This window comes from Bradyrhizobium sp. ORS 111, from assembly GCF_045571485.1.
Lineage (GTDB): Bacteria > Pseudomonadota > Alphaproteobacteria > Rhizobiales > Xanthobacteraceae > Bradyrhizobium.
In genome coordinates, this window is sequence record NZ_CP120701.1 from 6,268,222 (window position 1) to 6,383,564 (window position 115,343).

Genomic DNA, 115,343 nt, shown 5'->3' on the forward strand with positions numbered 1-115,343 from the left:
TAGTGGGTTAAGCTCCGCTAGGCGGGGTCCGGAGGCACCTGGCAACAGAAGCCTCCACTTCATTTTCGGCCGCGTGCATCCGCGCGCATTGCCAACCGCCCTGCTGATTTCCGGCTCCCGGCGGGGTAGCATGGCCCAAAAGGGCGAGTCGGACGGCTCCGCTCCCCTGAACCGGCCGTTTTCGAAAGCAACAGGATTACCATGGCGACCGATCACATCCGATATGACGTGCTGGCGCGGGACGCGCTGCGCGGGGTGCTGCGCCAGGTCCTGGCCGACGCCGCCGAACATGGCCTGCCCGGTGAGCATCATTTCTACATCACCTTCCTGTCGACCGCCGCCGGGGTGAAGCTGTCGCCGCGGCTGCTCGCGCAATATCCGGAGGAGATGACGATCATCCTGCAGCACCAGTTCTGGGACCTGGTGGTGACCGAGGATCGGTTCGAGGTCGGGCTGTCGTTCGGCGGAATCCCGGAGCGGCTGACCGTTCCGTTCGCCGCCGTGACGCGCTTCCTCGATCCGTCCGCGCCGTTCGACCTGCAGTTCGACGCCTCGGATGCTGTGGCCGAGGCCGCTCCATCGCAAGTGCCGGCCGCTCCGCCAGTGAGCCCCGTTCCGGCGCCACCTGCCCGCGCTGCGGCCGAAGCCAAGACGGCCGAGACCGAGGAAGAGCCAGCGAAGCCCAGCGAAGGCGCCGAGGTGGTGCGGCTCGACCGCTTCCGCAAGAAATAATCCAGACACAGACCGATCTTCGACCTTGTAGGATGCCTGCGAAGACCGGGATGACGGATCGTCATCGCGGATTATCTTCCGCATGAGCATGACCTCGCGCCGCTGCTTCGCGAAAGCCGGCGCCGATGGCCGCCTCATGCGCTGACGACGCAATGGAAAGCATCAATGGCCCGATCCACCAGACCATCCAAGGCAACCACCCGCAGCGAGACCGACAGCTTCGGCCCGATCGACGTCCCCGCCGACCGCTACTGGGGCGCGCAGACCGAACGCTCGCGGCAGAATTTTCGGATCGGCCACGACCGGATGCCGATCGCGATCATCCGTGCGCTCGGCATCGTCAAGCTCGCAGCCGCGATGACCAATCGCGAGCTCGGCCTGCTCGACGCGCGCCGCGCCGGCGCCATCATCCGCGCGGCCAAGGAAGTGGTCGAAGGCAAGCTCGACGATCATTTTCCGCTGGTGGTCTGGCAGACCGGCTCGGGCACGCAGACCAACATGAACCTCAACGAGGTGATCGCCAATCGCGCCAATCAGATGCTCGGCGGCGAGCTCGGTGCCAAGAAGCCGGTCCACCCGAACGATCACGTCAACATGAGCCAGTCGTCGAACGATTCATTCCCGACCGCGATGCACATCGCGGCTGCGACGCGGATCATTGCCGACCTGATCCCCGCTTTGACCGAACTGCATCGCGAGCTGCGCAAGAAGGAGAAGGCATTCGCCAAAATCGTCAAGATCGGACGCACGCATACCCAGGACGCGACGCCGCTGACGCTCGGCCAGGAGTTCTCCGGCTATGCCGCGCAGGTCGAAAGCGGCATCGCGCGGCTGCGCGTGGCGGTGAAGGATCTGTTTCCGCTGGCGCAGGGCGGCACTGCGGTCGGCACCGGACTGAACTCGAAGCCGAAATTCGCCAGAACCTTTGCCAGGCACGTCGCTGAGATCACCGGACTGCCGTTCACCAGTGCCGCGAACAAGTTCGAGGCGCTCGCCTCGAACGACGCCTATGTGCTGGTGCACGGCGCGATCAATTCGGTGGCGACCGGCCTGTTCAAGATCGCCAACGACATCCGCTTCCTCGGTTCGGGCCCGCGCTCGGGTCTCGGCGAACTGATCCTTCCCGAGAATGAGCCGGGCTCGTCGATCATGCCGGGCAAGGTGAACCCGACCCAGTGCGAGGCGGTGACCATGGTCTGCTGCCAGGTGTTCGGCAATCAGACCGCGATCACGATCGCCGGCAGCCAGGGCCACTTCGAGCTGAACGTGTACAAGCCCGTTTTGGCATACTGTATGATAAATTCCATTCAACTGCTGTCCGACGTCATCAGCTCGTTCACCGAGCATTGCGTTGTCGGCATACGCGCAGACGAAAAGCGCATCAGCGAGTTGATGCAGCGATCGCTGATGCTGGTGACGGCGCTCGCGCCGAAGATCGGCTACGACAACGCGGCCAAGGTCGCGAAGGCGGCGCATGCGCGCGGAACGACGTTGAAGGAAGAAGCCTTGCGGCTTGGCTTTGTATCTGCAGATGAATTTGATCGCCTCGTGCAGCCGGACAAAATGACACATCCGGGATAGGTGAGCGTCGACAAGCCCGCAAAATTGCGGTGGGCGCGGGTGATATAATTATGAAACATAACGCCTAAAGACTAAGGCAGGTGATCTATCAGCTCTGCGTTGACGCATGGTACAGCAATCAGACGTCAAGTTTTCGCAGAGCGAAACCGATTCTTTGGTGCTATCACGAAGCATCAAAACGGGGATTCTGGATGGATATCGAGCCAGGCGCACACCGCGACCACTCTTGCTTTCGTCACGATGCATCACCAATTCGGATGAAGGGACGATGAGGACGAGCATGGGCGACGTGGTCAACTTGAAACGATTCAGAAAGCGCAACGAGCGCGAACAAGCAGCGAAGCAGGCCGACGCCAACCGTGCGCTATTTGGTCGCACCAAGGCCGAACGCGCACGTGACGAGTTTCTCGCCGAGCGCAGTGCCCGCGTGCTCGATCAGCATCACATCGACGGCGGAGAAGCATCATGAAGTCTCCGGTCGTCAAACGCTCGATCGTCGTTGCCGGACACAAAACCAGCGTCAGCCTCGAAGAGGCGTTCTGGAACGGCATGAAGGAAATTTCCGGCCTTCGAAACATGACGCTGTCGGAACTGGTCGGCGAGATCGACAGCAATCGCCAGCAGGGCAATCTTTCCTCGGCGATCCGGCTCTTCGTGCTGGATTATTTCCGCTCGCGCGCCACGCCGGCGGTGCCGGCCGACGTCAGGCCGCAACAGGTCGATACGCGCCAGCAAGCTTGATGCTTGCTCCGGTCTCCACGGTTGGATCGCTGCCATGCTATGCAGCAGGCGATCCTGTCGCGGCGCGGACACCAGCATGAAGGTCAAACGCATCGTCGCCAACATCGCCACCGCCGACGTGACGGCGGCGGCGCGCTTCTACCGGGATATCCTCGGGCTCGAATCGCTGATGGATTTCGGTTGGATTGCGACCTACGGCTCATCCGAAACGATGCGGGTTCAAATCAGTATCGCATCCGAAGGCGGCTCCGGCACGCCGGTGCCCGATCTCTCGATCGAAGTCGACGATCTCGACGAGGCGCTCCGTCGCGTGACGACGGCCAGCATCCCGATCGAATACGGACCCGCGGACGAGCCATGGGGCGTGCGGCGGTTCTTCGTCCGCGATCCCTTCGGCCGGCTGGTCAATATCCTCCAGCATCATTAGGCCACGGCGTTCTCGCGCCAAGCGCGGAGACCGGTTCGCGTCATGAAACGCGTACTGAGACGCCGTAAAGCGTGACGAGATAAGGTTGAGCTGGAGCGGCAACGGAGGTTCACCTCTCCCTCGGGAGAGGTCGGCGCGTAGCGCCGGGTGAGGGGCAACGGTCTCTCGTTAGAGCCGCGGCCCCTCACCCGATTTGCTTCCGCAAATCGACCTCTCCCCGTCGGGGAGAGGTGAACCGACTCCGCGGCCGAGCCGATTCGATCCTGACTCATCACGCTTTAGTTCTGCATTGCTGGCCGCTGCGGCGGATTGGCAACCTGTGGCGTCAGCGACAATGGCGGCCGCAGCTTTGGCTTGACCGTGCCGGGCGGCGGCTTGATCTCGATCGGCGGCGGCAGCGGCGCGACCTGCGGCTGGCCTGCGGTCGGCGCCGACGGCGCAACGGCAGGTGCCGTCGCGACCGGAGGAATCGCCGGCGGATGCGGCGGCGCACCGATCTTCGGCTTCGGGACCACCGCGCGGCGCGGATCGCGACCGGGCAGCGGCACATCCGCGGGCGACGATGCCGCCGGATTGGCATTCGGTGCCGCGGGTTGCGGAATCGCCGCGGGCACGGGGTCCGGTGGTGGCGGTTCGCCGCGCTCGATTGCGTCAAGCCGCCGTGTCTCGCGATCGATCGCGCGCACCGCAAGCCAGGACGACAGCGCCGCAATGTCGATGCTGCGCGTCAGTCCGTCGGGCGTGCCGACCGCAAACAACTGGATTTCCGGACGGCTGCTGGCCGTGCCGATTTGCGTCGGCGCCAGCGCGGCGCGGATGTCGGCCTGGTCGGCCGGAATGTCGTAGCCGCCCGATACGGTGGCATTGGCGCCGTTGGCCGCGAGCGTCGTGGCGCCGACGCGGATGCGGCCGTCGCGGATGTTGAACGGAATTTGCGCCGACGCGATCGACAGCGCTCCGCCCGCGAGCACCGGCTCGACGATCTGCTTCAGCCGCGCATCATCGGTCGCCTGCCCGCTGTCGCTGGCGCGGATCGCGACATCGAACGCCCGCGGATCGAGGCCTGGGAGGTTCATCCCCTCCAGCGTCACCGCGCCGCTGCCGGAGAGCGCACCCGTGAGCGCCGAGGTGCTGCGGCCCTGCGTCAGCAGTGTCATCTGCATCGAGACACGGCCCTTCGGCATCGCAAGACTGCGATAGCGCAGCGCCGAGCCGTCGATGCCGGAAAGTCGAACGTTCGCGTTCAGCGCCAGTCCGTTGACGCCCTGCCGCGCATCGATGCTGGCGGTTGCTTCGCCGCCGCCGATCTTGCCCGTGATGCCATCGAAGGTCAGCGACTGTCCATCGGCCCTGAGCGTGCCGCTGACCGGCTGCAGCACGGCGCCGCCGGGCAGCAGGCCGCGCAACGCTTCGAACGTCACCTTGCCGCGCCAGCCCTTGGTCAATCCTGCGCCAAGTGGCGCCGTCGCGTCATGGCCCGCAGCGCCGATCACGGTCGCAAAGATCGGCGCCAGCGTCATTTGATCAAGACCGAGCTCGCCTTCGACGCTCTTCTCGTCGGCGAGCGTCAACGCGAGATGGCCGCGCAGCCGCGAGCCCGCAACGATGCTGTCAAGGTCGTCGAAGGTCAGCTTGGCGCCGGCAAGTGTCACCCGCGACGATAGCCGAATATCTCCGGCTTGATCCGATGATTTCAGATCGAGCAGCGGACTGATGTCGGCGCTGCGGACGCGAAGATTGACGCTCGATTTGGCATTCGTCGCCCATGGCTCCGCAGTCCCTTCAGCATCCGCATCGAGCCCCGCGCCCCAGAGCCTGGCCTTCAGGCGCAACGGCGCGCGCCACGCGCCGCTCACTGTGCCCTCGAACTGCGCAGGCCCAGCGCCGGCCACAATCGCATGGTCAAGTCCAAGCAGCGCCAACAGCGCGCTCCCTTCGCCTGCCGAGAATTTGGCCTCGGCGGCAATGTCGCTGCGGCCGAGCGCGTCGAGATCGAGCTTTTGGATCGCAGCGAGCGGCGGCGTTGCCGACATCACCGTGCGTCCCTTGACCTGCGGCGCGTCGAGATCGAGTGTCGCCTGCGCGGTGGCCTTGTCGGCAGCCTGCCCCTTGCCGAGGTCGAGCGCAAGCTTCGCATGGACCGGACCCGCGTCCGCCCGGAGCACGCCGAGCCGCGCCGCGAGCGATGGTGCGAACGGCTGAACCATCGCGGTGATCCGGCCGAGCGACGCAGCCGTTGCGTCGATCGCCAGCTTACCGGTCGAGTTGACCCGGTCGAAGTTGCCGCTGCTATCAAGCGTGACGTTGTCCGCCTGCCCGATCTTCAGCCGCTCGAGCACGACCTCCTTGGGGCTGTAGGCGACCTTTGCCAGCAGCGGCCGGAATTCCTGGCCCGCGGAGATCGCGCGCCCGACGTCGAGCGACAATCGGGCCTCGTCGGGCCATTCGGCCTGTGGCCCGAGCAGCGAACGGACGAAAGCCGCGGCCGCATCGACATCGAGCCGCTCGGCCTTCAACTGCGCCTCGACCTTCGCGCCGCGCGCCGCGTCACGATGCGAAAACGCGACGCGGCCTTCGACGGTACTCCCCTCGATCTCCGCCCTCATGGCATCGATCGCAAAGCCTGCCGGTGACACCGAGACGTCGCCGCGCAGCCGCAATGGTTTCTGGCTGCGATAGGCGATGTCGCCGTGCCCCTGCAGCCAGACCATCAGCGCATCGGGATCGGACGATTCGATATCGAGCGCGGTCTTGAATCCGCTCGGCGTGCCGCTTTGCGCGCTGCCGCCGCTCATCGAGACTTGCGTGGACCCCGGCGCGCGAAACTCCAGCCGGCGCACCATCCACGACTTGGCGTCCGACTGCAGCTCCGCCGAAACGTCCTGCAGGGGACGGCCACCGAGCATGATCTGCTCCGACGCCAGCTCGATCTGGGCTGGAATCGGGCTCTGCGGAAGGCCCGAGACGACCGCGCGCAACGTCGGCAACACACGCGGCGGTTCGGCGTTGCTGTTGTCACCGCCATCCCTGGCGACGAACTTGTCGGCATCGAGTTGCCGCGCCGAGAGCGAGGCACGCAGCAGCGGCTCGGCGCCTAAACGGATATCGCCGCTGCCTGCAAGCTTCAGCGCACGGTCCTCGGCGCCGTAGCTCACCTCGACCTGGTCGAAGCGTGCGGCGGAATGGTCGGCCTTCACCTTGCCCGCGATCCGCCACGGCGGCTCATCGCTCCTGCCCCGCTGGCTCGGTGCGCTCGCAAGCGCCACCGTGCCCTCGAACCGCGGCGCGCGCGCCTCGAAGGTGAGGGCGCCGTCGAGATCGGCCGACAGCGGCCGCTGGCCGGGATCGATGCTGACATGCAGGCGAATGCCATTGCCGTCAGGCAACTGCCCCGACGACACCCGGAATGGATAGCGGTTTCCGCCGGACATGAAGTTGCCGTCGCCACGGATCGCGCCGGCAAGCGAGCGGACATCGCCGCTGAACGCCACATCGCTCAGCTCGAGCGTGCTGCGGCTCGCCGCGTCATGCAGGGCAATGCGCCCGGTGAGGTTGAGACGATCGATCGTGAGCGACGCCAGATTGAAGGTCCCGCTCGAGACCGGCCATTCGATTCGCCCCTTCGGATCGAGTCCGACGTCGAGCGACACGCCGTTGATGGTGAGGTCGGTTGCGCGCCATTCGCCGCGCATCAGGGAGCTCAGGCTGAACTCGACGTCGAGCTTGCCGGCGCGGACCTTGCCGAGATCATTGGCGCCGCCGACGGTGACATTGTTCAGCCGCAGCGAAGGGGCCGGCAGCAGACGCGCGTCAAGGCCGCCGGCAACACGAACCGGCGCGCCGATGATCTTCGTCGCCTCCTCCTCGAACTGCGGCCTGAACTGGTTCCAATCGACGAAATATGGACCGACCAGCGCGGCCACCAGTGCAAGGATGAATGCGATTGCCAGGCCGAGCAGCGTCGTCTGCACGGTGTCTCCCTTTGAGCTGGCTCCGCTTGCGGCCCACCGATGCCGAACCTGAGCCGGAGCAGCCCAATATATAGAGACAAGTATGGCGAAGTCACAGCGCCTTTGCTGCTGCGACGTCAGGCACGAGGCGAATTTCCGCTCAACGGCGCGGGCGGCACCTGCGATTGCCGCGGATCGCGGCCCGCCGCGAAAAGCGAGAGATCACCAGCTCGCAGGCAACCGCTTCAGCCCGCGGAGCACGAAGGTCGGCCGCCATTCCGGATTCTCCGCGTCATCGAGCCGCAGCTCGGGAATCCGGCGCAGCAGGGTCGAGATCGCGATCTCGGCCTCGATCCGCGCCAGTTGGGCGCCGAGGCAGAAATGGATGCCGCCGCCAAACGACAGCGGCTTGACGTTCGGCCGCCGGATGTCGAGCCGTTCCGGATGGTCGGGATAAACGGCCGGATCATGATTGGCCGAGCCGAGCAGGCAGAGCACGCTCTCGCCCTTTGGGATGCGCTTGCCGCCGAGATCCTCGATATCCTCGAGCGCAACCCGGCCGGTCAACTGCACCGAGGAATCGTAGCGCAGGAACTCCTCGATCGCGTTGGTGATCAGGGCTGGATTGCTCTTGAGCAGCGCGAGCTGATCCGGATTGCGATACAAGGCCAGCAGCCCATTGCCGATCAGGTTCACCGTGGTCTCATGGCCGGCACCGAACAGCAGGATGATGTTGGCGGTGAGCTCCTCGTTGGTGAGCTTATGTCCATCCTCCTCGGCCTGCACCAATTGCGTGATGAGGTCGTCGCCGGGTTGCTTGCGGCGCAGCTCGAACAGTTGGTGGAAATACATCGCCGCCATCACGTTGCCGGCGTTGCCCTGCTTGATCTCCTCCGGCGACAAGGGCACCGGATCGAGCAGGCGGCCGCCATCGCGCGAGCCCTTGTAAAAGGCCTCGCGCTGCTCTTCGGGGATTCCGAGCATGTCGCAGATAATCGTCACCGGCAGGCGGAAGGCGAAGTCCTCGATCAGATCCATCTTCCCCTGCGGAATGATGCGGTCGAGCGTCTCGTCGACGACTTGCTGGATGCGCGGGCGCATGTCCTCGACCCGGCGCGCGGTGAAGGCCTTGACGACCAAGCCGCGCAGGCGGGTGTGATCCGGCGGATCCAGCTGCAGCATCCAGTGGCTCATGCTGCGGAAGACCGGTTCCTTCATGATGTCAGGACCGTAGCGGCGGATGGTGCGATCGACAAAATCCTTGCCGAAGCGCTTGTCGCGCAGCACGAGGCTCACCTCGGCGTGACGGCTGGCGACGAAGGCGCCGTGCGCGTTGACGTGCATCGGGTCCATGGTCCGCAGCCGCTCGTAGTGCGGATAGGGATTGCGAATGAATTCGGGCGCCAGTGGATTGAAGAGCGGTTCGCTGCGCGCGGACTGAACATGCTCGTTCATGGTGACCTCGTTCGCTTGTCGCGCCGGTGTCGGCACCCTGGCGCGCCTTGGTGTCATCCTCGGGGCCGGACCATCGCGGCCGACTGCTTGTTTTCAATGCAACTCGATACACTCTTGTATCGAGTTGCATTCTGCCCTAACCTGCGCCGATGTCAAGGGTTCGAACCAGGCCGACGCGCGGCAACACCTGCGAGAAGCTGTTCGAGGCGGCGGCGCAAGTGTTCGAGGAACAAGGAATTGGCGGCGCCAGCATCGAGGCGATTGCGGCCGCGGCCGGTTTCACCCGCGGTGCGTTCTATTCGAACTTCAAGAGCAAGGACGAACTGATTATCGCGATGCTCGAGGATCATGTCGAGCAGTCGATCCGGCGCAATCTCGACCTGCTCACCCGGCACAGAACTCTTCCGGACTACCTCGAAGCGCTCAGGACGATGGATCGCAGCCGGCAGGATCCGCTCGGCCGCTCGCCTCTGTTGCATATGGAGATGATCCTGTTCGTGGCGCGCGCGGAGAAGCGCCGGCCCGAGCTTGCCAAACGCCTGCGCGCGCGGCGCAAGCTGATCGCCGATATCGTTGTCACCACGCTGAGGAACTCCGGCAGGAACGGCGTGCACAATCCGGAATGGACCGCTGCGATCGTGCTGGCGCTGGAAGACGGGTTCCGCCTGCACCGCCTGATCGACCCGGACACCACGCCAGCCGACAGCTTCCTGCGCGCGATCACCGATCTGCAGCGCGCGATCGGCATCTCGCCGGCCTGATTCCGCTCAAGCCTCGCTTGCGATCCTGTGCATCTGTCCGGCGACGGCGCGCACCTTGCCGGGCGCCGCTTGCCAGATCGCGATCGCCGACAGCAGGCTCATGACGATCCCGAGCGTGAAGCCGGCGGTGTAACTACCCGAGAGATCGTAGAGCTGCCCGGTCGCCCAGGGTCCCGCGGCGCCGCCGGCCAGCGCGGCCAGCATGATGGTGCCGAAGATGCTGCCGTAGTGCTTGCCCTGGAAGATCTCCAGCACCACCGGCCCCATCACGGAGGTGAGGCCGTAGCCGAGCGCCCCTTGCGTGAACACCATGAGATAGATCAGCGGCATTGCCGGCCAGTATCGCAGCGCCACCAGCGCGGCAAAGCAGATCACGAAGCCGAAGCAGGAGATCGCCCATACCCATTCGCGGCCGATGCGATCCGACAAATGCCCGAGCCAGATCTGGCCGGGAATACCGAGCAGGCTGACGATGCCGAGCGCCCAGACCCCGACGTTCGAGCTGAAGCCGATGTCGAGCAGAAATTTGGTCTGATGCACCTGCACCGCGTACCAGATGTACAGGCCGCAGAAATAGCCGACCGCGATCCACCAGAACCGCGCGGTGCGCAACGCGCGAGGCAACGTCCAATCGGTGCCGGCCCAGACGGGATCGACGATGTTCGAGACCGGCTTGGCCGACGTCGCCGTCGGCGCGGCATCGCCGTCCGGCTGCAGCCCGATGTCCTCGGGCCGCTTGTGCAGCAACAGGTTGATCGGCGCGAGCACGACCAGCACCAGGATTCCCATCGCCGTGCAGGCGGTGCGCCAGCCGGTCTGCTCGATCATGTGCTGCACCCATGGCAGCAGCGTCACCGAGCCGATGCCGACGCCGGCGAAGGCGAGCCCGATCGCCAGCCCGCGGCGGCGGATGAACCAGTTCGGTACGAACAGCGACTGACCGGAATAGCCGAGGCAGACGCTGCCGGCCCCGACCAGGACACCGATCGTGAGATAAAGATGCCAGGGCTGCGTCGTCAGCGGCGCCAGCAACAACCCTGCGCCCATCAAGGCGACCCCGAGCTCCATGACCGCGCGTGGCCCGCGACGGTCCATCATCCGCCCGATCAGCGGGCTTGCAATGCCCGACGCCACGAAGCCGAACGAGAACGCCCCGGCAGTGATACCGCGCTCCCAACCGAACTCGCTGATGATCGGAGGATAGAACAGCGAGAACGCGGTGCGCGCATTGACGCCGATCGCCATGGTGACGAACGTCACCGCGACGATGATCCAGCCGTAGAAGAAGGGAAGTCGCATCGTGTTACCCGCGCCAGTCGCAAAGGCCTATTTGAGCTGCAGTCATAGGCACCTTGCTGCGTGCATCATAGCCGCGGACCGGCGAACCCGTCCCCAAGCACGGAGCGCCACCGGGTGCGACAGACAGACAGCACACCCGAGGCGATCATGCCTTCCTTTGTGCCCGTGATGGAGATATTGTTTCTCCATTGCGAATTGTTCTTCGTACAGCCTTTTACGGTAGTATCAATAAATTTTGTAGAAGTATCAATAAAATGACCCCATCGGTGCCGGAAGTTCGACGACGTCTTGCGGCAATCCTTGCAGCAGACGTGGTTGGCTATACACGTTTGATGGAGGCGCATGAGGAGAACACCCACGCGCGGCTCATGAAGCTGCGTGCGGAAATCCTTGACCCTGGTGTTACCCGGCAGAACGGCAGAATCGTCAAGAACACCGGTGATGGCTTCCTCGCGACGTTCGATCGACGTGTGCAAGGTCGGACGCCGGCTCGGGGTTCGCTACGTCCACTGCGGATGCGTGCAGAGGACGATGACGGCGGGATCGCGAAGGTCGCTTATGAGTGATGACAAGGCGGACAAGAGCGATGGACGACCCGTCCGGAACGAGCAATCCGATCTTCGGGCCGCAGGCGGCGGACTCGTGCGACAAGAAGCCGTCGTGCTGCTCGTCGATCTCGTGGAGTCGGTGCGGCTCATGCGCCAACATGAGACCGATAGCATACGCCGCTGGACCGACTTCGTTCAGATCGTAACCACCCGAATTCTACCTCGCTATCACGGCGTCATGGTGAAAAGCCTTGGCGACGGATTGATGGCTCGCTTCGAGGCTGTGCACGATGCTGTGGCTGCGGCAGCGGAAATGCATCGCACGCTCGCGGCGCAAAATGCAGGTATCCCCGAGGATCGTCAGTTTCACCTGCGTGCAGGGATCAATTCCGCCATCGCTTGGAGCGATGGTATCGATATCTACGGGACGGGCGTGAACCTGGCAGCCCGACTGGCGACGCTCGCCGGTCCGGGTGAAACGATTGCCAGCGCGGCCGCGCACGAGCGATTAGCTGCCGCGTTAGCAAGCCTTGCAAATCCAGGCGAAACCATCGGCAGCGCGGCGGCGCGCGACGAGCTTACGCACGGGGTGGATGCGCTGTGCGAAGATTTGGGCGAATGCATTCTCAAGCACTTTGACAAGCCGGTGCGCGCGTATCGCGTTGGTCCAGCAAGTCCGCATCCTAGCCTCACCGCTCGGCGCGATTATGGGACGCCCATGGAACCGACGATCGCCATTATTCCCTTCAATGCGCGCAACGACGCGCCTGCACATTTCGACGTCGGCAATCTTATTGCCGACAGCGTGATCTGGCGATTGTCAAAGTCTCCGAATTTGAAAGTCATCTCACGCCTATCGACCAACGTATTTCGCGGTCGGATGAGCGACGTCGCCGAAGTTTCAGCCCATCTCGGCGCGACCTATATTCTAAGCGGGGGCTATGTCGTGGACGCGGGCCGGATTTTGGTGACATCGGAGCTTTCCGCCGCGCGCACCAACCAGGTCGTCTGGACCGATCGAATGAAAGGAGACATTGCGGACTTGCTGCAGCCAGAAAGCGAACTGGCCCAGCGCATCGCAAGCGCGGTATATCTATCGGTCTTTGAGGCCGAAGTCGAGCACGTTCTGACCCAGCCGTTGCCGACGCTGGAAAGCTATTCGCTGCTACTTGGCAGCATCCGGCTGATGCATCGCTCCAGCAAGGAAGAATTTCTTCAGACCCGCAAGATCCTCGACGAACTGATTGATCGGCACAGCCGGATTGCGGCGCCGCGCGCCTGGCTCGCCAACTGGTACATCCTGCGTGTGACGCGCGGATGGTCGGAGGACCGCAAGCGCGAGGCGGCTGAAGCCCTGAACGCCAGCCACGCTGCACTGGACCGCGACCCCTCGGACGCCCTTGCTCTGGCGACCGAGGGGTTCGTTCACTGCCATCTGCTGAACGATCTGGATACCGCCCGCAAGCGATGCGATCAGGCCGTCGATGCGAACCCGAGCCATGCGCTTGGCTGGTTGTATCGCGGCACGGTGAACGCTTTCAATGGTGAGGGCGAAGCTGCCGTCGCGGCAACGCGACGAGCATTGGAACTCTCGCCGCTTGATCCACAGCGCTACTACTTCGAGTCGCTCGGTGCCACGGCTGAACTTTCCGCACATCACCATGAGGAAGCCGAGCGGCTTGCGCGTTCATCCTTGATACACAACCGCATGCACCCCTCTACCTGGCGTGTGCTCACGATCGCGCTCGTCTCGCAAGGGCGGATAGACGAGGCGCGCGCCGCGTTGGCCAGCATGCGCAAGCTTGAGCCGGCATTGACCGTCGAAAGATACATCGCGCGCATCCCGAATGCGCAACTCGAGACAGGCAGGCGGTGGGCCCGCTGCCTGGAAATGGCAGGTTTACCAACGACGAGCTGATTTCATCCAGACAGACTTTATCCATAGGGAGGCGGTAATGGCACAGTTAGGCGGTGCGGGAGGTGCAGGCGGCGCAGGTGGTGCAGGTGGTGCTGGCGGAGCCGGTGGGGCCGGCGGCGCTGGCGGGGCTGGTGGCGCTGGAGGAGCCGGCGGAGCTGGCGGATCGTTCCTTGGAACGATGGCTGACGCCTACGCCAATTCAATCATGGTCGATGCGCTGATCTTGGGACGCGAAGGTACGATCGTCCCCGAGCACCATTGCTACGCGCCGCCGCTGCCGGGGATCGATGACAGACAGCAATTGGAGCGCTGGGAGCCGTGGGTTCGCGCTTACATCGCGATCGGCGAGATGATGCAAGGGATCACGCTTCGCAAAGCGCCGGCCGGTCACGCTTTCCAGGTCCTGTCGTCCGCATCCCTGATCGCAGAGGTCGGGCGTCCAAAGCGGACGACCTTCGAGAAGCAGATCCCGCTGGTGCTGAGCTGGGCCGAACTACGCTCCGAGCGCGCCACTGAGATCATGGCGCAGATCGACGCGCAATACGCGTTCTGGTCGTCGATCGTCTACCTGCACCCCGACCGCACCCGGCGCACCTTCGAACTCATCAACCTCGTGCTGCAATTTTGTGTCTACGTAGAAATGCGGTTCAAGCATGCGATGGGCTGTTTTCGCCCGGTCGAATACAATGCCGAAGTGCAACCGATGATCACGACCCCCGGTCACGGCAGCTTCCCGATGGGGCATGCAACGCAGGCTTACGCGGTGGTCCAGGTCCTGAAATCGTTGCTGGGGCTCAATCCGGCGAAACCACGGCACAAGATGGTGATCGACCAGCTCGAGCGCCAGGCGGCACGCATCGCGACCAACCGCGTGATCGCCGGGGTCCACTTTCCTGTCGACAGCATGGCAGGACGCATGCTGGGTATTGCGCTTGGTGAATACTTCGTTGGGCGTTGCAAGTCAGGCCACAAATTCCGGCGCCGCAAATTCCTCGCCGCCGGAATCGACAACGCGCCGCACACCGATTTCAATCCGTTCAGCATGAGCCAAAGCATCCACGGCAGCGCATTCTATGCTGAAGCCGCCGGCGCGAATATCGTGAAGTCCAACTTGATGGAGCATCTCTGGGACGCCGCGCAATACGAGTGGATGGGCAGATTCCCATAGGCGAGACGGTGTCCTGCAACCCGAAGCGGAGGATGCTCCATGCCCAAGTACGACCTGCCGAAATGCTTTGGCCCGTATCTCCGGTACGCGATCTCGACCCATTTCAGGAATTTCGAGTTCTTCGACGAGAGGAAACGACATAGGCTGTTTTTCCTCGCGGAATTCAAGCAGGCCGATCTGACAACTGCGTTTCAACGAAAGATGACGAAGGCTCGATTCCATGTCGAGTTCGGCCCGTCGGTCGCCAGCACGCGATATGTCACGCTGCGCACCGAAACGGCGGCGGTGCTCGACCCGGTCGCGCTTTCGATCTGGAACGAATACGTCTCCCGGGTGGAGCTCTCGCTGCCGGTGAAGCCTTCGACGCCGGTGTTCAGGAAGCGACAGATGATCGGTCGCACCGGGCAAGGCAAGCGATCACCACGTGCCGTCCTTGTCGGCATACTTGACGATGGTTGCCCGTTCGCTGCCGCGCAGTTCCTCGAGCATACGGCACAAGCCGGCATGACCACGCGGGTGCGTGCCATCTGGGACCAGAATCAGGGCCGGCAACCGGTGCCCGTCAGGGATAGCGCCGGCAACCAATGCCTGTTCGGGCAGTCACTGCAGGACTTCAACTACGGCCTCGAATTCCAGCGCGCGTCCGACGCGCCCGGCGTGCCTCAGCGACAAATCGGTCTCGACGAATGGATCGAACTGCACCTAGCTCCGGCAGGCAGCATCGACGAGGACCGCTGCTATGCGGATGCAGGCTTCACCAGCCTAACGGGCCGATTGTCCCACGGCGCACATGTGATGGACGTGCTTGCGGGTCGTGTTCCGACCTCGTCACGGATCGGTCCCGCAAGCGACCGCCGCGATCCGCCGAGTTGGCTCGCCGACACGGATCCTGCATCGAGCGCCGACCTGGTGTTCGTGCAATTCCCCGAAGTCTGCATCCAGGATGCGACCGGTGTTTGGCTCAAGGCCTATGTCCTTGACGGCATCCAGTACATCCTCTCGCATGCCGAGCCGAACAAGACCGAGCGCGTCATCGTCAATCTCAGCTACGGTCCGACCACCGGACCGCACGACGGCACGTCGGAATTGGAGGCGGCATTGACCGCGCTGGTGACCGAATTCAATGGCACCAACGGAAAGCCGCAACTCGACATCGTGTTGGCGGCGGGCAATGCTTACCTGAGCGAGGGCCACGTCGGCTTTGTGCGCGACAACGCGCAACGTGATCATATTGAATGGTCCTGGCGTCTTCCGCCCGACAATTCCGTGCTGTGCTTTTCGGAACTATGGATGAAGACCGCCGACGCAGGCGGTGTCGACGTGACCCTTACCTCGCCAAGCGGTGTCGTCTACGCGCCGACGGCCCCGCTCCCGCCCTCGTCCCCCGTTCCGCCCGCAGGCATCGACATCCCGCTCGTCTGGGGCGACGATACGATGTGGCGGCTGCAGGTCGAACCTACCGTCGTCGCGCCGAACATCGTTGCCGCCGAACATGGCGACTGGACCATCAAGGTCTCCGGCATCCCTGCTTCTGCCGAGCTTCACGCCTATGTGGCGCGCAGCGACCCCAACATGGGCGTGGTGTCCGGCGCCAAGCTTTCCTATTTCGTAGACCCAACCTGGGAACGAACCCGATCGGCGGAGGCCGGCTGCATCCGCCGCGAGGGAGAGTTCGACAAGAGCGGGTCACTGGTCCGTCGGGACGGCACCCTCAACGGGATCGCGACCGCCGAGGATACGAACGTACACGTAGCCGGCGGCTACATTCTGTCCAACGGGCGCAAGTCGCCCTATTCGTCTGCCGGTCCCGCGCGAGGCGGGCCGCGCCCGCTTCGCCGCGGCCCGGATTTCGTGCTACCCGGCGACGACTCCTACCCACTCTCTGGCGTGCGCGCCGGAGTCAACCGGAGCGGCTCGGTATTCAGGCTCACAGGAACCAGCGCCGCGGCGCCTCAACTCGCGCGTGAGGTCACCGACGCGATCCCGCCGCATCCAACCAGAGTCCCCAATAGTCCAACGGAAATTGCGAAACGGGGTGGAGGCAACCTGGACGCTCCATAGCGTGCATCGGCGGCCATTCTCACGTCTACCCCAGCGCATGGCTTTCGTGGCCGAAATAGGCGCGCTCGAGCCGGTGCGCCAGGTCGCTTTCGCTGGTTGGGGCCTCCAGCGCGATCGCGCCCTGCACCAGGGCGTAGACCCGATCGGCCGCCGCCAGCGCCTTTTCCAGCAGCTGCTCGACCAACAGCACCGACGTGCCCTGTTCGCGCAGGCGAGCGATGACGTTGAGCACGCGATCGACCAGCACCGGTGACAGGCCGGCAGAGGGCTCGTCCAGCATCAACAGCCGGGGACGCCGGACCAGGCCCTGCGCCACCGTCAGCATCTGCTGCTGGCCGCCCGACAGCGCGCCGCCGCGCTCGTGGCGCTTCTCGGCGATCTCCGGGAAGAACGACAGCGCCTCCTCGACTCGCACGGCGCGTTCGGCGCGCGGCAGGTCGTAGCCGGCGAGCAGCAGATTGTCGGTGACGGAAATCTGCGTGAACACGCGATGTCCCTCGATCACATGCACGAGCCCGGCGCGCGCAGCCTCGCGCGGCGTGGCGTTGGTGATGTCGCGTCCGTCGAACCGGACCTGCCCGGCGCTGACCGGCAACAGTCCCGACATCGCGCGTAGCAATGTGGTCTTGCCAGCGCCGTTGGGGCCGAGCAGCGCGACCACCTCGCCGGCCGCGATCGTCAGATCGATGCCGTGCAGCACACGGATCTTGCCGTAGCCGGACTCCAATGCCCTCACCGTGAGCAAGGGTTCAGCCGCCGAGATAGGCACTGACAACCTCCTTGTGGGTGCGGATCTCCGCCGGCGTTCCCGCGGCCAGCGTGCGGCCGAGATTGAGCACGGTGACCTGCTGACAGATGTCGAAGATCAGGTCGGCGTGATGCTCGACCAGCAGGACGCCGGTGCCGCGCCCGCAAACCGCCTTGATCAGCGTCGCCAGCCGCGCGATCTCGTCGTTGGACAGGCCCGCCGCCGGCTCGTCGAGCAGCAGGAAATCCGGATCGAGCATCAGCGCCCGCGCGATCTCGATGAAGCGCAGCTCGCTGTGCTGCAGGCGGTCGGCTCTGATATCGGCGAGCGCCTCGAGGCCGACGACGCCAAGCAGCGCCCGCGCCTTCGCCGCGAGCAGTCGTTCGTCCGCGCCGTTGCGCGGCAAGGCGAGCATCGCCTCGAGGAAGCTCGCCCTACCCTCGATCGAACCGCCGATCATGACGTTTTGCAGCACCGAGGCCTCGCCGATCACGCGCGGCGTCTGGAAGGTGCGCGCGATGCCGCACGCCGCGCGCAGCACCGGCCGGCCTGCCGGCAGCACGTCGTCGCCGAGCGTCATGGTGCCGGCCTTGGCGGCGTAATAGCCCGAGATCACGTTGAGCGTCGTGGTCTTGCCGCTGCCGTTCGGGCCGATCAGGCCATGGATCTGCCCCGGCGCGACGTCGAGATCGAGGCCGTCGATCGCCTTCACATTGCCGAAGCTCAGCGCGATGCCGCGCAGCTTCAGCGTCTTGCCGCCGGCGCGCCGGCGCACGATGTCCGCAAGCGCCGCCGGGCGCGGCACGATGGCGCGATTGCTGGCGAGCGGGCGGCGGTTCTTGAAATCGAGCAGCGCCGCAATGCCGCCCGGCATCACCAGCACGATCACGAGCAGCAGCACCGCATAGAGGAACGTCGACCACGACGCCAGTGGCGCGGCGATCTCCGGCAGCACGGTCAGGATGATGGTGCCGAGCAGCGGCCCCAGGATCGAGCCGCGGCCGCCGATCAGGATGGCGATGAAGAACAGCACCGAGAGATCGAAGGTGAAGGCATCCGGCGTGATGTAGGTCTGCAAGGTCGCGAACAGCCCGCCCGCGATTGCGGCGAGCGCGCCGGCGAACAGGAAGATCGCGATCAGCATCCTCGGCTTGGATATGCCGGTAGCCTCGGCGGCGACCTCGGCGTCGCGCACCGCGATCAGGGCGCGGCCGAACCGGCTGCGCGCGATGTTGGCGCTCATCCAGGTGGCGACCGCCGCAAACGCGATGCACAGGCCGTAGAAGCCCCACGGCGTGTTGAACGGCGCCGGGAATTCCGGGCCGGCGATGCCGATGCCGCCGCCGGTGACGCTCTGCCACGCCAGCGCGATCTGGGTCACGATGGTCGCAAAGCCGAGCGTCGACATGGCGAAGTAGAAGGTGCGCAGGCGCAACGCCGGCAGGCCGACGATGACGCCGAAGGCCGCCCCGATCAGGCCAGCAATCGGCAGCGCCGCGAATGCCGGAAGCGCCGGCATCACATTGCCCGCGGCCAGCACGCTGGTGGCGTAGGCGCCGAGCGTCAACAGCGCGACGTAACCGATCGCGAGATGGCCGGCGAAGCCGACGACCAGGTTGAGGCCTGAGACCAGCACCCAGTAGATCGCCATGCGGGTGCCGATCAGCGCCCAATAGTCGTTGCTGACGAACGGCAGCAGCGCAGCCAGCACCAGGATGCCGAGGAACGGCGCGATGTGCGGCAACGCGGCGCGCCATGTGCCGCCTTCGGTTCGAAGCGGAGATGCGGTGACTGCGGTCATCACACTCTCCGCGCGGTCGAAGCGCCGAACAGGCCCTGCGGTGCGGCGAGCAGCACGACGATGAACAGCGTGAACACCGCGACCGATGAGAAGATGCCGCCGACCAGGAAGTTCGCGGCCTGCTGGAACAGTCCGAGCGCCAGCCCGCCGATGATCGCTCCGCGATTGTTGCCGAGCCCGCCGAGCGCCACCGGCACGAAGCCGTAGAAATTCAACAACGCACCGTTGGCAAAGAACGCGAGCAGCAACTGCCCGCCGGAGTAGCCCGCGATGCCGCCGACCACGCCAGCCAGCGCATAGCTTGCGACGCGCAGATTGCGCTCCGGCAGGCCGAGCGCGCGCGCCGCGAAATTATCTTCGGCAATGGCAAGGAAAGCGCGGCCGACCAGCGTGCGGCAGTAGAGATATTCGAGACCGATGATGGTGATGGCGCAGGCCACGACCGGCAGCCAGAACTTCTCGTCGAGGATGCCCTCACCCACGCCGACGATGTGCGGAAACGGCTGCGGCTCGGTGCCCCATTTGATCGCCGCGACCTGCTGGATCATCAGCGCAACCGCCAAGGTCGAGAGCACGTAGAGATGCTGGTCGAGGCTTTTCAGCACCGGCCGCACTGCGACGAACTCGGTGACGATGCCGATGACCGCGCAGCAGGCAAGCGTCAGCAGGAAGCCGATGGCGACCGGCAGGCCGAGCTTCAGCGTGAACATCGAGCCGAACACGCCGCCCAGCATCGCGAGCTGGCCGGCGGTGAAGCTCATCACCCGCGAGGTCGAAAACATCGTGTTGTAGGTGACGCCGACCAGCGCGTAGATCGCGCCGGCCGCGAGACCGGATGCAAGGATCGAGGCGAGCATCGGCAGCGTCCTCGCCCGCGCTTCAAGTGTACCCTGGCGCCAGCGCGAAAGTGCCGTTCTTCGCGGTTGAGGCCTCCGACATCACGATCTCGTCGGTCTTATAGCCGTTGTGCTCGGTCGGCGAGAAATGGTAGTTGCCGAAATAGCCCGGATAGTCCGACAGCGTGTTCCAGTATTTGACAATGCCGGCGCCGTCGGTCGAGCCGCTCGCCTCGACCGCCTTGGCGATCAGTTCGATGCAGTCGATGCCGCCGGCAACCCACCACAACAGCGTATCGTTCAGCGCGACGTTGGCCTTGGCGAGGCGTGCCACCAGGTCCTCGCTCTTCGGCGGCAGCTTGCCGGCGCTGTCATAGCTGCAGCTCTTGTAGCCGACGGCATAGACCTTCTTCCAGTTCTCCGGCTTGGCGACGAGACCGGCGAGCTCGCCCGACGCCATCGAGGGATGCCCGACGAAGGGAACGTCCCAATTCATGGTGGCGCGGGTGTTGAACATCCGCGCTTCCATGCCGGTCGAGACGCTCCACACCACGATCGCCTCGGCTCCGGCGTTCTTGGCCCGCAGCATGTCGGGTGTCATGTCGGGCTGCGTCGAATCGACATTGGCCTGGTAGACCACCTCGGCGCCGTCCTTCTTGAAGGCTGCGACCGAGGCGCCCACGGCGGTGACGCCATAACCCGTGGTGTCGCCGATCACGGCGACCCTCTTCACCTTGAGGATCTTCAGGCAATAGTTGCGCACGGCGTCGTCCCACTGGCTGTTCGAGGGCGCGATGCGGAACGCGTTGGGGAACTTGACCGGATCGATCAGGCTCTCGACGACGCAAGGATGCAGGTCCGGCATCTTGGCGCGCGCCATGATCGGCGTGGTCGCCAGCGCCTCGCCCGAATTCAGCGGTCCCCAGATCGCGTGGACCTTGGCCGCGCTGATCAACTCCTGCGTGGCATTCACCGCCTTGGTCGGATCGCCCTGGGTGTCGCGCATCACGAGCTCGATCTTGCGGCCCTTCACCCCGCCGGCGCCGTTGATGGCGTCGACGGCGAAATTGACGCCACGATTGAAGCCGACGGTCGGCGCCGAGCTCGGGCCGGTGATCGCCGCGAGGCAGCCGATCTTGATCGGTTCCGACTGTGCAATGGCTGGAGCTGGGAAGGAGAACGATGCGGCGCCCAATGCGCCGGCGCTGCCCAACAAGACGTCACGGCGTGAAACGGCCATGTGATGCACTCCCTCTTTGCGGCGTCCGTCGTTTGGGTGCGGAACGTCCGTTCATTCGTTGTCCGCAAGCTCCAGGGCTGCGGTTTGGTGAAACCAAGTTGAGCCGGATGCGAAGCGCTTGTCCAGCCCCAGGGAACGCGGGGGGAGTTGTCCAACGCGCATGCAAAAAGGCCCGGCTCGTCGCCAGACTGATTTGCTTGGCTGATTGAGTGTCGCCGCGATGCGATTGCAAGGGTGGCGCGTAGAAGCCATACCCACGGCTTGTGCTGTGAACGGGGCTCGTCGGTCTAGCGCCGCGCAACAATGAACATTTGGGGTAATGGGTCCCGGCCTTCGCCGGGACGAAGATGAGGATAGTTCTCGCTCGATGCCTCACGCCGTCATTGCGAGGGAGCGCAAGAGACGAAGGAATCCATGCTTCCGCGTATGCCGCGCGATGGATTGCTTCGAGTAACTCAGTGATTGGCGCGTGAGGGACGCACCGGCGGACAGGTTCCCTCCCCCTCATGCCCGCCGAAGCCTTGGCGAAGGCGGATGCGAGGAAGGGAGCCTGAATAGCGTGCTCACCTCACGCGAGTGCCGGGAGCGATCCGCGCCGCGGTGCAAGCTCCGCACACGGGTCTGTGACCATAGTTGAAGAGGCATGCGACGAAACTTCTGGATTGTTGGCCGCGTACACGCCAAGACAGGACAACCGCCCTCGAAGGTTCATTGATGCACGACGTCTCGATTCCGGCAGCCCTGATCGCTGGCCTTGTCAGCTTCCTGTCGCCCTGCGTGCTGCCGCTGGTGCCACCGTATCTGATCTATCTGACCGGCGCGACCATCGAGCAGGTCAACGAGAGCGGCGACACGGCGACCTCCAAGCGCGCGGTGATGATGGCGGCACTGATGTTCGTGCTCGGCTTCTCCACCGTGTTCGTCGCGCTCGGCGCCAGCGCCTCCTTCGTCGGCAGCCTGATACGCGCCTGGTCGGCGGAGCTGTCGATCCTGGCCGGCATCGTGATCATCATCATGGGTCTGCACTTTCTCGGCGTGACCCGGATCGCCCTCTTGATGCGCGAAGGACGGCTGACCGCGCCCAAGCCGGTCGGGCTGTGGGGCGCCTATGTCATGGGCCTGGCCTTCGCGTTCGGCTGGACGCCGTGCATCGGGCCGATCCTGGCGGCGATCCTCTCGATCGCGGCCTCCACCGCCACCGTAACCAAGGGCGCCGCGCTGCTCGCGGTCTATTCCGCCGGTCTCGGCATCCCCTTCCTGCTCGCGGCCTTCATGGTGGAGCAGTTCTCGTCACTGTTCGCGCGGATGAAGGGCCATCTCGACACCGTCGAGCGCGTGATGGGGGTCCTGATGGTGGTCACCGGCATCGGCTTCCTGACCGGCGCCGTCTCCAGCGTCAGCGTCTGGCTGCTCGAGACTTTCCCGGCGCTGCAAAATATCGGCTAGGCCACCCAGCTCCTCGTGTGAGCAGCGAACGCGGCTCGGGGCACGCACAACTCCGCTGGCTTTTCGCCACGCGATGTGGACTATCTCCTCGAGCGCAGCACAGCCGGGGAGAGCGCGGACCGATGGGACGGGATCGTCAGACACCATCCAACTGGCCGATATTCCGTTCACTCGCCGCGTTCCGGCCAGCCGACCTGCCGGGTGACCTGATCGCCGGCCTGACGCTGGCCGCGATCGCGATTCCCGAGCAGATGGCGACCTCGCGGCTTGGCGGCTTCTCACCGCAAATCGGCTTCTTCGCCTTCATCGCAGGCTCGCTCGGCTTTGCGATGTTCGGCGCCAACCGCTTCTTGTCCTGCGGCGCCGATTCCACCATCACGCCGATCTTCGCCGGCGGTCTGGCCCTGATGGCAACTGCAGGCTCGCCCGACTATCAGGCCTTCGCGATGGCCCTGGCGCTGCTGGTCGGCGTGCTCATGATCGCCGGCAGCGTCTTCAAGCTCGGCTGGATCGCCAACCTGCTGTCGACGCCGGTGACGGTCGGCTTCCTCGCCGGCATCTCCGTCCACATCCTGGTCTCGCAACTGCCCGGCGTGCTCGGCCTGCACACACCAGGCGGACCGACGCTCTACAAGCTCGGCGTTCTCGCCGACGAACTCGGCCAGACCAATCCGTACACGCTGGTGATCGGCCTTGGCGTGCTGGCGCTGGTCGCGGTCTGCGAGTCGATCAGCGCGCGCATTCCGGGCGCGCTGATCGGCCTCGTCGCGGCCACCGTCGCCGTGATCGCCGGCCATCTCGAAAGCAAGGGTGTCAACGTGGTCGGCACCGTGCCCGGAAAACTGCCGACGCCGTCATTTCCCGACGTGGCTCCGGAGCGCTGGGTGAAATTGCTGTCGCTGGCGCTGCTGATCGCTGTCGTCGTGATGGTGCAGACGGCGGCGACGACCCGCTCCTTCCTCTCCGACCCGGACAAGCCGGCCGATGTCGACCGCGACTTCCTCGGCGCCGGCGTCGGCAGCCTGTTGTCCGGGCTGTTCGGCGCCTTCCCGGTCAATGCCAGCCCGCCGCGCACCGGCATCGTGTCGGAGACCGGCGGCCGCACCCAGCTCGCCGGGCTGCTCGCCGCGGCGATCGTGCTGGCGCTGCTGGCGTTCGGCGCGACGCTGCTGCAGCACGTGCCGGATGCCGCACTCGGCGGAGTGCTGCTGTTCGTCGCGCTGCGCATCATCCGCGTCAAGCAGATCGTCACCATCTTCCGGCAGTCGTTCTACGAATTCCTGCTGGTGGTGGCGACGTCAGCCGCGATCATCGTGCTGCCGATCGAGCAAGGCGTCGCCGTCGGCATCGCGCTGTCGCTGCTGCACGGCATCTGGACCACGACGCGTGGCCGGCTGGTCGAGTTCGTTCATGTGCCCGGCACCACGATCTGGTGGCCGGCGGACCGCCAGGTCGGCAGCGAACGCCGGCCCGGAATTATCGTCCTCGGCCAGCAGGCGCCGCTGTCGTTCCTCAACGCCGCGAACTTCCATAGCGACGTGATCAAGATGATCGGAGCCTCGACCCCGAAGCCGCGGCTGCTGGTGATCGAGGCCAGCGGCATCGTCGAGATCGACTTCACCGCCGCGCAGGCGTTGCACGATTTATTCCGCGAATGCCACGACGACGGCGTGACGGTGGCGATCGCGCGGCTCGAATCGACCCGCGCCCAGGACGCGTTCGAGCGCTTCAACCTCTACAACGTCCTGCCGAGGGACCACGTCTTCCACAGCGTCGACGAGGCCCTGCGCACGCTCGGCGGGCAGAGCTGAGCGCGATGAGGTCAGGGTGAACCGGCAGCCACACAGAGTCTGCACTCCCTCTCCCGCTTGCGGCGAGGGTTGGGGTGGGGGTGCCTCCGCTCGAGACTCTTTGTGAGAAGAGAGCCCCACCCGGATCGCATCTATCGATGCGATCCGACCTCCCCCCGCAGGCGGGAGAGGTGCAGCAGTCGAACTGATAGATCTGAGCTGACGTCATCCGGACCATTGTCGGCGCAGGCCCTGTGGCCGGATGGAACCGAAAGTCTTAGGCGGCAGGAACGATCTTTCCGGGGTTGAAGATGTTCTGCGGATCGAGTGCGCGCTTCAGCGCGCGCATCGCGTCGAGCGCTTCGGGGCCGAGCTCGGCCTTGAGGTATTTCTGCTTGCCCTGCCCGATGCCGTGCTCGCCGGTGCAGGTGCCGCCCATCGATTGGGCGCGCTCGACCAGGCGATGCATGAACTCCTCGCCGCGAGCCATCTCGTCCTTGTCGTTGACGTCGCAGATCAGCGAGCAGTGGAAATTGCCGTCGCCGACATGACCGACGATCGGCGACAACAGGTTGAGCCGCTTCAGATCGTCCTCGGTCTCGGTGACGCAGTCGGCGAGCCGCGAGATCGGCACGCAGACGTCGGTTGCGACCACGCCGATGCCATCGCCGGTTCGCAGCGCCTTCACCGACCAATAGGCGTCGTGCCGGGCCTGCCACAGTCGGGTGCGGTCCTCGGGCTTGGTGGTCCAGGAGAAGTCGCCGCCGCCGCATTCGGCGGCGATGTCGCGGAAATTCTTCGACTGCTCGGCGACCTCGACCTCGCTGCCGTGGAATTCCAACAGCAGCAGCGGCGTCTCGGGCAAAGACAGCTTCGAGTAGCTGTTGCAGGCCTTCACCTGCTCGGCGTTGAGCAGCTCGATCCGCGCCACCGGGATGCCGGTCTGGATCGCGAGGATGGTCGCCTGGCAGGCGCCGCGCACCGTCTCGAACGAGCAGGCGGCTGCCGCAATGGTCTCGGGAATGCCGCGCAGGCGGATGGTGAGCTCGGAGATGATGCCAAGCGTGCCTTCCGCACCGACGAACAGATGAGTCAGGTCGTAGCCGGCCGACGACTTCTTCGCCCGCGTGCCAGTGGTGATGATCTCGCCGTCTCCGCGCACCACCTTCAGCGCCAGCACGTTCTCGCGCATCGTGCCGTAGCGCACCGCGTTGGTGCCCGAGGCGCGGGTCGAGGTCATGCCGCCGAGCGAGGCGTCGGCGCCGGGATCGATCGGGAAGAACAGGCCCTGGTCGCGCAGATGCTCGTTCAGCGCCTTCCGCGTGACACCAGGCTGGATCACACAATCGAGGTCCTCGGCATGGACCTCCAGCACCTTGTTCATGTCGCGCAGATCGATGCAGATGCCGCCGGCCGGCGCGTTGACCTGGCCTTCGAGCGAGGTTCCGGTGCCGAACGCGATCACCGGCACGCGGTGCTGCGCGCAGATCCGCACCACATCCTGGATGTCGGAAGTTTCCTGCGCCATCACCACACCATCCGGCGGCTGGGTCGGCAGCCATGTGGTGGTATGCGCGTGCTGCTCGCGCACCGCCTGCGACGTCACGAGCCGGTTGCCGAACCGCGCCGCCAGCGCGTCGATCGCGCTCTTGAGAGCCTGTGGCTCGGGTCGCATCACATTGCTCGAAATCGTTGTCGCCACGTCAAAATTCCTCCCGGCTTTGGCCGACCGTGGCAAAGCTTGTATAAGGGGTCAAGAGAGCATGATCCGAAATAATTGACCGCCGATCGCGCCGAAACCATGCTCGCAAAACGATGCTCGAATGGGTCGAACAGACGAGGATGGATAATGACTTCAGTGACTGCCGCCAAGGGGATCTTGAAGGGGGCCTCGCTCCCGCCCGCCCCGTTCCTGTCCTCGGTGATGCAGATCGAGCCGCAATGGATCGATTACAACGGCCATCTCAACATGGCCTATTACAATGTGATGTTCGACCGCGCGATCGACGAAATGTGGCTGCAGATCGGGATCGGCCCGGCCTACATGAAGGAGCGGCACTGCTCGACCTTCACCGCCGAATGCCATGTGCGTTATTTGCGGGAAGTCCATCTCGGCGATCCCGTGCAGGTTTCGGTCTACCTGCTCGGCGCCGACGAGAAGCGGCTGCACACGTTCGAGGAGCTGCGCCACGCCAGCGAAGGCTGGACCTCCGCGACCTCGGAGAACCTCACGCTGCACATCGACATGCAGGCGCGCAAGGTGGCGCCGTTTCCGCCCGATATCCGCGCCCGCGCGCAAGCGATCGTGGACAGCTATGCGGGCGTGCCGCGTCCCGAGGGCATCGGCCGCAACGTGGCGATGCCATCGCAGAAGTAAGGTCGCGCTGCGCTAAACCCTCGTTCGGCCGCGCACCAAGCCGACCACAGCCGAGATCAGGAACAGGATGACGGCGATGAAGAAGATCGTCTTGGCGATCTCGACGGACGCGCCGGCGATTCCGCCAAAGCCCAGAACGCCCGCGATCAGCGCGATGACCAGGAAGGTGACGACCCAGCTCAGCATGATCAAAACCTCTGCTTTGTTTCGCTTGGCCGCGCGGGCTCGCGCCGGCGCATGACCTGGAGAAACAATCCGGCGGCAAAAGGCTGGTTCCTGCTGTCGAAACCGCGAAATTTTCGCCGATTTCTGGAACCAAACGGACGAAAAACCGTCAGCAGAGCCGTTCCGGCGCGGCCTGATAAAACCTGTCAAAACGGCCGATGAAGCCCTATATCGGCTTTAATCCCTGCTAAGAAGGCTCCCTTTCACCGTCCCGCGGTGCCATCGTGGGCCGAGACGATTCGCGTATGACCGAGCCGAGCAAACAGCCCCATCACGGCGTTCCCGAGCACCAGCCCGCGGCTGGCGGCATCGCCGCGCGTGCGCGGGCGGCTGCGGGCGGTCCGCAATATCTTTCCGGCCTCAATCCGGAGCAGCGCGAGGCGGTCGAGACGCTCGACGGCCCGGTGCTGGTGCTCGCCGGCGCGGGCACCGGCAAGACGCGGGTGCTGACCACGCGCATCGCGCATATCCTGAGCCAGGGCCGCGCGCGGCCCTACGAGATCCTGTCGGTGACCTTCACCAACAAGGCGGCGCGCGAGATGAAGGTGCGGCTCGGCCAGATGCTGGGCCAGGCGGTCGAAGGCATGCCGTGGCTCGGCACCTTCCATTCGATCGGCGGCCGCATCCTGCGCACCCATGCCGAGCTGGTGCAGCTCAAATCCAACTTCACGGTGCTCGACGTCGACGATCAGGTGCGGCTGTTGAAGCAGCTCTTGCAGGCCGAGAACATCGACGACAAGCGCTGGCCGGCGCGGATGCTGGCCGGCCTGATCGATAGCTGGAAGAATCGCGGGCTCGCGCCGTCCCAAGTGCCGGCGGGCGAAGCCGCCTCGTTCGGCAACGGCAAGGGCGGCAAGATCTACGCCACCTATCAGGAGCGGCTGAAGATCCTCAACGCCGCCGATTTCGGCGACCTGCTGCTGGAGAACATCCGGCTGTTCCGCGAGAATCCGGACGTGCTGCGGCAGTACCAGAATCGCTTCAAGTTTATCCTGGTCGACGAATATCAGGACACCAACGTCGCACAGTATCTGTGGCTGCGGTTGCTGTCGCAGGCGCCGACGCGACCGGGACGACCTCTGTCGGATGTCATTCCGGGGCGCCTCGATTCTCCCGTCATTCCGGGGCATGCCGAAGGCATGAACCCGGAATCTCGAGGTGAGGAGGACTCATCTCCAGATTCCGGGTCTGCGCTTTCAGCGCATCCCGGAATGACGGAGAATGCGCCCGCGCTGAAAAACATCTGCTGCGTCGGCGACGACGATCAGTCGATCTATGGCTGGCGCGGCGCCGAGGTCGACAACATCCTGCGCTTCGAGCACGATTTCCCCGGCGCCAAGGTGATCCGGCTGGAGCGCAACTACCGCTCCACCGGCCACATCCTCGCCGCGGCCTCGCATCTGATCGCGCACAATGAAGGCCGGCTCGGCAAGACGCTGCGCACCGAGGATGTCGACGGCGAGAAGGTCACCGTCACCGGCTCCTGGGATTCGGAAGAGGAAGCGCGCGCGATCGGCGAGGAGATCGAGGAGCTGCAGCGCACAGGCGAGAACCTCAACGACGTCGCCATCCTGGTGCGCGCCTCGTTCCAGATGCGCGAATTCGAAGACCGCTTCGTCACGCTCGGCCTGCCCTATCGCGTGATCGGTGGTCCCCGATTCTACGAGCGCGCCGAGATCCGCGACGCGCTGGCCTATTTGCGCACCATCAATTCGCCGGCCGACGATCTCGCTTTCGAGCGCATCGTCAACGTGCCGAAGCGCGGGCTCGGCGACGCCACCGTGCAGATGCTGCACGACCACGCTCGCAAGCGCCGCATTCCGCTGTTCGAGGCGGCGCGCGCCGTGGTCGAGACCGACGAATTGAAGCCGAAGGCGCGCGGATCCTTGCGCGATCTCGTCGCGCAATTCGACCGCTGGCGCGCCCAGTCCGAGGTGACCGCGCATACCGAGCTCGCCGAGATCGTGCTCGACGAGAGCGGCTATACCGAGATGTGGCAGAAGGACCGCTCGGCGGACGCCGCCGGCCGGCTGGAGAACCTGAAGGAGCTGGTCCGCTCGATGGAGGAGTTCGAGAACCTGCAAGGCTTTCTCGAGCACATCTCGCTGGTGATGGACCGCGACGGCGATGCCGGCGATGAGGCGGTGTCGCTGATGACGCTGCATTCCGCCAAGGGCCTCGAATTCGACAACGTGTTCCTGCCGGGCTGGGAGGAAGGCCTGTTCCCGAGCCAGCGCACACTCGACGAACAAGGCCGCGCCGGGCTCGAGGAAGAGCGCCGCCTCGCCCATGTCGGACTGACCCGCGCCCGCCGCCGCGCCAAGATCTATTTCGCCACCAACCGCCGCATCCACGGCACCTGGTCGACCACGATCCCCTCGCGCTTCCTCGACGAGTTGCCGGCGCACAATGTCGAGATCACCGAATCCAAGGGCGGCTCCGGCTGGGGCGGCACCGGCGGCTATGGCGCCTCGCGCTTCGACAATCTCGAATCATTCGGCTCGAGCTACACCACCCCGGGCTGGCAGCGCGCCCAGGCGAATCGCAACCGCGGCGGCGGCGGCGGATTCGAGGAGCGGCAGTCGGCATTCTCAGGCTCGCACAGCAATGCCTCGTCCGGCGGCTTCGGCCGCAACAAGCGTGGCCCGATGGTGATCGAAGGCGAGCTGGTGGCGAAATCGACCGGCACGGTGTCGGAATTCTCGCTGGACGACCGTGTGTTTCACCAGAAATTCGGCTACGGCCACGTGGTGAAGATCGACGGCAACAAGCTGACCATCGCCTTCGAGAAGGCCGGCGAGAAGAAGGTGGTCGACAGCTTTGTCGAGCGGGTGTGACCCGACGGCCTCCTTTCTTTCGTAGCTCTTGACCATCGCTGAATTCACGGGTTGAGATGGCCCCATGGTCCGGGCAGGGTTTTTCTTTTGTGTCATCGCGCTTACTGCGCCGTCGCTGGCGGTGGCGGAGACGCTGAGCTTTGGCGATGCGGCGGCGCAGCTCGCCAAGGCCTGCGGCACTGACATCACCGCCAATTGCCGCGGCGTCAACCTCGATTCCAACCGGCTCAAGGAATGCCTGTCGCGTAATCGGGACGCGATCTCGGCCGATTGCAAGGCAACCTATTTCTCGACCTTCGACGCCATCCAGAAGCGGATCGCTGCGCGCATCACCGTCGCCGGCGCCTGTCGGCACGAGATCGTCAAGGTGTGCGGCGGCTCGACCAAGGAGACCAGCAAGTCCGTGCCCTGCCTCGTCGCGGCGAAGAATCTTACCCGGAATTGCGCGCAAGCCATCAACGACGCGGGGTATCAGTGATGCGCACGTTGATGCGAGGCCTGCGCGACATCGCGATGCTCGGTGGGCTGGTGCTGCTAACGATGCCGTCCGCGCCTGCGGCGGCGCAAACGGCAGCGGCCACACGCGACGACATCGTCGCCAAGCTCGACCATGTCGATCACGCCGCCGATATCGACGTGCCCGCGCTGCGCCAGCAGGTGCTGGAGCGGTCGCGCTCGCGCTCGAAGAACGAGCCGCCGCCGCAAAAGCGGCCGCCGATCGCGCCCGAGCTGACCGGCCTGCCGGCGTTCAACGCCGACATCCAGTTCGACGTCGATACGCCGATCGTGCTGCCGGGGTCGTACCAGACCGTCGGGCGCATCGCCGACGCACTGGTGCACGCCTCGTTGCAGCCCTACAATTTTCTGATCGTCGGCCACATCGAATCGACCGGCCGGCGCGAGAGCAACGCGATCCTCAGCCAGCGCCGGGCCGACGCGATCCGCGACATCCTCGTCAACACCTTCAAGATCTCGGCCAAGCGCCTGCAATCGGTCGGGCTCGGCGAGGAGCAACTGCTCGACCCCGCGCATCCGAACGCGCCGGTCAACAATCAGATCCAGATCGTGACCCTCTCCAAGGTCGCCGAGCAAGCCGAGCCGCCGCCCGCGCATCCGGCGCCGGTTGCGGCCGCCAAGAAGCCGGCGAAGAAGCGGTAAAGCGCCTGTGCCGTGCACGCCGTCTGTGCCACGACTTATTTGCGTCCCGCAAACAACGTTTCAATCAGCGGGCATTCCGGCAGCGCGCCATCGGCACACCGTGCCACCACGTCCTTAAGCACCCGCTCCATGCGCTTGAGATCGGCGATCTTCGCCCGCACGTCATCGAGATGTGCGGCGGCGACCGCACGCGCCTCGGCGCAGGGCTGTTCGCGCTCGTCAACGAGGCGCAGCAGTTCACGAACTTCATCCAGCGAAAAACCGAGCTCGCGCGCCCGCAGCACGAAGCGAAGGCGGCGCTCGTGCCCCGTATCATAGCTTCGGTAGCCGCTCGCCGTGCGCGGCGGCTCTGGCAGCAGGCCGACTTTCTCGTAATAGCGCACGGTCTCCAGATTGCAGCCTATCCGCTCCGCGAGCTCGGCCCGTTGCAAGCCCCTCACCACGGCGTGATCACGCATCCGACAAACCCTTCTTGACCCTGTAGTCGCTACAGACCGCATGTATGGGCGCGAAGGATTTCGGCAAGTCAGGCGGCTTGGAGATGGTCGGATCGCGATCCGGAACGATGAATGTCGCAACGTTCCGGAGAACGCGCACGCAATATCCGATGGTCGAGCGAGGTTAACATCATGAACGATTGCTGCACATCCTCCGCATCCAGGTTTCCGATCCGGCAGAGCTTTGTCGTGCGTCCCGGCGTCACGTTTCCGGATTGGTCGGTGGTCGCCTCGTCGGCGGTCCGAGACGCACTCGTAGCAATGGTCGGATCCGACCATGTGTTCGATCGTTGGAGCGGCTATGACCCTGTCACGGACCGCGTACGTGTCGCGCTGCTCCAGCTCTATGCCGAGAACGGCCGCGCGCCGACCCCGACCGCGCTTGCAGAACGCGCCGGCTTGAGCGCGCCAGCCATCCGCCCTCTGCTGCAAGAGCTCTGTCGCCGCGACCTCCTTGTCCTCGACGGCGGGCGGATCACGGGGGCCTATCCATTCACCGACCACGACACGGGCCATCGGGTCATGCTCGGTCGAACCCAAGTTAACGCGATGTGCACGGTGGACGCGCTCGGCATCGGCGCCATGACCCGCCGCGACACCGCAATAACATCGCGCTGCCACCATTGCGGCGCGCCGATCCGTATCGTCACAGGGAATCGAGGGACCGCGCTGGCCAATGTGGAGCCGGCGACCGCCGTCATGTGGCAAAGCGTCCGCTACGAGGGCGCATGCGCTGCGAACTCACTGTGCGCAACGACCGCCTTCTTCTGCTCGGACGATCATCTTTCCGCTTGGCGCGATCGGCGCCCGGACGAGCCGGGCTTTCGATTGTCAGCCCAGGAAGGCCTTGAGGCCGGTCGGGCATTGTTCGGACCAAGCCTGGCTGGCCTGGATGCGGCGGACCATTCGGGCAACACGGAGATCGAGGGCGGCGGGCCAATGCCGCTGGACGCGGCACCCGATCCATCGGCCAATTCTCGTGTCCGTGCAAGCGGCCGCAATGGCAGCGCTTACGATCTCGTCGTGATCGGCGCAGGCTCCGCCGGCTTTTCGGCCGCGATCACGGCCGCCGATCAAGGCGCCCGGGTCGCGCTGATCGGCAGCGGGACCATCGGCGGCACTTGCGTCAATATCGGGTGCGTGCCGTCGAAGACCCTGATCCGTGCGGCGGAGAAACTCCACAATGTACGCGCGGCGGCGCGTTTCGCCGGCATCTCGGCCGAGACTGAATTGACTGACTGGCGCGCGACCGTGCGCCAGAAGGACGACCTCGTGTCCCAAATGCGCCTGGCCAAGTACATCAACATTCTCCCGGCCCATAACGGCATCACGTACCGTGAAGGATCAGCCCATCTCGCGGAGGCTGGCGTCGAGTTGGTGGACGGCGCGGCTATTCGCGTCGACAAGACCATCATCGCGACTGGTGCGCGGCCGGCGGTGCCTGCCATTCCCGGGATCGAGGCAATTCCGTATCTGACCAGCACCACCGCGCTCGACCTTGCCGAGCTGCCGCGATCGTTGCTTGTGATCGGTGGCGGTTACGTCGGGGCGGAGCTGGCACAGATGTTCGCCCGCGCCGGCGTCAAGGTGACACTGGTGTGCCGGTCTCGTCTGCTCCCCGAGGCCGAGCCGGAGATCGGCGCGGCCCTGACAGGGTATTTTGCAGACGAAGGGATCGCCGTCGTTTCGGGGATATCCTACCGCGCAATCCGCAGGACGGAGAATGGTGTCGCGCTCGCGATCGTGCGCGACGGCGAGACCACGACAATCGACGCGGCCCAGGTGCTGATTGCCACCGGACGCACACCCAACATCGAAGGCCTTGGGCTCGCCGAACAGGGTATCCTCCTTTCGCCCACAGGCGGCATTGCGGTGGACGATCGAATGCGGACCACAAAGGCCGGCGTCTATGCGGCCGGCGACGTCACCGGCCGCGATCAGTTCGTTTACATGGCCGCCTATGGCGCCAAGCTCGCGGCGCGCAATGCCCTCAACGGCGACAGCTTGCGCTATGACAACAGTGCGATGCCGGCCGTCGTATTCACCGATCCCCAGGTGGCGAGCGTCGGGCTGACCGAAGCCGCGGCGCGCGCGGCCGGACATGCGGTTCGCGCCGCGGCGATCAGCCTCGACCAGGTGCCCCGCGCGCTGGCTGCGCGTGACGCTCGCGGCCTCATCAAGCTCGTCGCTGATGGCGGGAGCGGCCGGCTGCTCGGCGCGCACATCCTCGCACCGGAGGGTGCCGACAGCATTCAGACCGCAGCGCTTGCAATCCGGCAGGGCCTCACCGTCGATGACCTCGCGGAGACGATTTTTCCGTATCTCACCACCGTCGAGGGCCTGAAGCTCGCGGCGCTCTCCTTTGGCAAGGACGTCGCCAAGTTGTCCTGCTGCGCCAGCTAGCCTGGCAGGGCATCACCGCCGGGGGCTACGCCGCAGAATAAATTTTCTGCCCGATCGGGTGATTGCAGAACGGATTGGGCGTTCCTATCTGCCGATAACCCTCACCCCCGCCCCGTTCCCCGGGCGCCGCTTTGCGCGCCCCTCCCTCATGCCATCGCCTGTCCATGCCGCCGATCATCTCCGTCTCCAACCTTTCGAAAACCTACGGCTCCGGCTTCAAGGCGCTGAGCAACATCAATCTCGACATCGCCAAGGGCGAGATCTTCGCGCTGCTCGGGCCGAACGGCGCCGGCAAGACCACGCTGATCAGCATCATCTGCGGCATCGCCAATCCGAGCCAGGGCAAGATTTCGGTCGGCGGCCACGACATCATCAGCGACTATCGCGCGGCACGGTCGATGATCGGGCTGGTTCCGCAGGAGCTGCACACCGACGCCTTCGAATCGGTCTGGGCCACCGTCAGCTTCAGCCGCGGCCTGTTCGGCAAGCCGAAGAACCCCGCCCATATCGAGAAGGTGCTGAAGGACCTGTCGCTGTGGGACAAGAAGGACAGCAAGATCGTCACGCTGTCCGGCGGCATGAAGCGCCGCGTGATGATCGCCAAGGCACTGTCACACGAGCCGCAGGTCCTGTTCCTGGACGAGCCGACCGCCGGTGTCGACGTCGAATTGCGCAAGGGGATGTGGGAGGTGGTGCGCGCGCTGCAGGCCTCCGGCGTCACCATCATCCTGACCACGCACTACATCGAGGAAGCCGAGGAGATGGCCGATCGCATCGGCGTCATCAACAGGGGCGAGATCATCCTGATCGAGAACAAGACGACACTGATGGAGAAGCTCGGCAAGAAGCATCTCACGCTGCAACTACAGAGCAAGCTCGATACGATCCCGCCAAATCTCGCCGCCTACAACCTCGAACTGTCCGGCGACGGGCGCGCGGTGACCTACGACTACGACACCAAGGCCGATCGCAGCGGCATCACCAGCCTGCTCAACGATCTCCGCAATGCCGGAATCCGAATCTCGGACCTCGACACCAAACAATCTTCTCTCGAAGATATCTTCGTCAGCCTCGTGAGGGCGCCATGAACTACCGCGCCATCCGGGCCATCTATCTGTTCGAAATGGCGCGCACCTGGCGCACGCTGCTGCAAAGCATCGTCTCGCCCGTGGTGTCGACCTCGCTCTATTTCGTGGTGTTCGGCGCCGCGATCGGCTCGCGCATCACCCAGGTCGAGGGCGTGAGCTACGGCACCTTCATCGTGCCGGGGCTCGTCATGCTGTCGGTCTTGACGCAGAGCATCTCGAATGCCTCGTTCGGCATCTACTTTCCGAAATTCGTCGGCACGATCTATGAGATCCTGTCGGCGCCGATCTCCTACTTCGAGATCGTGATCGGCTATGTCGGTGCCGCCGCCACCAAATCGATTATCCTCGGCCTGATCATCCTGGCCACCGCCGGCCTGTTCGTCCCGCTGCACATCGCTCATCCGGTCTGGATGCTGACTTTCCTGGTGCTGACGGCCGTCACCTTCAGCCTGTTCGGCTTCATCATCGGCATCTGGGCCGACGGCTTCGAGAAGCTGCAGATGATCCCGATGCTGGTCGTGACGCCACTGACCTTCCTCGGCGGCAGCTTCTATTCGGTGAACATGCTGCCGGCGGGTTGGCGCACCGTCACGCTGTTCAATCCCGTGGTCTACCTGATCTCGGGCTTCCGCTGGAGCTTCTCCGAGATCGCCGATGTCAGCGTGCCGCTAAGCCTCGGCATGACCGTAGGCTTTCTGGTCGCCTGCATGGCCATCGTGGCGTGGATCTTCAAGACCGGCTACCGACTCAAGACTTGACGTCGTTCACAAAGTTCACGTAGCCCGGATGGAGCGAAGCGCAATCCGGGAGCTTCGTGAGTTGAGTGGCGAGCGGCCCCGGATTTCGCTTGCGCTCCATCCGGACTGCGCTCCTCATGACGCCGCGGAAAGACGACGACTGCGTCAATAGCAATAGAAATGGCCGTGGCGGTAATAGCCGCGGCAGCGATGGCCGCGCCGCCAGCCGCGGTCGGGAATGCCGAACACGCCCTTGACCGCACCCACAGCGCCGCCGACGCCGGCGCCGACGGCTCCGCCGACCACGCCGCCCACCGGTCCGGCCACCCGATTACCTTCATAGGCGCCCTGCTGGGCTCCGCGAACGATGCCCTGGGCATGGCCGGCATGGGGGATTGCCAGCGACAGGGCGAGGGCTGCGGCCGCGAACAGGAGCCGCGCGAATGGGCCGGCTGGGACGGCGGCCGCGCTCTTAACCTTGCTGTTGTTCATCTCGATTCCTTAAAACACGACGCGAATGCGCCGCTTGGCGGGATTGTGAAATGCGCTTGCGGCCAAATGGTTGCGCATTGACGGCCAATTGGGGTCGATGTCGCGGCTTGCTCGCGAAAAAGTCAGGACGTCGTGACTGACAAACCCGCCATCGGCCTTGCTTGCGCCGCGCCCCCGATTAACGATGGCTCGCGGTCCACTGGAACCAAAAGCGGATTCCGTGCATATTGGTTGCCGGGGACGGACAGCCACGGCGCTGCGATCAGGCCTGGAGGCCAAAGGTAAGATGCGTTCCTTCCTCGTTGCATTCACCACAGTGATGCTTTTCACCGCCGGCGCCGCGCAGGCCAAGGTCGATATCACCATCGACAAGGACAATCAGCAGATGACCGTCGCGGTCGACGGCGTCACGCGCTATCACTGGCCGGTCTCCACCGGGATCCCCTCCCGCGAAACGCCGAACGGCACCTTCCGCGCCTTCCGCATGGAGGAGGATCACTTTTCCAAGGAATTCGACGACGCGCCGATGCCGCACTCGATCTTCTTCACCAAGATCGGGCATGCGATCCACGGCACTGACTCGGTCAGTCGCCTTGGCACGCCGGCGTCGCACGGCTGCGTGCGGCTGTCGCGCACCAACGCTTCCACGCTCTACGCGCTGGTCGAGAAGGAAGGCGTGCTCAACACCACCGTGACCTTGACCGGCTCGGCCCAGGTCGCACTGGCGCGCAACCCGCGTGGGCGTAACGGCACCGCGGTCGCCCGCCGCGCACCGCAGGACCAGGACTATGATCAGCAATATGGTGCCGCGGGCGAGCCGGTCGTGCTGACACCGCAGCCGCGCGAATATCCGGCGGCGCGCGCCGACGACGGCTATATCTATCCTGCCGACGGCAGTTCGACCGACCGCCGCTATCCGGCGCCGCCGTCAAACCGCCGCGTTTACAACGCGCAGGGCTACGGCCAGTACTACGGCAACCAAGGCTACGCGCCGGCACCGCAAGGTTACTACCAGCCGCGGCCATCCTATCAGCAGCAGCGCGGGTTCTTCACCTATCAGGACTGATGTGAGCGAGTGCGCGTTCGTCTGAACGCGCACCGCTGCGTTCCCCAAGTTTGCGGTCAGTGACCAAACTGCTTTTCCATTGAGCGTCTGCCGATTATGACCACCGCTCGTGCATCCCGGATTTCACCTGCTTGTGATCTGCGCAGGACGTTGCCCCGTGTCCGCGCGGTGGCCTGTCGTATGATCGTCATCTCGCTGTAAAGGTTGACCTTGATATTCCGCGGCCACAGCGCCCGCTCGGCTCCCGGCTGCAGTTCGCACGAAGTGCCCGATCATGCCCGAACCAGCGCGCGTCAGGTTCCGCAATGTCAGGGGCTGAAATGAAACGGGGCATCGTTGTCTTTTGCCTGTGCGTCGTGGTGATCGTCGCTTATTGCACGACGGACGCGTGGGCGATCCGCCACACGATGGTGACGTTCCACGACATTCTGCGCGATGACCGCACCGTCACGGTCGAGATCGCAGTCCGTCGCGACCGCGCGATGCAGTCCCTGGCCGAAATGATCGATCTGCCGGTCGCGATCCTGAGCCACGGCAACACCGTCAAGAACACCGAATACTCGTTCCTCACGAACGTTTTCGCCGCCCGCGGCTACCTCGTGGTCAGTGTCCAGCATGACCTCGATACCGACGCTCCGATGGTGACCAAGGTCGGCGAGGAATATGTCGGCCGCCGCATGCAATATAATCGCGGCATCTCCAACATCATGTATGCGATCGACGAGATCAGGAAGCTCTACCCGCACGCGGACTACCGCCACCTGACGCTGATCGGCCACTCCAATGGCGGCGACATCTCGATGTTCTTCGCCAAGCAACATCCCGACATGGTCCGGAAAGTGGTCACGCTGGACAATCTGCGCGTGCCCTTTGTCACCAATGGCAAGATCAAGATCCTGTCGTTCCGCTCGAAGGATCCGCACTTCAAGTCGGACCCGGGCGTCGTTCCTGACGACGCGACGTGCAAGAGACTCGGGATCAAGGTGGTCAGAACCGAGTTCCAGCACAACGACCTCAGCGATCGAGGCCCCGACAGCGTCAAATCCTCGATCCAGGCGTCGGTGGAGCAATTCCTCGACGAGGACGACGGCGCGCCGACAATGCCGCTGCTCGCCGCGTCGACGCCCGCCTCGGCGAACGCAACGCCGACGGAGAGGAAATAGCTGTCGAGGTGGCAGTGAAGCCGTCGCGCTCCACGTCCGGCGGCGCCTAGGCGTGCGCGCTGCGATAAGCTACGGCGACGAGCCAGATTGCGGAAAGCAGGAAGTAGAACGCGCCGAAGCCTGCATAGGGAGCAATGTCCAGAATGGTTGGCGCAACGGTGCCAATGGATCGGCTGACCATATAGCCGCCGGCGAGGGCCGACTGCGCACCGCTCAGGATCATCGCCCATTGCGCGCCATAGTGACGCCAACGCCTGACGCCGGTGGATAATTGCAGCACACCCGACAGGATCGCCCAAACTCCGAATACGGCCAGGACGGCATATGTGCTGTGGCTGATCACCGCGATCACGGCGAGCGCCGTCACCGTGCTGACCACGACATTCAATGCCTGCGATGGGTTGGCTTTCAGACCGCCGTTGACCCCGGCGTCAGCCAGATTGGCAATGGCGTCCCATGCCGGGTAGACCACGAGCAGAAGCCCGACAAGGCCGGATTGCTGGCTGAACAGAACGGCAGCGGCAACCCAGGCGATCGAGAAGATGGCGCGCGCAAGATAGTAGGATCGTAGCCAGGCCGATTGGGACGAAGATTGACTTTGCATTGGGGTGCTCCTTGCCCTTTGTCTACCTATCAGTAGGTAGGCAAGCTGTTCCGAGTCAACCGATTGTTCGGTCACGACTTCGTTTGAACCGGGAGCGCTGCAATGGCTTGACAACTTACCTACTGGAAGGTAGGCGCCGACATGAGCTCGATGACTTCCACCTCAGAAAAAATTCTCGATGTTGCCCAGTCTCTGATCGTCGCGGGAGGCTACAACGCGTTCAGCTATGCCGACATTTCGGATGCGATCGGCATCAGGAAGGCGAGCATCCACCATCACTTTCCGACCAAGGCCAAGCTGGTCTCGGCGCTGGTGGATCGCTACAGGCAGCAGGCCGAGCTGGGCCTGAAGTCTCTCCAGGAGCAGCTCTCAAGCCCCGCCGATCAACTGCAGTCCTACATCAACTTCTGGCAGACGTGCATTCGCGATTCCTCGCTGCCGTTCTGCGTCTGCGCGATGCTTGCCGGCGAGATGCCGATGCTGCCGGAAGAAGTCTCATCACGCGTCCGGGCCCATTTCCATGGTCTTGCCAGATGGCTTACCGCAGTGCTGCGGGCTGGCGCAGAGCAGCACCTGTTCCAGTTGGACAAGCGGCCGGAAGACGAAGCTCAAATGCTGATGGCATCGGTTCACGGAGCAATGCTCTCTGCGCGGGCCTTCAACGATCCCGGCCTGTTCGCTGCAGTCGTGAATTCCCAGATAGCCAAGCTGCTAGTAGCGGGTCGCTCGAGCAAGAAGTTAGGTTGAAGTAGCGACCGCGAATAAGCTGCGCCCCTCTCTTCCGCTTGCAGGCAGGGGGAAGCGAATCTGCGATCTGACAGATCAACCACAATCATCGTGCTTTGGAGAAGTCGGATGGAAGTCGTTGACAGATGATCGGTCAGGGCCGGAGCCGTGATCTGGCACATCTGTCGGTTTGCAGGTTTAGCGACGAGACCGATCGACCCGACTGCTCGCCATCGCACAGGCGATGATACGTGGCTCGACAGTAATTGGGGTTGGCCGGTCTCACCGGACACAGTTCGATCATCGCAAGCCTCGAGTCGGCGCGGAATTCACTGCGGGTCCTTTCGTGACGCCAACTCTTCGGCGCGCGAGCGTTTTGGCGAAACAAAGGCAAGCCGAACAGGCCTTGCAATCAAGGCGCGTACAATCTTCCCGGGGGCGCTTGACTTTGTTCTCTATTTGTTCTAGTATCAAGCTTTGCTCTTGTTTGGCTGGTAATACCGATGTTCGGTTCGTTTCCTCATGCGCTACGCGTTGCATATCTCGTCGCTTGCGTAACATTGCTTGTGCCGCCGGCTTCAACCGATACAGCGAATGCACAAGAGAGCCGTCAGTCGCCGCCCCCCCGCGCTCGTTCCGACATTTGAATCGCTGCCTCACACCGCACTGGCGAAGGCGCGCTTCGATGGCTGGTGCGGCCAGAATGACCGATATCTTCTCGACGAGAACGGACAGTTGAATGCCTATGAGGCCGGTACCAAGGTCGCAGCGGTGGCCGTTTCGCCCGGTAACAGGTGGCAGTGTCGCAGCGACGGCCGGCAGTTGATCAACATCATCGGACCGCATGTGTTCATGGTTGATATTGCAAGCGGCGACAGTCAGTGGATTGCGTCGACGGATGGCGCGATAGCGTTCTCGCCGGATTTTGAGAGCGTCGCGAGCTCCGGTCCGCTGGAAATAAAGCCGCAGGCGCCTCAGCTCAGGGTCATTCCGGTCAGAGACAAGCGGACAGGAGACAAGACGGAACGGCCTGAGTGGATCAAATGGAGCGAGAATGGCTCGAAGATCGCCGTCGTCTATCCGACGTCCGTCGAAATCCTGGACCGCAACGGCGTGAATATCGCCTCGATGGCGAAATCAGGCATTGGATGGGTCAAGAACGGATGGTTCGAAGAGGATCAACGAGCGCTGACACTTTTTATTGAAACAGAGCAACCTCCAGGATCCATTCTCAAATGTAGCGTCGCCGGAAAAAGGTGCCTCGCCCGCCCGCGAATTGAGTCCATCTCGATCGGTGGGCGAGGAACTGTGGCCACCGTGATCCCCTTGGGCAAGCCTCCGGTGCGGGAAGACGACTCGATCCTCATTTCGGCGAAATACGCAGCCGAGATCAGAAAAGCTAATTCCAGCCTTCTCGTACGTCAGGTGTTTTCGACCACAACCGGCCGTTGGTCATTTCGAATCGCGGTGTCCCCTTCCGGAAAGTGGTCGATCCTGACGTGGGACGACGAAAATCAACCAGGATGCGTATCCGGCGAGGGCAGCGCCAGCGTTTACAAATGCACGCAGGGAATCCTCGTGGATTTGACCAAGGTGAGTAAATGACTGATCGCTTCACACTTTTTAGGATCGTGCTCTAACGCCACTATTGCGAAACGGCAACGACGTTCGGCGTGCAAACTGTGTGCGCCATTGGTCTTTCGCCCTACTGCTCGCCGTCGCGCAGGCGGCGGTAGACCGCGCCCAGCACGTTCGAATAGTCGTCGGTCCAGATCCGCTGGTTTTCGTTGGCAGGGGTCGCGGTCCAGACGCTTGACGTGGCGAGCCTGCCGACATCGGCCTCATCGCGCGCCGAGACCACCACCGAGGTCGCGAAGATATACTCGTTGTCGCGCCCCGAATCCTCGCTGTAGACCCAACTCGTCATGTCGTTGGCGTCGGCGATGCCAACCACGACGCTGGCCAGCTCGAGATGCCGGTTGGAGACATGCATCACCACCGCGCCGTGCGGCGCGAGCTTCGCCTTGTAGATCGCCATCGCCTGCTTGGTCGCAAGGTGGATCGGGATCGCATCCGACGAATAGGCGTCGACGATGATGAGATCGTAGAGTCCGTCGGGCTCCCTCGCGAAGGTCAGCCGCGCATCGCCGATCGCCGGCTTCAGGTCCGGCTCACAGCTCTGGATATAGGTGAAATATTTGGGGTCGCGGGCGGTGTCGACCATGCTCTGGTCGATCTCGAAGAACTTCCAGTCTTCCCCGGGGGCCGATGCACAGGTCAGCGTGCCTGAGCCCAACCCGATCACCGCCACCTTCAGCGGCGCAACTTTGCGCTCGCGCATCGCCGTGATCGCCTGCCCGATCCCGCCATCCCTGTGATAGTAGCTGATCGGCTCCGGCCGCCCGGTGACCGGCGTACCGTTGTCGTTCTTGAATTTCTGGGCGCCGTGGATCGTCGTGCCATGCATCAGCACGTGATACTGCCCGTTCGGCGTCACCACGATCTTGTGCACGCCGAAGAAGCTGCGCACCGTATCGACGCGCCCGTCGTCGGACGGATAGGCGCGCAACAGCACCAGCGCGACCGCGACGGTGGCAAAGACCTTCCATCGGTCGGCATTCAGCGCAAAGACCAGCAGCGCGGAAAACACGCCGAGCCCGCCGATCATCCAGACCCGGCGGCTGTCGAGCCAATTGAACACCTCGCCGGACCAGTAGGACGGCGCAATCAGCGCGACTGCAATGACCGCGAGGAACGGCCAGTACCAGGCGCTCCAGCGCGGCAGCCGCTCGGCGCCGGAGGGTCGGCACAGCGCCGCCAGTGCCAGCAGGATCGGATATTCGGCGACCCATGAGAAGGTGAACGGCGCGATCAACCCCGCAAACAGGCCGCCGACCATGCCGCCGAACGACAGCGCCACGTAGAAGCCGGTGAGATATTTCGCCGCGGGACGCGTGCGCGCGAGCTCGCCGTGGCAGGCCATCGCAATGATGAAGAAGCAGAGCTGATGGCCGCCGAGCGTCAGCAGCAGATTCTGCTCGCCACCGAATGCCAGCAGGACGACCACGCCGGCGATTGCCAGTGGCTGGGCCAGCAGCATCCATTTGTGCGGTAGCAACGGGCGCGACTGAAACACCAGCACCCAGGTCAGAAGATATAGCGACAGCGGCAGCACCCAGAGCAAGGGCGCGGCGGCGACGTCGGTCGAGATATGCGCTGTCACCGCGATCAGAAGGCCCGACGGCACCGCGGCGAGGAAGATCCAGCGCGCGCGCAGCAGCCAGGACGGCGCCGGTGCCGCAGCATCGTCAACCTGCATGTTGCGTATCGCGGCAGTTGCCGGCGCGAACAGCAGCAGCGCGCCGCAGCCCGCGATCAAGACGATGAGGAGGCCGTAGCCGCCCGTCCAGATCAGGTTCTGGGCCCGCAAGGTGAACATCGGCTCCAGCAGCACGGGATACGACAGCAGCGCCAGGAAGCTGCCGATGTTCGAGGATGCGTAAAGGAAATACGGGTCGGGACCGTTGGGATGGCCGGTGCGTACGAACCAGGCTTGCAATAGCGGATTGTTGGCGGCGAGCGCAAAGAATGGCAGGCCGATCGAGACCGCGAACAGGCCGAGCAGCCAGAACGCATAGCCGGAGTTCGGTGGCTCTCCCCAGCCGCTGCGGATCGCAAGCGGCAGCGTCAGCAGCGCGATCACCAGCAGCGCCAGATGCACCACGACCGGAACCGCGCGGTTGCTGAGCTTCATCAGGAGATGCGCATAGGCATAGCCGCCGAGCAGCAGCGACTGGAAGAACACCATCGCCACCGACCACACCGCTGGCGAGCCGCCGAGCCGCGGCAGCACCATCTTGGTGAACAGCGGCTGCACCGAGAACAGCAGCAAGGCGCTGACGAAGATCGCGGCGGTATAGACAACCAGCACCAGCCGGTTTCGCGAGGCTGACGGCTCAGACGTCATGAAAGCTCCGGCATGAACCCGGCAGGCGCCGGAGGCGAACGGTCCGGCGAGGTCGCGCCGGGCAGGTTGACCTGAGCATATGGCAGCATCACGGGCAAGAAACGCCGATAACGCGGACTTGACGAAGCGTCGCAACGGCGCGACAGCACGCCTTCGGCTTGTGCCTGATCACTCCTTCTTGAAGCGGACATGAACGAAACGGACGTCGTCATCATCGGTGCGGGGCACAACGGCCTCACCTGCGCAGCCTATCTCGCGATGGCAGGCTTGCGGGTCAAGGTCGTCGAGCGCCGCAAGGTGGTCGGCGGTGCCGCAGTCACCGAGGAGTTCGCACCGGGCTTTCGCAATTCGGTCGCCTCCTACACGGTGAGCCTGCTCAATCCGAAAATCATTGCTGACCTGAAACTGGCGGATCACGGCTTGAAGATCGTCGAGCGCCGCGCACAGAATTTCCTGCCCGCACCCGACGGCAGCTATCTGCTGACCGGCGAAGGCCGCACCAGGGAATCGGTTGCAAGATTGAGCCAGCGTGACGCCGTCGAGATCGACGCGTTCTCGCGGGAACTCGAGGCGATCGCCGACGTGTTGCGCCACTTCGTGCTGCGCGCACCGCCGAACGTCGTCGCGGGATTTGGTGTCGGCGCGATGCGCGAGGCCTTCAATGCGCTTCGTTCCGCCAACGACCTGCGGCGGCTGTCGCTCGAGCAGCAGCGCAACCTGCTCGACCTGTTCACGCGCTCGGCCGGCGAGATGCTCGACGAACGTTTCGAGAGCGACCTGGTCAAGGCGCTGTTCGGCTTCGACGCCATCGTCGGCAACTATGCGAGCCCCTACGCGGCGGGCTCGGCCTATGTGATGCTGCATCATGCGTTCGGTGAAGTGAACGGCAAGAAGGGCGTCTGGGGTCACGCGATCGGCGGCATGGGGGCGATCACGCAAGCGATGGCGCGTGCGGCGCGCGGCCACGGCGCCGAGATCGAGACCGACGCCGGCGTGCGCGAGGTGATCGTCGAGAAGGACCGCGCCTGCGGCGTCGTTCTCGACAATGGCGCAACCATCCGCGCCAAATATGTCGCCTCGAACGTCAATCCGAAGCTGCTCTATACTCGCCTTGTGCCGGCAAGCGCGCTGACGCCTGAGTTCACTGCGCGCATCTCGCGATGGCGGAACGGCTCCGGCACATTCAGAATGAACGTCGCGCTCGATGCCCTGCCCTCGTTCACGGCGCTGCCCGGCTCCGGCGATCACCTGACCGCGGGCATCATCATCGCCCCCAGCCTCGGCTACATGGATCGCGCCTGGCGCGATGCCTGCGACTTCGGCTGGAGCCGCGCGCCCGTGGTCGAGCTCTTGATCCCCTCGACCCTCGACGACACGCTGAGCCCGCCCGGCCGGCATGTCGCGAGCCTGTTCTGCCAGCACGTCGCGCCGCAATTGCCCGAGGGCAAATCCTGGGACGACCATCGCGAAGAGGTCGCCGACCTCATGATCGCAACGGTCGACCACTACGCTCCCGGCTTCGCGGGCAGCGTAGTGGGGCGTCAGATCCTGTCGCCGCTCGACCTGGAGCGGCAGTTCGGCCTGCTCGGCGGCGACATCTTCCACGGCGCATTGACGCTGAACCAGTTGTTCTCGGCGCGGCCGATGCTCGGCCATGCCGACTACCGCGGGCCGCTCAGGGGCCTCTACCATTGCGGCTCGGGCGCCCATCCCGGCGGCGGTGTCACCGGCGCGCCCGGGCACAATGCGGCGCGGGCCATCCTGGCGGACCATCGGAGGTTGTTTTCGTGAACGCGATAGCGCTCTCGGCTACACCGCCCAGATGTGGAGACAGCGGTGGATAACCAGTGGAGAACCGGTGGATCAACCCTGTACGGCGTCGGGCGTCCTGCCGGGAGAGCTAACCAACATGGCTGTGGACAGGCTGTTGAGCGCCGGGCCGGAAAGCGCGGCGTAACCTCCCGTATACCTTGTTGATAAATTTGAGCCCGGTGTGTGGACATCGCGTGGACGTTTGGACTTCGGATCCCCCGCTGCCCTCGGTCCGGGTCGCAAAAAAAGCACCGGGCGACGGCGTCACCCGGTGCGCTGAGAACGCCGTCGCGTCGTCAATTACTTCAAGGATGTACTGATCGAGCTGAAGGTCCCGCTCAGCGCCGTGCCGACGCCGTTCACCGCGGTAATGATGGCGATCGCGATGCCGGCTGCGATCAGGCCGTATTCGATGGCCGTGGCGCCGGATTCATTCTGCAAGAACTTAACGATAATTGCGTTCATGGTAGCCCTGCCCTTTGGTCTATCCGGAACAAGGGACTTGTTCCTGCCTCCGTCCTACTACGGTAAAATCTAAAGTTGATTGAACGCGGTACGCGTAGAATCTCGCGGCAATCGAATCAAAGTTGAAATCTCAGCACGAACCGCGCTACCGGCATTCGATGACCCCCTCCACGCACCGCGCCAGTGTCACCCTCCCCGACGAAGCGACCGCAAAGCGCGTCGTGGACACGCTCTCCGAGGTATTCTTCGAGGATCAGGCTGCTTTCGCGGCATTCGAGCGGCCTGACGGCCGCTGGGATGTCACGGTCCACTTCGCCGACCCGCCCGACGATGCGCTGTTGCGCGAGCTGGTCGGGCACGCCGTGCGACGGGATGTCGCGGAGGCCATGACGTTCGACACCGTGGAGGCAAAAGACTGGGTGAGGGCGAGCCTTGAGGATCTCGTCCCGGTCCCGGCCGGCCGCTTCGTCGTCCACGGCCAGCACGACCGGACAAGGGTACCGCCAAACAAGCTCGGCATCGAGATCGAGGCCGCGCTTGCCTTCGGCACCGGTCACCACGGCACCACGCGCGGCTGCCTGCTGCTGCTCGACCATGTGCTGAAAGCCCATCAGCCGCGCCGCGTGCTCGATCTCGGCACCGGAACCGGCGTGCTGGCGATCGCCACCGCCAAGGCGTTGCACGGCCGGGTACTGGCGAGCGATATCGATGCGCCATCGGTGCGGGTGGCCGAGGAGAACGCCCGGCTCAACGGAGCGGGACACCTGGTGGACGTAATCCAGGCCACCGGCTTCGCGGCACCGCGGTTCGCCGAGGACGGGCCGTTCGACCTCGTGCTCGCCAACATCCTCGCCAATCCGTTGCGGCAATTGGCCGGGCCGATGGCGCGGCACCTCGCCTCGTCTGCGCAGGTCATTCTCTCCGGCCTGTTGACCCATCAGGCGCCGGCCGTCATCGTCGCTTACCGCGCACGCGGGCTGGTGCCGCTGCGACATCTCAAGATCGAGGGCTGGAGCAGCCTGCTGCTGCGCGCCGTGCAGTGACCATGTCCGGCAGACAGTGCGGCGACTGCACGCTCTGCTGCAAGGTGATGGCGATCGAGGAACTGGCCAAGGCCGCCAACGCGTGGTGCGCGCATTGCAAGCCAGGGCATGGATGTCTGATCTACCCGAACCGGCCGGCGGAGTGCCGATCTTTCGCCTGCGTCTGGCTGGTCAACGATCTCCTGGATGACCACTGGAAGCCGAGCCGATCCAAGCTCGTCCTGACGACATCGGACGACGGCCTCGAAGTCCGCTGTGATCCCGGCTTCCCGAATGCTTGGCGCAAGGAGCCGTACCATAGCGAGCTACGGGAATGGGCCACCTCCGGCGAAGCGCTCGACATGACCGTGGTCGTGATCGTCGGTCAGCGGATGACGCTGGTGACACCGGAGCACGAGTTCGATCTCGGCATGGTCGGCCCGGATGAACGGATCGTGCGGGAACTCGAAGGCAACAAGGTCGTCAACGCAACGATAGCGAAGGCGTCCGACCTCGAACGGTAGCTGGTGATTATTCGGAGGGCTCGCGATCGCGGCGAGCAGTCGTCACCGTCAGGTCGTGCCGCGGCGTGCGCCTGATGCGTGCCTCGACGAGGCGGTCCAGCATCTGGACGATGACACCACGTTGCCCACGTTGCTTCTGCTCGACGGGTGCAACAGGGCCATTGTGAACCGGTGGTGTAATCTTCTCAAACGTGAACGCAGGCATGGTGCATCTCCTCGCCGTCGAGTTGAGACACTCCTGGACACTCCCGGAATTTTTTGACGAACGACTTGCCCGGGAAACCGTTCCGTCTTTTCTAATGGCTATGCCACGATTCAAGCATAAGTTATGCCAAATTGTGGACATGCTGGGCCGCATTGGGGAGCGGCCCAGCCGAACTTAGAGCATGACCGGCCAAGGTGGAAAGCATTTTTCCCGACGGACCATGCTCCATCCAAAGAGAGTGCGAAGGCGATGTTCGAAGCTCATTTTCAGACGTTCGAAGAACCCGAAGGCGGCGTGGCGCTAACCGCCCGGCTGAGCGCGTTTCGCGAGGAACTGGCGCGGCGCAAGCTGACCGGCTTTGTGATTCCCCGCGCCGACCAGCAGCAGAATGAATATGTCGCCCCATCCGAGGAGCGGCTGGCCTGGTTGACGGGCTTCACCGGATCGGCCGGGCTCGCGATCGTGCTGGCCAAGCAGACCGCCTTGTTCGTCGATGGCCGCTACACCCTGCAGGCCGGCAAACAGGTCGATCGCAAGGCCTGGGACGTCGAACCATTGGTCGATCCGCCTCCGGAGCACTGGGTCACGCGGCATCTTTCCGCTGGCGATCGCCTCGGATTCGATCCATGGCTGCACACATCGGCGGCAGCCGAGCGGCTGGCCGCCGCCTGCGCCAAGGCCGGCGCGGAACTCGTTGCGGTCGATAGCAACCCTGTCGATTCGATCTGGCACGAGCGGCCGGCGCCACCGCTCGGTCCTGTCAGCATCCACGGCCCGCAATTCTCGGGCGAGATCGAGGCCGAGAAGCTGAAGCGCATCCGGCTCGAGATCACCAAGCTCGGCGTCGATGCGTTGGTGCTCTCCGACAGCCATGCGGTGGCCTGGACCTTCAACATCCGCGGTGCCGACGTCTCGCATACGCCGCTGCCGCTGTCCTACGCGCTGGTACCGAAGGAAGGCCGGCCGCTGGTGTTCATCGATCACCGCAAGCTGTCCAACGCGACGCGCGACCATCTCGAGCAATCCGCCAGCGTCGAGGATCCGGCCGCGCTGACGCCGAAGCTCACCGAGCTCGCCAAGCGCGGCGCCTCGATCGCGCTCGACAGCGCGACCGCGGCGGACGCCTTGAGCCGCTTGATCGCAAGCGCCGGCGGCAAGCCCGTACGCGGCAGCGATCCGGTCAGCATGCTGAAGGCGGTCAAGAACATGACCGAGATCGAGGGCACCCGTACCGCGCATGAGCGCGACGCGGTGGCGCTGACGCGCTTCCTCGCCTGGATCGATCGCGAGGCTCCCTCGGGCGGGCTCACCGAGATCGATGCCGTCGAGGCGCTCGAGACGTTCCGCCGCCAGACCGCGGCGTTGAAGGATGTCTCTTTCCCGACCATCGCCGGCACCGGACCGAACGGCGCCATCGTGCACTACCGCGTCACGCGCAAGAGCAACCGCCGGATCGAGCCGGGCGACTTGCTGCTGATCGATTCCGGCGCGCAATATGAGGACGGCACCACCGACGTCACCCGCACCATCGCGATCGGTCAGCCGACCGATGAGATGCGCGACCGTTTCACCCGCGTGCTGCGGGGCCATATCGCGATCGTCCGCGCGATCTTCCCCGACGGCACCACCGGTGCGCAGCTCGACACGCTGGCACGGCAATATCTGTGGCAGGCCGGCGTCGATTTCGAGCACGGCACCGGCCACGGCGTCGGCAGTTATCTCAGCGTGCACGAAGGGCCGGCGCGGATCTCCAAGCTCGGCACCACGCCGCTGAAGCGCGGCATGATCCTGTCCAACGAGCCCGGCTACTACAAGACCGATGCCTACGGCATCCGGATCGAGAACCTCGAGCTCGTGGTCGGCACCGACATCAAGGGCGCGGAGAAGCCGGTCAACGCATTCGAGACCCTGACGCTGGCGCCGATCGACCGCCGCCTGATCGAGGTCAGCATGCTGAGCGAAGGCGAACTGGCGTGGCTGAACGACTACCACGCCCGCGTCAATCGCGTGGTGCGCCCGCATCTCGACGACAACGCCACGAAACTGTGGCTGGGTGAGGCGACGGCAGCGCTGAAGTAAACAGCGCGAGCATCTCTCCCCACACTCAGTGTCATCCCCGCGAAAGCGGGGGATCCCGTACGCCGCGGCCGATCGGACTAAAACTGACGTCTCTGGAATACTGGGTCCCCGCTTTCGCGGAGGACGACACCGTGCAGAGTTGCGCGACGCGAAACATCATCGTCGCGCCTCCCGGAATCGGCATGGGCGTATGCCGAAACACACGTATTCCGCGCGCACGAGAACGCTACAGTCGATTCACAATGCTGGATCGGACCTGAATGCACGGCGTGATGGGCAAGCCGCCCGGCGCGGCCACGGACAACAACATCGCGACATCGAAGGTTATGCTGCTGATGCTCGTCGTCATGACGGGCGTGGCGCCGATCTCGCTCTACATGCTGGTTCCGGCGCTGCCGGTGCTGGCGACCACCTTTGGCCGCGACATCTCCGTCGCGCAGATGACGGTGTCGCTCTACATGGTCGGCATCGCCCTCTCGCAGCTCATCATGGGACCGCTGTCCGACAAGTTCGGCCGGCGGCCGGTGCTGCTCGCCGGCCTCGGCCTGATGGTGGCGGCAGGCATCGGCTCGGTGTACGCGGAAAGCCTGCCGCAGCTCATCGCCGCGCGCTTCTTGCAGGCGCTCGGCGGCGCCAGCGGCATGGTGATCAGCCGCGCCATCATCCGCGATCTCTATCCACGCGAACGCGTCGGCGCAATGATCAGCCTCGTGGTCGCCGCGCTGATGATCGCGCAGATGGTGAGCCCGCTGACCGGCGGCCTGCTGGAGACCGCGTTCGGCTGGCGCGCGATCCTCTATCTGATCACGGCGGCATCGCTCGCGATCACGATCTTCATTGCGCTGGCCTTGCCCGAGACCCGGCGCGATCGCGCCGAGAGCTCCAGCTTCCGCGGCGATCTCGGCAAGCTGATGCGCAGCCGCGCCTTCGTCGGCTACATGCTGTGCCAGGTGCTGGCCTCGCAGATCATCTTCGCCTTCGCGGGCGGCGGGCCCTACATCGTGGTGATGCAGATGGGGCGCACCAGCGCCGAGTATGGCGCGTGGTTTGCGACAACAGGCTTTGCCTATCTGGTCGGCAACCTCCTGTGCGTGCGCTTTGCGCCGCGACATTCGCTGGAGAGGCTGATCTGGTTCGGCCTCGCGTTGCAGGTCGGCGGCAGCCTCTTGAACCTGGTCTGGAGCTTCACCGGAGTGAACCAGGCCCCGCTCTGGCTGTTCGGCACCCAGATGATCGTGATGGTCGCCAACGCCTTCGTGATGGCCAATTCCGCCGCCGGCGCGATCAGCATCCGCCCCGAAGCCGCCGGCACCGCCTCGGGCGCGATGGGCTTCCTGCAACAGGGAATCGGCTCCCTGATCTCGCAATTCGGCGCCTATCTCGGTGGCCACACTACGACCACGCTGCCGCTGACAGCGGCGATCTCAGCGATCTCGCTTGCCTGCGCGTGCACGATGATCTTCGTCGTGCCGCGGCGGAATGTGGTGGTCAGCGAACGGCTGATCGAGCAGGCGGAAGAGGAAGAAAGCGGGATGATGTGAGTCGCTTGCTCGCGCCACGCCCTCACCTCGTCATCCCCCGCGCAGGCGGGGATCCAGTACGCCGCGGCTTTTCCGTATCTCGCTGACGTCCCTGGGATACTCGGCCACCCGCCTTCGCGGGTGACGACAATAGGGCATGCGGCGCCGGCCGCCCATCACTCCCCGATCAGCTTCAGCCACTCGTCTTCGGTCAGCACCTTGACGCCGTGCTTCTGCGCTTCCGCTAGCTTCGAGCCGGCACCGGGGCCAGCGACGAGATAGTCTGTTTTCTTCGACACCGAGCCGGCCGCCTTGGCGCCCAACCGCTCGGCTGTCGCCTTGGCCTCGTCGCGCGTCATCTTCTCGAGCGAGCCGGTGAACACCACCGTCTTGCCGGCGATCGCCGAGTTGCCCTTTGGCCTCTCGGCATCGACGATCTCATCCAATTCACCGGTCAGCCGCTCGACGATGCCGCGATTATGGCTCTCGCCGAAATAGTCGGCGATGCTCTTGATCACGGTGTCGCCGATCTGGTCGAGCGCATCCATGTCGGCAATCGCCTCCTCGTCGTCCTTGGCGATCTTGAGGCAGGCCTCATGGAAGGCGTCCCACGAGCCGTAGCCGCGGGCCAGCGCCAGCGCGGTGGTCTCGCCGACATGGCGCATGCCGAGCGCGTAGATGAAGCGCTCGAGCGAGATCCTGCGGCGGTTATCGATCGCGGCGAACAAATTGCGCACCGACGTTTCGCCGTAGCCCTCGATCTGCTCCAGCTTCAGCCTGGCATTGCGCTTGGGCAGCGTGAAGATGTCGGCGGGCTCCTTTACCCAGCCAGCGTCGAAGAAATACTGGAGCTGCTTCTCGCCGAGGCCGTCGATGTCGAAGGCGCGGCGGGACACGAACAGCTTGAGATGCTCGATCTTCTGATACGGACAGGCGAACTCGCCCGTGCAGCGGGCGCGGGAGCCCTCCTCGCCGGCCGCGGTCTCCTCGCGCACCACGTCAGTGTGCAGCGGGCACGGGCACTTCTTCGGGAAGTGGAATTCCCTGGCATTCTTCGGCCGCTTGTCGAGCACGACGTCGACGACCTGCGGGATCACGTCGCCGGCGCGCTGGACCACGACGGTGTCGCCGATCCTGATGTCGCGGCCCTCGCGCAATACCTCGCCCTTGTTGCCGATGCCCTTGATGTAGTCCTCGTTGTGCAGCGTGACGTTCTGCACGATCACGCCGCCGACGCCGACCGGCTCGAGCTTGCCGACCGGCGTGAACGAGCCGGTGCGGCCGACCTGGATTTCGATGTCGCGCAGCACCGTCATGGCGCGCTCGGCCGGGAATTTGTGCGCGATCGCCCAGCGCGGCGTGCGCGAGATGAAGCCGAGCCGCTCCTGCCAATCGATGCGATCGACCTTATAGACGACACCGTCGATATCGTAGTCGAGCTCGGCGCGCTGCTCCTCGATCGTACGATGGAACGCGATCAGTTGCTCGACCGAGTGGCACAGCTTAGTCAGCGGGTTGGTCTTGAAGCCGCAGCGCTCGAACCAGTGGATCATGCCGGTCTGCGTGGTCTCGGGCATCGCGCTCATCTGGCCCCAGGCATAGGCGAAGAAACCGAGCGGGCGCGAGGCGGTGATGCCAGGATCCTTTTGCCGCAGCGAGCCGGCCGCCGAATTGCGCGGGTTGGCGAAGATGGTGTCGCCGGCAGCCTTCTGCCGCTCGTTGAGCGCCAGGAACGCATGCTTGGTCATGTAGACTTCGCCGCGCACCTCGCAGATGTCGGGCACATTGCGGCCCTTGAGCTTCTGCGGCACGTCCTCGAGGGTGCGGATATTGGCGGTGACGTCCTCGCCTTCCGCACCGTTGCCGCGCGTCGCGGCGGTCACGAGCTCGCCGCCCTCGTAACGCAGCGACATCGAGAGCCCGTCGATCTTCGGCTCAGCCGAGAAATCGATCTTGTCGTCCGGCAGCTTCAGGAACCGCGCGATGCGTCCGACGAAGTCGAGCACATCCTGCTCGCCAAAGGCGTTGTCGAGCGACAGCATCGGCAATGAATGGCGGACTTTCTTGAAACGCCCGGATGGCGCCGCGCCGACCTTCTGTGACGGCGACTCCGCGGTGACGAATTCGGGAAAGCGCTTTTCGATCGCGTTGTAGCGCTGCCGCAGCGCGTCGTACTCGGCATCGGTGATGCTCGGCGCATCCTCCTGGTAGTAGCGCTTGTCGTGGCCCTCGAGTTCGAGCGCGAGGCGCGTCAGCTCGACCTTGGCCTGGGCCTTGGTGAGCTTGTCGATGTCGGGAAGTGTTTTCTCTTTTGCTGCTTTGGCCATGCAACGGTCGCGCTATCGTTTTCTGCCACACCGGGGCGGTCCGTCAGGACGACGCCGGAATGACAGTGTGACATTAACTCGCCGCCCTGAGCAGCCGTTCCGCAGCCGCCCTCGCCTCGGCCGTGATCTCGGCGCCGGCCAGCATACGCGCGATCTCCTCGCGGCGATGGTCGGCGGCGAGCGCGTTGACGCGGGTGGCGACGCGCTTGCCCTTGTCGAGCGCATCCTTGGAGATCAGGAGATGCTGGCTGGCGCGGGCCGCGACTTGCGGCGCGTGGGTCACCGCCATCACCTGCACCTTGCCGGCGAGACGCGACAGCCGCGAGCCGATCGCATCCGCCACCGCGCCGCCCACACCGGTATCGATTTCGTCGAACACCAGTGTCGGCGCCGAACCGCGGTCGGCGAGCACGACCTTGAGCGCGAGCAGGAAGCGCGACAGCTCGCCGCCGGAGGCGACCTTCATCATCGGGCCCGGCTTGGTGCCCGGATTGGTCTGGACCCAGAACTCGACGCGGTCGATGCCCTGCGGGCCCGGCGCCGCGGCGTTGGTCTCGACCTGCGTCATGAATTTCGCGCGCTCCAGCTTGAGCGGCGCGAGCTCAGCATTGACGGCCTTGTTGAGCTTCTCGGCTGCCTTGGTGCGCGAGGCCGACAGTTTTGCTGCAGCCGCAGCGTAGCGCTTGTCGGCCTCGCCGGCGGCCGCCTCCAGCTTCTTGAGCTGGTCTGCGCCGGCATCGATCAGCGCAACATCGTTGGCGTATTGGGTGGCCAGCGCGGCCAGCAGATCGACCGGCGTCGAGTATTTGCGCGACGCCGCGCGCAGCGCAAACAACCGCTCCTCGATGCGCTCGAGCTCAGCCGGGTCGAAATCCGTTGCGGCCAGCGCCGCGCTCAGATGCTGGTCGGCCTCTTCCAATGCGTTGATCGCAACGTCGATCGCCTTCACCGCGGGCTCGATCAGGTCGGGCGCATTGGCGGCGCGACGCTCCAGCCGCCGGACCGCGGCCGACAGGGCCGGCACCGGCGAATGCGAGCCGCCGATCGCCTCCTGCGCCTCACGCAAATCGGTCGCGATCTTCTCGCCCTGCATCATGGTGGTGCGGCGGTTGGCGAGCTCGGTCTCCTCGCCCTCCTTCGGCGCCAACGTCTTCAGCTCCTGTGAAGCATGACGCAGATAGTCGGCCTCGCGCGCAGCGCGCTCCATGCCGGCGCGATGATCCTCAAGCGCTGCAGTGGCGGTGCGCCGGGCATCCCACAGCGCTTCCAGCGCGGTGACCTCCTTCTCGAGCCCGGCGAAGGCGTCGAGCAACTGCCGATGGGTCGAGGCGTCGACCAGAGCGCGCTCGTCGTGCTGGCCATGGATCTCGACCAGGACAGCACCGACCGCCTTCAGGGTCTGCACGCTGATCGCTTGGTCATTGATGAAGGCGCGGGTGCGGCCGTCAGCGAGCTGCACACGCCGCAGGATCATCTCTCCGGTGTCGTCGAGGCCGTTCTCGGCCAGGATCCTGGCCGCCGGATGCCCCTTCGGGACATCAAACATGGCGGTGACCTGCCCCTGCTCCGCGCCGTGACGGACGAGCGTGGCATCACCGCGGCCGCCAAGCGCCAGCGCAAACGCATCGAGCAGGATGGATTTACCCGCGCCGGTTTCGCCGGTCAGCACCGCGAGGCCACGGGAGAATTCGATATCGAGCCGTTCGATCAGGACGATGTCACGGATCGACAGACGCGCCAGCATGCGAGGACAATTCCTAGCCGAGACCTATCTTCTTGAAGGTCCGGCTGATCCAGGACCCCTGATTCTCGCTCGGCTCGAGACCGCCGGACTTTACTAGATTGTACGCGTCCTTGTACCAGCGGCTGTCCGGAAAATTGTGGCCGAGCACGGCGGCGGCGGTCTGCGCCTCGCCGGCGATGCCGATCGCCATGTAGGCCTCGGTGAGCCGGTAGAGCGCCTCTTCGACATGGCGGGTGGTCTGGTACTGCGTCACCACCGTCTTGAAGCGGTTGATCGCCGCGGTGAAGTCGCGCTTCTCCATGTAGTAGCGGCCGACCGCCATTTCCTTGCCGGCGAGCTGGTCGCGCGCAGCCTGAAGCTTGGTCTTCGCCGAGGTCGCGTATTCCGAGGTCGGGTACTTGCGCACCACCTCTTCGAGCGCCGCGATCGCCTTCTCGGTGCGGCCCTGATCGCGGGAGATGTCCGGAATCTGATCATAATGCGACGCTGCGATCAGGTACTGGGCGTAGGCCGCGTCCGGGCTGCCGGGATGCAGCGTGACATAGCGGGTCGCAGACCCGATACAGCTATCGTAGTCGCCGGCCTGGTAGTAGGAGTAGGCCGACATCAAGAGCGACTTGCGCGCCCACTCCGAGTAGGGATGCTGCCGGTCGACTTCCTCGAACTTCTTCGAGGCGGCCTTCAGATCCTTCTTCTCGTTCATCATGTACAAGCCCTCGTTGTAGAGCTTGTCCGCGGGCTCATCGACGAACGTGTCGTCCTTGGCCATGAACTTGTCCCACAGCGCGCCGGTGCCGCAGCCGCTGAGCGGCAATGACAGCACGACCAGGCCCGCCGCGAAACGCAGCGCGCGGGCGGCCCGCTTCAGGCCGGAGACGTCAGAGGAGTTGGGTTCGAGCCTCATACGCATTGCCGACATGAAATATAAAACCTGACGCCTTTGATTGCGGTTAACGGCGAAGCCAACTTGATCCATGGACCGCGATCATGGACGCAATACACACCCCGTACCATTGGCGCCGTGTCGTGCTGCCGCTGGCGTGTTTAGCCAAAAACTGGCCCTCGACCAACCGAATACGCAGCCATTCCGCCCGGATTAAGGCGACCGAGCCCGCCTACGACCCGCTGTGGAGACTACGGAAATTGCGGATGAACGATGCCGGCCGCGGCAATCAGGACACGTCCGGACCGTAGGCCGGGGCGATCAAGCTGCCCACCGTGCCTGCACCGGCCTCGACGTGGCTGCGGGAGGGCCGCCGGGCAGTCTCCGCCTCGACCACCCGCCAGGCGCTGCGGTCGGCGAGAAGCGCCTTGAGCACCGCGTGGTTGAGCTTGTGGCCGCCACGCTTCGAACGATAGATGCCGAGCAGCGGCAAGCCGGCCAGCGCGAGATCGCCGATCACGTCCAGCACCTTGTGACGGACGCACTCGTCACCGTAACGCAGTCCCTCGGGGTTGAGCAGACGCGTTTCGTCGAACACCACCGTATTCTCGAAGGACGCGCCGAGCGCGAAACCTGCGCTCCAGAGCCGGGCCGTGTCGCCGACGCAGCCGAAGGTGCGGGCGCGCGAGATGTCGCGGCGGAAGCTTTCCGGAGAGAGATCGAACGAGAAGCTCTGGTGGCCGATCACCGGGTTGGTGAAATCGATCTCGACCTCGGCCCGGAACCCGCCAGCGAACGGACGCAACTCGCCAACTGATTCGCCGATCTTGACCTGCACCGGCTTCAAAACCTGGATGAAGCGGCGGACGGCGGGCTGTGTGACGACGCCGGCCTGCTCGATCGCCGCAACGAAAGCCGCAGCACTGCCATCCATGATCGGTACTTCGGGACCGTCGACCTCTACGGTGGCGTTGTCGACGCCCATGCCGCGCAGCGCGGCAAGCACATGTTCGGCGGTGGAAACCAGCGGCCCTTCGCGGTCGCCCAGCACCGTCGCAAACTCGGTCGCGATCACGGCGTCGGCGTCGGCCTGAATTTCGCGGTCGGAACCTTCAAGTCCGGTGCGGATGAAAATGAAACCCGCATCAACCGGCGCAGGCCCCAAAGTGAGATTGACAGGTTGTCCGGAATGAACGCCGACGCCAGTCACGGTGGCTTGCGACCGAAGCGTCGTTTGGCGGCTGAATTTCATTCGATAATGCCCACTACCCGACTTCACTCAATTCAAGTGGCCAACTTTCCCCAAGGCCGACTCGCTTGAGCTCCCCAAGTCACGGCAGACCATAGTCACAGCCCCAAACCGCGCCAACTCACGCTTCTTTACCGATTGTTACCCCATCTCCGCCGCATTCACGCCCAAGGTTAACCAAATTGCGGCAGCGCACAGAGCCCTTCGGGACGGCGCATCTGATCACCGAAAGGATAATTAATCATTTAATTTCAGTTGCTTGGTGATCTGGCCGTGAGCCGACGTCGGTCGAAAGACAAAGGCCCCGGCGGTTCCTGCCGGGGCCTTTCTGGTCGCCAATGTTGTAACAAACTTCAGTTTGCCTGCCGGCGCAGGAAGGCCGGGATATCAAGATGGTCGTCGCCCTGTGGCGCCGGGGCAACAGGTGCTGGCCGCCCATGAGCGTCCAATCCCTGCGGCGCGGGCCGCTTCGCATATTCCGATACCGGCGATTCGTTTGAGGCGATCTGCTGCGCGACACTGCGGGCCGGCCGGCGCTCGGGCAGCGGCGGCATCGATGGCATCGCCGGACCGGAGGAACGCGCCGCAATCGGCGGCTCGGTCTCTTCGTCGCGACGGCCGAGGCCGACATTGGCGAGGCGCTGCAGCAGCGACAGCCGGGTCTTCTGCGGATGTTCCTCCTCACCGTCGCCGCGGGCCTGGCGGATTTCCGCCTGCGCCGGCATCGGAAGGTCCTCGAACTTCGGCATCCGCGGGGCGCGGACCGGGGAACGCTCGGCCGCCTGCGGAATGAACGTCTCGGGCGGCATCTGCTCGTGCTGCTCGGCCTTGGTAACGTCGTGATCCGGGAACAGCGACGGCTTCTGCGCGATCGGGCGCACGGTGACGTCACCATAGGACGCCGGCTGCATCGGCGCCTGGGCGGCCGGCGAATTGTCCGGGGCAACCGCGGCGGCGATTGCCGCCAGCGCGGCGCGTTCGACATTACCGCCCGGGCGCTGCTGGGGCGCAGGCTGCGGCGCGGCGATCGGAGCAACCGTCACGCCGGACGGCGGATCCAGTTTCTGCGCACGCTCGGCGAGGCGCTGATTGTCGGCGCGCAGGCGCGCGGTCAGATCGGCCAGCCGGCTTTCCGGCGAACCGTTGGACTGCTGCGCGGCCGGAGCCTGGGCGCGGGCGATCGCGGCCTGCTCGATGCCGGTCGCGACCACCGAAACGCGGATGATGCCGTCGAGCGACTCGTCGAAGGTGGCGCCGACGATGATGTTGGCGTCGGGATCGACCTCCTCGCGGATGCGGGTGGCAGCCTCGTCGACTTCGAACAGGGTCAGATCCTTGCCGCCGGTGATCGAGATCAGGAGGCCGCGGGCGCCCTTCATCGAGCTGTCATCGATCAGCGGGTTGGCGATGGCGGCTTCGGCGGCGGTCAGCGCGCGCTTCTCGCCGGTGGCCTCGCCGGTGCCCATCATTGCCTTGCCCATCTCGCGCATGACGGCGCGGACGTCGGCGAAGTCGAGGTTGATCAAACCTTCCTTGACCATGAGGTCGGTGATGCAGGCAACGCCCGAATAGAGCACCTGGTCGGCCATCGCGAAGGCGTCGGCGAAGGTGGTCTTCTCGTTGGCGACCCGGAACAGGTTCTGGTTCGGGATGATCAGGAGCGTGTCGACCACCTTGTGCAGCTCGGCAATGCCGTGCTCGGCGGTGCGCATGCGGCGCTGGCCCTCGAAGTGGAACGGCTTGGTCACCACGCCGACGGTCAGGATGCCCATCTCGCGCGCGGCCTTGGCGATCACCGGTGCGGCGCCGGTGCCGGTGCCGCCGCCCATGCCGGCGGTGACGAACACCATGTTGGCGCCGGTGAGATGATCGCGCAATTCGTCGATGACCTCCTGCGCGGCGGCGGCGCCGACGTCGGGCTGCGAACCGGCGCCGAGGCCCTGGGTGACCTGGGTGCCCATCTGGATGATGCGCTGCGCCTTCGACATGGTCAGCGCCTGCGCGTCGGTGTTGGCGACGACGAAGTCGACGCCCTGCAACCCGGCGGTGATCATGTTGTTGACGGCGTTACCGCCCGCGCCACCGACGCCGAAGACAGTGATCCGCGGTTTCAGCTCGCTGATGTCAGGGGGGGTCAGATTGAGTGCCATGGTTGCCTCTCTCAATTACGCGCGCGTGGGTTCGCCCCGGCCGGCGGCCGCGGGAGTTGGTGAAAATGCCTTAAGCCGAGATGCGGTCATCAGAAGCCCTCGCGAAGCCATCGTCCGACCTTTCCGAAGTAGCCGTAGCCGTCAGTCCCTGTCTTGAGCTGCCGCGTGCGCCGCGGTTCGACATGTTCAAGATGAGCGTATTGCGGATAGACCAGCAGGCCCGAGGGCACCGAGAACGAGGCCCCCTTCGCCTCGCTGGGCAGCCGGCCGAAACCGAGCGGGCGACCGATGCGGACCTGGCGGTTCAGAATACGGGTGGCGAGCTCGACGGTGCCGGTCAGTTGGGATGCGCCGCCGCTCAGGACGACGCCCGCCCGCGGCTCGGCTGCAAAGGGAGAATCCGCGAGCCGGTCACGGACCATCTCAAAAATCTCCTCGGCGCGATGCCGGACTATGTTCGCGATCGTGGCGCGGGAGACAATTTGCGGAGTCTCCCGATCATCGCCCGCGGCCGGCACGGACATCAGCTCGCGCGAATCCGAGCCGCCCGTCAGCACCGTGCCGTATAAAGTCTTGATTCGCTCGGCATCCGCAATGCACGCTCCGATGCCGCGTGCAAGATCCATCGTGATGTGTTGCCCACCGAGCGCAAATCCGGATGCGTGCACGAAGCGTCCGCCGGAATAGGTTGCGATCGTCGTCGACCCGGCGCCCATCTCGACGACGGCGGCGCCGAGGTCGAACTCGTCGTCGGTCAAAACCGACAGGCCCGCGACATAGGGGCTCGCCGCCATGGCTTCGACATTGAGATGACACCGTTCGACCACGAGCATCAGATTCTTGGCCACCGTTGCGTCCGAGGTGACGACATTCATGTCGACGCCGAACTGTCGCGCGACCATGCCGCGCGGATCGCGGATGCCTTTGACGCCGTCGAGCGCGTAGCCGACCGGCAGCGCATGCAGCACGGTGCGGCCCGCGGCGGTGGCGTGGCGCATGCCGGCCGAGGTCACGCGGCTGATATCGTCCGAGGTGACCGAGCCGCCGCGGATATCGGCAGCCGCCTCAACCAGTTGGCCATGCAGCCGGCCGCCCGACACCGACAGCAGGACCGACTCGACCCGGACCTTGGCCATGCGTTCGGCCAGCGCCACGGCATGGCGCACCGCCTTCTCGCATTCGGCCAGATCGACCACGGCGCCGGCCTTGACGCCGCGCGACTGGATCTGGCTGTAGCCGATCAATTCAACCGCATGGCTGCGACCGCGCAGCGCCTCGCTCGGCGGCGAAGGCTTCAGCCGCGCGATCATGCAGGCGATCTTGCTGGAGCCGACGTCGAGCGAGGCCACCAGCGCGGTGCGCTTCTGCATCGGACGCGTCTTCGGGGTCAGGTTGCGATCGAGGCCGGTCATGCGGAGTCACCGGCCTTCTTCTTGGACTTCTTGTCCTTGAACAGCTCTTCGCGCGCCTTGGCGGCGTCGTCGGACAACTGCACGATCAGGCGATCCGGCAGGCGCATGTCGACGGCGACGATGTCGCGCGAGAACAGCTTCTCGTCCTTGTCGAGCTTGGAGAGCGCGGCGAGCGCATTGCCGACGTCGTTCTCGGGCAGGCGGATATCGAGGCCATCCTTGAGCCGCAGATTCCAGCGCCGCTCACCGACATAGATCGCAGCCTTGGTCACCGAGCGGACCTGCGGATAACGGTCGAGCAGCGCGAGGAAATCGTGGGCGTGGCTGTCGGCGCCCTTCCCCACCACCAACGGCAGCTTGAGGAAACGGCGCGTCACATAGGGCTCGAGCACCGCGCCATCAGAGGCAATGACGGCGAGCTTGCCGTTCTCCTGCCACAAGGCGAAGGCCGAGCGCTCGACGATGTCGATCTGCAACCGGCCGGGATAAAGCTTCAGGATCGTGGCGTCGGCGATCCAGGGATTGGCTTTCAGCCTGTCGCGGACGGTTTCGGCGTCGAGGAACAGCAGCGAGGAGTGGCCGTTGATGCCGCCGATCGCAAGAACCTCGTCCTGGGTGAGCTGCTTGCGGCCGTTGATGCCGACCGTGGTGATGCGAAAGCCCGCGGCATTGGCGAGCGCGTTGCGGGTGTCGTCCATGACAGCGACGAACTCGTCGATATGGCCGCCTTTGACGATGCCGAAGCCGGCGCTGCCGAACAGGATCGCGAGCGTGGCGACCAGGCCGACACGGCGCGGCAGGTAGCGCTCGATGGTCTGGATGAAACGGTTTGGCGGCTCGCGATCGAGCACCGGTTGCCGGACCGGACGCTTGCGCTTGCGGCGGGCGAGATAGGCACCGGCATGCTCGCGCAGCAGCATCGCCGCTCCAATAGCGGCTGCTCTCAGGTCAGCTTGAGGCCCCAGCGATCGCACCGATCGAGCGAGGCGTCCTGCACCATCCATTGCACGAGCTCGTCACATGTTGTGCCCGCAAACCTTGCGGGTCCCGGCACAGGTGACGTCTCGGCGGTACCGGCGGGATAGAGTGACCCCCTGTTCCCTGGTTGCGTTCCTGGAAGCGGTATTCCGCGACAGCTCACGCCCCGGCAGCCAAGCGCTACATGCGCCGCCAGCGTTAACCTTCGGGCTTCCTGGTAAACAAACGGTAAATACGGCCCGCCTGGGGCGTGTTTTGATGAGCGCTAAGAGTACTTTGCCGCGAACTCGTTAGCATTTTAGCAACAGGCCGGATTCCATGCCGTCTCTCCGGCCCCCGGTTCCCTCCCGCCGCCTACTTCCGCGCGCGGCGCCGGGCAAGCTCGATCTGGTCGTGCAGGAAGTCGGCAAAGCCGATGCCGTGCGCCTTCAGCGCCTTCGGGTACAGCGAGGCCGCGGTGAGGCCGGGCAGCGTGTTGGTCTCGAGATAGACCGGTCCATTGGCCGACACGATGAAATCGCTGCGCGAATAACCAGTGCAGGACAGCGCGCGATGCGCCTTGAGCGCGTGATCCATGATCGCGGCGCTGACCTCGGGAGCGAAGCGCCCGGGGCAAATCTCCTGCGTCGACTTCAGCAGATATTTCGCTGTGTAGTCGAATCCGCCTTCCGCCGGCACAATCTCGATTGGCGGCAGCGCGAACACCGCACCATCGGACTGCTCGAGCACGCCGCAGGTCGCCTCGACGCCCGACACGAACGACTCGATCAGATAGTCCTCCACCTTCGCGGCACTGCGCACCGCGACAAGATCCTGCTTCGCGTTGACGAAGATCAGCCCGTAGCTCGATCCATCCTTCGCGGGCTTCGCAATCAGCCTGCCGTAGTCGGCGAAGGCCTGATCGATCTGTTCGAGCGCGACACCCTGCGGCGCGTTCAGTCCAGCGATCGCGGCGAAGCGCTTGGCCGACGGCTTGTCGAAGGCAAGATGCGACGACGCCGAACCGGAGCCGGTGAAGGCGATGCCGCGCATCTCGCACATCGCCTGCAACTCGCCATTCTCGGCGCGGCCGCCATGCAGGCCGAGCACCAGCACGCGCGCTTCCGCCGCAGCCTTGTCGAGCGCCTCTGCGAGGCTGATGCCGCGATCCTCCGGCTTGAAGTCGACCTCGAACGGCCGCGTGTGATTGAGCAGCTTCTCGGAGGTGACGGCATGCACGGTGTCGTCGACATCCCAGAACCACAGATCGGCGTCGGGCAGCGCGCGATGCAAGGCCTGCGCGCTCGCCACCGAGACCAGGCGTTCCTTGTTGGTGCCGCCGAAGAGAATGGTCGCTTGCATCAGCTCTTCCCGATCCCGATCCGCTTGATTTCCCAATGCAGCTCGATTCCGCTGCTCGCCTTCACGCGCTCACGCACCGTCTCGCCCAGGGTCTCGATGTCGTGCCCGGTGGCGTTGCCGGTGTTGATCAGGAAATTGCAGTGCATCTCCGAGACCTGCGCGCCGCCGACCTTGAGGCCGCGGCAGCCGGCGGCATCGATCAGCTTCCAGGCGCTGTTGCCGGGTGGATTCTTGAAGGTCGAGCCGCCGGTCTTTTCCCGGATCGGCTGCGCGGTCTCGCGATGAGCCTGCACCTCGTTCATGCGTGCGCGGATCGCATCTGGATCCGCGATCGTCCCGCGGAAGCGCGCCGCGGTGAAGATCACGGACGGATCGACGCCGCTGTTGCGATAGACGAACTTCATGTCGACGTTGGTGAACGTATGCTTCGTGCCATCACGGCCGATGCCGGTCGCCTCCACCAGCACATCCTTGGTCTCGCCGCCATTGGCGCCGGCATTCATCCGCAGCGCACCACCGATGGTGCCGGGAATGCCGAAGAAGAATTCCATGCCGCCGATGCCTGCGGCAGCCGCCGTCTCAGCGACGCGCTTGTCGAGGGCCGCGGCGCCAGCGATGACGATGTCGCCCGATGCGCTGGTCTCGCCAAAGGCGCGTGGCGCGAGGCGGATCACCACGCCCGGCATGCCGCCGTCGCGCACGATCAGATTGGAGCCGACGCCGATGACATAGACCGGCAACTCCTTCGGTAGGTTCTTCAGGAAGTAAGCGAGGTCATCCTCGTCCGCCGGCGTGAACAGCACCTGCGCCGGCCCGCCGACACGAAACCAGGTCAACTCGGCGAGCGACTGATTGGCCAGCAGCCGCCCACGCAGAAGCGGCATCGCGGCTTTCAGATCCGGCGTGATGTCGGGGTGGGTCATGTCACTCAATCGATCCAGTCTGGGGATCGCATCGCGTCGCGTTTCCCGCCGGTGCCCGCGGCTTACCCCTCTCCCCAACCCTCCCCCGCAAGGGGGGAGGGAGCCTGACGAAATTGCTCACCTTACGCGGCATCACGACTGGGGTCTGAGTTTGTGAGAGAGTCAGGAAGGCAACGGCAGCGGGGTTCCCTCCCCCCTTGCGGGGGAGGGTTAGGGAGAGGGGTGAGCCGCACGGGCGGTGCTGAGCGATAAACATACTCACCCCAGCGCCTTCAACTGATCGGGTAGCGCGTAGGCCCATTGCGTGATGTTGCCGGCGCCGAGGCAGACAACGAGGTCGCCGGGCTTGGCAAGACCGTGGACGATCTTTGCAAGCTCGCCGGCGTCAGGGAGCGCCATCACGCTGCGATGGCCGTGGGCACGCAGGCCGGCGGCGAAATGGTCGCGGTCGATGCCGGGGATCGGCGCCTCGCCGGCCGGATAGACCTCGGCGACCACGACCGTATCGGCATCGTTGAAGCAGGTGCAGAACTCCTCGAACAGGGACTGCAGGCGGGTGAAGCGATGCGGCTGCACCACCGCGATGATCTTGCCCTGATAGGACTCGCGCGCAGCCTTGAGCACCGCCGCGATCTCGACCGGATGATGACCGTAATCGTCGATGACGGTGATGCCATTCCACTCGCCGGTCTTGGTGAAGCGCCGCTTGACGCCGCCGAAGCCCGCCATGGCCTTGCGGATGACGTCATCGGACACGCCGAGCTGATGCGCAACCGCGATCGCCGCCGTGGCATTCGAGGCATTGTGACGACCCGGCATCGGCAACACGATGTCGGTAATCTCGTGAGTTGCGCCGGTCTTGCGATCCTGGATCGCGACCTTGAATTTCGATCCGCCCGCGATCGGCGTCAGATCCATCAGCCGCGCATCGGCCTGCGGGTTATGGCCATAGGTGATGATGCGGCGATCCTCGATCTTGCCGACCAGGCTCTGCACCACGGGATGATCGATACACATCACGGCGAAGCCGTAGAACGGCACGTTCTCGACGAAATTGCGGAACGCATCCTGGATCGCCTCGAACGTCTTGAAGTGGTCGAGATGCTCCGGATCGATATTGGTGACGATGACGACATCGGACGGCAGCTTGAGGAAGGTGCCGTCGCTCTCATCGGCCTCGACCACCATCCAGTCACCGGCCCCGAGCCGCGCATTGGAGCCATAGGCGTTGATGATGCCGCCATTGATCACGGTCGGATCGAGCCCGCCGGCGTCGAGCAAGGTTGCCACCATCGTGGTCGTCGTCGTCTTGCCATGGGTGCCGGCGATCGCGACGCAGCTCTTCAGCCGCATCAGTTCCGCCAGCATCTCGGCGCGGCGCACCACGGGAATGCGCTGTGCGCGAGCCGCCATCAGCTCCGGATTGTCACGCTTGATCGCGGTCGAGACCACGACGACATCGGCGCCGTCGACATTGTCGGCCTTGTGGCCGACCGAGACCTTCGCGCCCTTCTTGCGTAGCCGATCGAGGTTGTAATTGTCCGAGGCATCCGAGCCCTGCACCGTGTAGCCGAGATTGAGCAACACCTCGGCGATGCCGCTCATGCCGATGCCGCCGATCCCGACGAAGTGAATGGGTCCGATCTCACGCGGCAGTCTCATGGCAGGTCTCGCGGTTGCTCCATCAAGCCCGGGCTTGCCCAGGCTTTGATTCCCTTATGAAAGACGCCGATGGCCGGGACAAGCGCCTAGGGTCCGAAAAAACATCGCGGAACGCCTAAATCCCGGCCACTTTCATCACCAGATCGGCGAGCCGTTCCGCCGCGTCGAGCCGGCCGGCGCCGCGTGCGGCTTGCGCCATCGTGGTCAATTTCGCGGGCTCAGCGGCGAAGGCCGTGATGTCGGCGGCGAGGCGCTCGGGCGTGAACTCGGGCTGTGCGATCCGGATCGCGCCGCCCGCCTGCGCCAGCACGCCGGCATTGGCGAACTGGTCCTGATCGATCGCGCCCGGCAGCGGCACCAGGATCGACGGCCGGCCGATCGCCGCGAGCTCGGCCACGGTGCCGGCGCCGGCGCGCGAGATCACCAATTGGCTCGAGGCCAGCCGCGCCGGCAGGTCGGAGAAGAACGGCGCGAGCTCGGCATTGATCTTGAGCCGGTCGTAGACCGCACGTACCCGCGCCATGTCCTCTTCGCGCACCTGCTGGGTCACGATCAGACGGCGCCATAGCGCGGGGTCGAGCGTCTCGATCGCTGACGGCACGATGTCGCTCATCACTCGCGCGCCCTGGCTGCCGCCGACGACAAGCAGACGCAGCGGCGCGTTCGGCTCGGGCGAGGCATACCTCACTGCCGCGGCAGCGAGGATCGCCGGGCGCATCGGCGTGCCGACGGTGGTCGCCTTGCCGGCGAGCGCGGGATCGCGATCGAGCACGCCGGGCAGCGAGGTCGCGATCGCGTTGACGCGACTGGACAGGAAGCGGTTGGCGCGGCCGAGCACCGCATTGGCATCATGGATGATGCCGGGCACGCCGAGCAGGCGCGCGGCCATCAGCGGCGGCAGAGTGGGATAGCCGCCGAAGCCGACGACCGCGGCGGGTTTCAGCCGTCGCACCGCATTGGTCGCGACCAGCGTGCCATAGGCGAGCGTCAGCGCGGTCCGCGCCAGCGAGATCGGATTGCGGCCGCGCACCGTCGCGCTCGGCACCAGGTCGATGCTGTCGCGGGCGAACAGGCCGCCATAGCGCAGAGCGCGGCCGTCGGTCGCCAGGCGAACGCGCAGGCCGCGCCGCATCAGTTCCACGGCGAGCGCTTCGGCCGGGAACAGATGGCCGCCGGTGCCACCGGCCGCCAGCAGAATCAGGGGCGCATTGTCCATGGCTTCCAGATAGCCGAGGCTATCCTCGCAGTCACCTAAGCGTAGGCGCGCATCGCGCTGGCGCCTTCCATCGATTCGATCTCGGTGCGCGGCCGTTGCCGCGTCAGCGCCAGCATCATGCCGACGCCGTAGGCCAGCGACACGAACGAGGAACCGCCATAGGAAATGAACGGCAGTGTCATGCCCTTGGCCGGGATCAATTGCAGATTGACCGCCATGTTGATCGCCGCCTGCACGCCGAACATGATGGCGAGGCCCGACGCCGCAAAGCGCGAGAACATGTCCTCGGTGGCATAGGCGCGCGTCAGCGTGCGGATCACCACGAAGCCGAACAGCGCAACCAGCATCAGGCAAAGGATGATGCCGAACTCCTCGGCGGCGACCGCGAACACGAAGTCGGTGTGGCTGTCCGGCAGGCTGCGTTTTGCAACGCCCTCGCCGGGCCCGAGACCGAACCAGCCGCCATTCCAGAACGCTTCCATCGCGGTATCGACCTGGAAGGTGTCGCCGGAAGCCGGGTTCATGAAGCGCTTGATGCGGCCCGCGACGTGCGGCACCAGAAGATAGGCGCCGAACAGGCCCGCGCCGGCCGCGCCGGCCAGCCCGAAGACCCAGATCATCCGCATGCCCGCGATGAAGAACAGCGCGCCCCACACCATCAGGATCAGCATGGTCTGGCCGAAGTCGGGCTCCATCACCAATAGCGCCACCAGCATCAACAGCAGCACCAGCGCCATCGAGGTCGCCGGCATCTCCGGCCGCTTGGTCGATTCAGCGAACAGCCAGGCGGCGACGATCACGAAGGCGGGCTTGGCGCATTCGGAGGCCTGGATGTTGACGCCGAGCAGCGTGATCCAGCGCCGCGAGCCCTTGACCTCGGGCCCGACCAAAAGCGTCACCACGATCAACGCGATCGAGACCGCGAACACGATCAGCGCAGTGCGCCGGATCTGCCGCGGCGTCATGAACGACACCCCGATCAGCACGATCAGCGACGGCACCAGGAACATCACGTGGCGATTGAAGAAATGGAAGGGATCGAGCCCGATCCGCGTCGCCACCGGCGGGCTCGCCGCCAGCGACAGGATCACGCCGGCCAGCATCAACGCGGCGACCGCCGCAAGCAGGAGCTTGTCGACGGTCCACCACCAGTCCGAGAACGGGGTGCGTTGGTCACGGGCGAGCATCGGTGTCCCCAGATGGCGGAGGTAACGTCCATTCGTGGCGCAGCTTGGTTTCCAAGGAGTTAACGGGATGGATCACTTTTGAGGGATGGTGGCGCGGACCGGATTGCGCCGAGTTGACGAACGGCCTGGTTGCGCGCGGCTCTCCTATTCGTCGTCACGGCCTGGTGCGCAATTGCACACAAGGCCGGGACGACGCTGGGGATAGTTCTCGCGCGATGTCTCCGGCCGTCATTGCGAGGAGCGATAGCGAGGAAGCAATCCACGCTTCCGCATATGCCGCCGCGACGGTTTCACTTCGCTCTACCCATCCGACGATGGACGCTGGCGTCATGCCGAGGATGGACCCAACGCGATCCCGAAACGTTGGATCAAGCGTCGCACCGGCGAAGATCCACATGGAGACGATCGAAGCATATCTGGAGCGGAAGCACGAGGAACTCAGGCTGATCAACAATTGCCTGCGGACCCCCCTGCCCCTGACCTGCCCGCGATCAATCGCTGAGGTGATCCGGCTGAAATTCCAGCTCACCGCTGCGCTCAAGGCGGAGCATGCGCGACATGATTGGACCGTCACCGAGACGGCATGGGCGCATCCGGGTCAACGCCGCATCGGGCCATTCGAGTTCAGCTATGATTACCAGCGAGCCGATCTCGACGTGCGTGGCCCTTCGTTTTACGAGCTGGACGAGCGGACTAGCGCCGAAACCGTCTACACCGCCTCAGGCATGTCCGCGATTTCGGCACTGTTGTTGGCGTCAACTCAGGTCGCCGGCCGAGCGGACATCGTGGTCTTGCCAGGGTCGTATGGAGAAACACAGGAACTGATCGAAAGCTACGTCAATCATTTGCGATTGGTCACGCTGAAGCCCTCGCTGCAAGCAACGATCGATCAAACGTCGTCACCGCGGATTCTTCTGCTCGATTCCTGCGCGCCGGAAACCGCGTTTCGCACCGCGCTGCGCGCCACGAGCCAGGCGCTCGATCTCTTGATTTTCGACACGACCGGCTTCTGCAGCGGCTCGGGCCGTATCCGCAGTGCGCTGGCATGGGCCCGGAGGCGGAACGTTCCCGTCGTGATGGTGCGCAGCCACACCAAGCTGGATTCGCTCGGCGCGGAGTATGGCCGGCTCGGCTCCGCGGCCTTCGTTCGTTGGGGACAGGACGCGGCTTGGGCGGCCGGATCGAAGTTCAAGGAACTCCCGCCGGCGATGCGAAACGCGGTCCGGCTGCTCGGCGGCGCGGCGCTGCCGGCGCATTTTCCGCCCTATACCGGCACGTCCGCCTACCGCAAATTGACCAACGAGCGCGTGGCGGCCATGCTCCGCAACGGTCGGCGGACCGCTCGATATTTTGCCTCGGTGCTCCCCCATCTGACGGCAGAGCTCCACTTCGCTCACGGCCTCTATGTCACGTTGAACAGCAGGCAACCGCTCAGCGAGGCGAGTGCGAGGCGCGCGGCCGCGGAGATGAGTGACGATCTGGGCCGCGCGGGTTTGCCGATCCGCCATGCGGGAAGCTTCGGCTTTGATTTCGCCGCGACGGAATGGTTCCACAACTCGGCGACGGATCGATATAGTGTCCGTGTCGCCGTCCCCGATCTGCCCCCCGCGCTCTGGGACGATGTCGCTCGAGCGATCGCCCGATGGTGGTGCACGCATGAGCGAACCGTGGCAGCATGACCGTGCGCGCTCGTCGGGCGATAATCCGCCCTACAGCGAAGGGTCACACCACCGGCTTCATGCCCGGTAGTGCCTGGACAAGGTCGCGGAACGCGGCGCCGCGGATTTCGAAATTGCGGTACTGGTCGAACGAGGCGCAGGCCGGCGACAGCAGCACGACGGCCTCCCCGAGCCCCGAGGCCTCCGCATCGCGCGCGGCGCTGGCGACCGCGACATCGAGCGTGCCGGACATCTCGTGCGGCACGCGCTCGCCCAGCGTGCCGGAAAACTCCGGCGCGGCCTCGCCGATCAAATAGGCCTTGCGGATGCGCGGGAAGTAGCCCGACAGGCTGGTGATGCCGCCAGCCTTCGGCTTGCCGCCGGCGATCCAGAAGATGTCGGCAAAGGACGACAGCGCATGCGCGGCCGCATCCGCATTGGTGCCCTTGGAATCGTTGACGAACAGCACATGGCCGCGGCGGCCGACCTGCTCCATGCGGTGCGCCAGGCCGGGAAAGCTGCGCAGCCCGTTCTGCAGCACATCGGCGGAGATGCCCATCGCGAGCGCGCAGGCCGCGGCGCACGCCGCATTCTGCGCATTGTGCAGGCCGCGCAGCGAGCCGATGCCGCCGAGCCGCGCCACCTCGCTGCGCGCCGCACCCGACGCACGCACGATGGTCTCGTGCTCGACATAGATGCCGTCGGGCAGCGGATTGCGCACGGAGATGCGGACCACGCGCTTGCCTGCGCGATCGAGCCGATCGGCGATGTCGCGGCACCAGCCGTCATCGACGCCGACGATCGACGTGCCGCCGGGCTGCACGCCGGCCACCAGCCGTTCCTTCACCGCTGCGTAGTGCGCCAGCGTGCCGTGACGGTCGATGTGATCCTCGCTGACATTGAGTAAGATTCCGACCGAGGGATCGAGCGAGGGCGTGAGATCGATCTGGTACGACGACATCTCGATCACATGGACGCGGCCCATCCGCGGCGGCTCCAGCGACAGGATCGCGGTGCCGATGTTGCCGCCCATCTGAGTGTCGTAGCCGGCAACTTTGGTCAAATGCGCGATCAGCGCCGTGGTGGTCGACTTGCCGTTGGTGCCGGTGATGGCGACGAACGGCGCATTCGGTGCATGACGCCGCCGCTCGCGGCAGAACAACTCGACGTCGCCGATCACCTCGACGCCGGCCTCGCGCGCCTTCAGCACGCTCCAATGCGGCGCCGGATGGGTGAGCGGCGCGCCGGGCGTGAGGATCAGCGCGGCGAAATTCGCCCAGGACGTGCTGCGCAAATCGGCGGTGACGAACCCGGCCTGCGCCGCCTTCGCAACATTGTCGGCATTGTCATCCGCCGCGATCACTTCGGCGCCGCCGGCCTTCAGCGCGTGGCAGCTCGCAAGCCCGGAACCGCCGAGCCCGAACACCGCGACCGTCTTGCCGGCGAAGGAGGAGACGGGGATCATGATTCACCTTGTCATTCCGGGACGATGCGCCAGCATCGAACCCCAATGCGCAATGCGCATTGTGGAATCTCGAGGTTCCGGATTGCCGCTGCGCGGCCTCCGGAACGACGGTTGTGGGGATATGCGATCATCAACGCAGCTTGAGCGTGGAGAGGCCGGCGAGCGCCAGCATCACCGAGATGATCCAGAAGCGGATCACGATCTGCGGTTCGGTCCAGCCCTTCTGCTCGAAATGATGGTGCAGCGGCGCCATCCGGAACACGCGCTTGCCGGTCAGCTTGAACGACGCGACCTGCACGATCACGGAGACCGCCTCCAGCACGAACAGGCCGCCGATCACCGCGAGCACGATCTCGTGCTTCACCGCGACCGCGGTGGCCCCGAGCATGCCGCCGAGCGCCAGTGAGCCGGTATCGCCCATGAAGATCGAGGCCGGCGGCGCGTTGAACCAGAGGAAGCCGAGGCCGGCCCCCAGCACTGCGCCGCACAGTACTGCGAGCTCGCCGGTGCCGGCGACATAATTGATCTGCAGGTAATCCGAGAACACGGCGTTGCCGGTGAGATAGGAGATCATGCCGAAGCTCGCCGCCGCGATCATGACCGGCACGATGGCGAGGCCATCGAGGCCGTCGGTGAGGTTCACCGCGTTGCCGGCGCCGACCATCACGAAGGCGCCGAAGATCACGAAGAACCAGCCGAAATTGATCACGAGATCCTTGAAGAAGGGAATCACCAGCGAGGTCGAGGACACGTCGCGCCCGAGCCGAACCAGCGCATAGCAGGCGGCAAGCCCGATCAGCGCCTCGATCAGCAGCCGCAGCCTGCCGGCAAAGCCGCTGTGTGACTGCTTTGTGACCTTCAGGTAATCATCATAGAAGCCGACGAAGCCGAAGCCGAGCGTCACCGCCAGCACGATCCAGACATAGGGGTTGAGCGGATTGGCCCACAGCACCGTCGACACCACGAGCCCGGACAGGATCATCAGCCCGCCCATGGTGGGCGTGCCCTTCTTGGAGATCAGATGCGACTGCGGGCCGTCGGTGCGGATCGGCTGCCCCTTGCCCTGCCGCAGCCTCAGATGGTCGATGATCCAGGGCCCGAACAGGAACACGAACAGTGCCCCGGTCACGATCGCGCCGCCGGTGCGGAACGTGATGTAGCGGAACACGTTCAGGGCGCTGCGAAACGGCGCGAAGCCCGGGACGGTATTGGACAGATCGATCAACCAGTAGAACATTCAGACGTCCTATAAAGCCTCTTCGTGCGCGGCTTTGTCGGGAAAGCGCTTCTCCAGCGCGCTGACGATGACTTTCATCTTCGATCCCAGCGATCCCTTCACCATGATCGCGTCACCGGCGCGGACCGCGGCAACCGCCTGCGTTTCGAGCGCCGCCGAACTCTCGGCATAACCTCCCCGCTTGCCGGTGGAAAGGGCATCCCACAAATTCCGCATCAACGGACCACAACAATATACGAGGTCGATCCGGTTGGCCGTGACCGCCTCGATCAGGCCGCGGTGCAGCTCGGCCGCCGTCGGGCCGAGTTCGAGCATGTCGCCGAGAACCGCGATGCGCCGCCCCTGCGGCCCGATTTGGGCCTGGCCGAGCACGTTGAGCGCGGCCGCCATCGAGGCCGGGTTGGCGTTGTAGCTCTCGTCGATCAGCGTCGCCTGGCCATGGCCGACCTCCAGCGCACGGCGGACGCCGCGTCCCGAAGGCGCCTCGAGCTGCGCCAGCGACAGCGCCGCGCGCGCGATGTCCGCGCCGAGCAGTGATGCGCCGGCGAGCACCGCAAGCGAGTTCATGACCATGTGCCGGCCGGGCATGCCGATCTTGTAGGTGATGTCATGATCGAGGATGTCGGCATGCACCGCCGAGCAGGTCGCATGCAGCGAGACATCGATCAGCCGGGCGTCGGATCGCTTGTCGGTCCCGAACGACACGATGCGCGAGAGGCCGGCCTTCTTGGCCAGCCGCTGCAGCCGCGCGAATTGCGAATTGTCGCGGTTGAGCACGACCACGCCGCCGGGTTCGACGCCGAGGAAGATCTCGGCCTTGGCATCGGCGATCGCCTCGATCCCGGCGAAGAATTCCAGATGCACCGGTTCCACCGTGGTGATGACGGCGACGTGCGGCCGCACCATCTTGACCAGCGGCGTGATCTCGCCGGCATGGTTCATGCCGATCTCGAACACCGCGAAGCGCACGTGCGCCGGGCAGCGCGCCAGCGACAGCGGCACGCCCCAGTGATTGTTGAACGAGGCGGTGGAGGCATGGGTCTCGCCCTGCGCCGACAACACCCGGCGCAACGCCTCCTTGGTCGAGGTTTTTCCGACCGAGCCCGTCACCGCGATGATCTCCGCGTTGAGCCGGGCACGCGAAGCATGCGCGAGCTCGACGAGACCGGCGAGGACGTCGTCGACGACGAGTAGCGGCGCGCCGGCGGGGAACTTGTCACGCTGTGCGGCCTCGACCACGGCAAGCCCGGCGCCGGCCTTCAGCGCTGCCTCGACGAAGCTGTGGCCGTCATGCACGTCGCCCTTGATCGCGAAGTAGGCTTCGCCGGGGGCTATCGTGCGGCTGTCGATCGACAGCCCGGTGACGCCCTCCGGCAACGCGCCTTGCGTCGCGGCGCGCATCGCCCCGACCATCGCATCCGACGTCCACAACAATGTGCTCATGCGTTCCTCGTTGCGAGTGCGGCGGCGACCGCCTCATGATCGCTGAACGGTAACGTTCTGTCGCCGATGATCTGCCCGATCTCGTGGCCCTTGCCTGCGATCAGCAGCGCATCCCCCGGTTCCAGATTCGCGATCCCGGCCCGGATCGCCTCGGCGCGGTCGCCGATCTCGCGCGCGCCCTTCGCGGTCGAGAGGATCGCGGCGCGGATCGCTTCCGGCCGCTCGCTGCGGGGGTTGTCGTCAGTGACGATGACATGATCGGCGTTCCGGGCCGCGATCTCGCCCATGATCGGCCGCTTGCCGGCGTCGCGGTCGCCACCGGCGCCGAAGATCACGACGAGCTTGCGTTTCGCATAGGGCCTGAGCGCCTGTAGCGCTTTCGCGAGCGCGTCGGGCTTGTGGGCGTAGTCGACGAAGATCGGCGCACCGTTGCGCTCGCCGACAAGTTCCAGCCTGCCCTTCGCGCCCTCGAGATATTCGAGGCTGCCGAACGCATCGTCCGCAACACCGCCGGTGCCGATCACAAGGCCCGCTGCAATCAGCGCGTTCTCGATCTGGAACTCGCCAACCAGCGGCAGGCGGATCGTATGTCCCCGGCCGCGATGCTCGATGACGAGCTTCTGCGCAAAGCCGTCGATCGCTGAATCGACCACACGAATGCCCTCGCCCGCATCGGCCTTGCGCCCGATCGCGATAATGCGAAGCCCGCGGGCGCGCGCCGCATCGATCACCTGCGCCGAGCAATCGTGATCCGCCGAGATCACCGCCGCACCGCCGTCGGTGACGAGGTTGCGGAACAGGCGCAGCTTGGCGTTGAGGTAATGCGCGACGTCGGGATGATAGTCCATGTGGTCGCGCGAAAGATTGGTGAAGCCGCCGGCGGCGATGCGCACACCGTCGAGGCGGTATTGATCGAGGCCGTGCGAGGAGGCCTCGAATGCCAGATGGGTCACGCCGTCGGCCGCGATCTCGCCGAGCTGGCGGTGCAGCGCGATCGGATCGGGCGTGGTCAGCGAGCCGTACACGGTGCGCTTGTCCGACACCAGCCCGATGGTGCCGATGCTCGCCGAGACATGGCCGAGCCGCTGCCAGATCTGGCGCGTGAAGGCCGCAACCGAGGTTTTGCCGCTGGTGCCGGTCACCGCCGCGATCGTCGCGGGCTGTCGCGGATAGAATTTGGCCGCGGCCAGCGCCAGCGCGCGGCGCGCATTTGGTGTGACCACGAACGGCACGGGCAGCGCGGCTTGCGGCGGATGGTCGCCCGCGACCGCGACCGCGCCGGATGCGATCGCCGCGTCAATGAAGCGTGCACCGTCGGTCTTGACGCCGGCCAGCGCGAAGAACAGATCGCCCGGCTTCACGGCCCGGCTGTCGACCGCAAGTCCGCCAACCACGACAGCATCGGCACGCGGGTCGATGGTGGCGTCAGCGCTGAAGAGGTCGCGAAGTCTCATGGTGTTCCAGTTGGCTGGCGCAACGGGCGCCGCTGTTTGAGCAAGATCCGACTGGGGAAACCGCGATGCATTCCTTCCGGATCATGCTGTCTGTACGCCTTACTGGGTTGTTCTGGATGCCGCAAGAATAAGGCGGTCGGACGGCGGCAGGTCGAACCGCGGTTCTATGCCCAAAATCGGCGCAATTCGCGCGATCACGTTGCCGCCGGTGGGCACCGCGTTCCAGCCGGAGGTGATGAACCCGTAGGTTTCCTTCAGCGGTTGCGGCTCGTCGAGCATGATCAGGAGCTGATATTTCGGATTGTCGGCGGGCATGATTGCGGTGAACGCGTTCAGCACGCGCTTCTTGGCATAGCGGCCGTTGATGACCTTTTCGGCCGTGCCGGTCTTGCCGCCGATATAGTAGCCCTTGACGTCGGCCTTCTTCGCGGTGCCGACCTCGGCGTTCAGCCGCATCAGATAGCGCATCTTGTCCGAGGTCTCGGGCTTGATGACACGCTTGGCGAGCGCCATCGCCTCCTCCTCGCTCCTCTTCAGGAAGGTCGGCGGGATCAGATAGCCGCCGTTGACCAGCGCGTCGATGCCCATCACTGCCTGCAGCGGCGCCACCGCGATGCCGTGACCGAACGAGATGGTGATGGTGTTGAGATCGCCCCAGTGCTTCGGCACGATCGGGGACGCGCTTTCCGGCAATTCGGTGCGCAGGCGCTCAAGCTGCCCCATCTTGCGCAGGAACGCCTTGTGCGCATCGACGCCCATCGCCATCGCAATGCGGCCCGCGCCGATATTGGACGAATAGTAGAACACCTCCTTCATGTTGATCATGCGCCCGAGATTATGATCGTCATGAATGGTGAACTTGCCGTAGTGCAGCGGGGCGCGCGCGTCCCACATCGAGTTGAGGTCGAACTTCCCGGAATCCAGCGCCATCGCCAGCGTGAACGCCTTGAAGGTCGAGCCCATCTCGTAGACGCCGGTGGTCAGGCGGTTGATGCGATCGGGATCGTGCGCCTCTTTCGGGTTGTTCGGATCGAAGTCGGGCAGCGACACCATCGCCACGATCTCGCCGGTGCGCACGTTCGACACCAGGCCCGAGGCCGCCTTGGCCTTGAACTTCTCCTTGGCCTTGATCAGCTCGTCGCGCAGCGCGTGCTCGACACGCAGGTCGATCGAGAGCTCCACCGGCTTCTGCAACCGGTCGGTGGCGAAGCCTGCGCGATGCAGATCGGCCAGACCGTTGTTGTCCAGCCACTTCTCCATACCGGCGATGCCCTGGTTGTCGATGTTGACCAGGCCGATCAGGTGGGCGACCTCGTTGCCGGTCGGATAGACCCGCTTGTTCTCGCGCAGGAAGCCGATGCCGGGGATGCCGACGCGATGAATGTCCTGCTGTTGCTTCGGCGTAATCTCGCGCTTAAGCCACACGAAGCCCTTGCGTGACGACAGGCGCTCGCGCACCTCGGCGGTGTCGAGGTCGGGCAACGTCGCGGTCAGGAGCTCGATCGCCTCGTCCTTGTCGATGATGCGGCGCGGCTCGCCGAACAGGCTCGGAGTCTTGACGTCGGTGGCGAGGATCGCGCCGTTGCGGTCGATGATGTCGGGCCGCGCGGTGGCGATCGCGTCCTGCGAGGCGCCGCGCCGCGCGCCGTGGCTGTCGGCCTCGATCGCGAACAGCACCAGGCGTCCGGCGAGCACGCAATAGACCGCGGCAAAGGCGAGGATCGCGAAGCCGACACGCGCGCGCGCCTTGGCGGTGCGGTCGACATTGCGCCCGTATAGCAGGTTACGGATCAGCCGCTGGCGCCAAGGCTCAGCGGGCTTCTCGGCCGGTTTGTTGGCGGATGCCGGATCGGTGATGGCTGATCCAGTCATTGCTGATCTCCTGGAGCCTGCTCGGGCTCGGCCGCCAGCGCCGCCGGGTCCGCCGCCGGCTGGTCGGCCGCGGGCTGGTCGGCGGCGGGCCCCGAGATCGACCCCGTCGTGCTGTCGGGTTCGGCCGCCGCCTCGATCGTGTCGATCATGGCGCCGATCGGGTCGCGCCCGCCCGGCCGAGTGAAGTTCGGCGGCCGCTCAGGAAGGTTCTTCAGGGAATCGTACTGGTTGGCGTTGATCGGCTTGAGCGGCAGATGCCGCTCGACAAGGCCCTGCAGCCGCAGCGGCGCATCGAGCTTGGCCCATTCGGCGCGCAGCACCGCGATCGCGTCGCGCTGCTTGCGGATCTCGGCGTTGAGCTGCAGCACCCGCTCGACGCGCGCGGTCGATTCCATCTTGATGCGGTAAACGTAGGACGCCGCGAAGATCAGCATGCCGATGACGAGGAAGTGGAGGATGCGCATGGTCAGCCTCCCCGCATCACGTCGGCGAGCCGCGGCCAGGACGGCAAGTCGTCGGCCCGGTGCGCCGGCGCCGCGGTTCGTTCGGCCGCGCGCAGCTTCGCGGACCGCGCGCGCGGATTGGCCGCGACCTCGGCGTCATCGGGCCCCACCGGCCGCTTGGTCAGGATCTTGAAGCTCGGCGATGATTGCGCGACTTCGGGCATGTGCCGCGATCCGGCGCTGACCTTGCCGCGATCGGCCAGGAAATTCTTGACGATGCGGTCTTCCAGCGAATGGAAGGAGACTACGACCAGCCGGCCGCCGGGCTTCAGCACGCGCTCGGCCGCCGCGAGCGCCTGATGCAATTCGTCGAGCTCTTCATTGACGAAGATGCGCAGCGCCTGGAACGTCCGCGTCGCCGGGTGGATCTCGTTCGGCTTGGCGCGGACGACCCTGGCGACGATGGCGGCGAGCGCCTCGGTCGTTACGATCGGCGCCTCCTTGCGCGCGGCGACGATGGCGCGCGCGACGCCACGGGAATGACGCTCCTCGCCGAAGATGTAAATGATGTCGGCGAGCTCGCGCTCGGAGGCCTTCGCGACCACGTCGGCGGCGGTCGGGCCGCTGTGGCCCATCCGCATGTCGAGCGGGCCGCTGCCGCGAAACGAGAAGCCGCGCTCGGCCTGGTCGAGCTGCATCGAGGAGACGCCGACATCCATCACGACGCCGTCGACCGCATCCAGTCCCTGCGCGGCGCAGACCTCGGCAAGATGGGAGAAGCGATCCTCGACCAACGTCAGCCGGCCGCCGGAGCGATCGACCAGATCGAAGCCGCCCAGGATCGCGGTGCGGTCGCGGTCGATGCCGATCACACGCGCGTCAGCAACATCGAGAATCGCGCGGCTGTAGCCGCCGGCGCCGAACGTGGCATCGACATAGATGCCGCCGGCGCGTGGCGCGAGATAATCGACCGCCTGGCGGCCGAGCACGGAAATGTGACGGGAGACATGGGCGCTCATGCGCGGCCCCCGGGCGAGGCTGCGGCGATGATTAGGAATATGGACGCGTGCCAACTCATTGCGCCTCGAATCCTCGCGCCTTGGCAGGCCATTTCGATCAAAGAGCCGTTGCACGATGCGCGCGCCGGTTCCCATTGTCGGCCGCAAATCCTGATGTCCGACCGGAACTCGCTGGGCTTCCATGGGATTTCGCGCAAAAGCGGACCTTGGCCGTCCCCCAAAACCGGTTCGGCTCTTCACCTCTCAGTAACGGCACTTAGCGTTAAGAAACGGTTGATGATGCGTTAGCGGACGCGCGGGCCTTTTATCCAAATTCGACTGATGTCCTCGACGTAGATCGCTGGCAAAATTCGTCCGATGGAACCGGCGAGGCGATTGCGCCGGCCGGCAGGGTAAAGGAATAGTAAACGCCTGTTGCTTTATACATATGTCAAATGTCGTTCTCCTGCCGGGTTTGAGTGATTCGATGGCTTCTGGTTCGTCCACGTCTGCAAACGCTGATTCGAAGCGTCAACGGGCCCTTCCCGTTCCGAGAGCTGTTGCCGACCTGACGACGTTCACGCCCGATTCCTCGATCGCGTCCGACGTGATTCCATCGATGAACTTCGGCGAGCGCGCCAACAACCGTCAGCCCGACATGATCGTGCTGCACTACACCGGCATGCCCGACGTCGAGGGCGCGATCACGCAGCTCTGCACACCCGGCACCGAGGTCTCGGCACATTACATCGTGCTCGAGGACGGCCGCATCGTGCAATGCGTGCCGGAGAGCAAGCGCGCCTGGCATGCCGGCGTGTCGTTCTGGGCCGGCGAGGACGACATCAATTCCTGTTCGATCGGTGTCGAGATCGTCAACCGCGGCCATGATTGGGGCTATCCGGACTTTCCGTTGCGCCAGATCGCGGCGGTGATCGCGCTGTGCCGCGGCATCATGCTGCGCCGCAAGGTGCCGTCGCATCGCGTGCTCGGCCACTCCGATGTCGCGCCGGCGCGCAAGAAGGATCCCGGCGAGAAATTCCCCTGGCATTCGCTGGCCAATTCCGGCGTCGGCCACTGGGTGCAGCCGGCGCCGGTCGTGCGCGGCGACGCGCTGATGCTGGGCGCAATCAGCGACGACGTCGCCAAGATGCAGGCGGCGTTTGCGCGCTACGGCTACAACATCCCGACCCACGGCAAATATGACGGCGCGACCATGGAAGCGGTCACCGCCTTTCAGCGCCACTTCCGTCCCGAACGCATCGACGGCATCGCCGACCGGTCGACCATGGCGACGCTGCACGCGCTGCTCGCGAGCCTGCCGCAGGACGCAACGACGGCGACAGACGCGAGATAGCCGATCCGCGTCGCCCGATTATTTTCAGGCCTGAAGAGCGTCCGCGAACGGGAACTTTTCAGCACCGCGCCGATTTTTTGTTGGGGCGGTATGAGTGGAGACTCGTTCATGATCAAAGCACTTATCGCAGGCGCTGTCGCCATCGGCCTCGTCGGCGCTCCAGCAGCCGCAGGCGCCATGACAACGCAGCACAAGACCCAGAAAACCCATCACACAAAGAAAATGACACCGGGGACCACGACCGGCATGTCGAGTGGAACATCGAGTCAAAGGTCGGGTGGAACGGCGAATCAAAAAATGAACAGCGGCGAAAAGAATAAGCAGCAGGGCTACTGAGCACACCGAACGTCGCACGGCACCCGTTGATGGTTGATGGACGGAGATGAGGTGACGTCACCTCATCTCCGCGATCCGTCGTGCATAAAGCCGACGCAGCGGTTCCAGTTGCGTCGCGGCAGTTGCCGCGAGATAGGCCGCGCGCGCGTCCTCGTTTCGGCCGAGGCGGCGCAGCAGGTCGGCACGGACCGCAGGAAGCAACTCGTAACCTTTCAGGCCGCCGCGCGCCTCAAGCGCATCGATCAGCTCAAGCGCACGCGCCGGACCGTCGACCATCGACACCGCGGCGGCGTGGTTGAGCTCGATCACGGGCGAGGGACTGATCCGCAACAGCACCTGATAGAGGCCCGCGATCTGCGGCCAGTCGGTGTCCTTGTAGTTGGGCGCCCGCGCATGCAGCGCGGCGATCGCCGCCTGCACCGCATAGGACTTCGGCCGACCCGGCAGCCGCAGCGCCTGCTCGACCAGCGTCAGACCCTCGGCGATCTGCTTGAAGTCCCACAGCGCGCGATCCTGCTCCTCGAGCAGCACGATATCGCCGCCCGCGGTCTGACGACCGGCGCGGCGCGCGTCGTGCAACAGCATGAGCGCCAGCAATCCCTTGATCTCGCTACGGGCGGGCATCAGTGCGTCGAGCAGCCGCGCCAGCCGGATCGCCTCCCGTGCGAGGTCCGGCCGCATCAGGTCCTCGCCTGCGGTGGCGGCATAGCCTTCGGTGAAGACGAGATAGATCACGGCGAGCACGCCGTTGAGCCGCGGCTCGAGCGCCTCGCGCTCCGGTACCTCGTAGGGAATGCCGGCGAGCCTGATCTTCTGCTTGGCGCGCAACAGCCGCTGCGCCATCGCGTCTTCACTGACAAGGAACGCGCGCGCGACCTGCGCCGTGGTCAACCCGCACACCGTGCGCAAGGTCAGCGCGACCTGAACCTCCTCGGCGAAGGCGGGATGGCAGCAGGTGAAGATCAGTCGCAGCATGTCGTCGTCGAGCGCGGCATCGGCCGGCTCGGCCGACGGCTCCGCGTCGGTCTGCAGTTGATGCGCCAGTTCCTGCTGCTTGCCGCGAAACGTGGCCGCGCGCCGCACGCGGTCGATCGCCTTGTTGCGGCCGACGTTGACGAGCCAGGCGCGCGGATTGGACGGCAGCTCGCCAATCGGCCAACGCTCCAGCGCCACCGCGAAGGCATCCTGCAGGGAGTCCTCGGCAAGATCGAAATCGCCGACGAGGCGGATCAGCGTGGCCAGCGCCCGCCCCGCCTCGTCGCGAAAGATTTTTTCGATCTGGCCTGGAGTCATCTCATCCAACATCGTCCTTCCGGGGCGCATCGAAGATGCGAACCCGGAATGACAGCGCGCCATCAATTGTCGTAGATCATCACCGGTCGGACCTCGATCGAGCCGGTCTTGGCGCCGGGAATCCGCGCGGCAAGGCCGAGCGCGGTGTCGAGATCCTTGGCATCGACCAGATAATAGCCGGCGAGTTGCTCGCGGGTTTCCGCGAACGGACCATCGGTGGTCAGGGTCTTGCCGTCGCGAACCCGCACCGTGGTCGCGGTGGTCGTAGGCTGCAGGCCGTCGCCGGCCTTGAAATGACCGCTCTGGATGATGGACTGGGTGTAGGCGGCGTACTCCGCCGAGACCTTCTTGCGCTCGTCCGGGTTCGCATGCGCCAGGTCCGCTTCGTTCCGATAGATCAACAGCAGGTACTGCATCTGAAATCTCCTCTTGTTCGGCTGGATCGCCGACACCCAGTCGAACGGACGACGAGTGGGACGACATCGTAGCGGAGAAATTTTGATGCGGCGGCGGAAACGTAACTGGGCGCGGCGCCCGCGGGTAAGTCAGACTGGATGGGTTTTGGCCTGCTCTGCCTGCGCCAGCCGCCGCCTGAGCTCCTTGAGTTCCTCGAAACTTTTGGTCACGTCGCGCATCACAGCCGCCGTGCCGGCGACCTGTTGCCCGGCGTCATGCAGCATCACGATGGTGAACTCGACCGAGATCCGCCGGCCATCCTTGGTCAGAGCCGGCACCGAAAGCAGGTCGCCGAGACCGTAACGGCTGGTTCCCGTCTCCATGACGTGGCGATAGCCGGTCCAGTGGCGGGCGCGCAGGCTTTCGGGAATAATAAGATCGAGCGATTGACCGACCGCTTCTGCGGCCGAGAAGCCGAAGATCCTGACCGCGCCAGGATTCCAGAAGGTGATGCGGCCTTCGCGATCGGTCGCAACGACCGCGTCGGACGCACCGCCGAGCACAGCTTCCCCCACGGCAGTCGCAATATTCATCACTCATCTCCCGATTCCGATCCTGATCTGGACCCGGAAACGGGAGCTGACAAGCGCGAACGACACGATGCAGCCGCATCCGGTCAGGTTCCCGCGTTATCGCCTGTCCGCAGCGCTGAAATCGCAGAAGCGACTGGATTAACCATCGCAACCGCTTGACGCGGCGCATCAAAACCCCCATGCCATGGAGCGTCAGTCGGCCGGACGGCCGCTCCCGCAAGTGCCGAAAGGCCGCGGGAGAGGAAAGTCCGGGCTCCATCGACATGCGGTGCCGGATAACGTCCGGCGGGGGCGACCCCAGGGAAAGTGCCACAGAGAACGAACCGCTCCTTCCTCGGAGGGAGTAAGGGTGAAAAGGTGCGGTAAGAGCGCACCGCGTTGCCGGCAACGGCGACGGCATGGCAAACCCCACCGGGAGCAAGACCGAATAGGGACAGCAACGCGGTCAGTTCGCGACATCGCGATAACACCGCAGGGCGATGTCAGGCCCGCTGTTCGGGTAGGTTGCTCGAGGCATGGTGCAAACCTTGTCCCAGAGGAATGGCCGTCACGTACCATTCGCAAGACTGGTGCCCTACAGAACCCGGCTTACAGGCCGGCTGATGCTCTGCAAATGAGGGGCTCGGCGCAATACGCCGGGCCCCTCGCCATTTTCAGCGGTTGTTAGATTTGTGCGCCTGCCCAGTGCGGGGTTGCCGCTCATCATCAGCCGCTCCAGACATCCCGCATACCTCGAGCATTTTCGGTTCCGATTGAATCAGAACCGAAGCTCTAGATTCTTGTTTTGACGCGTTTTCTTCACGCGAACCGGTATCCACTTCGCTCGAAAACGCTCTAGTGTCCCGAATCTGAAGTTCAGCGGACTCCAAATCGACTCGAAGATAGCAGACTGTCCTCATGGTTTGAGGAGGATGGTTATGGGTCGACGCTTTGCTCCGCTGGAATTGACTGAGGTTGAATGCGCTGAGTTGACGTCGCTGGCCTCGCGCCGAAGCACGGCGCAGGGCTTGGCGCAGCGAGCCCGGATCATCCTGGCCAGTGCCGACGGCGAGCAGAGCAAGATCGTGGCGGCTCGCCTGGGTATTGATCCCGATACGGTCGGCAAGTGGCGCCGGCGCTTCGCCGAGCATCGGCTTGAAGGTCTTCGGGATGGGCCGCGATCAGGGACGCCGCGCACGATCGAAGATGCCCGGATCGAGGCGGTGATCGTCCGCACCCTTGAGACGAAGCCGCCCAACGCCACCCACTGGAGCTCGCGCAGCATGGCGCGGGCCAGTGGACTGTCAGTCTCGACGGTCCAGCGGATATGGCGCGCCTTCGGCTTACAGCCGCATCGGTTGGAGACCTTCAAGCTTTCAACCGATCCCGACTTCGTCGCCAAGGTTCGCGACGTCGTCGGTCTCTACGTGGCCCCGCCCGAGCGGGCCATCGTGCTGTGTGTCGACGAGAAGTCACAGATCCAGGCACTGGATCGCAGCCAACCCACGTTCCCGATGCGACCTGGTCAGGCGGAACGCCGCAGTCACGATTACAAGCGCCATGGCACGACATCACTATTTGCCGCCCTCGACATCGCAACCGGCCGGGTCATCGGCAAGTGTTACGGGCGCCATCGCGCCACAGAGTTCCGCAAGTTTCTCGATGAGATCGAGGCCGCCGTTCCAGACGATCTGGACGTTCATCTCGTCATGGACAATTACGCAACCCACAAGACGCCGCTGATCCGCAACTGGCTGGCCAAGAGGCCGCGCTGGCACGTCCATCTGACGCCCACCAGTTCATCCTGGCTCAATCAGGTCGAACGTTTCTTTGCCCTCATCACCGAGCGCAAAATCAGGCGCGGCATCTATCGCAGTGTGGCGGCGCTACGTGCCGAGATCACCGCCTTCATCGAACATCACAACGCCGACCCAAGACCATTCCGATGGACCAGATCAGCCGACGACATTCTCAGCTCCATCGAACGCTTCTGCGCTTACAATGCGCCAGCCAAAGCCTAAAATGCCATGAACTTCCGGTTCAGGACACTAGCCGCTGATGCTTGCCGTTCGTAGGGAAACTTGGCGGCTCCGTGCTAACCTTCCGATGTCATGGGACCCCACTTCGGGAGGATCACCGATGGACCTGCGCAAGATCATCGAGGCTGCGCGCGAAATCAGCGACCAGACCGGCGTCGTCACTTCCGATCAGCTCAACAACCTGTGCCCGAAACAGCTCTCGCTTGAAGAGGTCCAGGCTCTTCTCAAGGCATTGAGAGAAGAAGGGATTCAACTCGCGGACAAGGAGGACTGACGAACAGGCTCCGGGCCTGACGAGGATCGCCTCCAGCGCGCCACGGCTTCAGAACGACCCGAATGCCGTTCCCATTGCGATCACCCCGGCAAGGGCGATCACGGAACTCACGATGCCGACCATGACAATGTCGACATAACTGTCGCGGTGCGTGAGGCCGCAGATCGCGAGCAGACTGACGACCGCACCGTTATGAGGCAGAATGTCGAGCGTCCCCGAGCCGATCACCGCGACGCGATGCAGAAGGCCGGGATCGATACCCGCCTGCGCGGCGAGCTCCATGTAGGTTCCGCCCAACGCATCGAGCGCGATGGTCAAACCGCCGGAGGCCGACCCCGTCAGCGCCGCCAGCAGGTTCGTCGCGATGGCGAGCGACACCAGCGGGCCACCTTCGATCTGCAGCACCCGGTCCCGAACCATTTCGAAGGCAGGAAGCGAGGCGATCACAGCGCCAAACCCGACCAGGCTCGCGACACTGAGGGCAGGCAGCACCGATGCGTTGGCGCCGGCATCCATGGTCTGCCGCAGCGCCAGCAGTCGCGTCCAGTTGCAGAGGATGACCGCCACGATCGCCGCCGCCAACGCGACGATGACCGACCAGACACCGGCAACGGCAGTGAGCGACGTGCCTCCCCAGCGCTGCTCCGCCAGGAACGAGACATCAAGCCGGGGCAGCACGACGAGCGACATCACCAGGTTGACGGCGACGACCACGACCAAAGGAAGCATGGCGTTGAGGGTGGGGACCTTGGCATCGCTGTGGTGTCCGTGGCGCAACTCCGCCGGGTCGAACTCGCGCGCCGTCGTCGCCCGCTCGCGCACCAGCTCGTCGGCGGCGGCATCCTCGAGTGCAGATGACGGCTCCTTCCCGTAGCCTTCCCCTGCGCGACGCGCCGAGTTCTCCGCGCGCAGCAGCCACCACAGCCCCACGCCCAGCATGATGATCGACGCGATCACGCCGAGGCCTGGCGCCGCGAACGGTGTCGTGCCGAAGAACGGCATCGGGATCGCATTCTGGATCGACGGCGTGCCCGGCAGCGCCGACATCGTGAACGTCGAGGTGCCGAGAATGACGGCCGCCGGTACGAGGCGGTGCGGAATGTCAGCCGCGCGAAACAGCGACTGGGCCATCGGGACGATGACGAAGAACGCCACGAACAGGCTGACGCCGCCATAGGTAACCAGGGCGCCCGCCAACACAACCGCGAGAATGACCCGGCGCTCGCCTACGCTGCGGGTGATGAAGCTTGCGACCGCCGCAACGGCGCCGCTGTCGTCCATCAGCTTGCCGAACAACGCGCCGAGCAGGAAAATCGGAAAGAACTGCGCGAGAAATCCCGCCGCGCTGCCCATGAAGGTCTGGGTCCAGTTGGCGAGCAGCGGCTCGCCGCCGAACGCCGCGGCCACCAACGCGCAGAGCGGAGCCAGCAGCAGGACGCTCCATCCGCGGAAGGCGAGACAGACCAGCAGCCCGAGCCCGACGAGGATGCCGAGAAGACCCATGGCCTCAGCACTCCGCCAGCAGGATATCCAGATCGGCCGTCGAGCGCTCGCCGAGATCGGCGCCGTGCAGGTCGAGGAACTCGCCGGCGGCGTGCCGCCCTTCTTGATGCAGCTTGGTCACGAAGGCCCATTCCGCATTGAGCTTGGACGACGAGCCGAACGTCGCAAGCATGTCGCTCTTGACACGGTGCGTTCGCATTTGCGCCCAGCGCGCGCCCTCCCCGGTGCCGGGATCAGCGACCTGACGCAGCAGCGCGATCATGCGCAACTCCTTGGCCAGCGGCGAGTTGAATGAAATCTCGTTCAGGCGGTTGAGAATGTCCGCCGCCGTGCGCGGCTCCTCCGATCGCTCGGTCGGGTTGATCTGCACGACCACGGTGTCGCACGCGTCGGTCTCGCGAACCAGCGGGGTGATCGTCGGGTTGCCCGCGTAACCGCCGTCCCAATAGGGCTCGCCTTCGATCTCGATCGCGCGAAACATGGTGGGTAGACAAGCCGACGCGAGCAGCACGTCCGCGGTGATCTCCGCGTTACGAAAGATCCGTCCACGGCCGGTCCGCACACGGGTGGCGGTCACGAACAGCTTGATCGGTGCGCGAGCGAGGCGTTCGAAATCGATGCTCTCGGCCAGGATCTTGCGCAGCGGATTGAAGCCGAGCGGATTGAGGTCGTAGGGCGAGAGCACCCGCGACATCAAATCGGTGAAGAGATAGGCCGGAGAGCTGTCGAGCGACCATCGCCCCAGGAAGCGATCGAGCGGCGAGCGTTGCAGAGGGCTGAATGCGGCGGCGCGCGAGACGTTTCGCCAGTATTTCTCAAGCGCCTCGCGAGCGCCGGTCGCACCGCCGGCGGTCCAGCCGTCCACCAGCACCGCGGCATTCATCGCCCCGGCCGATGTTCCGGAGATTCCCGCAATCTGAAACCACGGCTCCTCAAGCAGCCGATCGAGCACGCCCCATGTGAATGCGCCGTGCGATCCTCCGCCCTGCAGCGCCAGGTCTACGAGCACGGGGCTTCGGTTCATACGACCACATTCACCGGCTGACCACGCGAGATGCCGATTATGTCGCAGTTCGGTTGAACATGCGAGGCCAAGTTGTGGTCATTCGGTTTCGCTCGGAGAGCAGACCCGTCAGCATCGACGCTTGCCGCCAAGTCAACGTTTTCGAAAATGTGACATGCAGATGATGGTGCGAGGCTGCCAGCCTACGCCGGCCGCGCCGCGATCTCCATCAACAGCGCCATCAGTGCCTCGGGCGCGGTGACGTTCGGCGAGTGGCTGGCGTCGATCTCGAAATAGCGCCATCCGGCCTCGTTCTTCGTGCGCTTCGCAAACTGGCCGAACGTGTCGGCCGGCGTGATGCGGGTGGCGTAGATGTAGCTGCGCGGCAGTGCCGGCTCGCCGTGCTGCAGCTTGAGCCTTTGCTCGAAGCATTTGAGCGGCATGTCGATGCGGCGCGCGGTCAGCCATTCGACGTCGGCGGGCGAAGTATCCGGCGGCGTCGGCATCGGCGGGATGCGCCAGCCGTCGCCGTTGCGCGCCGCCTCCCGCATCTTCTCGATCGCGACCTCGTTGAGGTCGAACAGCGATTGTCCGTCGCGCGGCACGAAGGCATCGAGATAGATCAGTTGCGCAACGCGCTCACGCGCGCGATCGGCGACGCCCGTCGCGACCATACCGCCATAGGAGTGGCCGAGCAGCACGATGTCGCTGAGGTCCTCATATTTGATGACCGCAAGCACGTCCTGGATGTGGGCTTCGAGATCGATCGACGGATTGGCGAGATGCGCCCGCTCGCCGAGCCCGGTGTAGCTTGGCGTGACGAGCCGGTGCCCGGCGGCCTGCATCAAGGGATGCATCTTCTTCCATGCCCACCCCGCCGACCAAGCGCCGTGACAGACCAGAAAGGTTTTGGACGAACTCGTTATCATGGGCCCCCGCTTCCAGTTTCGATTATCGTTGAAGAGCTGCGATTTCGAATAGTAGCTGCTGCTTCCATCGTGTAAACGTCGCCGCAAAGCACGGCCGTCATTCCGGGGTGCATCGAAGATGCGAACCTCAGACGCGCGGTAGCGCACCGGGAGATTCCGGGTTCGATGCTTCGCGTCGCCCCGGAATGACGATAGAAAGGCAATGATGACCGCGGCGAGCTACGCGATCCTGTTCTCCGGCGCGCTGGCCGGGGGTTTCGTATCCGGCCTCGCCGGCTTCGGCACCGCGCTGATGGCGCTCGGCATCTGGCTCTACGTTCTGCCGCCGACGCTGGCGGTGCCGCTGGTGCTGATCTGCTCGGTGATCGCACAGGTCTCGACGCTGCCCTCGATCTGGAAGACGATCGATTTCCGCCTGATCTGGCCTTTCATCATCGGCGGGCTCGCCGGCGTGCCGATCGGCATCCTGCTGATCGCGCATGCCGATCCGATCGTGTTCAAGCGAACCATCGGCGTGTTCCTCGTGGTGTTTCCGATGGTGCTTTATTTTCAGAAGGCGCCGATGGCGATCCGCTTCGGCGGCAAATGGGCCGACACGGCGATCGGCTTTGCCGGCGGCATCCTCGGCGGTCTCGCCGGCCTGTCCGGCCCGCTTCCGATCCTGTGGGCGAGCCTTCGCGGGTGGGGCAAGGCGGAGCGACGCGGCGTCTTCCAGACCTTCAATTTCACGATCCTTGCGACCGCGCTGTGCGTGCAGGTCGCAAGCGGCCTCGTCAGAGGCGAGATCGTCTGGCTGGTGCTGTGCGCCTTCCCCGGCACGCTGCTCGGCGCCTGGCTCGGCGCGCGCGTCTACCACGCGATGAGCGATCGCAACTTTTCCGACATCGTGCTGGGCCTGCTCGTGCTCTCCGGCATCGGATTGCTGTGGAGCGGATTTGCGGCGCGATAGCGCGCGCGGCAGTTGGGGTGCGCGGCTGGCGAGACTTTCACCCACGAGCCGCGCGCCACTCCTCACTCCGCTGCGTCGATCCGGCCGAACTCGGTGACCTGGCGCTCGAACAGGCCGCGATAGATGCCGCCCGGTCGCGCAGTCAGCGTCTTGTGCGTCCCCTGCTCGACGATCTCGCCGCGATCGAACACCAGGATCCGGTCCATGCTGCGGACCGTCGACAGCCGGTGCGCGATCACGATCGAGGTCCGGCCCTTCATCAGCCGCTCCATCGCCTCCTGGATCAGCGCCTCCGATTCCGAATCGAGGCTCGAGGTCGCCTCGTCCAGGATCAGCACCGGCGCATCCGCCAGGAAGGCCCGCGCCAGCGCCACGCGCTGCCGCTCGCCGCCCGACAGCTTGATGCCGCGCTCGCCCACCAGCGTGCCGTAGCCTTTCGGCAGCCGCATGATGAAGTCGTGCGCATTGGCAAGCCGCGCCGCCTGCTCGATCGCCGCCATGCCGGCGCCGGGCCGGCCATAGGCGATGTTCTCCGCCAGCGTACGGTGGAACAGGATCGGCTCCTGCTGCACGATCGCGATCTGGCTGCGCAGCGACTGCTGCGTCGCTTGCGCGATGTCCTGACCGTCGATCAGGATCCGGCCGCCGGAGACATCGTACAACCGCTGCACCAGCTTGACGAACGTCGTCTTGCCGGAGCCCGAGCGTCCGACCAGGCCGACGCGTTCGCCGGCGCGGATGTCGACCGACAGCCCGTCATAGAGCGGCCGGCGATGCCCGCCATAAAGGAACGTGACGTCGTCGAACACGATGCGGCCGCCCTGGATGTCGATCGGGCGTGCGTCGGGTGCATCGACAATGCCGAGCGGCTCGCCATGGATCTGCACTAGCTCCTCCATGTCGTTCACCGACCGCTGCAGGTTGTTGATGTGCATGCCGACATCCCGCAAGTAGGCGTGGATGATGTAGTAGCTGGTCAGCACATAGGTGACGTCGCCCGGCGTGGCGTGGCCCGCCGCCCACAACAGGATTGCGCCGCCGATCACGGATGCGCGGAAGCACAACAGCACCACGAGCTGCGCCGTTGACGTATGGTTGTAGCGGAACCAGGTCCGCCGCACCCGTCTGCGCCAACGGCTGATGACGCCGGCGAGACGTAGATCCTCGCGCGTCTCGGCGCCGAACGATTTCACCACCGCGTTGCAGGTCAAGGCATCCGCCAGCGTGCCGCCGACCTTGGTGTCCCACGCGTTGGAGACGCGCGCGGCCGGCGCGACATAGCTGACCTGGAACGCCATGGTCATGGCCACATAGATCACCGAGCCGACCGCGATCACCGCGCCGAGCTGTGGCCAGTGCATGCCGAGCAGGATCATCGAGCCGACCAGCACCACCAGCGACGGCAACAGCGCCATCAGGATGGTATCGTTCAACAGATCGAGCGCCCACATGCCGCGCGTGATCTTGCGCACGGTGGAGCCGGCGAACGAGTTGGCATGCCAATCGGTCGAGAAGCGCTGCACGCGCATGAAGGCCTGTTGCCCGACGTCGGACATCGTCTTCAGCGTGAACGGCACGATTCCCTGGATACCCACGAGCCGCAGCATCACCGACAGCGCGCCGAGAGCGACGATCGCACCGAACGCGATCATCGCGGCATGGCGCGCGGCCGGATCGGAGGCGCCCGCGGTCAGCGCATCGACCAGATGGCCGGAATAGACCGGCATGAACAGGTCGGCCGCGGTCGCGCCGAGGAAACCCGCCGTGACGACGGAGGCGCGCCATGGCTGTTCCAGCCAGTGGCGGAAGACGAACGGAAGCACGATCCGGATCGCGGCCGGTCGTTTGGTCTTTTCATTGATCATGGCACATTCCGGCCACGCTTTTGCCGCGCCGGCCGGCTCCATCTGGTGCGACGCGCGCACGGAATCGAAACGCGAGCGTCGCTGATAACAATCGGTAACGTATTGGGATGTTTAGGCGATCGGGGATCAGGCCGATCAGAGCTGGGAGCTAACGCGCAAGCGCATCCAGCATCATCGAACGCGGGCGCGCGATCTGCGAAATAAACGACTTCATGCGCATCTCCCCGGTTCGAGTAAGGAAGAGCTGCTTATAAATGCATCACGCGTGATCTGCAAGATGACATCCGCGTGAGTGCGTCAATGTGTCGGCGATGCGCTCGCTTCGCCCGCAGACGCCGCGCGTCAATGCGCGTCGCCGCCGCCCGCGGCCATCGACGGCGGCTTGTTCACCAGCAGCACCAGCAGACTGAGGCCGACATAGAACAGCGACAGCATGAAGAAGGCGTCGCCATAGCCCATCACCGCGGCCTGGCGATGCACGATCTGCGAGAGCTGCTTCATCGCCATCAGCGCCGCATCGCCCGCGCCTTGCATCCGCTGGCTCAGCATGTTCAGCGTCTCGACCGCGGTGGCGTTGCCCCAGGTCACGCGGTCGTGCAGCCGCGAGATGTGCAAATCGGTGCGGTCGTTGAGCACCTCGTTGATGATGGCGAGCCCGACCGCGCCGCCGAGATTGCGCATCAGGTTGAACAGGCCGGAGGCGTTCTTGACGCGATCCGGCGGCAGCGTGGCGAGCGCGATGTTGTTGGTCGGCACCATCGCGCACATCATGCCGATGCCGCGCAGGATCTGCGGCAGCAACAGCTCGTAGAAGTCGTAGTCGCGCGTGATCCAGGTCATCTGCCAGGAGCCGAGCGCGAAGGTGACAAGGCCGAAGGCGATGATGTAGCGCAGGTCGACCTTCTGCATCAGCCGCCCGACCACCGGCGCCATCAAGAACATCGTCACGCCGGAGACGAACATGGTCTCGCCGATCATCAGCGCGCTGTAGCCGCGGATCTCGGCGAGATAGCGCGGGTAGACGTAGGTCAGGCCGTAGAGCCCGATGCCGATGCAGAACTGCAGCACGCAGCCGACCGCGAAGTTGCGGTTGGCAAAGGCGTAGAGGTCGACGATCGGCTCCTCGGCGGTCAAGACCCGCCAGAAGAAGGCGATTGCCGAGACGAAGCAGACCGCGGCACAGATCGCCACCGAGGTGTCTTGCAGCCACTCATATTGCGGACCTTCCTCCAGCACATATTCGAGCGAGCCGAGAAAGCCGCCCATGAAGATCAGGCCCCACCAGTCGAAGCGGTCGAGCAGCGCGAAGTTCGGCTGGTCGAAATCGATCAGCGCCAGCACGCCGATGGTGATGACGATGCCTGGCACGATGTTGATGAAGAACAGCCAGTGCCACGACATCAGGTCGGTGATGTAGCCGCCGACCGTCGGCCCGACCGTCGGCGCCAGCGTCGCGACAAGGCCGATGATCGGCGCCACGATGTAGAACTTGGTGCGCGGGAAGATCGTGTAGGCGGAGGCGAATACGGTCGGGATCATGCCGGCGCCGAGGAAGCCCTGCAGCGCGCGCCACAGGATCATCTGCTCGATCGAGGAGGCGAAGCCGCACAGCAGACTCGCCACGGTGAAGCCGAACGCCGAGATCGCGAACAACAGCCGCGTGCCGAGCGCGCGCGACAGGAAGCCGGATAGCGGAATCGCGATCACCTCCGCGATCAGGTAGGCGGTCTGCACCCACGACACTTCGGTCGAAGACGCCGACAGGCCGGCCTGGATCTCGGTCAGCGAGGCCGAGACGACCTGGATGTCCAGGATCGACATGAACATCCCGAACACCATGATGATGAACGCAAACAGCCGCTTCGGCTGGATGCGCTCGGCCGCCGGCGTCTCGGCGCCCGTCATCGATGGGGAAGCAGTGGTCGCGTTCGCCATGGGCTAGCGCTCGCAGCTTGTTAACACCTCTCCCCATCGGGGAGAGGTCGGCGCGCAGCGCCGGGTGAGGGGCCACGGGTCCCAGGAGAGGCCGTAACCCCTCACCCGGATTGCATCTCGCGATGCAATCCGACCTCTCCCACAAGGGGAGAGGTGGACCGTCGATGCAGCAACGCTTTGATCCGAGGTCATTGTGCCGCACACTTTCAAGACATCACTGCGGATGGATCATCATCGGCGAGTCGAGGTCGGCATCGCTGTCGGCATCAGCAGCGCCTTCATGGGTGTCGACGGTGGTGTAGACCGACATGCCGGCGCGCAGCAGGCCCTGCTGGGCGACGCTGTTCGGCACGCGGATGCGGACCGGCAGGCGCTGCACGATCTTGGTGAAATTGCCGGTGGCGTTGTCGGGCGGCAGCAACGTGAACACTGAGCCCGCCGCCGGCGAGATGCTGTCGACGATGCCGGTGAACTTGCGGAAGCCGTAGGCGTCCACCTTGATCGTGACCCGCTGGCCGGGACGGATGCGCTTGAGCTGTGTCTCTTTATAGTTGGCGTCGATGAAGACGCCGTCGAGCGGCACCACATTGCCGAGCCGCTGGCCGACCGTGATGTAGTCGCCGGTATTGACGAGGCGATTGGAGAAGGTGCCGTCGACCGGCGCGCGCACTGACGTGAAGTCGAGATCGCGCTCGGCCTTGGCGAGCTGGGTCTGCAATTCAGCGAGCTGGGCGCGCGCTTCCGCCTGCTGCGCCTTGGTCACCTCGACGTTATCCTTGGCCGCATCGTAGGCCGCCTGCGCCGATCGCACCGCAGCCGCGCCCTGGTCGCGGCCGGCTTCGGAGACTTCGAAGGTGGCGCGCGAGGCAAAGCCCTTGTTGCTCAGCGCCTGCTGCCGATCGAAATCGAGGTCGGCACGTTTCAACCCGGCTTGCGCCGACACGAGCTGCGCCTCGGCCTGCTCGACCGCGCTCACCGCGGACGCGACCTGGCGGCCGATGCGCTCGATCGTCGCCTGCTGGGTCGCAATCTTTGTCCGCGCGGCATCGACCGCGATCCGGTAGTCGCCGTCGTCGATCCGGAAGATCACATCACCGGCACGCACCCGCGCGTTGTCGCCGGGCAGGATCGCGGCGATATGGCCGGCAACGCGCGCGCCGAGCATGGAGTTGTTGGCGCGGACATAGGCGTCGTCCGTCGAGACGTAGAAGCGTCCAATCATCAAATAGTAGGCCGCGTAGCCCGCAGCCGCGAGCGCGAGCGCGCCGACCACGCCGAACATCACGAATTTGCGCTTGCCAGGCTTCGCCGGTGCGAAGGCTGCGGGCGGCGCGGCCGGCTGCTCCGGAGCAGATGCGGGCGGCGCCTCGGCCGGGCGGCGCCTGGCTTCATCTGCCACGTGCGATCGAGACTGCTCGCCGGGATTGGCGGCGACCTCGCGCGTGTCCGGCGTCTCGTTCCCCTCCGGCTCGGCGCGGACGATGCGCGCGGCCTGATCTCTCGCTGCGGCCATAATTGGCCTCCCCAAAAAAAATCCCGATGCCCGCAGCGCCCGCAAGTCAGCCCGCGCCGGTCATCGCGCGTCAAAAGGTACCATTGACCGAACGGTTCGGTCAATCTATCTTCCGAGAGGTGAAATTATAATGCTTCGAATCCTGCCCTGCGTTTTTCGGGTTGAGTTCTTTCCGAAGAAGCCAAACCAATGGTTGCATCGTCCCCAAAGTCCCTCCACCTCGTCAGCGAGGAGGACTCATCGAAGCGCCGTCAGATCCTGGACGGCGCCCGCAAGGTTTTCATGGATCTCGGGTTTGACGGCGCCAGCATGGGCGAGATCGCCCGCGCCGCCGGAGTCTCGAAGGGCACGCTCTACGTCTATTTTCCCGACAAGGCCGGGTTGTTTGCGGCGATTGTCGAGGAGGAGAAGCTCGAGCAGGGCAAGACCGTCTTCAATTTCGATCCCGCGCGCAGCGTCGACGTCACCCTCCCCGAATTCGGCCGCGCCTATGTCGGGGTGCTGTGCCGGCCCGGCGGTGGCTCGGCGATCCGCACGGTGATGGCGATCGCCGAGCGGATGCCTGAGCTCGGCAGCCGGTTCTACACCCATGTGATCGCCCACACGGTCGACCGCTTCGCCGCCTATCTCGAGGCCCGCGCCGCACTCGGCGAGCTTGAGATCGACAACTATCAACTCGCGGCCTGGCAGTTCATGCAGATGTGCCAGGCGACGCTATTCCAGGCGTTCATCTTTCAGGCCAAGCCCTCCCCCTCGCCCGAGCAGATCGCGACCGTGGTCGACAGCGCCACGCGCGTGTTCTTTGCCGCGTATCGGCGGAAGCCGGGGTAACGGATCGCTCTCCAGGAAGCCGGATCGCACAAGTCCCTCCGACAACAGTGAAGCCGTTGCGCGGGAATGCTGGAGTTGGTCGCATTGTGCCTCACTGTCGCAGTTGCACCACAAGCATCGTCGCCTAACTCCGCCGTCATCCCCCGCGCATGCGGGGATCCAGTACGCTGCGCCCTCTCGTATCAAGCACGACGGCCTCTGGAATACTGGATCGCCCGCCTTCGCGGGCGATGACAGTGCTGAAGATATGACCGCGCACTCTCGCGACGTGAAGCGAGCGTTGCATCTTCTTGCAGACGCATCCGGATCGGAATGAATGACGCGGCGAGCCTGGCGCGCTACGCTGGGTCAACCGACACCAGGTGATCATTTGCGATGAACGAGCTCATCATCAGACAGATGCGGCCCGACGAGATTGCGCTCGCGGTGGACTGGGCCGCGGCCGAGGGCTGGAATCCCGGCCTTTCCGATGCCGCGTGCTTTGCCGCCGAGGACCCGGAGGGATTTTTCATCGGCGAGCTCGACGGGCGCCCAGCCGCGGTGATCTCCTGCGTTAATTACGGGGCGCGATTTGCTTTCCTCGGCTTCTACATCGTGCGTCCGGACTTGCGCGGCAGGGGTTACGGCCTGAAGATTTGGAACACGGCGATCGCGCACGCGCGTCGGCGCGTGATCGGGCTCGATGGCGTGGTGGCGCAGCAGGCGAACTACCGGAAGTCCGGCTTTGAGCTCGCTTGCGCCAATGTGCGCTACGGCGGTGTGGTGACCGCACCGCCCGTTCCCAGCAGCAACATCATCGCGCTGACCGATGTGCCGGCCGCGCTGATCGAGGCCGATGACGCCACGGTATTCCCGGCGCCGCGCCCGGCCTTCCTGCGCGCCTGGATCAATGCGCCCACCCATGTCGGGCGCGCGCTGCTGCGCGACGGCAAACTCAGCGGCTGGGGCGTGATCCGTCCGTGCCGCACTGGTCACAAGATCGGTCCGCTTGTCGCCGATGACCGCGCGAGCGCTGAGGTTGTCCTGTCGGCATTGCTCGCGAGCGCAGGCCGCAGCGACATCTTCCTCGACGTTCCCGCCGTCAACCGCGACGCCGTCGCATTGGCGCAAGGCCTTGGGCTTTCACCCGTGTTCGAGACCGCGCGGATGTACACCGGCGCGATCCCGCCATTGCAGATGCATCGCGTATTCGGCGTCACGACGTTCGAGCTGGGCTAGTCGAACGCCGCGAAACTGCCGGCCTACTCCGCCGCCGCGTTGACCTCGGGCGGCGCAACATTGTCCTGTCCGACCTCCTCAGGCAGTCCGGCGAACCGGCGCAGCGCCTGGGCCATCTTCACGCGGCCGCTGACGCCGGTGATGATGACGTCGACCATCGTGAACGAGGAGTGGAACTGGCCGTGCGCCTTGAGCTGTTCGACCGGCACGCCGGCCTTCGCCATCGCTTCGGCATAGGCAATGCCCTCATCGCGCAGCGGATCGAACTCGCAGGTCACGACGAAGGCCGGCGGCAGGCCTTCGAGCTTGCCGCGCAGCGGCGCGACGCGCGGATCGGTGCGATCGGCCGGCGAGCAGTACAAATCCCAGAACCAGAACATCAGCCCGCGAGTCAGGAAGTAGCCGGTTGCGTTCTCGACATAGGACGGGCGGTCAAAGGTGGAGTCGGTGACCGGGCAGATCAGGAGCTGGCCGGCGATCTCCGGTCCGCCGCGGTCGCGTGCGAGCTGGCAGGTGACGGCCGCGATGTTGCCGCCGGCGCTCCAGCCGGCGACCAGCACCGGGCCGGCGCTGCCGCCGAGCTCGGCGGTGTGCGCGGCAATCCAGCGCGTCGCGGCAAAGCCGTCTTCCGCCGCCGCCGGGAAGCGATGCTCGGGCGCGTGGCGATAGCCGACGCTGACGACAATCATACCGGTGCGCCGGCACAAATCGCGGCAGAACGGATCGTCCGATTGCTCGTCGCCGAGCACCCAGCCGCCGCCGTGGAAGTAGACCACGATCGGATGCGGCCCCGGCGTCGCCGGCCGGTACAGCTTGTAAGGCAGCGGCCCCTCGGCGCCCTGCAACATGCCGGTGCCGACTTCGCCGACCGGTCGTCCGGCGGGACGGCTTTTGTTGAACTCATTGAGGAAGAAGCGCGCACCGGCCGCACCCATCGTCTCGATCGGCGGCAGATTCATCTCGCCGAGCAGATTCAGCACCAGCCGGACATCGGGCTGCAGCCGCACCACCTCACCGTCATTGCATTGCGCGGCAACGCCGGGGCCGGAGAGCTTGAAACCGAGCATGCCGCGGCTGACGACCTCGTTGCAGATGCTGCGGTAAGGACCGACGCCGCCGGTATAGGGCATCACGCCCAGCGGCTTGCCGGGCACGTTGGCGCCCGTGTACCAGGTGTTGGCAAGCCGATGCAGCGTCAGCATCGCGCAGTCGGCCATGTGGCGCTGCCAGCCTGATTGTGCCGTCTCGGTCGCCTCCATCGTGGTGAAGCCGGCATCGCGCAATTGCGCCAGGCGGTCGACCACCCAGTCGACATGCTGCTCGATCGACACCGCCATGTTCGACAGCACCGACGGGCTGCCGGGGCCGGTGATCATGAAGAGATTGGGGAAGCCCGCGACTGTCAGTCCGAGATAGGTCTGCGGCCCGTGCGCCCAGACCGTGGACAGCGACTTGCCGCCGCGCCCCGAGATCGGATGCACCGCCATGATCGCGCCGGTCATCGCGTCGAAGCCGGTGGCGAACACGATGACGTCGACATCGAAGCTGCGCTTGTCGGTGGTGATGCCGCCGGCCGTGATCGCCTTGATCGGCTCCTGTCGCAAATTCACCAGCGTCACGTTCGGGCGGTTGTAGGTCGCGTAGTAGTTGGTATCGAGGCAGGGACGCTTGGCGCCGAACGGATGGTCGTGCGGGGTCAGCGCCGCGGCCGTCTCCGGATCCTTCACGACATTGCGGATCTTCTCGCGGATCAGATCGGCCACCAGCGTGTTGCCGTCGACATCGACGCCCTGGTCGGCCCAGAGCTGGGTGAGGATGTGGACGAGGTCGCCGGCCGCCCACGCCTTCTCGAAGCGTTCGCGGCGTTCGGCATCGCTCAACTGCCAGCTCACCACCGTCTGCTGCGGATAGGGCACGCCGGCCAGCGACAGGCGCGCGTGCTCGCGATAGGCGGCGCGATCGGTCTCGAAATAGCTCTTGCGATCCTCGGGCGATGGACCGTTGCCCGCAGGCAACGCAAAGTTCGGCGTGCGCTGAAACACCGTGAGTTCCGCCGCCTGCTCTGCGATCAGCGGGATCGACTGGATGCCCGACGATCCCGTACCGATGACGGCGACGCGCTTGCCCTTGAGATCGACGCCCTGATGCGGCCAGCGGCCGGTGAAATAGATCTCGCCCTTGAAATCCTTGACGCCGTCGATCTCCGGCGGCTTCGGCGACGACAGGCAGCCGGTCGCCATGATGTAATAGCGGCACGAGACCGGCGCGCCGTTGTCGGTCGCAAGCTGCCAGCGCTCGCTCGCGTCATCCCATGTCGCCTGCGTGACCTTGGTGCCGAAGCGGATGTCGCGGCGGAGATCGTAGCGATCGGCAACGAAGCCGAGATAGCGCAGGATCTCGGGCTGCGTCGCGTATTTCTCCGACCAGGTCCACGCGGTGTCGAGATCGGGATCGAAGGTGTAGCTGTAATCGATGGTCTGGATGTCGCAGCGCGCGCCGGGATAGCGGTTCCAGTACCAGGTGCCGCCGACGTCGCCGCCCTCTTCCAGCGCAACCACCGAGAAGCCCGCCTTGCGCAGGCGATGCAACAGATAAAGACCGGCGAAGCCGGCACCGACCACCGCGACGTCGACCTGCTGCGACGTTGCGCTGCTGCTCGATTGCGAAGCACGTGCCGCGACTGCTGCATCTGGCATGCCATTCCTCCCGTGCGTTATGTTTGCCGGAAGGCTAGACCCGCGCTTTCAGTTTGTCATCACGACAAATGCAATCGCAGGTCACCACAGTTGTGGCGCGTCCGGTTTGGAACGCGCCCCGCAGCGTGTAGACGCAAGTGCTGATGCGTGGGCTGCGCAGCGAAGCGTAAGCAAGGGCCGGTGTCGAAATCCGAATACTCGAAACCAAACCCGTCATCCTGAGGAGCGCGCACTCGCGCGCGTCTCGAAGGATGCACGGCCCCAGTGTAGCCGCGCGGAGAGTGTCGGGCCGTCGATCCTTCGAGACGGCCGCGATGCGGCCTCCTCAGGATGACGGGTTTGCCAGTTGTCCCCTACACCGACCGCATCAATCCGCCGTCGACGCGGATGTTCTGACCGGTGATGTAGCCCGCGCCTTCCGACACAAGGAACGCGATCGTCGCCGCAATCTCTTCCGCCCTGCCGTAGCGCTTCATCGGCACGCTCTGGCGGCGCTCGTCGGTTGCCGGCAGGCTGTCGATCCAGCCGGGCAGTACGTTGTTCATGCGCACATTGTCTGCGGCATAGCTGTCCGTGAACAGCTTGGTGAAGGCGGCGAGCCCGGCGCGAAACACCGCCGAGGTCGGAAACATCGCACTCGGCTCGAACGCCCAGGCGGTGGAGATGTTGACGATCGCGCCCGACTTCTGCGCCTGCATGACCGGCGCGACGAGCCGCGTCGGGCGGATCACGTTCATCAGATAGACGTCGAGGCCGGTGTGCCATTGCTCGTCGGTCAATTCCAGCACCGGCGCGCGTGGGCCGTGGCCGGCACTGTTGACCAGCGCGTCGATGCGGCCCCAGCGCGCCATCACGCCGTCGACGGCGCGCTTCAGATCGTCGTTCGAGCGGTTCGAGCCGGTGAAGCCGAGGCCGCCGAGCTCGTTCGCCAGCGCCTCGCCCTTGCCCGACGACGACAGGATCGCGACGCGAAAGCCATCGGCCGCCAGCCGGCGCGCGGCCGCCGCTCCCATGCCGCTGCCGCCCGCGGTGACGAGCGCGACTTTCTCTGCAGCCATAATGGATCTCCGTGATGATGAGGCTGGCTCAGCTCTTATCACATCGGCGTGGTGCGCCCATCGGCACCGCTGCGATCAGGCCTGTGGCGCCGTCTTGAGCAGCTTGGCAAGCGCCTCGACCAGTTGATCCGGCGAAAACGGCTTTTGCAGCAGGATGCTGTCCGGCACGCCCCTGGTCGGCCACTCGTCGCCTGAGCCACCCGTGATGTAGAGCACGGGAAACGAGGGGTCGATCTCGCGCGCGCCGCGCGCCACGCGCCAGCCGTCGAGCCGGCCGAGCAACCGGATGTCGGTGACGAGCGCGCTGTATTTGGTCCGGAAGGCTTTGAGGAGCGTCAGCGCCTCCTCGCCGGAGCCCGCGATCGCCGGCTCGTAGCCCCCGTCCCTGAGCGCATCCTCGACCAGCGACTGCAAATCGCGATCGTCTTCAATGACCAGAATAATCGGCGCGTCTTGCAAAGGTGTCCCCCAGAATCAGCCGGGCGTGCCCGACTCGGCGAGGATATGCAGTAGAAAGATGGCTACCGTTTGCACGGCAACGGGCAAAAACGTGAGCGCCTGGCGCGCTACTCGTCGACGAGGTCGTCTTCTTCGTTGCTTCCGGACCTGCTCCGGAAGGCGGCGGGCTTTCTGCCCGCGATCGATCCTGTGACATAAGGATCGCGCGCTGCATAGGGGCTACGGCCGCCGGCGCGTGCAGCAACCTCTTCGCCCGACCGGGCAGCCGGCTCGCAGATGACGCGGCGGCTGGCGCGACGCATCAGGTCCACATGGATGTGGTCATAGTGATACACATTGGAGCCCGGCGCCAGCACGGTGGTGAACTGCTGGCAGGCGGCGGCCTGCACGTCGCGCAGGAAGCCCTGCTCCTCCGGCAGCCCCCTCCAGCCGTCCTTGACCGTGATGCGGCGGCCGTCGGCGAGCGTGAAGGCGGCAATATCGAGAGCGTTGCCAAAGGCATGCTCGGAAATATGGGCATGCGGATTGCCGTTCATGCCGCGGCAGGAATAGGCGGAAATCTGCTTGATCTCGACCACGCGCGCGCCGAACCAGCGCTGCGCCGCGGGCTGCACGGACTCGTTGAGCCAGCGCTCGAGCACCGAGACGATCGGGCATGCAAGCGTCGCCGCTGGCTTCACCGTGACCGGTCCAACCGCCGCGACCGGATTGCCGCGCGAGGGACCGAGCCGCGGCAACGCTCCTCCGCCGGGCTGCTGGCCATACGGCGCCGGCGAGTAAGGTGCGGCCGCGCTGTCGCGCTGGGGATTGGCCGGCAAGCCCGGATAATAAGGCTTGTCGGCCCTTGCTTCGGGTGTCCCGTCGGGCGGCAGGTTGATCTCGTCCTGTTGCGGCGCGACGCCGGGCGCAGTCAACGAGATCGGACCGTTCGGCTGGGCGCCATAATTCGGCTGGCCCACGGCCCGGTCGGAATATGGCGCTTGCGCGGGCGGCCGGCTCGGCGGCGGCTGATTGATCGGCCAGCGCGGCTGGTTACCGATCGGCGCCGGCGGCCGCAGATCGTCGTCGGCAAATCCGTAGGCGGAGCTGCCCTCCCCGAGCGCGGCGACCTTGAGCGGAAACTCCGCGCCGCAGACGCCCGGACCGGAGATCGGATCGATGCGGACGAGATCGGGACTTTCCTTGACCGCGCCGGACTTCAGACATGCGGCCTCCGCCTCGGCCCGCCACGGCTCGCGCTCGGCAGTCTGAAACAGACCGCGCCCACAACCAGCCAGCGAAACGAGGACAAGGGAGCCGACGAGATACAAACGAACTCCACGCGTCATGCGCGCAGGTTCGACGAATTTATTTAAAGACTCTTCAACGCGTTGATTTCATGTGTTCTTAACCATGCATTGGAACCGGCAGGGCATTCGCTCCGCCGCGCGGCAGACCCCTTCCATCCCGCACCATTAGCGGGATGGACAGCAGAGCTGGCTTTCATGGCAAGGGAACCGATCGCCGGCTTTGGCGTTGGTGGGGGCCGCTGTGAACCGAGGGGAGCGTTCCAATGGACTCCGCGAGTCCTCTGCTGAGCAAGCTGAGCATGATCGCCGCCTACGTCGCGTTGGCGTTTGTCTGCGCCATCGTCCTCGGCGTGTTCTGAACCCCGGCCCGAGGTTTCCCGACCCTGGATGTTTCCGCCCGGTGGCCGTCGCCGCCGGCGCTTTGCGTCGGCGATCCAGCCCGAGCCGTTTCATCCGGATCAACCGTGACGGTATAGTCGCCCGATAGTCGATTTGATCGATGTCGCGGAGGGCGGCTGCAATGGCGTTGACGGCTCTTGATCTCGGCCTTCGCGGTGCAGTGGTCGGGCTATTCCTGGTGGTCTGCGCGGTGCTGTTGCTCCGCTACACGATGGTGCATCGCGCCGCGAGCCTCGGTGCCGCCATGGGCGTGGCCGGTGCGGCCTACGCGATTTCGACCGCGCCGTTCTTTCCGACCTGGTCATTCGGCTGGAGTTCGCCCTTCGTCGCGCTCGGCATGAGCTCTCCCGTCATCCTCTGGCTGTGGGCGCGGATGATTTTCGACGAGCGTTTTGCGTTGCGCGCCTGGCATGCGGCGATCTGGGTGCTGATGGCCGGGCTCGGCATCGTGACCTATAACGGCTGGACCCTGTGGCCCATCGTTGCAGCAAATTGCGGACGCTTGCTGGCGGCAGCATCGATCGCCTTCGCGCTGCTGGCGCTCGCCCAGACCGCGAGCGGTTGGCCGAAGGCCTTCACGACGGTGCGCGGCCGGCTGCTGGTCGCGCTGCTGATCGGCATCAGCACTCAGATATTGCTCAGCGCCGGCGCGGGACTTGCCGGAATTCCGAGCCGGTCGATCAGCCTGACCGCCGCGTGCGGCCTTGCCGCCTTCGCGCTGCTGTCGATCTGGATGATGCTGTTCGACCCGCCCGAGCGCGAGCCCGCCGGAGCGGCCGCGGCGGCCGCGAGCGGCGAAGCCCGCCGGACACCCGAGCCGCTCGTGCGCGCCGGCCCGTCCGCATTGGAGCGCGCCTCGCTCAACCGCCTCGAACATCTGATGACGGTGGAGCGGAGTTACCGTCAGGAGGGCCTGACCATCGGCCTGTTGGCAGCCAGGCTCGGGATGCCGGAATACCGGCTCCGAACCCTCATCAATGACGGGCTAGGCCACCGCAACTTCAACGCCTTCCTCAATCGCTACCGCCTCAACGAAGCCAAGGCGGCGCTGGCCGATCCCGGCCAGGCGGACGTGCCGGTGCTGACGATCGCGCTCGATGCCGGCTTCCAGTCGCTCGCGCCGTTCAACCGCGCGTTCAAGGCGGACACCGGGCTGACCCCGACCGAATTCCGCCGACGCGCGATTGCCGGGCAGAACGCTGCGGGCGAAGCGGAAATCGTCCGTCCAGATTGATAATTCGCTCCTCGATTTCAGAAATCGATAGGCCTGCGGCCGCTGGGTTTGGGCAATGTTTCCCGGCCTCGCCCTCCGAGACGTCAAATGGCTATCGACCCGATCCATCAATTCAAGATCGAACCGCTTTTCACAGTCGGCCACATCGGCAATCATGTGATCGCCTTTACCAACTCGTCGCTCTACATGTTCCTGACGGTGGCGCTGATCGCGGCTCTGATGATCGGGGGCGTGGCAGGGCGACGGCTGGTCCCCGGGCGATTGCAGTCGGTCGCCGAACTCTCCTACGAGTTCGTCGCTCGCATGATCCGCGACAACGCCGGTGCGGAGGGCATGACGTTTTTCCCGTTGGTCTTTTCGCTGTTCTTGTTCATCTGCGTTTCGAACCTCGTCGGCATCGTCCCCTACACGTTCACGATTTCAAGCCACGTCATCGTCACGGCGGCGCTCGCGCTTTTGGTTTGGTCCACGGTGTTGATCTACGGCCTGTACAGGAACGGCCTGAAATTCTTCATGATATTCGTGCCGTCGGGCATTCCGGTCTATATCTTGCCGGTGGTCGTGTTCATTGAAGTCCTTTCGTTCTTCTTTGTGAAGCCGGTCTCACACAGCCTCCGCCTGTTCGCCAACATGATTGCCGGCCACATCGCGCTGAAGGTGTTCGCGGGCTTTGTCGCGATGCTCGGCGCCTCGCTCGGCGCCGTCGGCTGGATCGGCGGTGTGCTCCCGTTAGCACTCACTGTCGCGCTCACCGCCCTCGAACTGCTCGTCGCATTCCTGCAAGCCTACGTCTTCGCGATGCTCGCTTGCATCTATCTCAGAGACGCTATCCATCCGGGCCATTGATGGATTGAAATCGTTCGATAAGGATGGGTCCAAAAAACGATGAAGCATTTTCTCACCGCAGCCAAGCTGCTGCTGCTCGACCTGGCGTCGACCGTGGTCTTTCTCGTCTTCTTTCTGCTGACGCACGACACCGCGCTTTCGGTCGGCCTCGGCATTGCGTTCGGCGTCGTGCAGATCGGGATCCAGCTCGTGCGCCGCAAGCCGATCGACACCATGGAGTGGTTGAGCCTGTTCCTGGTGGTCGCCGCCGGCACCGCGACGCTGCTCAGCGGTGATCCGCGCTTCGTGCTGTTCAAGCCGAGCGTGATCTACGCGATCGTCGGCATCGTGATGCTCAAGCCTGGCTGGCTGAACCGTTATCTGCCTGAGATCGCAAAGACCGTCGTGCCCGACATCGCCGTGACGGTGGGCCTCGCCTGGGCCGGCCTGATGTTCGTTTCGGCTGCCGTGAACGCGTTCGTTGCGCTCACCTGCAGCGTGACGATATGGGCGATGGTGATGCCGATCTACGGCATCGTCAGCAAGGTGTTGGTTTTCCTTGGCGGATATGCCGCCCTGCGCATCATCGCCAGGCGTCGCATCCGCGCCCTGCCGGCCGCCGAGCGTGACGCCCTGCTCGCCCTCGACGGGACGGCCGCGACAGCATCGCCCTGACGGCGCGCGATCCGTGCGAGCGCATCGCGGATGCGGCGCCTGATCGCCGCCACGACAACAAGGCGCCGCCGTTCATTCGGCATTCAGCCGGACGCGGCTCAATTGCCGGTCCGTCCAAGTGCTTCCCGGGAATCGATGGTGATGCGGCGCAGAGTCTGTTTCGCGCTCCTGCTGGGCGCTGGCCTGATGCTGGGCTGGCATGGGCGCGCCGGCGCCGCACCGGAGCTGGTGCAACTCGCGCAAGCGCAACCCGCGCCGGCGCCCGCCCCTGCCGCCACTCCTGGTGCAGTTCCGGCAACGCCCGCACCAGCAACGCCAACGCCTGCCGCCACACCACAGGCCGCGGCGCCCGAGCCGATCGGCAACGTCGCAACCTTGACCGGCACCGCCACCGTCAAGCGCAACAACACCACGACGCCGCTGCAGATCCGCGACGACATCTTCGCCAATGACGAGGTCGCGACATCGGCGACCTCGTCGCTCGGCATCACCTTCACCGACGGCACCACCTTCAACCTGCGCGCCAACGCCAAAATCACGATCGACAACTACGTCTACGAGGACGGCGGCCAGCAGAACAACGCGCTGTTCAACGTTGCCAAGGGAACGGCGGCGTTCGTCGCGGCGGCGGTCGCCAGGACGGGCAACATGAGGATCTCGACGCCGACGGCGACGCTCGGCATTCGCGGCACAACGGGCCTCGTGGAGGTGCCGGAAGGCGCCAATGCGACGGGCAACAATGTCGGCATCAAGCTCTATCCCGACGCCGACGGGCATGTCGGACGGATCGAGGTCAGCGACCGCAGCGGCGCCTCGCTCGGCGTGCTGACGCGCGGCGCGAGCGGATTTGCCATCCGGCCCGGCACCGGCGGCGCGCGCTTCGCAGCGGTGCCGTTGACGATCTCGCCGCAGCAGATGGCGCGCGACCAGGGCTTCGTGCGCCAGGTGCACACCGCGCAGACGCTCGGCCGCCAGGTTGTCACCGAGCAGCGCGACTTCCGCCGTGCCAATCCGGACTTCCGTCGCACTAATCCGACCGCGCCCTATCCGAACCGCGGCCAGCCGGTGCAGCCGTCGCCGCAGCGACAGAACGGATTGCCGGGCCAGAACCGCAATGCGCCGCAGCAGCCGGGTCAGCCGAATCGTCAGCCCGGTCAGCCGAACCGCCCCGGCCAGCCGCAGCAACCGGGAGCGCCCGGCCGGCAGGGCTCGCAGCAGCCGGGCACGCAACAGCAGCAGGGCGCCGCGCAGCACAGCCTGCCCGGCCAACCCGGCGGCGCGGCATTGCCACGCGCGCCGGGCGTGCAGACCCCGGCCGGACAGCAACCCGCCGGACAGCAGCCGAGCCGCCAGGGCGGCGTGCGCCAGCCCGGCGGACAGCAGGCGCCCGGACGTCAGGGCGCTCCGCAACCGGGTCGCACACAGCAGCCGCCGGGCGGCGTGCGCGAGCCGGGGCAGCCGGGCATTCCACGGCAAGGCGCGGTGCAGCCTGTCCCACCGATGCAGGGCCAGCCCCGACAACCGGGCATACAGCAGGCCGCACCGGGCGCCCGGCCGCCCGGCATGCAACGGCCGATGCAGGCTCGTCCCGGCTTCCAGCAACGGCGGCCACCGGCGCCGAGGGCCGCAAGGCCGCCGAAGCCAAGACGGCAGAACTAAGCGGCGCGGTGCAGCCAGTCACGCACGCGCTGGATCAGGTTCTTGCGCAGGGCGGTTGCAGGCTCGCCAGCGGACGGCGCGATCTCGATTGCCTCGCGAGCATCCGGCGTCGCCTCTGGTGTTGCCACGGATGGCGCGTCGGGTTCGCTTCGCATCGCAGCCTGTAACGCAATCGGACCGACATTTTCCAGGAACGCGCGCTCATAGCCGCGCGACAAACGCGCGAGCGCCTGCTCGAGCGGCAGCCAGTCGACCTCCCTGACATCGCTCATCAGCGCGCGCACCGGCTTGCCGCCGGCTTCCATGCGCCAGTAATGCACGACCTTGGAGCGGCCTCCCGACTCATAGACCAGCGTGCCGAGGAATTCGTGCACCTCGACGGCATGGCCGGTTTCCTCCAGCACCTCGCGCTCGGCAGCAACGCGCGGCGTCTCGCCGTCATCGAGCTTGCCCTTCGGCAACACCCATTCATTGCGCTTGCGCAGGCGCACGACGGCGATGCGCGGCGGCGCCTCACGCCGCAACACAATGCCCCCCGCCGCCAGAACAGGCGCCCGCGCCATCTCGTGCCCAAAGTGTTTGCGATTTACGATCGTCGTACGACGATCGCATCCATCATAGAGACGCGCGATGGAAAAAGCGAGATCACGTCACAGGCTTCCGCAGCAGCGGCTCGCCGCATTTGATCCGTGTTCCTTCCGCGACGTTGTCGCAGAACTCGAAATTGCCGGGCGCAAGCACAATGATGGTCGAGCCATGCTCGAACCAGCCGAGTTCGTCGCCCTTCTTCACATGCGCGTCACAGGGAAAATCGACCGGGCCCTTCGTCTGCGCATTCAGCGTGAGGTCGAGGAAGTGCAAGCGCAAGCTTGCCACCAGAATGGCGGCGACCGGAATCAGCGTCAGCGCCTCGCCGGTCGAGAGCCGCGCGCGCAGCACCGCGCGCTCGTTCTTGCAGAACAAGCGCTCGATCCGCTTCAGCGCGATCGGATTGACGTTCCAGACGTCGCCATGGATGAACGTGACCTTGTCGACGGTGAGGTCATAGGGCGCATGGAAGCGGTGATACATGCTCGACGTCAGCCGCAGCGTGACGAAGCGGCCGTTCTTGTGCTGTTCGACCAGTGCGGGATCGCCGAGCAGATCGAGCAGCGAATAGGGCGCGCCCTTGACCTGGAACAGCTCGGTGTCCTCGATCCGCCCATGCGCGCCGATGATTGCGTCCGAGGGGCTCGCAATGATGGCGGGATCGGCTGCCACCGGACGCAGGCCGGGCTTGAGCTCGCGGGTGAAGCAGTCGTGCAGGCTCCTGAACTCGGCCTTTTTTGCTTCCGACAGGTCGAGGTCGGAGAACAGCTTCCAGCAGGCGATCGAGGCGTCGCGCACCAGCGGGTTCTCGATCTTGGAGAACCAGCCCATGAAGCGGGTCAGCGCGGCCCGCGGAATCCGGTTTGTGAGCAGGAAATTGAGGTCCTCCTGCTGGGTGAATGCCGAGATCAACCCCTTCACTGTCATGAATCTGTTAGGTGCTGAGGCTAGCGCTTCTGTCATGGAAACATCCCTTCCGATTCTCTCGCTGTCCGCCGCCGCGCTCGCCGGCGCCGCCGCAGCGTTCCCCAAAATTCAGGCCCGCATCGCGCTGTCGCGCGCCAAGCACCGCTCGCTGACCGGACATTCCAAGATGTCCAAGATGGTCGCGCGCATGGTCCCGAAATACGAATTCGACATCGACGAGTTCTTCCGCTCCGACGGCGCGCCGTCGGAGGTGGCGACGCAGCGCCAGGACGGCTTCTTCCGCCTCGCCGGCCTCTACCAGGACCGCTACCCCAAGGGCCGCGCGCTCACCGCCGAGGTGTCGGACCGCATCTCCGACCTGCAATTCACCGAAGCCTACCGCGTGCCGTTCCAGTACAGCCGCCTGGTGCGCGAGCACCTGAGCACCTCGACGTTCATGCAGCAGTCGTCCGGCGTCACCGTCACCGACCTCGACGGCAATGTGTTCTACGACCTGACCGGCTCCTACGGCGTCAACATCTTCGGCAACGACTTCTACAAGGAGTGCATCGCAGAAGGCGAGAAGCGCGCCCATGCACTGGGCCCGGTGCTCGGCCCCTACCACCCTGTTATCGCCGACAATGTGAAGCGCCTCTGCGAGATCTCCGGGCTCGACGAGGTTTCGTTCCACATGTCCGGCACCGAGGCCGTGATGCAGGCGGTGCGGCTCGCGCGCTACCACACCAGGCGGACGCACCTCGTCCGCTTCGCCGGCAGCTATCACGGCTGGTGGGGCGACGTGCAGCCCGGCGTCGGCAATCCGGTGTCGCCTCACGAGACCTTCACGCTCGCCGAGATGTCGGAGAAGACGCTGCACGTGCTGCGCACCCGCAAGGACATCGCCTGCGTGCTGGTCAATCCGCTGCAGGCGCTGCATCCGAATTCCAACGCGCCCGGCGATTCCGCGCTGGTCGACTCCTCGCGGTCCTCCAAGTACGACCGCGCCGCCTACGCCGCGTGGCTGAAGCAGCTCCGCGAGGTCTGCACCGAGCGTGGCATCGTGCTGATCTTCGACGAGGTGTTCGTCGGCTTCCGTCTCGCCGCCGGCGGCGCCCAGGAGTATTTCGACGTCAGGGCCGACATGGTGACTTACGGCAAGAGCCTTGCCGGCGGACTTCCGATCGGTGTGGTCTGCGGCCGCAAGGACCTGATGCGGCGCTTTCGCGACGACCGTCCGGCCGACATCTGCTTTGCCCGCGGCACCTTCAACTCGCATCCCTATGTGATGACGGCGATGGACGAATTCCTGAGCCGGCTCGCCAGCCCGAACTTCCGCTCGATCTATAACGGGCTCGAGGAGACCTGGAACGGCCGCGCCGAGGCGCTGAACGACCGGCTCAAAGCGCAGGAGCTTCCGGTTCGCGTCGGCAACATCTCGTCGATCTGGACGGTCTATTACACCGAGCCGTCCCGCTACAACTGGATGCTGCAATACTATCTGCGGGCCGAGGGGCTGGCGCTGAGCTGGGTCGGCACCGGCCGGCTGATCTTCACGTTGAACTATACCGATGCCGACTTCGCCGAGGTCGCCGACCGCTTCGTCGCCGCCTGCGAGAAGATGCAGCGCGACGGCTGGTGGTGGCACAAGGCCGGCCTCACCAACAAGACCATCAAGCGGCAGATCCTGAAGGAGATGGCTGCCGCGAGGTTCGGGCGCTGAGGCCTTAGCGATTCTGACAGATATCCAGCCTTCCGTCGCCTCTTCCGCTTGCGGGGGAGGCCGGATCGCATCGCCAGATGCGATCCGGGTGGAGGCTCTCTCCGCACGAAGATTTCGACTCGCGGCGACACCCCCAACCCAACCCTCCCCCGCAAGCGGGAGAGGGAGCGCAGTGCCGTCGTGGCTAACAATTCGGCTTGACCGCTTCACAAGAGCCCTGAGACGTAGATGCCCGGGACGGAACCCGGGCATGACGCAGATCGGGGAGATTGTTGGATCAACGATCAGGCGTGCTTCTCTTCGAGCTCGCCGACCAGATGCAGACCCGGATCGATCAGCTCGCCCTTCATCAGGAACAGCGGCGCCTTGTGATAGAGCTTCAGGTCGTTGAAGGGGTCGGTGATGATCTTGGTCATCCAGACAAGGCCGGTCTCGACGTCGCGGATGAAGAACAGGTGGATGGTGCGGAACAAGAGGCCGCCGATGCCGACCACCAGCCAGATCTTGGCGACCTGACGGGCGAAGTCGGTCATCGTCACCCACGGCTTGAACAGGCCGAACAGCGTCGGGTCGAAGTACAGCACCATCGGCGAAGCCGCCCAGATCGCCATCAGCACCACCTTGCGCTGCAGATTGTAGCCGACCTTGATGTCTTCCTTGTGCTCGTGGGTCGCCTGGTTGACATGGTCATACCCCTTCGGCTCGAAGAAGAAGTGACCGGCCTGGCGCGAGGTCATCGACACCAGCCAGCCGACCAGCGCCGACACGACCGGATCGAAGAACAGCATTACATAGGCGAACAGGAAGCTCAGCGCGCTGACGAAGTGCAGGCTTTGGTTGATCCGGCTGTGATGATAGTAGCGGTGATCATCCCAGCGCTGGGTACGCAGCTCTTGCAGGAAATTCTTGATCATTGGTTCCCCCAACATCTTTCGGGTCATGGCTTACTGAGATTCGATGTAGCGCGTGTGACATCATCATAATGACATATGACAATGCGGAGCGACGCCTTGACGCAACCTTGGAGCCCTCATCCTGAAGAGCTTGCGGAGCAAGCGTCTCGAAGGATGAGGTAACGGTGAGGCTCATGGTTCGACACGGCGCCAGGGCGCCTTCTCACCATGAGGACGAACGTCAGGCCGCCTTGGCCACGTCGGCCTTGCGGAAGCGGACCAGCGAGAAGTGACCGAGCGGCGGGATCAGACGGCGCTCGGCGAGCTCGATGCCGCGGGCGCCGGACAGCCACTTGGTGTAGCGCGACCAGGCGAACTCGGCGGTGCGGAAGCCGAGCGGACGCACCACCGGCTGCAGCGTCTGCTCGATGAAGCGGCGCATGCCGGCATCGGCGCTGACACGGGTCAGGATGATCAATTCGCCGCCCGGGCGCACCACGCGCGCGAACTCGTCGAGTGCGGCTTCCGGATTCGGCACCGCCGACAGCACGTATTGCGCCATCACCACGTCGAACGAGTTGTCCGGAAACTCGAGCTTCTCGGCGTCCATCACCGCCAGCCCCTCGACATTCTTCAGGCGATATTCGGCGACGCGCTTTCTGGCCTTGTCCAGCATCGCTTCCGAGATGTCGGTGCCGAAGATGCGCACATTCTGGCCATAGAGCGGCAGCGAGATGCCGGTGCCGACGCCGACCTCGAGCACGCGGCCACCGATCTTGTTGGTGGCCTGGATCGCGGCCTGCCGGCCCTTGCTGAACACGCCGCCGAACACGAGGTCGTAGATCGGCGCCCAGCGGTCATAGGCCTGCTCGACCGTCTCGCGATCGAAGTCCAGGGTGCGGTTGGCGTCCAGCTTGATGATATCAGCCATGGATAGTCTCTCGTCTCTCGTTCGATTGAGCTGTTAATTCGGAACCGCGGTCCGGCCGGCGACGCGGCGGGCGGGCCGCGGCGCGCGGCTCGGCTGCAACGTCGCCAGGTTGCCGATGAACTGACGCGCACTGTTGTCCCAGGAGCGCTCCAGCGCGAAGTTGCGGCAGGTTTCGCGCGACATGGTCAGCGCCCGCAGGCAGGCAGCGCGCAAATCGTTATCGATCGCCCCGATCGGATGATCGGCGATGACATCCTTCGGGCCGGTGACCGGGAACGCCGCCACCGGCGTGCCGCAGGCCAGCGCCTCGAGCTGCACCACGCCGAAGGTGTCGGTGAGGCTCGGAAACACGAACACATCGGCAGCGGCGAGATGCGAGGTCAGGTCCTGGCCCTTCTTCTCGCCGAGGAAAACCGCGTTCGGATATTTCTGTTCCAGCGCCCCCTTCTGCGGCCCGTCGCCCACCACGACCTTGGTGCCGGGCAGATCGAGCGCCAGGAAGGCGTCGAGGTTCTTCTCCACCGCGACGCGGCCCATGGTCATGAAGATCGGCCGCGGCAGCTCGAGCCTCGCCGGCTGGTCCGGATTGAACAGCTTGGTGTCGACGCCGCGGGTCCAGAAGCCGAGCCTGCGGAAGCCGCGCTCGGTGAGTTCCTGCCGCAACGAGTCGGTTGCAACCATCGTCATCGAGGCCGCGGCGTGGAAGTGGCGCAGCACCGCGTAACCGACGCTGTCGGGGATTCCGGTTCGCACCGACACATATTCCGGGAAGCGCGTGGTGTATGATGTCGTGAAGGCAAGCTTGTTGCGCCGGCAATAGCCGCGCACGGCCCAGCCGATCGGCCCCTCGGTCGCGATGTGGATCGCCTCGGGCGCGGCCTCCTCGATCCGGCGCGCGATCTCGCGCCGGTTCGGCAGTGCCACCCGCAGGCCCGGATAGGTCGGCACGCCGATCGATCGAAAGCCGTCGGGGGTCAGGAAGGTGATCTCGGCGCCGAGCCCCGCCGCGCTACGCGCCAGCGAGGTCAGCGTCCGGACAACGCCGTTGACTTGCGGATGCCAGGCATCGGTCGCCACGAGTATGCGCATAGCAGGAGATCCAGATCGTTAACTTGATTCTGCTCGCACGACGTTCTGACATTGATGTTTCAAACGTATGACGTCATCGAAATGTAAGGTTCTTTTTCAACCGCATAGCGCCGGTTTCGTGTAACGTGACAGTAAGATGTCAGAGCAGAGTGGAAGTCTCGGTGCGGCGCGCCGCAGGGTCAGGCGTAGAAACTCGTCGCTGCTGATCCTCGCGGCCGGCATCTTCGTGTTCGCGCTTGCAGCCGGCGCGCTGTATTACGGTTTGCGTCCGGTGACGTTGCGGATCGCGGTCGGGCCGCCCGGCAGCGACGACGTGAAACTGATCCAGGCCTTCGCGCAAACCTTCGCGCAGGACGGCAGCGCCGTGCGGCTAAAGCTGGTCGCGACCCAGGGCGGTTCCGACAGCATCGCCCAGTTCGCCGCGAACAAGGTCGACCTCGCGGTCGCGCGCGGCGACCTCAACCTGCCGACGGCCGCAGAGTCGGTTGCGATCCTGCGCAAGAACGTCGTGGTGCTGTGGGCACCGTCAGGCACGAAGGGCGGCAAGCGGTCGGCGAAGATCAAGAGCATCGATGAACTCGCCGGCCACAAGGTCGGCGTGATCGGCAGCACGCAGGCCAACGTCACGCTGCTGCGCGTGATCCTGACCGAATCCGGAGTCAATCCGGACAAGGTCGCGGTCAGCCAATATCCGATCGCCCGGATTTCCGATCTCGCACACGACGCTTCGCTCGACGCCTACATGGCCGTGGGCCCGCTCGACAGCAGGGTGACGGCCGATGCCATCGGTGCAACCGCAGCCGCGCGCGGCGAACCGATTTTCCTGCCGATCGACGTCTCGGAGGCCATCGCACAGAAGCATCCGCTCTACGAGTCCGAGGAGATCGCAGGCAGTATCTTCTCGTCGTCGCCGGCGCGGCCCGCGGACAAGGTCGAGACGGTTGCGGTCAATCACCTGATCGTCGCGCAGCATGCGTTACATGAGGCCACCGTCGGCGCGCTGGTGCGCCAGCTCTTCACGCTGCGCTTCCAGGTCGCCCGCGACGCGCCGGCCGCGGCCAAGATCGAGAAGCCCGACACCGACAAGGATGCCGCGCTGCCGGCGCATCTCGGCGCCGCCGCCTATATCGACGGCACCGAGCGCACCTTCCTCGAGAAGTATTCGGACTACATCTGGGGCACGATCCTGCTGCTGTCCGGCATCGGGTCGGCCGGCGCCTGGCTGCGCCACTACGTCCGGCGCGACGAGCGCGAGGAGTACATCACCCATCGCGACAACCTGCTCGAGCTGATCGCGAAGGTCCGCGGCGCCGAGACCGCGGAAGAGCTCGCGACGATGCAGGCCACTGCCGACGCCCTGTTGCGCGAAGCGCTCGACTGCTACGACGACGGTGCGATCGAGGAAGGCGACCTGTCGGTGATCGGGCTGACGCTCGAACAATTCCACCACGCCGTCGCCGATCGCCGCGCCGTGATCGGCGGCGACAAGCCGGGCGTGCCGCGGCTGCGAGCGTAGAAGCTTGCGACGTCCGTCAGGATGCCGCAGATCGCTTGGCCGCGATGCCGCTCGCGGCAACGCCAAGCTGCGCCATGCCCTGGAGCGGCTCGACCGCATCGTCCGGCTCGAGCCGCTTGCGCGCGACGAAGGAGAAGCGGCTGCGCAGCTTCAGGATCGGCTTCTCGATCCAGTGCCATGAGAACGCCGCGAACATCGTGATCAGCAGCAGCGCGAGGACGAACTGAACGATCAATGGCGCATGCGGCAGCCACACCTTCACCACCTGCTGCATGGGAAATCCAT

Annotated in this window: 94 protein-coding genes, 2 other RNA genes and 2 pseudogenes (2 of these 98 only partly in view); 44 read left to right on the forward strand and 54 right to left on the reverse strand. The window is 65.1% G+C overall.

Features of this window, described 5'->3' with window-relative positions:
• The 6 genes from ssrA to P6U30_RS28895 all read left to right on the forward strand — a co-directional run.
• Positions 1-59: a transfer-messenger RNA gene (gene ssrA / locus P6U30_RS28870) on the forward strand (it extends 296 nt beyond the left edge of the window).
• A gap of 142 nt (positions 60-201) precedes the next feature.
• On the forward strand, positions 202-732 hold the full coding sequence (locus P6U30_RS28875; RefSeq protein ID WP_407166211.1) for an SspB family protein: 531 nt from the start codon (positions 202-204) through the stop codon (positions 730-732).
• Between the two features lie 165 nt (positions 733-897).
• Positions 898-2,313 carry a class II fumarate hydratase gene (gene fumC, locus P6U30_RS28880; RefSeq protein ID WP_407166212.1) on the forward strand — a complete coding sequence of 472 codons (1,416 nt, stop codon included), beginning with the start codon at positions 898-900 and terminating at the stop codon, positions 2,311-2,313.
• 280 nt (positions 2,314-2,593) lie between these two features.
• Positions 2,594-2,782, forward strand: coding sequence for a DUF4169 family protein (locus P6U30_RS28885; protein ID WP_407166213.1), 189 nt, complete (start codon positions 2,594-2,596; stop codon positions 2,780-2,782).
• Positions 2,779-3,054, forward strand: a complete 276-nt coding sequence (locus tag P6U30_RS28890; protein ID WP_066499077.1) for a ribbon-helix-helix domain-containing protein — start codon at positions 2,779-2,781, stop codon at positions 3,052-3,054. The genes P6U30_RS28885 and P6U30_RS28890 overlap by 4 nt, the downstream gene beginning before the upstream one ends.
• A 76-nt stretch (positions 3,055-3,130) precedes the next feature.
• Entirely contained in the window at positions 3,131-3,481 is a 351-nt protein-coding gene (locus P6U30_RS28895; protein ID WP_407166214.1) for a VOC family protein, read from the forward strand.
• Between the two features lie 278 nt (positions 3,482-3,759).
• Here the strand turns inward: P6U30_RS28895 and P6U30_RS28900 are convergent, their stop codons facing one another.
• Together P6U30_RS28900 and P6U30_RS28905 are read right to left on the reverse strand one after the other, a co-directional pair.
• Complete coding sequence (locus P6U30_RS28900) at positions 3,760-7,452, reverse strand: AsmA-like C-terminal region-containing protein (protein WP_407166215.1); 3,693 nt, start codon at positions 7,450-7,452, stop codon at positions 3,760-3,762.
• Positions 7,453-7,653: 201 nt separating this feature from the next.
• Entirely contained in the window at positions 7,654-8,886 is a 1,233-nt protein-coding gene (locus P6U30_RS28905) for a cytochrome P450 (RefSeq protein WP_407166216.1), read from the reverse strand.
• 149 nt (positions 8,887-9,035) lie between these two features.
• On the opposite strand from P6U30_RS28905, the gene P6U30_RS28910 reads away from it, so the two are divergent.
• Entirely contained in the window at positions 9,036-9,647 is a 612-nt protein-coding gene (locus P6U30_RS28910) for a TetR/AcrR family transcriptional regulator (protein WP_407166217.1), read from the forward strand.
• Positions 9,648-9,653: 6 nt separating this feature from the next.
• On the opposite strand, the gene P6U30_RS28915 is transcribed toward P6U30_RS28910, so the two are convergent.
• A complete protein-coding gene (locus P6U30_RS28915; protein WP_407166218.1) occupies positions 9,654-10,946 on the reverse strand; it encodes an MFS transporter in 1,293 nt (430 codons plus the stop codon).
• Positions 10,947-11,200: 254 nt separating this feature from the next.
• Here P6U30_RS28915 and P6U30_RS28920 point away from each other — a divergent pair, with 254 nt between their 5' ends.
• From P6U30_RS28920 to P6U30_RS28935, 4 genes are read left to right on the forward strand one after another with little or no spacing between them, the layout of a single operon-like run.
• Positions 11,201-11,512 carry a hypothetical protein gene (locus P6U30_RS28920; protein ID WP_407166219.1) on the forward strand — a complete coding sequence of 104 codons (312 nt, stop codon included), beginning with the start codon at positions 11,201-11,203 and terminating at the stop codon, positions 11,510-11,512.
• Complete coding sequence (locus P6U30_RS28925) at positions 11,505-13,412, forward strand: adenylate/guanylate cyclase domain-containing protein (RefSeq protein WP_407166220.1); 1,908 nt, start codon at positions 11,505-11,507, stop codon at positions 13,410-13,412. Before P6U30_RS28920 ends, P6U30_RS28925 begins: the two co-directional genes overlap by 8 nt.
• Positions 13,342-14,580 (forward strand): phosphatase PAP2 family protein, encoded by a 1,239-nt coding sequence (locus P6U30_RS28930; protein WP_407166221.1) that lies wholly within the window; start codon positions 13,342-13,344, stop codon positions 14,578-14,580. The genes P6U30_RS28925 and P6U30_RS28930 overlap by 71 nt, the downstream gene beginning before the upstream one ends.
• Positions 14,581-14,619: 39 nt before the next feature.
• The gene (locus P6U30_RS28935; RefSeq protein WP_407166222.1) at positions 14,620-16,641 is read left to right on the forward strand and encodes a hypothetical protein; all 2,022 of its coding nucleotides are present in this window, start codon (positions 14,620-14,622) and stop codon (positions 16,639-16,641) included.
• A gap of 25 nt (positions 16,642-16,666) precedes the next feature.
• On the opposite strand, the gene P6U30_RS28940 is transcribed toward P6U30_RS28935, so the two are convergent.
• The 4 genes from P6U30_RS28940 to P6U30_RS28955 are packed head-to-tail and all read right to left on the reverse strand — an operon-like array spanning position 16,667 to position 21,266.
• Complete coding sequence (locus P6U30_RS28940) at positions 16,667-17,410, reverse strand: ABC transporter ATP-binding protein (RefSeq protein WP_407166223.1); 744 nt, start codon at positions 17,408-17,410, stop codon at positions 16,667-16,669.
• Positions 17,391-19,190: an ABC transporter permease subunit gene (locus P6U30_RS28945; protein WP_407166224.1), complete on the reverse strand. Its 1,800-nt coding sequence runs from the start codon at positions 19,188-19,190 to the stop codon at positions 17,391-17,393. The genes P6U30_RS28940 and P6U30_RS28945 overlap by 20 nt, the downstream gene beginning before the upstream one ends.
• Positions 19,190-20,047 carry a branched-chain amino acid ABC transporter permease gene (locus P6U30_RS28950; RefSeq protein ID WP_407166225.1) on the reverse strand — a complete coding sequence of 286 codons (858 nt, stop codon included), beginning with the start codon at positions 20,045-20,047 and terminating at the stop codon, positions 19,190-19,192. The genes P6U30_RS28945 and P6U30_RS28950 overlap by 1 nt, the downstream gene beginning before the upstream one ends.
• A gap of 22 nt (positions 20,048-20,069) precedes the next feature.
• Entirely contained in the window at positions 20,070-21,266 is a 1,197-nt protein-coding gene (locus P6U30_RS28955; protein WP_407166226.1) for an ABC transporter substrate-binding protein, read from the reverse strand.
• A 714-nt stretch (positions 21,267-21,980) separates the two neighbouring features.
• On the opposite strand from P6U30_RS28955, the gene P6U30_RS28960 reads away from it, so the two are divergent.
• Both P6U30_RS28960 and P6U30_RS28965 read left to right on the forward strand, forming a co-directional pair.
• Positions 21,981-22,712, forward strand: a complete 732-nt coding sequence (locus P6U30_RS28960; protein ID WP_407147945.1) for a cytochrome c biogenesis CcdA family protein — start codon at positions 21,981-21,983, stop codon at positions 22,710-22,712.
• 122 nt (positions 22,713-22,834) lie between these two features.
• Positions 22,835-24,523 carry a SulP family inorganic anion transporter gene (locus tag P6U30_RS28965; RefSeq protein WP_407166227.1) on the forward strand — a complete coding sequence of 563 codons (1,689 nt, stop codon included), beginning with the start codon at positions 22,835-22,837 and terminating at the stop codon, positions 24,521-24,523.
• Positions 24,524-24,779: 256 nt separating this feature from the next.
• On the opposite strand, the gene P6U30_RS28970 is transcribed toward P6U30_RS28965, so the two are convergent.
• Positions 24,780-26,204, reverse strand: a complete 1,425-nt coding sequence (locus tag P6U30_RS28970; protein WP_407147947.1) for an FAD-binding oxidoreductase — start codon at positions 26,202-26,204, stop codon at positions 24,780-24,782.
• Between the two features lie 147 nt (positions 26,205-26,351).
• Between P6U30_RS28970 and P6U30_RS28975 the strand changes: the two genes are divergently transcribed.
• A complete protein-coding gene (locus P6U30_RS28975) occupies positions 26,352-26,879 on the forward strand; it encodes a thioesterase family protein (RefSeq protein WP_407166228.1) in 528 nt (175 codons plus the stop codon).
• A gap of 12 nt (positions 26,880-26,891) precedes the next feature.
• Here P6U30_RS28975 and P6U30_RS28980 read toward each other — a convergent pair whose 3' ends face one another.
• Complete coding sequence (locus P6U30_RS28980) at positions 26,892-27,065, reverse strand: DUF1328 domain-containing protein (protein WP_407166229.1); 174 nt, start codon at positions 27,063-27,065, stop codon at positions 26,892-26,894.
• Positions 27,066-27,349: 284 nt separating this feature from the next.
• Between P6U30_RS28980 and P6U30_RS28985 the strand changes: the two genes are divergently transcribed.
• From P6U30_RS28985 to P6U30_RS28995, 3 genes are all read left to right on the forward strand, one after another.
• A complete protein-coding gene (locus tag P6U30_RS28985) occupies positions 27,350-29,941 on the forward strand; it encodes an ATP-dependent helicase (RefSeq protein ID WP_407166230.1) in 2,592 nt (863 codons plus the stop codon).
• Between the two features lie 64 nt (positions 29,942-30,005).
• The gene (locus tag P6U30_RS28990; RefSeq protein ID WP_407166231.1) at positions 30,006-30,419 is read left to right on the forward strand and encodes a hypothetical protein; all 414 of its coding nucleotides are present in this window, start codon (positions 30,006-30,008) and stop codon (positions 30,417-30,419) included.
• Positions 30,419-31,099 (forward strand): OmpA family protein, encoded by a 681-nt coding sequence (locus tag P6U30_RS28995; RefSeq protein WP_407166232.1) that lies wholly within the window; start codon positions 30,419-30,421, stop codon positions 31,097-31,099. Before P6U30_RS28990 ends, P6U30_RS28995 begins: the two co-directional genes overlap by 1 nt.
• A gap of 35 nt (positions 31,100-31,134) precedes the next feature.
• Here P6U30_RS28995 and P6U30_RS29000 read toward each other — a convergent pair whose 3' ends face one another.
• Positions 31,135-31,557: a MerR family transcriptional regulator gene (locus P6U30_RS29000; RefSeq protein ID WP_407166233.1), complete on the reverse strand. Its 423-nt coding sequence runs from the start codon at positions 31,555-31,557 to the stop codon at positions 31,135-31,137.
• Between the two features lie 171 nt (positions 31,558-31,728).
• Between P6U30_RS29000 and merBA the strand changes: the two genes are divergently transcribed.
• The 3 genes from merBA (at position 31,729) to P6U30_RS29015 (ending at position 35,845) form a co-directional block, all read left to right on the forward strand.
• Positions 31,729-33,999, forward strand: coding sequence for a bifunctional organomercurial lyase/mercury(II) reductase MerBA (merBA, locus tag P6U30_RS29005; RefSeq protein ID WP_407170558.1), 2,271 nt, complete (start codon positions 31,729-31,731; stop codon positions 33,997-33,999).
• Between the two features lie 164 nt (positions 34,000-34,163).
• The gene (locus P6U30_RS29010) at positions 34,164-35,087 is read left to right on the forward strand and encodes an ABC transporter ATP-binding protein (protein ID WP_407166234.1); all 924 of its coding nucleotides are present in this window, start codon (positions 34,164-34,166) and stop codon (positions 35,085-35,087) included.
• Complete coding sequence (locus tag P6U30_RS29015) at positions 35,084-35,845, forward strand: ABC transporter permease (RefSeq protein ID WP_407166235.1); 762 nt, start codon at positions 35,084-35,086, stop codon at positions 35,843-35,845. The genes P6U30_RS29010 and P6U30_RS29015 overlap by 4 nt, the downstream gene beginning before the upstream one ends.
• Positions 35,846-35,989: 144 nt before the next feature.
• Here the strand turns inward: P6U30_RS29015 and P6U30_RS29020 are convergent, their stop codons facing one another.
• Positions 35,990-36,316 (reverse strand): hypothetical protein, encoded by a 327-nt coding sequence (locus tag P6U30_RS29020; RefSeq protein ID WP_407166236.1) that lies wholly within the window; start codon positions 36,314-36,316, stop codon positions 35,990-35,992.
• A 286-nt stretch (positions 36,317-36,602) separates the two neighbouring features.
• On the opposite strand from P6U30_RS29020, the gene P6U30_RS29025 reads away from it, so the two are divergent.
• Positions 36,603-37,382, forward strand: coding sequence for a L,D-transpeptidase (locus P6U30_RS29025; protein WP_407166237.1), 780 nt, complete (start codon positions 36,603-36,605; stop codon positions 37,380-37,382).
• A 320-nt stretch (positions 37,383-37,702) separates the two neighbouring features.
• Positions 37,703-38,545, forward strand: coding sequence for an alpha/beta hydrolase (locus tag P6U30_RS29030; RefSeq protein WP_407166238.1), 843 nt, complete (start codon positions 37,703-37,705; stop codon positions 38,543-38,545).
• A 46-nt stretch (positions 38,546-38,591) separates the two neighbouring features.
• On the opposite strand, the gene P6U30_RS29035 is transcribed toward P6U30_RS29030, so the two are convergent.
• Positions 38,592-39,149, reverse strand: coding sequence for a DUF308 domain-containing protein (locus P6U30_RS29035; RefSeq protein ID WP_407166239.1), 558 nt, complete (start codon positions 39,147-39,149; stop codon positions 38,592-38,594).
• Between the two features lie 141 nt (positions 39,150-39,290).
• Between P6U30_RS29035 and P6U30_RS29040 the strand changes: the two genes are divergently transcribed.
• Positions 39,291-39,896 (forward strand): TetR/AcrR family transcriptional regulator, encoded by a 606-nt coding sequence (locus P6U30_RS29040; RefSeq protein WP_407166240.1) that lies wholly within the window; start codon positions 39,291-39,293, stop codon positions 39,894-39,896.
• Positions 39,897-40,469: 573 nt separating this feature from the next.
• On the forward strand, positions 40,470-41,480 hold the full coding sequence (locus P6U30_RS29045; RefSeq protein ID WP_407166241.1) for a hypothetical protein: 1,011 nt from the start codon (positions 40,470-40,472) through the stop codon (positions 41,478-41,480).
• 100 nt (positions 41,481-41,580) lie between these two features.
• Here the strand turns inward: P6U30_RS29045 and P6U30_RS29050 are convergent, their stop codons facing one another.
• Entirely contained in the window at positions 41,581-43,842 is a 2,262-nt protein-coding gene (locus P6U30_RS29050; protein WP_407166242.1) for a spermidine synthase, read from the reverse strand.
• A 189-nt stretch (positions 43,843-44,031) separates the two neighbouring features.
• On the opposite strand from P6U30_RS29050, the gene P6U30_RS29055 reads away from it, so the two are divergent.
• Complete coding sequence (locus tag P6U30_RS29055; RefSeq protein WP_407166243.1) at positions 44,032-45,633, forward strand: phytoene desaturase family protein; 1,602 nt, start codon at positions 44,032-44,034, stop codon at positions 45,631-45,633.
• 321 nt (positions 45,634-45,954) lie between these two features.
• Here the strand turns inward: P6U30_RS29055 and P6U30_RS29060 are convergent, their stop codons facing one another.
• Positions 45,955-46,119 carry a Flp family type IVb pilin gene (locus P6U30_RS29060; protein ID WP_407166244.1) on the reverse strand — a complete coding sequence of 55 codons (165 nt, stop codon included), beginning with the start codon at positions 46,117-46,119 and terminating at the stop codon, positions 45,955-45,957.
• A 158-nt stretch (positions 46,120-46,277) separates the two neighbouring features.
• Between P6U30_RS29060 and P6U30_RS29065 the strand changes: the two genes are divergently transcribed.
• Together P6U30_RS29065 and P6U30_RS29070 are read left to right on the forward strand one after the other, a co-directional pair.
• Positions 46,278-47,162: a 50S ribosomal protein L11 methyltransferase gene (locus P6U30_RS29065; RefSeq protein ID WP_407170559.1), complete on the forward strand. Its 885-nt coding sequence runs from the start codon at positions 46,278-46,280 to the stop codon at positions 47,160-47,162.
• A 2-nt stretch (positions 47,163-47,164) separates the two neighbouring features.
• A complete protein-coding gene (locus P6U30_RS29070; protein WP_407166245.1) occupies positions 47,165-47,665 on the forward strand; it encodes a hypothetical protein in 501 nt (166 codons plus the stop codon).
• Between the two features lie 7 nt (positions 47,666-47,672).
• Here the strand turns inward: P6U30_RS29070 and P6U30_RS29075 are convergent, their stop codons facing one another.
• Positions 47,673-47,870: a hypothetical protein gene (locus P6U30_RS29075; RefSeq protein WP_407166246.1), complete on the reverse strand. Its 198-nt coding sequence runs from the start codon at positions 47,868-47,870 to the stop codon at positions 47,673-47,675.
• Between the two features lie 249 nt (positions 47,871-48,119).
• Here P6U30_RS29075 and P6U30_RS29080 point away from each other — a divergent pair, with 249 nt between their 5' ends.
• Positions 48,120-49,949, forward strand: coding sequence for an aminopeptidase P family protein (locus P6U30_RS29080; RefSeq protein WP_407166247.1), 1,830 nt, complete (start codon positions 48,120-48,122; stop codon positions 49,947-49,949).
• 260 nt (positions 49,950-50,209) lie between these two features.
• Positions 50,210-51,490 (forward strand): multidrug effflux MFS transporter, encoded by a 1,281-nt coding sequence (locus P6U30_RS29085; protein WP_407166248.1) that lies wholly within the window; start codon positions 50,210-50,212, stop codon positions 51,488-51,490.
• A 155-nt stretch (positions 51,491-51,645) separates the two neighbouring features.
• Here P6U30_RS29085 and ligA read toward each other — a convergent pair whose 3' ends face one another.
• The 13 genes and pseudogenes from ligA to ftsW form a co-directional block, all read right to left on the reverse strand.
• Positions 51,646-53,796, reverse strand: a complete 2,151-nt coding sequence (gene ligA, locus P6U30_RS29090) for an NAD-dependent DNA ligase LigA (protein WP_407166249.1) — start codon at positions 53,794-53,796, stop codon at positions 51,646-51,648.
• 73 nt (positions 53,797-53,869) lie between these two features.
• Positions 53,870-55,540 (reverse strand): DNA repair protein RecN, encoded by a 1,671-nt coding sequence (recN, locus tag P6U30_RS29095; protein ID WP_407166250.1) that lies wholly within the window; start codon positions 55,538-55,540, stop codon positions 53,870-53,872.
• 13 nt (positions 55,541-55,553) lie between these two features.
• Positions 55,554-56,459, reverse strand: coding sequence for an outer membrane protein assembly factor BamD (locus tag P6U30_RS29100; RefSeq protein ID WP_407147967.1), 906 nt, complete (start codon positions 56,457-56,459; stop codon positions 55,554-55,556).
• Between the two features lie 253 nt (positions 56,460-56,712).
• A complete protein-coding gene (gene lpxC, locus P6U30_RS29105; protein WP_407166251.1) occupies positions 56,713-57,675 on the reverse strand; it encodes a UDP-3-O-acyl-N-acetylglucosamine deacetylase in 963 nt (320 codons plus the stop codon).
• A gap of 350 nt (positions 57,676-58,025) precedes the next feature.
• Entirely contained in the window at positions 58,026-59,822 is a 1,797-nt protein-coding gene (gene ftsZ / locus P6U30_RS29110; protein WP_407166252.1) for a cell division protein FtsZ, read from the reverse strand.
• A gap of 89 nt (positions 59,823-59,911) precedes the next feature.
• Positions 59,912-61,234 (reverse strand): cell division protein FtsA, encoded by a 1,323-nt coding sequence (gene ftsA / locus P6U30_RS29115; protein WP_407166253.1) that lies wholly within the window; start codon positions 61,232-61,234, stop codon positions 59,912-59,914.
• Positions 61,231-62,238 carry a cell division protein FtsQ/DivIB gene (locus P6U30_RS29120; protein ID WP_407166254.1) on the reverse strand — a complete coding sequence of 336 codons (1,008 nt, stop codon included), beginning with the start codon at positions 62,236-62,238 and terminating at the stop codon, positions 61,231-61,233. Before P6U30_RS29120 ends, ftsA begins: the two co-directional genes overlap by 4 nt.
• A pseudogene (locus P6U30_RS29125) lies at positions 62,178-62,474 on the reverse strand (D-alanine--D-alanine ligase); the annotation flags it as partial. The pseudogene P6U30_RS29125 and the gene P6U30_RS29120, both read right to left, overlap by 61 nt.
• Before the next feature lie 92 nt (positions 62,475-62,566).
• Positions 62,567-63,553, reverse strand: coding sequence for a D-alanine--D-alanine ligase (locus P6U30_RS29130; RefSeq protein WP_407166255.1), 987 nt, complete (start codon positions 63,551-63,553; stop codon positions 62,567-62,569).
• Positions 63,553-64,476 (reverse strand): UDP-N-acetylmuramate dehydrogenase, encoded by a 924-nt coding sequence (gene murB, locus P6U30_RS29135; RefSeq protein ID WP_407166256.1) that lies wholly within the window; start codon positions 64,474-64,476, stop codon positions 63,553-63,555. The genes P6U30_RS29130 and murB overlap by 1 nt, the downstream gene beginning before the upstream one ends.
• Before the next feature lie 258 nt (positions 64,477-64,734).
• Positions 64,735-66,138: a UDP-N-acetylmuramate--L-alanine ligase gene (murC, locus tag P6U30_RS29140; RefSeq protein ID WP_407166257.1), complete on the reverse strand. Its 1,404-nt coding sequence runs from the start codon at positions 66,136-66,138 to the stop codon at positions 64,735-64,737.
• A 115-nt stretch (positions 66,139-66,253) separates the two neighbouring features.
• A complete protein-coding gene (gene murG / locus P6U30_RS29145) occupies positions 66,254-67,354 on the reverse strand; it encodes an undecaprenyldiphospho-muramoylpentapeptide beta-N-acetylglucosaminyltransferase (RefSeq protein WP_407166258.1) in 1,101 nt (366 codons plus the stop codon).
• Positions 67,355-67,389: 35 nt separating this feature from the next.
• On the reverse strand, positions 67,390-68,541 hold the full coding sequence (gene ftsW, locus P6U30_RS29150) for a putative lipid II flippase FtsW (RefSeq protein ID WP_407166259.1): 1,152 nt from the start codon (positions 68,539-68,541) through the stop codon (positions 67,390-67,392).
• A 395-nt stretch (positions 68,542-68,936) separates the two neighbouring features.
• Here ftsW and P6U30_RS29155 point away from each other — a divergent pair, with 395 nt between their 5' ends.
• Positions 68,937-70,220 carry a hypothetical protein gene (locus P6U30_RS29155; RefSeq protein ID WP_407166260.1) on the forward strand — a complete coding sequence of 428 codons (1,284 nt, stop codon included), beginning with the start codon at positions 68,937-68,939 and terminating at the stop codon, positions 70,218-70,220.
• Between the two features lie 43 nt (positions 70,221-70,263).
• Here P6U30_RS29155 and murD read toward each other — a convergent pair whose 3' ends face one another.
• From murD to rsmH, 7 genes and pseudogenes are all read right to left on the reverse strand, one after another.
• Positions 70,264-71,664 (reverse strand): UDP-N-acetylmuramoyl-L-alanine--D-glutamate ligase, encoded by a 1,401-nt coding sequence (murD, locus tag P6U30_RS29160; protein ID WP_407166261.1) that lies wholly within the window; start codon positions 71,662-71,664, stop codon positions 70,264-70,266.
• Between the two features lie 130 nt (positions 71,665-71,794).
• Positions 71,795-72,901: a phospho-N-acetylmuramoyl-pentapeptide-transferase gene (gene mraY / locus P6U30_RS29165; RefSeq protein ID WP_407166262.1), complete on the reverse strand. Its 1,107-nt coding sequence runs from the start codon at positions 72,899-72,901 to the stop codon at positions 71,795-71,797.
• Between the two features lie 9 nt (positions 72,902-72,910).
• Positions 72,911-74,344, reverse strand: a complete 1,434-nt coding sequence (locus P6U30_RS29170; RefSeq protein ID WP_407166263.1) for a UDP-N-acetylmuramoylalanyl-D-glutamyl-2,6-diaminopimelate--D-alanyl-D-alanine ligase — start codon at positions 74,342-74,344, stop codon at positions 72,911-72,913.
• Positions 74,341-75,798: a UDP-N-acetylmuramoyl-L-alanyl-D-glutamate--2,6-diaminopimelate ligase gene (locus P6U30_RS29175; protein WP_407166264.1), complete on the reverse strand. Its 1,458-nt coding sequence runs from the start codon at positions 75,796-75,798 to the stop codon at positions 74,341-74,343. The genes P6U30_RS29170 and P6U30_RS29175 overlap by 4 nt, the downstream gene beginning before the upstream one ends.
• A gap of 99 nt (positions 75,799-75,897) precedes the next feature.
• On the reverse strand, positions 75,898-77,670 hold the full coding sequence (locus tag P6U30_RS29180; protein ID WP_407166265.1) for a peptidoglycan D,D-transpeptidase FtsI family protein: 1,773 nt from the start codon (positions 77,668-77,670) through the stop codon (positions 75,898-75,900).
• Between the two features lie 74 nt (positions 77,671-77,744).
• A pseudogene (locus P6U30_RS29185) lies at positions 77,745-78,134 on the reverse strand (hypothetical protein); the annotation flags it as partial.
• A gap of 2 nt (positions 78,135-78,136) precedes the next feature.
• Positions 78,137-79,132, reverse strand: coding sequence for a 16S rRNA (cytosine(1402)-N(4))-methyltransferase RsmH (gene rsmH / locus P6U30_RS29190; protein WP_407166266.1), 996 nt, complete (start codon positions 79,130-79,132; stop codon positions 78,137-78,139).
• 466 nt (positions 79,133-79,598) lie between these two features.
• On the opposite strand from rsmH, the gene P6U30_RS29195 reads away from it, so the two are divergent.
• Together P6U30_RS29195 and P6U30_RS29200 are read left to right on the forward strand one after the other, a co-directional pair.
• On the forward strand, positions 79,599-80,465 hold the full coding sequence (locus tag P6U30_RS29195; RefSeq protein ID WP_407166267.1) for an N-acetylmuramoyl-L-alanine amidase: 867 nt from the start codon (positions 79,599-79,601) through the stop codon (positions 80,463-80,465).
• A 108-nt stretch (positions 80,466-80,573) separates the two neighbouring features.
• Positions 80,574-80,801 (forward strand): hypothetical protein, encoded by a 228-nt coding sequence (locus tag P6U30_RS29200; RefSeq protein ID WP_407166268.1) that lies wholly within the window; start codon positions 80,574-80,576, stop codon positions 80,799-80,801.
• A gap of 57 nt (positions 80,802-80,858) precedes the next feature.
• On the opposite strand, the gene P6U30_RS29205 is transcribed toward P6U30_RS29200, so the two are convergent.
• The 3 genes from P6U30_RS29205 to P6U30_RS29215 all read right to left on the reverse strand — a co-directional run bounded on the left by P6U30_RS29205 (position 80,859) and on the right by P6U30_RS29215 (position 83,083).
• Complete coding sequence (locus tag P6U30_RS29205) at positions 80,859-82,094, reverse strand: RNA polymerase sigma factor (RefSeq protein WP_407170560.1); 1,236 nt, start codon at positions 82,092-82,094, stop codon at positions 80,859-80,861.
• A 62-nt stretch (positions 82,095-82,156) separates the two neighbouring features.
• On the reverse strand, positions 82,157-82,510 hold the full coding sequence (locus P6U30_RS29210) for a YciI family protein (RefSeq protein ID WP_407166269.1): 354 nt from the start codon (positions 82,508-82,510) through the stop codon (positions 82,157-82,159).
• Between the two features lie 129 nt (positions 82,511-82,639).
• Positions 82,640-83,083 (reverse strand): PAS domain S-box protein, encoded by a 444-nt coding sequence (locus P6U30_RS29215; protein ID WP_407166270.1) that lies wholly within the window; start codon positions 83,081-83,083, stop codon positions 82,640-82,642.
• Positions 83,084-83,275: 192 nt separating this feature from the next.
• Here P6U30_RS29215 and rnpB point away from each other — a divergent pair.
• From rnpB to P6U30_RS29230, 3 genes are all read left to right on the forward strand, one after another.
• Positions 83,276-83,690, forward strand: an RNA gene (gene rnpB / locus P6U30_RS29220) — RNase P RNA component class A.
• A 304-nt stretch (positions 83,691-83,994) separates the two neighbouring features.
• On the forward strand, positions 83,995-85,083 hold the full coding sequence (locus P6U30_RS29225; protein WP_280980713.1) for an IS630 family transposase: 1,089 nt from the start codon (positions 83,995-83,997) through the stop codon (positions 85,081-85,083).
• A gap of 118 nt (positions 85,084-85,201) precedes the next feature.
• Positions 85,202-85,375 (forward strand): hypothetical protein, encoded by a 174-nt coding sequence (locus P6U30_RS29230; RefSeq protein WP_407147991.1) that lies wholly within the window; start codon positions 85,202-85,204, stop codon positions 85,373-85,375.
• Positions 85,376-85,423: 48 nt separating this feature from the next.
• Here the strand turns inward: P6U30_RS29230 and P6U30_RS29235 are convergent, their stop codons facing one another.
• The 3 genes from P6U30_RS29235 to P6U30_RS29245 form a co-directional block, all read right to left on the reverse strand.
• Positions 85,424-86,878 carry a GntP family permease gene (locus tag P6U30_RS29235; protein ID WP_407166271.1) on the reverse strand — a complete coding sequence of 485 codons (1,455 nt, stop codon included), beginning with the start codon at positions 86,876-86,878 and terminating at the stop codon, positions 85,424-85,426.
• Positions 86,879-86,882: 4 nt separating this feature from the next.
• Positions 86,883-87,902: a patatin-like phospholipase family protein gene (locus P6U30_RS29240; protein WP_407166272.1), complete on the reverse strand. Its 1,020-nt coding sequence runs from the start codon at positions 87,900-87,902 to the stop codon at positions 86,883-86,885.
• A gap of 182 nt (positions 87,903-88,084) precedes the next feature.
• The gene (locus P6U30_RS29245) at positions 88,085-88,810 is read right to left on the reverse strand and encodes an alpha/beta fold hydrolase (RefSeq protein WP_407166273.1); all 726 of its coding nucleotides are present in this window, start codon (positions 88,808-88,810) and stop codon (positions 88,085-88,087) included.
• A gap of 205 nt (positions 88,811-89,015) precedes the next feature.
• Here P6U30_RS29245 and P6U30_RS29250 point away from each other — a divergent pair, with 205 nt between their 5' ends.
• Positions 89,016-89,759 (forward strand): sulfite exporter TauE/SafE family protein, encoded by a 744-nt coding sequence (locus P6U30_RS29250; protein WP_407166274.1) that lies wholly within the window; start codon positions 89,016-89,018, stop codon positions 89,757-89,759.
• A gap of 62 nt (positions 89,760-89,821) precedes the next feature.
• Here P6U30_RS29250 and P6U30_RS29255 read toward each other — a convergent pair whose 3' ends face one another.
• The 3 genes from P6U30_RS29255 to P6U30_RS29265 all read right to left on the reverse strand — a co-directional run bounded on the left by P6U30_RS29255 (position 89,822) and on the right by P6U30_RS29265 (position 95,072).
• Positions 89,822-91,624: an ABC transporter ATP-binding protein gene (locus tag P6U30_RS29255; protein ID WP_407166275.1), complete on the reverse strand. Its 1,803-nt coding sequence runs from the start codon at positions 91,622-91,624 to the stop codon at positions 89,822-89,824.
• Between the two features lie 342 nt (positions 91,625-91,966).
• Positions 91,967-93,559 (reverse strand): DHA2 family efflux MFS transporter permease subunit, encoded by a 1,593-nt coding sequence (locus P6U30_RS29260; RefSeq protein ID WP_407166276.1) that lies wholly within the window; start codon positions 93,557-93,559, stop codon positions 91,967-91,969.
• A 214-nt stretch (positions 93,560-93,773) separates the two neighbouring features.
• A complete protein-coding gene (locus P6U30_RS29265; RefSeq protein WP_407166277.1) occupies positions 93,774-95,072 on the reverse strand; it encodes an HlyD family secretion protein in 1,299 nt (432 codons plus the stop codon).
• 189 nt (positions 95,073-95,261) lie between these two features.
• Between P6U30_RS29265 and P6U30_RS29270 the strand changes: the two genes are divergently transcribed.
• Entirely contained in the window at positions 95,262-95,903 is a 642-nt protein-coding gene (locus P6U30_RS29270) for a TetR/AcrR family transcriptional regulator (RefSeq protein WP_407166278.1), read from the forward strand.
• A 375-nt stretch (positions 95,904-96,278) separates the two neighbouring features.
• Positions 96,279-97,121 (forward strand): GNAT family N-acetyltransferase, encoded by an 843-nt coding sequence (locus P6U30_RS29275; protein ID WP_407166279.1) that lies wholly within the window; start codon positions 96,279-96,281, stop codon positions 97,119-97,121.
• Positions 97,122-97,144: 23 nt separating this feature from the next.
• On the opposite strand, the gene P6U30_RS29280 is transcribed toward P6U30_RS29275, so the two are convergent.
• The 4 genes from P6U30_RS29280 to P6U30_RS29295 all read right to left on the reverse strand — a co-directional run bounded on the left by P6U30_RS29280 (position 97,145) and on the right by P6U30_RS29295 (position 102,662).
• Positions 97,145-99,817: a flavin-containing monooxygenase gene (locus P6U30_RS29280; protein ID WP_407166280.1), complete on the reverse strand. Its 2,673-nt coding sequence runs from the start codon at positions 99,815-99,817 to the stop codon at positions 97,145-97,147.
• Between the two features lie 353 nt (positions 99,818-100,170).
• A complete protein-coding gene (locus P6U30_RS29285) occupies positions 100,171-100,875 on the reverse strand; it encodes an SDR family oxidoreductase (protein ID WP_407166281.1) in 705 nt (234 codons plus the stop codon).
• A gap of 75 nt (positions 100,876-100,950) precedes the next feature.
• Positions 100,951-101,334, reverse strand: coding sequence for a response regulator (locus tag P6U30_RS29290; RefSeq protein ID WP_407166282.1), 384 nt, complete (start codon positions 101,332-101,334; stop codon positions 100,951-100,953).
• Positions 101,335-101,441: 107 nt separating this feature from the next.
• Entirely contained in the window at positions 101,442-102,662 is a 1,221-nt protein-coding gene (locus P6U30_RS29295) for an extensin family protein (protein WP_407166283.1), read from the reverse strand.
• Positions 102,663-103,143: 481 nt separating this feature from the next.
• On the opposite strand from P6U30_RS29295, the gene P6U30_RS29300 reads away from it, so the two are divergent.
• The 4 genes from P6U30_RS29300 (at position 103,144) to P6U30_RS29315 (ending at position 107,415) form a co-directional block, all read left to right on the forward strand.
• Positions 103,144-104,256 (forward strand): helix-turn-helix domain-containing protein, encoded by a 1,113-nt coding sequence (locus tag P6U30_RS29300; RefSeq protein ID WP_407166284.1) that lies wholly within the window; start codon positions 103,144-103,146, stop codon positions 104,254-104,256.
• A gap of 87 nt (positions 104,257-104,343) precedes the next feature.
• A complete protein-coding gene (locus tag P6U30_RS29305) occupies positions 104,344-105,102 on the forward strand; it encodes a F0F1 ATP synthase subunit A (RefSeq protein ID WP_407166285.1) in 759 nt (252 codons plus the stop codon).
• A gap of 39 nt (positions 105,103-105,141) precedes the next feature.
• The gene (locus tag P6U30_RS29310) at positions 105,142-105,756 is read left to right on the forward strand and encodes an inner membrane-spanning protein YciB (RefSeq protein WP_407166286.1); all 615 of its coding nucleotides are present in this window, start codon (positions 105,142-105,144) and stop codon (positions 105,754-105,756) included.
• 141 nt (positions 105,757-105,897) lie between these two features.
• A complete protein-coding gene (locus P6U30_RS29315; protein WP_407166287.1) occupies positions 105,898-107,415 on the forward strand; it encodes a FecR domain-containing protein in 1,518 nt (505 codons plus the stop codon).
• On the opposite strand, the gene P6U30_RS29320 is transcribed toward P6U30_RS29315, so the two are convergent.
• The gene (locus P6U30_RS29320) at positions 107,412-107,978 is read right to left on the reverse strand and encodes an NUDIX hydrolase (RefSeq protein WP_407166288.1); all 567 of its coding nucleotides are present in this window, start codon (positions 107,976-107,978) and stop codon (positions 107,412-107,414) included. The two genes, P6U30_RS29315 and P6U30_RS29320, sit on opposite strands and share 4 nt — an antisense overlap.
• Positions 107,979-108,060: 82 nt before the next feature.
• Positions 108,061-108,930: an archaetidylserine decarboxylase gene (gene asd, locus P6U30_RS29325; RefSeq protein ID WP_407170561.1), complete on the reverse strand. Its 870-nt coding sequence runs from the start codon at positions 108,928-108,930 to the stop codon at positions 108,061-108,063.
• A 34-nt stretch (positions 108,931-108,964) separates the two neighbouring features.
• Here asd and P6U30_RS29330 point away from each other — a divergent pair, with 34 nt between their 5' ends.
• The gene (locus P6U30_RS29330) at positions 108,965-110,629 is read left to right on the forward strand and encodes an aminotransferase class III-fold pyridoxal phosphate-dependent enzyme (RefSeq protein WP_407166289.1); all 1,665 of its coding nucleotides are present in this window, start codon (positions 108,965-108,967) and stop codon (positions 110,627-110,629) included.
• 284 nt (positions 110,630-110,913) lie between these two features.
• On the opposite strand, the gene P6U30_RS29335 is transcribed toward P6U30_RS29330, so the two are convergent.
• The 3 genes from P6U30_RS29335 to P6U30_RS29345 all read right to left on the reverse strand — a co-directional run bounded on the left by P6U30_RS29335 (position 110,914) and on the right by P6U30_RS29345 (position 113,542).
• Positions 110,914-111,543, reverse strand: coding sequence for a hypothetical protein (locus P6U30_RS29335; protein WP_407166290.1), 630 nt, complete (start codon positions 111,541-111,543; stop codon positions 110,914-110,916).
• A 220-nt stretch (positions 111,544-111,763) separates the two neighbouring features.
• Positions 111,764-112,453: a methyltransferase domain-containing protein gene (locus P6U30_RS29340; RefSeq protein WP_407166291.1), complete on the reverse strand. Its 690-nt coding sequence runs from the start codon at positions 112,451-112,453 to the stop codon at positions 111,764-111,766.
• Positions 112,454-112,486: 33 nt separating this feature from the next.
• On the reverse strand, positions 112,487-113,542 hold the full coding sequence (locus tag P6U30_RS29345; protein WP_407166292.1) for a glycosyltransferase family 4 protein: 1,056 nt from the start codon (positions 113,540-113,542) through the stop codon (positions 112,487-112,489).
• A gap of 136 nt (positions 113,543-113,678) precedes the next feature.
• Between P6U30_RS29345 and P6U30_RS29350 the strand changes: the two genes are divergently transcribed.
• Positions 113,679-115,058, forward strand: coding sequence for a TAXI family TRAP transporter solute-binding subunit (locus P6U30_RS29350; protein WP_407166293.1), 1,380 nt, complete (start codon positions 113,679-113,681; stop codon positions 115,056-115,058).
• A 16-nt stretch (positions 115,059-115,074) separates the two neighbouring features.
• Here the strand turns inward: P6U30_RS29350 and P6U30_RS29355 are convergent, their stop codons facing one another.
• Positions 115,075-115,343 carry the 3' portion of an acyltransferase family protein gene (locus P6U30_RS29355; protein ID WP_407166294.1) on the reverse strand. Its footprint extends 961 nt past the window's final position, so only the last 269 of its 1,230 coding nucleotides appear in the window; its start codon lies off the right edge, out of view; it ends in the stop codon at positions 115,075-115,077.

Coding starts and splice junctions, on each gene's coding strand:
- P6U30_RS28875 (WP_407166211.1), top strand. CDS start 202: ATGGCGACCGATCACATCCGATATGACGTGCTGGCGCGGGACGCGCTG.
- fumC (WP_407166212.1), top strand. CDS start 898: ATGGCCCGATCCACCAGACCATCCAAGGCAACCACCCGCAGCGAGACC.
- P6U30_RS28885 (WP_407166213.1), top strand. CDS start 2,594: ATGGGCGACGTGGTCAACTTGAAACGATTCAGAAAGCGCAACGAGCGC.
- P6U30_RS28890 (WP_066499077.1), top strand. CDS start 2,779: ATGAAGTCTCCGGTCGTCAAACGCTCGATCGTCGTTGCCGGACACAAA.
- P6U30_RS28895 (WP_407166214.1), top strand. CDS start 3,131: ATGAAGGTCAAACGCATCGTCGCCAACATCGCCACCGCCGACGTGACG.
- P6U30_RS28905 (WP_407166216.1), bottom strand. CDS start 8,886: ATGAACGAGCATGTTCAGTCCGCGCGCAGCGAACCGCTCTTCAATCCA.
- P6U30_RS28910 (WP_407166217.1), top strand. CDS start 9,036: ATGTCAAGGGTTCGAACCAGGCCGACGCGCGGCAACACCTGCGAGAAG.
- P6U30_RS28915 (WP_407166218.1), bottom strand. CDS start 10,946: ATGCGACTTCCCTTCTTCTACGGCTGGATCATCGTCGCGGTGACGTTC.
- P6U30_RS28920 (WP_407166219.1), top strand. CDS start 11,201: ATGACCCCATCGGTGCCGGAAGTTCGACGACGTCTTGCGGCAATCCTT.
- P6U30_RS28925 (WP_407166220.1), top strand. CDS start 11,505: ATGAGTGATGACAAGGCGGACAAGAGCGATGGACGACCCGTCCGGAAC.
- P6U30_RS28930 (WP_407166221.1), top strand. CDS start 13,342: ATGCGCAACTCGAGACAGGCAGGCGGTGGGCCCGCTGCCTGGAAATGG.
- P6U30_RS28935 (WP_407166222.1), top strand. CDS start 14,620: ATGCCCAAGTACGACCTGCCGAAATGCTTTGGCCCGTATCTCCGGTAC.
- P6U30_RS28945 (WP_407166224.1), bottom strand. CDS start 19,190: ATGACCGCAGTCACCGCATCTCCGCTTCGAACCGAAGGCGGCACATGG.
- P6U30_RS28950 (WP_407166225.1), bottom strand. CDS start 20,047: ATGCTCGCCTCGATCCTTGCATCCGGTCTCGCGGCCGGCGCGATCTAC.
- P6U30_RS28955 (WP_407166226.1), bottom strand. CDS start 21,266: ATGGCCGTTTCACGCCGTGACGTCTTGTTGGGCAGCGCCGGCGCATTG.
- P6U30_RS28960 (WP_407147945.1), top strand. CDS start 21,981: ATGCACGACGTCTCGATTCCGGCAGCCCTGATCGCTGGCCTTGTCAGC.
- P6U30_RS28965 (WP_407166227.1), top strand. CDS start 22,835: ATGGGACGGGATCGTCAGACACCATCCAACTGGCCGATATTCCGTTCA.
- P6U30_RS28975 (WP_407166228.1), top strand. CDS start 26,352: ATGACTTCAGTGACTGCCGCCAAGGGGATCTTGAAGGGGGCCTCGCTC.
- P6U30_RS28980 (WP_407166229.1), bottom strand. CDS start 27,065: ATGCTGAGCTGGGTCGTCACCTTCCTGGTCATCGCGCTGATCGCGGGC.
- P6U30_RS28985 (WP_407166230.1), top strand. CDS start 27,350: ATGACCGAGCCGAGCAAACAGCCCCATCACGGCGTTCCCGAGCACCAG.
- P6U30_RS28990 (WP_407166231.1), top strand. CDS start 30,006: ATGGTCCGGGCAGGGTTTTTCTTTTGTGTCATCGCGCTTACTGCGCCG.
- P6U30_RS28995 (WP_407166232.1), top strand. CDS start 30,419: ATGCGCACGTTGATGCGAGGCCTGCGCGACATCGCGATGCTCGGTGGG.
- P6U30_RS29000 (WP_407166233.1), bottom strand. CDS start 31,557: ATGCGTGATCACGCCGTGGTGAGGGGCTTGCAACGGGCCGAGCTCGCG.
- merBA (WP_407170558.1), top strand. CDS start 31,729: ATGAACGATTGCTGCACATCCTCCGCATCCAGGTTTCCGATCCGGCAG.
- P6U30_RS29010 (WP_407166234.1), top strand. CDS start 34,164: ATGCCGCCGATCATCTCCGTCTCCAACCTTTCGAAAACCTACGGCTCC.
- P6U30_RS29015 (WP_407166235.1), top strand. CDS start 35,084: ATGAACTACCGCGCCATCCGGGCCATCTATCTGTTCGAAATGGCGCGC.
- P6U30_RS29020 (WP_407166236.1), bottom strand. CDS start 36,316: ATGAACAACAGCAAGGTTAAGAGCGCGGCCGCCGTCCCAGCCGGCCCA.
- P6U30_RS29025 (WP_407166237.1), top strand. CDS start 36,603: ATGCGTTCCTTCCTCGTTGCATTCACCACAGTGATGCTTTTCACCGCC.
- P6U30_RS29030 (WP_407166238.1), top strand. CDS start 37,703: ATGAAACGGGGCATCGTTGTCTTTTGCCTGTGCGTCGTGGTGATCGTC.
- P6U30_RS29035 (WP_407166239.1), bottom strand. CDS start 39,149: ATGCAAAGTCAATCTTCGTCCCAATCGGCCTGGCTACGATCCTACTAT.
- P6U30_RS29040 (WP_407166240.1), top strand. CDS start 39,291: ATGAGCTCGATGACTTCCACCTCAGAAAAAATTCTCGATGTTGCCCAG.
- P6U30_RS29045 (WP_407166241.1), top strand. CDS start 40,470: ATGCACAAGAGAGCCGTCAGTCGCCGCCCCCCCGCGCTCGTTCCGACA.
- P6U30_RS29050 (WP_407166242.1), bottom strand. CDS start 43,842: ATGACGTCTGAGCCGTCAGCCTCGCGAAACCGGCTGGTGCTGGTTGTC.
- P6U30_RS29055 (WP_407166243.1), top strand. CDS start 44,032: ATGAACGAAACGGACGTCGTCATCATCGGTGCGGGGCACAACGGCCTC.
- P6U30_RS29060 (WP_407166244.1), bottom strand. CDS start 46,119: ATGAACGCAATTATCGTTAAGTTCTTGCAGAATGAATCCGGCGCCACG.
- P6U30_RS29065 (WP_407170559.1), top strand. CDS start 46,278: ATGACCCCCTCCACGCACCGCGCCAGTGTCACCCTCCCCGACGAAGCG.
- P6U30_RS29070 (WP_407166245.1), top strand. CDS start 47,165: ATGTCCGGCAGACAGTGCGGCGACTGCACGCTCTGCTGCAAGGTGATG.
- P6U30_RS29075 (WP_407166246.1), bottom strand. CDS start 47,870: ATGCCTGCGTTCACGTTTGAGAAGATTACACCACCGGTTCACAATGGC.
- P6U30_RS29080 (WP_407166247.1), top strand. CDS start 48,120: ATGTTCGAAGCTCATTTTCAGACGTTCGAAGAACCCGAAGGCGGCGTG.
- P6U30_RS29085 (WP_407166248.1), top strand. CDS start 50,210: ATGCACGGCGTGATGGGCAAGCCGCCCGGCGCGGCCACGGACAACAAC.
- ligA (WP_407166249.1), bottom strand. CDS start 53,796: ATGGCCAAAGCAGCAAAAGAGAAAACACTTCCCGACATCGACAAGCTC.
- recN (WP_407166250.1), bottom strand. CDS start 55,540: ATGCTGGCGCGTCTGTCGATCCGTGACATCGTCCTGATCGAACGGCTC.
- P6U30_RS29100 (WP_407147967.1), bottom strand. CDS start 56,459: ATGTCGGCAATGCGTATGAGGCTCGAACCCAACTCCTCTGACGTCTCC.
- lpxC (WP_407166251.1), bottom strand. CDS start 57,675: ATGAAATTCAGCCGCCAAACGACGCTTCGGTCGCAAGCCACCGTGACT.
- ftsZ (WP_407166252.1), bottom strand. CDS start 59,822: ATGGCACTCAATCTGACCCCCCCTGACATCAGCGAGCTGAAACCGCGG.
- ftsA (WP_407166253.1), bottom strand. CDS start 61,234: ATGACCGGCCTCGATCGCAACCTGACCCCGAAGACGCGTCCGATGCAG.
- P6U30_RS29120 (WP_407166254.1), bottom strand. CDS start 62,238: ATGGATGGTGCAGGACGCCTCGCTCGATCGGTGCGATCGCTGGGGCCT.
- P6U30_RS29130 (WP_407166255.1), bottom strand. CDS start 63,553: ATGCAAGCGACCATTCTCTTCGGCGGCACCAACAAGGAACGCCTGGTC.
- murB (WP_407166256.1), bottom strand. CDS start 64,476: ATGACCCACCCCGACATCACGCCGGATCTGAAAGCCGCGATGCCGCTT.
- murC (WP_407166257.1), bottom strand. CDS start 66,138: ATGAGACTGCCGCGTGAGATCGGACCCATTCACTTCGTCGGGATCGGC.
- murG (WP_407166258.1), bottom strand. CDS start 67,354: ATGGACAATGCGCCCCTGATTCTGCTGGCGGCCGGTGGCACCGGCGGC.
- ftsW (WP_407166259.1), bottom strand. CDS start 68,541: ATGCTCGCCCGTGACCAACGCACCCCGTTCTCGGACTGGTGGTGGACC.
- P6U30_RS29155 (WP_407166260.1), top strand. CDS start 68,937: ATGGAGACGATCGAAGCATATCTGGAGCGGAAGCACGAGGAACTCAGG.
- murD (WP_407166261.1), bottom strand. CDS start 71,664: ATGATCCCCGTCTCCTCCTTCGCCGGCAAGACGGTCGCGGTGTTCGGG.
- mraY (WP_407166262.1), bottom strand. CDS start 72,901: ATGTTCTACTGGTTGATCGATCTGTCCAATACCGTCCCGGGCTTCGCG.
- P6U30_RS29170 (WP_407166263.1), bottom strand. CDS start 74,344: ATGAGCACATTGTTGTGGACGTCGGATGCGATGGTCGGGGCGATGCGC.
- P6U30_RS29175 (WP_407166264.1), bottom strand. CDS start 75,798: ATGAGACTTCGCGACCTCTTCAGCGCTGACGCCACCATCGACCCGCGT.
- P6U30_RS29180 (WP_407166265.1), bottom strand. CDS start 77,670: ATGACTGGATCAGCCATCACCGATCCGGCATCCGCCAACAAACCGGCC.
- rsmH (WP_407166266.1), bottom strand. CDS start 79,132: ATGAGCGCCCATGTCTCCCGTCACATTTCCGTGCTCGGCCGCCAGGCG.
- P6U30_RS29195 (WP_407166267.1), top strand. CDS start 79,599: ATGGCTTCTGGTTCGTCCACGTCTGCAAACGCTGATTCGAAGCGTCAA.
- P6U30_RS29200 (WP_407166268.1), top strand. CDS start 80,574: ATGATCAAAGCACTTATCGCAGGCGCTGTCGCCATCGGCCTCGTCGGC.
- P6U30_RS29205 (WP_407170560.1), bottom strand. CDS start 82,094: ATGACTCCAGGCCAGATCGAAAAAATCTTTCGCGACGAGGCGGGGCGG.
- P6U30_RS29210 (WP_407166269.1), bottom strand. CDS start 82,510: ATGCAGTACCTGCTGTTGATCTATCGGAACGAAGCGGACCTGGCGCAT.
- P6U30_RS29215 (WP_407166270.1), bottom strand. CDS start 83,083: ATGAATATTGCGACTGCCGTGGGGGAAGCTGTGCTCGGCGGTGCGTCC.
- P6U30_RS29225 (WP_280980713.1), top strand. CDS start 83,995: ATGGTTATGGGTCGACGCTTTGCTCCGCTGGAATTGACTGAGGTTGAA.
- P6U30_RS29230 (WP_407147991.1), top strand. CDS start 85,202: ATGGACCTGCGCAAGATCATCGAGGCTGCGCGCGAAATCAGCGACCAG.
- P6U30_RS29235 (WP_407166271.1), bottom strand. CDS start 86,878: ATGGGTCTTCTCGGCATCCTCGTCGGGCTCGGGCTGCTGGTCTGTCTC.
- P6U30_RS29240 (WP_407166272.1), bottom strand. CDS start 87,902: ATGAACCGAAGCCCCGTGCTCGTAGACCTGGCGCTGCAGGGCGGAGGA.
- P6U30_RS29245 (WP_407166273.1), bottom strand. CDS start 88,810: ATGATAACGAGTTCGTCCAAAACCTTTCTGGTCTGTCACGGCGCTTGG.
- P6U30_RS29250 (WP_407166274.1), top strand. CDS start 89,016: ATGACCGCGGCGAGCTACGCGATCCTGTTCTCCGGCGCGCTGGCCGGG.
- P6U30_RS29255 (WP_407166275.1), bottom strand. CDS start 91,624: ATGATCAATGAAAAGACCAAACGACCGGCCGCGATCCGGATCGTGCTT.
- P6U30_RS29260 (WP_407166276.1), bottom strand. CDS start 93,559: ATGGCGAACGCGACCACTGCTTCCCCATCGATGACGGGCGCCGAGACG.
- P6U30_RS29265 (WP_407166277.1), bottom strand. CDS start 95,072: ATGGCCGCAGCGAGAGATCAGGCCGCGCGCATCGTCCGCGCCGAGCCG.
- P6U30_RS29270 (WP_407166278.1), top strand. CDS start 95,262: ATGGTTGCATCGTCCCCAAAGTCCCTCCACCTCGTCAGCGAGGAGGAC.
- P6U30_RS29275 (WP_407166279.1), top strand. CDS start 96,279: ATGAACGAGCTCATCATCAGACAGATGCGGCCCGACGAGATTGCGCTC.
- P6U30_RS29280 (WP_407166280.1), bottom strand. CDS start 99,817: ATGCCAGATGCAGCAGTCGCGGCACGTGCTTCGCAATCGAGCAGCAGC.
- P6U30_RS29285 (WP_407166281.1), bottom strand. CDS start 100,875: ATGGCTGCAGAGAAAGTCGCGCTCGTCACCGCGGGCGGCAGCGGCATG.
- P6U30_RS29295 (WP_407166283.1), bottom strand. CDS start 102,662: ATGACGCGTGGAGTTCGTTTGTATCTCGTCGGCTCCCTTGTCCTCGTT.
- P6U30_RS29300 (WP_407166284.1), top strand. CDS start 103,144: ATGGCGTTGACGGCTCTTGATCTCGGCCTTCGCGGTGCAGTGGTCGGG.
- P6U30_RS29305 (WP_407166285.1), top strand. CDS start 104,344: ATGGCTATCGACCCGATCCATCAATTCAAGATCGAACCGCTTTTCACA.
- P6U30_RS29310 (WP_407166286.1), top strand. CDS start 105,142: ATGAAGCATTTTCTCACCGCAGCCAAGCTGCTGCTGCTCGACCTGGCG.
- P6U30_RS29315 (WP_407166287.1), top strand. CDS start 105,898: ATGCGGCGCAGAGTCTGTTTCGCGCTCCTGCTGGGCGCTGGCCTGATG.
- P6U30_RS29320 (WP_407166288.1), bottom strand. CDS start 107,978: ATGGCGCGGGCGCCTGTTCTGGCGGCGGGGGGCATTGTGTTGCGGCGT.
- asd (WP_407170561.1), bottom strand. CDS start 108,930: ATGACAGTGAAGGGGTTGATCTCGGCATTCACCCAGCAGGAGGACCTC.
- P6U30_RS29330 (WP_407166289.1), top strand. CDS start 108,965: ATGGAAACATCCCTTCCGATTCTCTCGCTGTCCGCCGCCGCGCTCGCC.
- P6U30_RS29335 (WP_407166290.1), bottom strand. CDS start 111,543: ATGATCAAGAATTTCCTGCAAGAGCTGCGTACCCAGCGCTGGGATGAT.
- P6U30_RS29340 (WP_407166291.1), bottom strand. CDS start 112,453: ATGGCTGATATCATCAAGCTGGACGCCAACCGCACCCTGGACTTCGAT.
- P6U30_RS29345 (WP_407166292.1), bottom strand. CDS start 113,542: ATGCGCATACTCGTGGCGACCGATGCCTGGCATCCGCAAGTCAACGGC.
- P6U30_RS29350 (WP_407166293.1), top strand. CDS start 113,679: ATGTCAGAGCAGAGTGGAAGTCTCGGTGCGGCGCGCCGCAGGGTCAGG.